This is a genomic window from Streptomyces lancefieldiae (assembly GCF_031845825.1).
Lineage (GTDB): Bacteria > Actinomycetota > Actinomycetes > Streptomycetales > Streptomycetaceae > Streptomyces > Streptomyces lancefieldiae.
Map to the genome: position 1 here is coordinate 1 of NZ_JAVRFH010000017.1, position 115,343 is coordinate 115,343.

The 115,343-nt window shown below is 70.5% G+C and carries 66 protein-coding genes and 6 pseudogenes; 47 read left to right on the top strand and 25 right to left on the bottom strand.

All coding sequences use genetic code 11. The annotated features are described in order from the left end of the window. From RM812_RS18540 to RM812_RS18550, 3 genes and pseudogenes are all read left to right on the top strand, one after another. Positions 1-127: pseudogene (locus RM812_RS18540) on the top strand (PIG-L family deacetylase); the annotation flags it as partial. 465 nt (positions 128-592) lie between these two features. Next, a complete protein-coding gene (locus RM812_RS18545) occupies positions 593-1,234 on the top strand; it encodes a carbonic anhydrase (protein WP_311573757.1) in 642 nt (213 codons plus the stop codon). A 485-nt stretch (positions 1,235-1,719) separates the two neighbouring features. Further along, complete coding sequence (locus RM812_RS18550) at positions 1,720-2,115, top strand: Rid family hydrolase (RefSeq protein WP_311573758.1); 396 nt, start codon at positions 1,720-1,722, stop codon at positions 2,113-2,115. A 488-nt stretch (positions 2,116-2,603) separates the two neighbouring features. Here RM812_RS18550 and RM812_RS18555 read toward each other — a convergent pair whose 3' ends face one another. Continuing rightward, entirely contained in the window at positions 2,604-3,176 is a 573-nt protein-coding gene (locus RM812_RS18555; RefSeq protein ID WP_394816476.1) for a TetR/AcrR family transcriptional regulator, read from the bottom strand. Between the two features lie 142 nt (positions 3,177-3,318). Between RM812_RS18555 and RM812_RS18560 the strand changes: the two genes are divergently transcribed. Together RM812_RS18560 and RM812_RS18565 are read left to right on the top strand one after the other, a co-directional pair. Further along, the gene (locus tag RM812_RS18560) at positions 3,319-4,137 is read left to right on the top strand and encodes an SDR family NAD(P)-dependent oxidoreductase (RefSeq protein ID WP_311573762.1); all 819 of its coding nucleotides are present in this window, start codon (positions 3,319-3,321) and stop codon (positions 4,135-4,137) included. A 34-nt stretch (positions 4,138-4,171) separates the two neighbouring features. Beyond that, a complete protein-coding gene (locus RM812_RS18565; RefSeq protein WP_311573764.1) occupies positions 4,172-4,417 on the top strand; it encodes a hypothetical protein in 246 nt (81 codons plus the stop codon). A gap of 264 nt (positions 4,418-4,681) precedes the next feature. On the opposite strand, the gene RM812_RS18570 is transcribed toward RM812_RS18565, so the two are convergent. The 3 genes from RM812_RS18570 to RM812_RS18580 form a co-directional block, all read right to left on the bottom strand. After that, positions 4,682-5,137, bottom strand: coding sequence for a hypothetical protein (locus RM812_RS18570; RefSeq protein WP_311573765.1), 456 nt, complete (start codon positions 5,135-5,137; stop codon positions 4,682-4,684). Positions 5,138-5,313: 176 nt separating this feature from the next. Beyond that, positions 5,314-5,556 (bottom strand): hypothetical protein, encoded by a 243-nt coding sequence (locus tag RM812_RS18575; RefSeq protein ID WP_311573767.1) that lies wholly within the window; start codon positions 5,554-5,556, stop codon positions 5,314-5,316. Between the two features lie 78 nt (positions 5,557-5,634). Then, complete coding sequence (locus RM812_RS18580) at positions 5,635-6,831, bottom strand: MFS transporter (protein ID WP_311573768.1); 1,197 nt, start codon at positions 6,829-6,831, stop codon at positions 5,635-5,637. A 120-nt stretch (positions 6,832-6,951) separates the two neighbouring features. Here RM812_RS18580 and RM812_RS18585 point away from each other — a divergent pair, with 120 nt between their 5' ends. Then, a complete protein-coding gene (locus RM812_RS18585) occupies positions 6,952-7,509 on the top strand; it encodes a TetR/AcrR family transcriptional regulator (RefSeq protein ID WP_311573770.1) in 558 nt (185 codons plus the stop codon). Positions 7,510-8,089: 580 nt separating this feature from the next. On the opposite strand, the gene RM812_RS18590 is transcribed toward RM812_RS18585, so the two are convergent. After that, on the bottom strand, positions 8,090-8,668 hold the full coding sequence (locus RM812_RS18590; RefSeq protein WP_311573772.1) for a TetR/AcrR family transcriptional regulator: 579 nt from the start codon (positions 8,666-8,668) through the stop codon (positions 8,090-8,092). Positions 8,669-8,756: 88 nt separating this feature from the next. Between RM812_RS18590 and RM812_RS18595 the strand changes: the two genes are divergently transcribed. Both RM812_RS18595 and RM812_RS18600 read left to right on the top strand, forming a co-directional pair. Continuing rightward, positions 8,757-9,638, top strand: coding sequence for an SDR family oxidoreductase (locus RM812_RS18595; protein WP_311573774.1), 882 nt, complete (start codon positions 8,757-8,759; stop codon positions 9,636-9,638). Between the two features lie 291 nt (positions 9,639-9,929). Further along, positions 9,930-10,112, top strand: coding sequence for a hypothetical protein (locus RM812_RS18600; RefSeq protein ID WP_311573775.1), 183 nt, complete (start codon positions 9,930-9,932; stop codon positions 10,110-10,112). Positions 10,113-10,240: 128 nt separating this feature from the next. Here the strand turns inward: RM812_RS18600 and RM812_RS18605 are convergent, their stop codons facing one another. The 3 genes from RM812_RS18605 to RM812_RS18615 form a co-directional block, all read right to left on the bottom strand. Then, the gene (locus RM812_RS18605) at positions 10,241-10,645 is read right to left on the bottom strand and encodes a trimeric intracellular cation channel family protein (protein ID WP_311573777.1); all 405 of its coding nucleotides are present in this window, start codon (positions 10,643-10,645) and stop codon (positions 10,241-10,243) included. A 71-nt stretch (positions 10,646-10,716) separates the two neighbouring features. Continuing rightward, positions 10,717-11,928 carry a cytochrome P450 gene (locus tag RM812_RS18610; protein WP_311573779.1) on the bottom strand — a complete coding sequence of 404 codons (1,212 nt, stop codon included), beginning with the start codon at positions 11,926-11,928 and terminating at the stop codon, positions 10,717-10,719. A 356-nt stretch (positions 11,929-12,284) separates the two neighbouring features. Then, positions 12,285-12,590, bottom strand: a complete 306-nt coding sequence (locus RM812_RS18615; RefSeq protein ID WP_311573780.1) for an MbtH family NRPS accessory protein — start codon at positions 12,588-12,590, stop codon at positions 12,285-12,287. 366 nt (positions 12,591-12,956) lie between these two features. Between RM812_RS18615 and RM812_RS18620 the strand changes: the two genes are divergently transcribed. From RM812_RS18620 to RM812_RS18635, 4 genes are all read left to right on the top strand, one after another. Then, complete coding sequence (locus tag RM812_RS18620) at positions 12,957-14,849, top strand: non-ribosomal peptide synthetase (protein WP_311573782.1); 1,893 nt, start codon at positions 12,957-12,959, stop codon at positions 14,847-14,849. Positions 14,850-14,880: 31 nt separating this feature from the next. After that, complete coding sequence (locus RM812_RS18625; RefSeq protein ID WP_311573784.1) at positions 14,881-15,276, top strand: thioesterase II family protein; 396 nt, start codon at positions 14,881-14,883, stop codon at positions 15,274-15,276. 309 nt (positions 15,277-15,585) lie between these two features. After that, positions 15,586-15,963 carry a phosphopantetheine-binding protein gene (locus RM812_RS18630; protein WP_311573786.1) on the top strand — a complete coding sequence of 126 codons (378 nt, stop codon included), beginning with the start codon at positions 15,586-15,588 and terminating at the stop codon, positions 15,961-15,963. Next, complete coding sequence (locus tag RM812_RS18635) at positions 15,960-19,349, top strand: thioester reductase domain-containing protein (RefSeq protein ID WP_311573787.1); 3,390 nt, start codon at positions 15,960-15,962, stop codon at positions 19,347-19,349. The genes RM812_RS18630 and RM812_RS18635 overlap by 4 nt, the downstream gene beginning before the upstream one ends. A 576-nt stretch (positions 19,350-19,925) precedes the next feature. On the opposite strand, the gene RM812_RS18640 is transcribed toward RM812_RS18635, so the two are convergent. Beyond that, entirely contained in the window at positions 19,926-21,158 is a 1,233-nt protein-coding gene (locus RM812_RS18640) for a cytochrome P450 (RefSeq protein ID WP_311573789.1), read from the bottom strand. Positions 21,159-21,368: 210 nt separating this feature from the next. On the opposite strand from RM812_RS18640, the pseudogene RM812_RS18645 reads away from it, so the two are divergent. Further along, positions 21,369-21,608: pseudogene (locus tag RM812_RS18645) on the top strand (ISAzo13 family transposase); the annotation flags it as partial. Here the strand turns inward: RM812_RS18645 and RM812_RS43080 are convergent. Continuing rightward, on the bottom strand, positions 21,569-22,150 hold the full coding sequence (locus RM812_RS43080; protein WP_394816477.1) for a condensation domain-containing protein: 582 nt from the start codon (positions 22,148-22,150) through the stop codon (positions 21,569-21,571). The pseudogene RM812_RS18645 and the gene RM812_RS43080 sit on opposite strands and share 40 nt — an antisense overlap. Here RM812_RS43080 and RM812_RS18650 point away from each other — a divergent pair. The 13 genes and pseudogenes from RM812_RS18650 to RM812_RS18705 all read left to right on the top strand — a co-directional run. After that, positions 22,061-22,498: pseudogene (locus RM812_RS18650) on the top strand (transposase); the annotation flags it as partial. The gene RM812_RS43080 and the pseudogene RM812_RS18650 sit on opposite strands and share 90 nt — an antisense overlap. A 460-nt stretch (positions 22,499-22,958) precedes the next feature. Next, on the top strand, positions 22,959-24,059 hold the full coding sequence (gene vioD, locus RM812_RS18655; protein WP_311573791.1) for a capreomycidine synthase: 1,101 nt from the start codon (positions 22,959-22,961) through the stop codon (positions 24,057-24,059). Between the two features lie 23 nt (positions 24,060-24,082). Further along, positions 24,083-25,114, top strand: a complete 1,032-nt coding sequence (gntD, locus tag RM812_RS18660) for a guanitoxin biosynthesis L-enduracididine beta-hydroxylase GntD (RefSeq protein WP_311573792.1) — start codon at positions 24,083-24,085, stop codon at positions 25,112-25,114. Between the two features lie 90 nt (positions 25,115-25,204). Further along, the gene (locus RM812_RS18665) at positions 25,205-28,384 is read left to right on the top strand and encodes a non-ribosomal peptide synthetase (RefSeq protein ID WP_311573794.1); all 3,180 of its coding nucleotides are present in this window, start codon (positions 25,205-25,207) and stop codon (positions 28,382-28,384) included. 141 nt (positions 28,385-28,525) lie between these two features. Continuing rightward, positions 28,526-29,866 (top strand): condensation domain-containing protein, encoded by a 1,341-nt coding sequence (locus RM812_RS18670; RefSeq protein WP_311573795.1) that lies wholly within the window; start codon positions 28,526-28,528, stop codon positions 29,864-29,866. A gap of 87 nt (positions 29,867-29,953) precedes the next feature. Continuing rightward, positions 29,954-30,163 (top strand): MbtH family protein, encoded by a 210-nt coding sequence (locus tag RM812_RS18675; protein WP_311573797.1) that lies wholly within the window; start codon positions 29,954-29,956, stop codon positions 30,161-30,163. A 100-nt stretch (positions 30,164-30,263) separates the two neighbouring features. Continuing rightward, on the top strand, positions 30,264-31,568 hold the full coding sequence (locus RM812_RS18680; protein WP_311573798.1) for an MFS transporter: 1,305 nt from the start codon (positions 30,264-30,266) through the stop codon (positions 31,566-31,568). Positions 31,569-31,634: 66 nt separating this feature from the next. Then, complete coding sequence (locus tag RM812_RS18685; protein ID WP_311573800.1) at positions 31,635-32,840, top strand: pyridoxal-phosphate-dependent aminotransferase family protein; 1,206 nt, start codon at positions 31,635-31,637, stop codon at positions 32,838-32,840. Beyond that, the gene (locus RM812_RS18690; RefSeq protein WP_311573802.1) at positions 32,837-34,666 is read left to right on the top strand and encodes a non-ribosomal peptide synthetase; all 1,830 of its coding nucleotides are present in this window, start codon (positions 32,837-32,839) and stop codon (positions 34,664-34,666) included. Before RM812_RS18685 ends, RM812_RS18690 begins: the two co-directional genes overlap by 4 nt. 2 nt (positions 34,667-34,668) lie before the next feature. Beyond that, complete coding sequence (locus RM812_RS18695) at positions 34,669-35,580, top strand: NAD(P)-dependent oxidoreductase (protein ID WP_311573803.1); 912 nt, start codon at positions 34,669-34,671, stop codon at positions 35,578-35,580. Positions 35,581-35,657: 77 nt separating this feature from the next. Beyond that, entirely contained in the window at positions 35,658-38,819 is a 3,162-nt protein-coding gene (locus RM812_RS18700) for a non-ribosomal peptide synthetase (RefSeq protein ID WP_311573805.1), read from the top strand. A 299-nt stretch (positions 38,820-39,118) separates the two neighbouring features. Continuing rightward, positions 39,119-39,256: pseudogene (locus RM812_RS43085) on the top strand (hypothetical protein); the annotation flags it as partial. Between the two features lie 137 nt (positions 39,257-39,393). Beyond that, complete coding sequence (locus RM812_RS18705; RefSeq protein WP_311573807.1) at positions 39,394-39,597, top strand: hypothetical protein; 204 nt, start codon at positions 39,394-39,396, stop codon at positions 39,595-39,597. 286 nt (positions 39,598-39,883) lie between these two features. Here the strand turns inward: RM812_RS18705 and RM812_RS18710 are convergent, their stop codons facing one another. Further along, complete coding sequence (locus RM812_RS18710; protein WP_311573808.1) at positions 39,884-40,798, bottom strand: NmrA/HSCARG family protein; 915 nt, start codon at positions 40,796-40,798, stop codon at positions 39,884-39,886. 101 nt (positions 40,799-40,899) lie between these two features. On the opposite strand from RM812_RS18710, the gene RM812_RS18715 reads away from it, so the two are divergent. After that, entirely contained in the window at positions 40,900-41,532 is a 633-nt protein-coding gene (locus RM812_RS18715) for a TetR/AcrR family transcriptional regulator (RefSeq protein WP_311573810.1), read from the top strand. Positions 41,533-41,865: 333 nt separating this feature from the next. Here the strand turns inward: RM812_RS18715 and RM812_RS18725 are convergent. The 7 genes and pseudogenes from RM812_RS18725 to RM812_RS18755 all read right to left on the bottom strand — a co-directional run. Continuing rightward, positions 41,866-42,065, bottom strand: a pseudogene (locus RM812_RS18725) (IS3 family transposase); the annotation flags it as partial. A 9-nt stretch (positions 42,066-42,074) separates the two neighbouring features. Next, entirely contained in the window at positions 42,075-42,440 is a 366-nt protein-coding gene (locus RM812_RS18730) for a hypothetical protein (RefSeq protein WP_311573811.1), read from the bottom strand. 342 nt (positions 42,441-42,782) lie between these two features. Continuing rightward, a complete protein-coding gene (locus tag RM812_RS18735) occupies positions 42,783-43,604 on the bottom strand; it encodes a thioesterase II family protein (protein WP_311573813.1) in 822 nt (273 codons plus the stop codon). 280 nt (positions 43,605-43,884) lie between these two features. Continuing rightward, the gene (locus RM812_RS18740) at positions 43,885-44,964 is read right to left on the bottom strand and encodes an HAD-IIIC family phosphatase (protein ID WP_311573815.1); all 1,080 of its coding nucleotides are present in this window, start codon (positions 44,962-44,964) and stop codon (positions 43,885-43,887) included. Beyond that, the gene (locus RM812_RS18745; protein ID WP_311573816.1) at positions 44,957-46,078 is read right to left on the bottom strand and encodes an acyl-CoA dehydrogenase family protein; all 1,122 of its coding nucleotides are present in this window, start codon (positions 46,076-46,078) and stop codon (positions 44,957-44,959) included. Before RM812_RS18745 ends, RM812_RS18740 begins: the two co-directional genes overlap by 8 nt. Then, positions 46,071-46,346: an acyl carrier protein gene (locus tag RM812_RS18750; RefSeq protein WP_311573817.1), complete on the bottom strand. Its 276-nt coding sequence runs from the start codon at positions 46,344-46,346 to the stop codon at positions 46,071-46,073. The genes RM812_RS18745 and RM812_RS18750 overlap by 8 nt, the downstream gene beginning before the upstream one ends. After that, entirely contained in the window at positions 46,343-47,209 is an 867-nt protein-coding gene (locus RM812_RS18755; RefSeq protein WP_311573819.1) for a 3-hydroxyacyl-CoA dehydrogenase family protein, read from the bottom strand. The genes RM812_RS18750 and RM812_RS18755 overlap by 4 nt, the downstream gene beginning before the upstream one ends. 90 nt (positions 47,210-47,299) lie before the next feature. On the opposite strand from RM812_RS18755, the gene RM812_RS18760 reads away from it, so the two are divergent. The 9 genes from RM812_RS18760 (at position 47,300) to RM812_RS18800 (ending at position 93,534) form a co-directional block, all read left to right on the top strand. Further along, a complete protein-coding gene (locus tag RM812_RS18760; protein WP_311573821.1) occupies positions 47,300-47,647 on the top strand; it encodes a hypothetical protein in 348 nt (115 codons plus the stop codon). Further along, positions 47,631-52,628, top strand: a complete 4,998-nt coding sequence (locus tag RM812_RS18765) for a type I polyketide synthase (RefSeq protein WP_311573823.1) — start codon at positions 47,631-47,633, stop codon at positions 52,626-52,628. The genes RM812_RS18760 and RM812_RS18765 overlap by 17 nt, the downstream gene beginning before the upstream one ends. Positions 52,629-52,696: 68 nt before the next feature. Further along, on the top strand, positions 52,697-58,042 hold the full coding sequence (locus RM812_RS18770) for an SDR family NAD(P)-dependent oxidoreductase (RefSeq protein ID WP_449657843.1): 5,346 nt from the start codon (positions 52,697-52,699) through the stop codon (positions 58,040-58,042). After that, a complete protein-coding gene (locus tag RM812_RS18775) occupies positions 58,039-58,602 on the top strand; it encodes a nuclear transport factor 2 family protein (RefSeq protein ID WP_311573828.1) in 564 nt (187 codons plus the stop codon). The genes RM812_RS18770 and RM812_RS18775 overlap by 4 nt, the downstream gene beginning before the upstream one ends. Then, positions 58,599-75,671 carry a type I polyketide synthase gene (locus RM812_RS18780; protein ID WP_311573830.1) on the top strand — a complete coding sequence of 5,691 codons (17,073 nt, stop codon included), beginning with the start codon at positions 58,599-58,601 and terminating at the stop codon, positions 75,669-75,671. Before RM812_RS18775 ends, RM812_RS18780 begins: the two co-directional genes overlap by 4 nt. Continuing rightward, on the top strand, positions 75,668-82,141 hold the full coding sequence (locus RM812_RS18785) for a type I polyketide synthase (protein ID WP_311573832.1): 6,474 nt from the start codon (positions 75,668-75,670) through the stop codon (positions 82,139-82,141). Before RM812_RS18780 ends, RM812_RS18785 begins: the two co-directional genes overlap by 4 nt. Next, positions 82,138-87,525 carry an SDR family NAD(P)-dependent oxidoreductase gene (locus RM812_RS18790; protein ID WP_394816479.1) on the top strand — a complete coding sequence of 1,796 codons (5,388 nt, stop codon included), beginning with the start codon at positions 82,138-82,140 and terminating at the stop codon, positions 87,523-87,525. Before RM812_RS18785 ends, RM812_RS18790 begins: the two co-directional genes overlap by 4 nt. Then, entirely contained in the window at positions 87,525-92,810 is a 5,286-nt protein-coding gene (locus RM812_RS18795; protein ID WP_394816480.1) for a type I polyketide synthase, read from the top strand. The genes RM812_RS18790 and RM812_RS18795 overlap by 1 nt, the downstream gene beginning before the upstream one ends. Before the next feature lie 61 nt (positions 92,811-92,871). Further along, on the top strand, positions 92,872-93,534 hold the full coding sequence (locus RM812_RS18800; protein ID WP_311573837.1) for an O-methyltransferase: 663 nt from the start codon (positions 92,872-92,874) through the stop codon (positions 93,532-93,534). Positions 93,535-93,680: 146 nt separating this feature from the next. Here RM812_RS18800 and RM812_RS18805 read toward each other — a convergent pair whose 3' ends face one another. Continuing rightward, positions 93,681-94,808: a DUF1963 domain-containing protein gene (locus RM812_RS18805; protein WP_311573839.1), complete on the bottom strand. Its 1,128-nt coding sequence runs from the start codon at positions 94,806-94,808 to the stop codon at positions 93,681-93,683. A gap of 254 nt (positions 94,809-95,062) precedes the next feature. Next, positions 95,063-95,572 carry a GNAT family N-acetyltransferase gene (locus RM812_RS18810; RefSeq protein ID WP_311573841.1) on the bottom strand — a complete coding sequence of 170 codons (510 nt, stop codon included), beginning with the start codon at positions 95,570-95,572 and terminating at the stop codon, positions 95,063-95,065. Positions 95,573-96,541: 969 nt separating this feature from the next. On the opposite strand from RM812_RS18810, the gene dacB reads away from it, so the two are divergent. Then, entirely contained in the window at positions 96,542-97,897 is a 1,356-nt protein-coding gene (gene dacB / locus RM812_RS18815; protein ID WP_311573843.1) for a D-alanyl-D-alanine carboxypeptidase/D-alanyl-D-alanine endopeptidase, read from the top strand. A gap of 487 nt (positions 97,898-98,384) precedes the next feature. Then, positions 98,385-98,957 carry a GNAT family N-acetyltransferase gene (locus RM812_RS18820; protein ID WP_311573845.1) on the top strand — a complete coding sequence of 191 codons (573 nt, stop codon included), beginning with the start codon at positions 98,385-98,387 and terminating at the stop codon, positions 98,955-98,957. A 126-nt stretch (positions 98,958-99,083) separates the two neighbouring features. On the opposite strand, the gene RM812_RS18825 is transcribed toward RM812_RS18820, so the two are convergent. Then, complete coding sequence (locus RM812_RS18825; RefSeq protein WP_311573847.1) at positions 99,084-99,527, bottom strand: hypothetical protein; 444 nt, start codon at positions 99,525-99,527, stop codon at positions 99,084-99,086. Between the two features lie 244 nt (positions 99,528-99,771). On the opposite strand from RM812_RS18825, the gene RM812_RS18830 reads away from it, so the two are divergent. Then, positions 99,772-100,656, top strand: a complete 885-nt coding sequence (locus RM812_RS18830) for an ABC transporter ATP-binding protein (RefSeq protein ID WP_311573849.1) — start codon at positions 99,772-99,774, stop codon at positions 100,654-100,656. Here RM812_RS18830 and RM812_RS18835 read toward each other — a convergent pair. Continuing rightward, positions 100,547-101,320 (bottom strand): IclR family transcriptional regulator, encoded by a 774-nt coding sequence (locus RM812_RS18835; RefSeq protein ID WP_311573851.1) that lies wholly within the window; start codon positions 101,318-101,320, stop codon positions 100,547-100,549. The genes RM812_RS18830 and RM812_RS18835 overlap by 110 nt on opposite strands. A gap of 447 nt (positions 101,321-101,767) precedes the next feature. Here RM812_RS18835 and RM812_RS18840 point away from each other — a divergent pair, with 447 nt between their 5' ends. The 6 genes from RM812_RS18840 to RM812_RS18865 are packed head-to-tail and all read left to right on the top strand — an operon-like array spanning position 101,768 to position 107,309. Next, positions 101,768-102,793, top strand: coding sequence for an ABC transporter substrate-binding protein (locus RM812_RS18840; RefSeq protein ID WP_311573853.1), 1,026 nt, complete (start codon positions 101,768-101,770; stop codon positions 102,791-102,793). A 7-nt stretch (positions 102,794-102,800) separates the two neighbouring features. Beyond that, positions 102,801-103,796: an NrtA/SsuA/CpmA family ABC transporter substrate-binding protein gene (locus RM812_RS18845; RefSeq protein ID WP_311573855.1), complete on the top strand. Its 996-nt coding sequence runs from the start codon at positions 102,801-102,803 to the stop codon at positions 103,794-103,796. Beyond that, the gene (locus RM812_RS18850; RefSeq protein ID WP_311573857.1) at positions 103,793-104,635 is read left to right on the top strand and encodes an ABC transporter permease; all 843 of its coding nucleotides are present in this window, start codon (positions 103,793-103,795) and stop codon (positions 104,633-104,635) included. The genes RM812_RS18845 and RM812_RS18850 overlap by 4 nt, the downstream gene beginning before the upstream one ends. Next, entirely contained in the window at positions 104,632-105,357 is a 726-nt protein-coding gene (locus RM812_RS18855; protein WP_311573859.1) for an ABC transporter ATP-binding protein, read from the top strand. The genes RM812_RS18850 and RM812_RS18855 overlap by 4 nt, the downstream gene beginning before the upstream one ends. Beyond that, the gene (locus RM812_RS18860; protein ID WP_311573861.1) at positions 105,358-106,221 is read left to right on the top strand and encodes an ABC transporter substrate-binding protein; all 864 of its coding nucleotides are present in this window, start codon (positions 105,358-105,360) and stop codon (positions 106,219-106,221) included. It begins immediately after the preceding gene. Between the two features lie 14 nt (positions 106,222-106,235). Beyond that, the gene (locus RM812_RS18865; protein WP_311573863.1) at positions 106,236-107,309 is read left to right on the top strand and encodes an LLM class flavin-dependent oxidoreductase; all 1,074 of its coding nucleotides are present in this window, start codon (positions 106,236-106,238) and stop codon (positions 107,307-107,309) included. Between the two features lie 285 nt (positions 107,310-107,594). Here RM812_RS18865 and RM812_RS18870 read toward each other — a convergent pair whose 3' ends face one another. After that, positions 107,595-108,332: a VOC family protein gene (locus RM812_RS18870; RefSeq protein WP_311573865.1), complete on the bottom strand. Its 738-nt coding sequence runs from the start codon at positions 108,330-108,332 to the stop codon at positions 107,595-107,597. Positions 108,333-108,905: 573 nt separating this feature from the next. Between RM812_RS18870 and RM812_RS18875 the strand changes: the two genes are divergently transcribed. Beyond that, complete coding sequence (locus tag RM812_RS18875; protein ID WP_311573866.1) at positions 108,906-110,684, top strand: amidohydrolase; 1,779 nt, start codon at positions 108,906-108,908, stop codon at positions 110,682-110,684. A gap of 187 nt (positions 110,685-110,871) precedes the next feature. On the opposite strand, the gene RM812_RS18880 is transcribed toward RM812_RS18875, so the two are convergent. Together RM812_RS18880 and RM812_RS43360 are read right to left on the bottom strand one after the other, a co-directional pair. After that, positions 110,872-111,459 (bottom strand): SMI1/KNR4 family protein, encoded by a 588-nt coding sequence (locus tag RM812_RS18880; protein WP_311573868.1) that lies wholly within the window; start codon positions 111,457-111,459, stop codon positions 110,872-110,874. 43 nt (positions 111,460-111,502) lie between these two features. Further along, a pseudogene (locus RM812_RS43360) lies at positions 111,503-113,106 on the bottom strand (ISL3 family transposase). A 675-nt stretch (positions 113,107-113,781) separates the two neighbouring features. Here RM812_RS43360 and RM812_RS18895 point away from each other — a divergent pair. Then, entirely contained in the window at positions 113,782-114,243 is a 462-nt protein-coding gene (locus RM812_RS18895; RefSeq protein WP_311573875.1) for an SRPBCC family protein, read from the top strand. Positions 114,244-115,343: the final 1,100 nt, after the last annotated feature.

Consider the following 115,343-nt stretch of genomic DNA (forward strand, 5'->3'; position numbering starts at 1 on the left):
CATCTTCTTCCTCAAGATGGGCAAGGAGAGGTTCGGCGAGTTGATGGGCATGGAGACCTTCGTACGAGTCCAGGACGCCACCGGCGCGGACGTACCCGAGAACGATCTCTTCGCCGGACTGCGCTGATCCACCTGTCCGGAGCGGAGCTCGGGAAAGCTCATCGGCCGCACGTTGCGATCCAGCGCGTCACACACCCGGAGACTTATCCGCGCGGGTTCCGCTCCGGCAGCCCGCGACCAGGCCGGCAGGCTCTCGCCGACGGCGTCGACGCGTGCCCGCACTGCCGTCTTTGCTGCCGTGAGTCCGTGAGACCCGCCGGGCTGGGGACGGAACTCTGGTAGCGACCGGATCTCCGTGAGGCACCTGCTTCTGGTCCGGTGGCCTGGGCACGGCGGTCGGGAAGCACGCTTCGGCCCGGCCTGTGATCAGCGGGCGCGTGTTCTGGACGGACCCAGGCGGCAGCTTCCTGCAAGGCCCGCGTCGGGCACCCTCAAGGCCGAGATCACGCAAGGCCGTCGGCGTGGCCCGATCCGGCGAGCTCCGGCGGGACCAGTCAGTGCGACGGCTGGTGCCGGCTCGTAGGCTGCGGCCATGACCGAGATCCAGACCCCGACGCCCCGCGACGCCTTCGAGATGCTCATGGCCGGTAACCAGCGCTTCGTCTCAGGTATGCCCGAGCACCCGAACCAGGACGCCACCCGCCGCGCCGCGATTGCACCGTCCCAGCAGCCCTTCGCTGTGCTGTTCGGGTGCTCCGACTCCCGGCTGGCCGCCGAGATCATCTTCGACCGCGGCCTGGGCGACCTGTTCGTGGTGCGCACCGCTGGGCATGTCGCTGGTGCAGAAGTCCTCGGTTCCGTCGAGTACGGCGTCAGCCTGCTCGACGCCCCGCTCGTCGTCGTGCTCGGCCACGACTCGTGCGGGGCCATCGCCGCCGCCCTCGCCGCCGCCGACGGTGGCCAGGTGCCCGGCGGCTTCGTCCGTGACGTTGTCGAACGGGTGACCCCGAGCGTGCTGGCGGCCCGTGCCGCCGGACGCTTCCTGGAAGAAGAGATCCTTGCCGAGCACATCGAGCACACCGTGGACCTGCTACTGGAACGCTCCCGCGTTCTGGCCGAGCGGGTGGCCGCCGGCCGTCTCGGCGTGGTGGGGCTGTCCTACCGGCTGGCCGACGGCAGTGCACAGCTCGTCGCCTCTCGCGGTCTCGATGCGCAGGTACCCGCCGCATCCTGACCACTGCCGCCCGTGGCTGCCCCGGCATGATGTGCCGCGGTCGGAGGACCGTCAACCTGTCGGAAGGTCCACGGGCACGCCGTACACGCCCATCTCCGCCGCGGCCGCGTGGAGCTGCTGAGTACGTTGAGTGCGGTGAACCGGAGGAGGCACGGACCCGGTCGAAGGAGACGTGCTGCGTCTGAGGGACGTCCGTCAGGGACCCGAGCAGGCCGGCCGTCCGAACGTCCTCGGTGTGCCGCTTCATCACCGACGGGTCCTCGACACCGAGCTGCGCGGTCAGGTGCTCGATCACCGGCCATCCCGTGCATCATGAGCCCGCAGCGCGGAGGCCAGAACGGACGCGTCGCCGACTACGAGGTCGCTGTGTCAGAGGACGGCAAGGACCGGACGACGGTGGCCAGTGACGGACGGCACGGGTTGCGCCCCGCCGTTCGGGTCACGTCAGACGGTGCCGGCACGGGCGTCCGGGGCACACTGAAGGCATGCGCCGCGAGGATGTCGACCCGCGTTTCTTCGGAGACCAGCTGGCCTACCATCGGGCGGTGGTCATCGAGCAGCCCCAGCGGTGGCTCGTAGTCGCCGGTCACGAGGCTCGGGACGACGAAGGAGGCATCGCGGCCGTCGGCGACATCCGTGGCCAGATCAGACTGACCTTCCAGCGCTTGGCCGAGACGCTGGACAGAGCGGGGTTCCGCTTGAGCGATCTGGTCCAGATCAGGATCTTCAGCGTCGACATCGATGCGGTGACCGCCAACTACGATGTCGTGCTGGACGTACCGGCCGAAGCGAACTGCCGTCCGGCCAGCTTGTTAGCCGAGGTCAGAGCCCTGTCCGATCCGCGGATGCTCGTCGAGATCGAGGGTCTCGCCGCCCAATAGGCACCGCGGAACGCCCGTGTGCGGCGCGGGGGAGCGCTCGACCGATCGCAGTCCGGCCGGAGCAGGGACGGCGTTGACGCGATTCTCGTACTCGCGGCGGGTGCCGTGGGCCGTGTGTGGGTGTACCGGCAGGCATGGAAGCGGTCTGGCATGTGGGCCCCGCTGGGTCGAGGCGAGCCCTGCGGGCCGCGGCATGCGCGCCGGCGACGCTTGAGCAGGAAAACATCGACCTGGGCGGTGTGGTGCTGCATGGGAAGCCGCTGTCCGGCCGCGGTCGGCAGTGCCGCGGACCGGCCGATCGTTGTGCCGCTCAGGCTGCCCAGCAGATAGGTGGCGCCGACCGCCGTGCCGCCGGAGATGGTGAGCCACCGCGCGGCCGAGGATGGCCCGGCGCAGGCCGCTGAACCGGGCGGGGGACATCTCGCCGACGCGGCCCCGTCCCGGTGCTGCACCTGGGGTGACTGCAAGCCCTGGCGGCAGCTCTCGACTCAGGAGCGTGGGCGGGCGCCGTGCAGCAGGGTGTCGATGATGCGGGTGGCGAGGGCGTCCGGGTCGGCGTCCGCGTTGCCGCGCAGGGATTCCCCGATGAGCGCGTAGTAGACCCGGCGCACCCAGTCGAGGTCGGCCGCTTCGTCGATGAGTTTGTCGTCCTGGGCCCGCTTCAGCACGGTGATGCAGCGGCGGGCGATGTCCTGGTGGAGGGCGACGGCCTCGCTGTCCGGGTCGGTCGGCAGCTCCAGGGCGAACGCCCAGGCGCTTTTGACCTGTAGCACGTTGGCCGTGATCCGGTGCATCGCGACCAGCGGCGGCGCGGTGTCCGGCCTGCCGTCGTCCACTGCCTGGGCGAGCCGGCGGGCGGCGGATGATGCCAACGCCTCGATCAGCGCCTGCCGGTTGGCGAACCGCCGGTGGATCGTCGTGCGGGCCACTCCCGCGGCTGCGGCGATCTGCTCCATGGAAGCGCCGGGTTCTTCGGCGAGCACCCGCTCGGCCGCTTCCAGGATCGCGCGCACGCTGCGTTCCGCGTCCGCCCGCAGTGATCGTCCCGCCGTCTCACCCATCACGCCTCCTGCTGGACCTTCTTGTCCGGGGACATCATACAACCGTGACGCGACATCAACTCGAACTGCATCAATGCTGTTGCAGTTCTTCGAGTTATTGATACATACTCACCCCAGTTACCTACCGCTAAAGGAGAAACCTGTGCACAGCACCGCCCTCATCACCGGAGCGTCGTCCGGCCTCGGCGCGGAGTTCGCCGCGCAGCTCGCCGCCCAGGGATACGACGTGGTCCTGGTGGCGCGCTCCGGCGACCGGCTTGCCGCCCTTGCCGAGCGCCTGATCGCCGAGCACGGCGTCCGCGCGCATGTGCTGGCCCAGGACCTCGCCGAGCCGGACGCGGCCCGCCGCATCGCCCACCAGCTGGACGCATGCGGTCTGAGCGTCGACCTGCTGGTCAACAACGCCGGCTTCGGGACGTGCGGCCGCTTCGAGGAGATATCCGGGGCCCGCGACCACGACCAGTTGATGGTCAACGTCGTCGCACTCGTCGACCTCACCCATGAACTGCTGCCCGGCATGCTGGAGCGCGGCCGCGGCTCAGTCCTCAACGTCGCTTCCAACGCGGCCTTCCAGCCTTCCCCGTACTTCGCCGTCTATGGTGCGGCCAAGGCGTTCGTGCTGAACTTCAGTCTTGCCCTGCGTCAGGAGTACCGCCGACGTGGCATCCGCGTGCTCACCTTGTGCCCCGGCCCCGTCGAGACCGCCTTCTTCGACGTCATCGGCACCCGCCGGGCGGCGGTCACCGGCTCCATGACCACACCAGAGCCCGTCGTACGCGCCGCGCTGCGCGCACTGGAGCGCGACCGTGGCTATGCCGCCCCCGGCCTCGGCAACGCCCTGGCCGCACACCTGACACCCCGCCGCCCCCGGACCCTGGTCGCAGCCCTCGCCGAACGCGTCACCCGCAAGGTCCTGGCCACTGCGGCTGCCCCCTCGGCGTCACCGCAGCACGCCGCATGAGAGCCTCAACCGCCCCATCGGCGCCGCCTCGGCGATGCTGCTCGTCGGCACCTCGACCGCGGTCTCCGCCCCCAACGTCGGCTATCCGGTCTTCACCGGACAAGCCTTGTGCTATGCGCTCGCCGCGGCGATCCTGCTGGCGGTCGTAGGCCACCGGCGCCTGCCCCGCGTGCGCCTGACCGCACGTGACGTTCTGCTGCTGATCGCACCGGCCACCACAGGCCTGGCGGGGTTCACGTCTTCCTCGTCGAGGCCACCCGGCACGCCGGGCCCGCCATGACGGCCGCTGTGGTCGGAGCAGTCCCTCTGGTGCTTGCCCTCGTGGGGCCACTGACGGAACGCCGGCGCCTGCGCCCCGCACCGTCGGCGCCGCAGTCGGTGAAGTCCCGTCCGGAGGTGACGACGGCTCCCGCGGGGCCGGGGTCGAGGCAGGTCACGTACGGGTTGGGCGCGAAGGGGACCAGCTCCGGGCCCAGGAGATCGCCTGCGACGTTGCGCCCGGCGGATTTGCCCAGAGGGACGGCGTGCCGGCAGCTCTGTGTCGTCAGGTGGCCGGGCTCGGCCTCGACGGCGGCGTGTCACCGGCGGTGAATACTCCCGCGACGCCCTTGACTTGCAGGTATGCGTCGACGACCAGCCGTCCGATCCGGTCCCTCTCGCCGGGAATGAAGGCGGTGAGGGGGCTGGAGGTCATGCCCGCGGTCCACACGGCGGTCGCGGCACCGCACCGTCTCACCGTCCGACAGCGTGACCGTGCGGCCGGATCCGCGCCCGGCGCGGCTGCCATCGCCGTGACACCTTCGCTGACGGCGCCGAGCATCCGAGGCAGCGCCACGCGCTCCTCAGCGGAGAGGCCCGCGGAGATCTCCGTGATCACTTCCGCGCGAGCGGTCATGGCCAGCTCGTTCGCGCGCAGGCCCGCTGCGGTGAGGTACACCAGCCGAGCCCGCCGGTCCTTGGGATCCTTGTCGCTCCACCGGGCCATCGCGTTCCAGACCATCCACCAGCTCGGTGATGGTGCGCGGAGCAACCTCGAACGCCGTGGCCAGCGCTCCCTGTCGCATCGGGCCCGGTACCAACGCTCCGAGCACCCGCTTACGGGCGACCGACACTCCATGAGTCCTCAAACGCTCGTCCAGTGCCCTCCGGATCTTCGTCACGCAGGTCAGCAGCTGCTCAGACAGCTTCCAGATCACCTTGACAGGCCGCATGAGCCCCGGCTTCCTGAACGCATCGCCGTCCACGACCTTGCCCGAGACCGGTCCGGTAGCCCGACGCCGGAGCCCACCCGCCGAGGTCTTCGACGGCCCACAGCTCGCCGAAGCCGTAGGCGTCTGCTTCGCGCGCGAAGGCGATGACATCGGCGGCACGGATGTCGTGGCGGAGGAGGACGCCGATCGACCCGTGTGCGTGCTTCATGGATGATCTCCGGATCTCACTGGGGGCCGAGAGGGCCGTGCCGGACATGTACCCAGGGGGCGGGGGCGCCGGAGACGGTCAGACGCGCACGGAGTCAGTGACAGGTGTGCGGGGACCGGCGGCAGGGGCCATGAAGACGGCTGTGGCGACGAACGCCAGCACCACCACCATCGCCGGACGCAGTCCGTAGTGATCGCCCAGGAAGCCGAGAGCGGGCGGCCCCACCAGGAAGGCGACGTAACCGATCGTTGCCACAAGACTGACACGGGCGGTCTCGTCGGGCCCCGAATCGCCTGCGGCGGACAGGGCCACAGGGAAGCCCAGGGACGCGCCCAGACCCCAGAACAGGACGGCGGCCGCGGCCACGGCGGAGCTGTCGGAGAAGATGACCAGGGACAGGCCGACGGCTCCGGAGATCGCGCTGGCCCGCACAACGGCCGCACGGCCGTAACGGTCGAGGAAGAACGTGCCGCTGAAACGCCCCAGGGTCATCGCCGCGGCGAACCCCACGTAGACGAGCGAGCCCGCCGCCGCGTCGAGCCCGTGGCCGTCGACCATGAGCAGCGGCAGCCAGTCGTTGGCGGCCCCCTCGGCGAGAGCCATGGCCAGGACGATGGCCCCGATCAGCAGGAGTCTGCGGTCCCTCCACACCTGCGGCCTCGAAGGCTGTGTCGGCCCGGAGGCAGGCGGTGCGGCGCGGATTCCAATCTTGGCGGGGACGGCGCCGATGGCGTACGCGAAGATCGCGGCCGCCACTACGGCCACTGCCGCCAGGTGCCAGTGGGCGGGGAAAGACGCGGCGGTTGCCGCCATTCCGGCCAGGCCGCCGATCACGGTGCCCAGGCTGAAGCACCCGTGCAGCGTGGGCAGAACGGCCGTGCCGGTGATCCGTTCCACGTCGGCGCCGTCCACGTTGATGGCTACCTCGCCCGACCCGATCCCCGTGCCGAACACACACAGACCCGCGGTGACCAGGGGCGCGGAGGCGAGGGCGCTGCCGACCCCGATGATGGCCACGCTCGCGACGACCAGCAGGGTCGCGAGTGCGGTTACGGGCCTGGTGCCGAACCTCGACACGAAGCGGCCGGAGCACAGGATGCCGGCCATGGAGCCGACCGACAGCCCGAAGAGCACCAGTCCCATCTGCCCGGTGGACACTCCCAGGTGATCACGGATGTCCGGCGTGCGCGTGACCCAGGAGGACATCGCGATGCCGTTGAGGAAGAAGAACAGGAACAGCGCACGACGGCGTCGGCGTACGGCGCGGTCTATCAAGAAGGGGCTCCGCTGGCATTCGACAGAATGGACAGGCAGGCAACGAGTCCGCGCACCCACCGAGTATGCACAAATGTACACACCGGATGAATGTTCGAGAAGACAAGGCAGACAACGGCGATGACAGGCAGCACCCGCGGCCCCAACGACCCCCGACGCCGCGAACGCATCCTCGACGCCGCGCTCGACGTCATCGCCGAGCACGGCGCGATCAAAGTGACCTTCCGCAAGATCGCCGACGCGGCCGGGGTACCGCTCGGCTCCCTCACCTACTACTTCGACGACATGCAGCACCTGCTCGCCGACGCCTTCACCCGGCACGCCGAGTCCGTCTCCACGCGCTACGGAGCCCTCCTGGAGGCCGCCCAGTCACCCCGGGAAGCACAGGAGGCGGTCGTCGAGATCATCTGCGGCAAAGTCTGGGGAACCGACCACAACCTCCTGCTCAGCTACGAGCTCTACGCCTTCGCCACCCGGCACCCCGAAGTGCGCACTGTGATGAGGTCCTGGATGCAAGCCAGCCGGGACTCGCTGGCCAGACACTTCGACCCCCTTACCGCCCGGGCCCTCGACGCCCTGATCGAAGGACTCTCCATCCACAACTCCGTCGACCTCCGGCCCACCGACCGCGCGGAAGTGGCCGCCATCGTCGACGCCGTCGTCGACCGGCACCGCTGAACCTGGCCGGTACCTCGAGAGGCGAGCGGCCGATGGCGACCCACCCGTGGCACGGCCCCCGCGCGCTGTCGTGCCGACGCGGGTGCCTTCCGTGGTTGCCTTGGGTCTCGCGGTCAGCGGATCACAGGAAGCTCCACAGGTGGTCGTCAGTGCCACTGTGACGGTCTCCACCGGCCAGTGCCCCGTCTGACGGGGCGTCGGCCCTTCAGTGTTTCCCAACACCCCGCGTCGAGTACGAGCTCACCCCGCTCGGGGCGACGCTGATCGAACCGACCGTAGGCGGGGGCCGGTCGTGGGCGCAGCCGAACCCGGCATCCCGCCGGAGCCGGACCTGCCCGACGAGCTACGCCATGATCATTGGCCGCCGGCCGGCACGAGTATCCATCGACGGGCGTGGGTCCGCGCATCCACCCGTGACCACTCCACCGCACCGCGTCCACCCGGCGCGCACCACCGAGCCTCCGCCAAGTAGGTCATCTGCCAGCGATTGGCTTGGAGGTCTGTCAGGAAGAGCAGGGCGTCTCGGAGGCAGTCGACGGGCGCCGCAGTGACCATGGCGCCGACAGCCGAGCGGCATGGATCAGCCCAGCGATGCGGTTGCCGCACGCAGGTCTTCCAGGGCTGCCAGTGCGTGTGGCGCGAGCCCTTCCGTGTCATCACGATCGCCTTCAGACCACTGGGCGTATCCCCGTTTGAACGCGAGGACTCCCAGCTCGCCCGCGAGGTGCGCGGTCGGCTCGGCGACGCCGCGGGCGATGAGCGCGGCTGTCATGGCGGCCGCGAGACCGACGCTCTTGAGGGCGTCGCGCTCTTGCAGTTCGGTGCTGGCTGCCACGGCTGCTTTGAGGCGGGGGCCGAGTTCGCGGTTCGCTGGGCCCATGACGCTGGACGCGCGCTCCAGGCCGGCTGCTACCGCCTGGAGCGGGCTGGCGCTGGCAGGGGCCTCGGTAATGCCATCGGCGAGCAGCCTGCTGAGCGTCTCCTGGCCGGCGACCAGCAGCTCGCGCTTGTCGGAGAAGTGCCGGAAGAAGGTGCTCTTGGTGACGCCGGCGCGCTCGGCGATCTGCGTCACCGTGGTGGCGTCGTACCCCTGCTCGGTGAATAGGTCGACGGCCGCAACGACGAGTCGCTGGGTCGCCCCCGGTTGCCATCTAGCCATGCGACCAGGATAGGTGATGGGACACCTGTCCCGTCACCGTGTAGGGTCAGTGATGGGACAGGAGTCCCATCACTTTCAGGGAGAGCTCATGCATGTCTTCGTCACCGGCGGTACGGGCACCATCGGCTCCGCCGTCGTCGCCGAACTCCTCGGCAACGGCCACACCGTTCTCGCACTGGCTCGCTCGGACGGCTCCGCGCAGGCTCTTGAAAGCGCTGGTGCCAAGGTGCTGCGAGGAAACCTGGCGGACCTCGATCTCCTGCGGTCCGGCGCAGGGCAGTGCGACGGCGTGATCAGTCTGGCGTTCGGACGCGACTACAGCAGTCCGGACGCTCTCGCGCAGGCCATCGCTGAGGAGAGCGCCGCTCTCGCCACGCTGGGGCAGGAACTCATCGGAAGCGACCGCCCGATCGTCACGGTCTCCGGGACGCCCTGGGTGCCGGGACGCGCCTCCACCGAGGCCGATCCGTTGCCGACCGACGGACCGGTGGGCGGTCGGGGCCGTTCGGTCAACGCGCTGCTGGACCTCGCCTCGCGCGGTGTGCGCAGCATGGCTGTCCGCATGCCGCGCACGGTCCACAACGAGGGCCAGGGCGGATTCGCCGGCCTGTTGACCGATCAAGCGCGCCGCACCGGGGTGGCCGGCTACCCGGGCGACGGCACCCAGCGCTGGCCGGCCGTGCACGCGCTCGACGCAGCCGTCCTGTTCAGGCTGGCCCTTGAGTCCGCACCTGCCGGGACGGCCTGGCACGCCGTCGCCGACGAGGGCGACGCGGTGCGGGACATCGCCACAGTCATCGGCCGGCGACTGGGCCTGCCGGTCGAGGAGGTTCCGCAGGAGAACTTCGGCCCGTTCGGCCCGATCTTCGCCATGGACCAGCCGGCGTCCAGCACCCACACCCGCGATGCCCTCGGGTGGCAGCCGACCCGCTCCAGCCTCCTCGAGGACCTGGAAACCATTCAGCCCTGACACACACCGGTTCCAGGGGACCGGACGGGGGCGGCTCAATGGGGCACTGGCAAAGGACCGGTACGCCCGGTACCGGGGCACTCCAATTCGTCGTGGGCGACTGCCTGCTGAGCGGATCCCTCAGCGAGCAGGGCAGGCCGGAGGCAGGTGGCGCGGGCCGGTCGGTGCGGAGTTCGGTGAGGAACCGCCAATTCTTGAGGTGGGCGAAGCCGGGCTCGACCGGTGCGCGTCCGTTGGTGAGGACGCGGTTGGCGATCTTCTGGCCGGGGTGCGCTTGTGGGCGCGGGTGGCGTGGAAGCCGGTGACGATCACGCGGTCGAGTACGTCGTTGACCAGACCGCGGAAGCCCAGGTCCGCCAGGGCCCCGAGGCCGGCGGCGCGCAGGTGGGCCAGGAGGTGGTCGTGGCGGGCGGCGGTGGTGTCGTGGGTGCGGCCGGGCCGGGCGGCGGATGGGACCGCCGCAGGCTTGGGTGACAGCGGGGTTTATACAGCCTGGGCTGCGGCTGGGGTCATGAAGGTCTCGTACTCGACAGGGCTCAGTCGGGCCAGGCGTCTCTGGCCGGCGACGGTGGTAGGTGCGCTCGATCCAGGTGGTCGCGACGCTACGCCGACGGTCCACCCTCCGCCGGTGTGGAGCGCCGGGCCCGGGGCGCTGTCCAGTGGTGGCCCAGGGCCAGCAGGCGCAGCGCGACAGCGCCGAGCGCGGCCAGGGTGCCGGCCCATGCAGTGTATTGACCCAGGTGCAGCAAGACGGCGGTGACCGCTGAGCCGGCCAGAGCGGGAACGGCGTAGATCTCCTTGTCCCAGCGCAGGATCATGGGGGTCTGTCCGGCGAGCAGGTCGCGCAGCAGGCCGCCACCGACGGCCGTGGTCACGCCGACCTCAAGCACAGCCTGCCCAGACAGCACCGGGCCCGGAACCAGACCGAACTCGCCGCCGAGACCCGCCGCGATGAGTTTCTGATCAACAGGGGCCAGCTCGGCCGACAACTCGAACGAACTGCGCAACACAGGATGCGCGGCAAGAACGACGGAGAGGGCGCGGAGAAAGTGCTCTCTTCTCAGAGGCAGCCCACAGGTCAGTCGATTGCCTCAAAAGTGATCGGAAGGGATGCAAGGAAGCGGAAGTTGATGCTTTCGAGCCACTCGGGCTGCGCCACCTCGCACTTCCAGTTGGTGGTCCGACGCAGCAGCGCCCGCAGTGCGACATCGATCTCGGTGAGAGCTAGTGAGGCGCCCAGGCAGTAGTGGATGCCGTGCCCGAACGACAGGTGATCAGCGGCCGGTCGGGAGACATCCAATATGTCCGGGTCGGTGTAGCGGCGGGGGTCACGATTCCCTGAACCAAGAACCAGGGTCACCGACTGGCCAGCTCGGATCATGTGCTCACCGAGGTCGATGTCGGCGAGCGCCTTCCGAGTGGTGAACTGGACCGAACTGTCGTATCTCATCAGTTCGTGCGTGGCGGGTGTAATCAGCTCAGGATCTCTGCGCAGCCGCTGAGTTTGCTCGCCGTTGTTCAACAGGGCGAGGACCGCGTTCCCGATCAGATGTGTGGTAGTCGCCTGCCCCGCGTCGATGAGCAGCAGGAGGTTGGCGAAGACTTCGTCCTCGGTGTAGTCGGCTGCCCGGAGTTGGGGACTGATCATCCGGCTAAAGAAGTCGTCGGCCGTGCTGTTTCGACGAGCGGTGGCAGTGCGGTCGAAGGACTCCCTCAGTGCCTGTATCCGCGCGTTCTGGGAGTCGGACTGGGTGAAGAACTCATGCAACAGCCCCTGCCAGCTCTCCAGGAGGTGGGTGGCGTCGTCGGATACGCCTGCCAGTTTCGCGATGACGCCACGGCTGAGCGGTTCCGAGAAGTCGTGAATGATGTCCATGCGCCCGCTCGGCAGGACCTTGTCGAGCAGTTCGTCGGCCAACTCCTGGACATGGAATCGTAGTTCCCGGGCGAGGCGGGGAGAAAGGCTCGGCCTGATCAGTCGGCGTAGCCGGGTGTGATGCGGCGGATCATTGAACAGCATCATGTCTGACAGTGTGCGAGCCAGCAGTGCAACATCGCCACGGGCCTGTTCGGGAAAGCTCTCGTAGAAATCCGATATTCTGGCTACAGAAAGACGCCTGTCCTTCGAGAGGTCGAGGATTTCTGGATGGCCGAACACCGCCCAGGTCTGCATCCACTCATCCCACTGCACCGGTGATTTTGTACGTAACTCGGCATAGAATGAGTATGGCTCCGCTGCATGTTCGGGATCGAGCAGGTGAGAAAGATTCGTCATATGGGGAGTGCGCATGGAAGATCCTCCAGTCCACCGCATCGAAGAAATGACTCTGCGTCGAATATTGCTGTAACGGAATTCCCCAGCATCGGCCTGACGCCGGCGGTCGAGCCGGACCACGAGGTACGGGACAGCGCCTGGATCGCCGAACAGTGTCGTCCAGTAACTCAAACGAGGTGTTCAGTTCGGACAGGGCCGGCTGGCCACCCGCCATAGCCTGGCCCGCCCGGAAAGCGAAGGCAGCGTGATCGTTGCTTCGCACCGTATCTGCTCGTAGTCAAGAGTCAGGTTGCCGCGAGCGCATAGAGTACCCGAAAAAGTACCGGAAATCGTGCTGGTAAAACTACTGGCGCTGTGGTTGATTGGCACCGTCAGCTCCGTTCCACCCAGGGTTTCAGGGAAGAAGAATCGGATGAAGTCGCGGGCGATCCATATCTTCGCGATATGGTTGGGACAGTATTGCGTCTCCCTCGAACTCCGATTCTGTTCCAGCCCGCCGGAACAGCCTGATCAAGCGGCCGGATGGAGTACTGTTCTTCACCGTTCACAACGATCGGATATTTTTGGCCTTCTTGCTCGCGCACACCGGATCCTCCCGTTACAGCCCGCCGGATTGTGAATAATATACGGGAGTTAAGCACTGTGCCGGCGATAGAATATCGAGACAGGCTAGCCATGTCCGCGAGCTGGCGTCAAGTGTCGCCAGCAAAGCACGGTTGACAGTTATTGCGCTCTTCTGGACACATATTGCGCGCCGCCTCGCCGGCCCTTCTTGCGGCATTGACGCTGGGGTGAACGGATGCCAGAGTGAATCCTCTCCGGTCTGAGCGGAGTTCAGTGACCATCCGATGAGCGTGTACTGCCCATGTTCGCCCACCACTCTTGTCCGTAGGAATGCAGTCTGTTTTCGGGAGTTGATACCGGTAGTACCTGATCCGTTGGCACGCTAGCCGGGTTGTGGACTGAACTGCTTGGACACACCGATGCCTGTTGGCACGCCATGATCCGAGCAGCACCAGCCGAGAATTAGTGTGGGAATCCTGATGACCTTGCCAGAACAGAACTTTGTGTCGAACGCTCCACACGAGGAGCTCAGCCCAGTCCATGCAGTCGTGGCCCGGATAGCCGGCAGTGATCCGCTGAGGGTCGCCGTTCGGAGCAGGGGCACCGAGCTGAGCTACGGCGAGCTCGACGCTTGGGCCAGACGCATCGCAGCGTCTGTCCGTGCGGCAGGTGCGGGCAGAGGCGAGCGAATCGGTGTGCTCGTTGAACCTTCGAACGCGATGATTGCCGCCGTGCTCGGAATCCTGTACGCCGGTGCCGCGTACGTCCCGGCAGACCCGGCCCACCCTGATCAGCGGATCGCTGATGTGTTCGCTGACGCGGGCGTGTCTGCCGTGATCGTCGCAGACGGCACGTCTGACCGACTGCCCACGCTCACATGCCCGGCCATTCGAGCGGAGGACGCCCGAGAAGGAGAAGGGACCACGGCGGCGGCAGTCACGGTGACACCCGATGACGCCGCCTACATCATCTACACCTCGGGCAGCACTGGCGAGCCCAAAGGCGTCCTGGTCGAGCACAGTCAGCTGTCCGCTTCCACTTGGGCACGCCGCGCGGTGTATCCCGGCGCTCCAGTCTTCTTGCTTGTGTCCCCCTTGGCCTTCGATTCCTCGGTTGCCGGGGTGTGGGGGACCTTGACCGCGGGGGGATGCTTAGTCGTAGCTGCATCTGATGAAATCCGCGATCCTGAGCGGCTGGCCCGCCTGGTGGAACGCTGGCAGGTGACCCGGCTGCTGTGTGTACCGCTCCTCTACAGCGCACTGCTAGACGCGGCGACACGGCAGGGCCGGCGGCTGGATGCGCTGGATACGGTGATCGTGGCCGGCGAGTCGCTAGCTGAGGCATTGGTGGAACGCCATTTCGCCTTGCTCGGCCGCACAGTCGCCCTGGTCAACGAGTACGGCCCGACCGAGGCCACTGTATGGGCTAGCTTCCGCCGTTATGAGGCCCCTGGACCGATATCCATCGGCGGGCCGGTGCCTGGTGTCCGCCTATACGTGCTGAATGAGGAGCTGGAGCCGGTCCCACGCGGTGTAAGCGGCGAGTTGTTCATCGCCGGCGCAGGGGTAGCTCGAGGATACTTCGGCCGCCCTGAAGCGACTGCCCAGGCTTTCATCGGCGACCCTTTCACCGACGTCGAGGGTGCCAAGATGTACCGCACGGGGGACCTCGCCCTGTGGAACGACGATGGTGAGTTGGAATTCCTCGGCCGCCGCGATCAACAAGTTAAGATCCGTGGCCACCGGATCGAGCTCGGCGCAGTCGAGGCTCATCTGCGTACTGCACCAGGGGTCAGCGAGGCCGTCGTGGTGACGAACGTGGAGCGGACCCAGCTTGTCGGGTTCGTCCTGTCGCCTCCTGACATTTCTCCAGAACCAATCCGCGAGCATGTGGCCCGCAGGCTGCCGCAAGCCATGGTTCCGAACTGGATTCATGTGCTCGATCGGTTTCCTGTGACTGTCAACGGCAAAATCGACCGAAAACGTCTTAGTGTGCTGGCAGAAACCTATCCGGACTCCCAGACAGAGGATGTAGCCGCCGCCCCCACGGACGACACGACGGGACGGGTGTCGGCGGCGTGGGCCGAGGTGCTGAAGCGGGAAAACGTTCCGATCGAGGTGAATTTCTTCGATCTGGGCGGCCACTCGGTCAAGCTCTTTGAGCTTCAGAACGCCCTTGAGCGACGTACGGGAGTTCGGCTCTCGGTTGTTGCCCTGTTCTCGCATACCACGGTGGCGGCGCAGGCAACGCTGATCCGTGACGGCGTGCCCTCGGACGTTGGTTCGGCTGTGGTCGGGCGAGCGGCATCGGCCAGGCGCGCTCGCGCGCTGCGAGCACGGCGCCAGCGTTTAGAGGGAGGGGAGCGGCGGTGACGGTGGAGTTGACCTGCGGATCGGCCTCCGTGTGTCGGATGAGCGCCCCATCACATTATTCGGGCACAGTATGGGCGCCTTGGTAGCCCTGGAGACTGCCCGAGTCTTCCAGGCGGGCGGCACCCGAGTGGCGCATCTATTCGCTTCGGGCACCCGCAACGCAGCCAGCTACCCGCCGCCCGCCGCCCGCCGAGGCCGAGAACGACGCCGAGGACTGTTAATGGACACCCTGGTCGGGTTGGGAGGCACGGGCCCGGAGTTGGCCGCCGACCGGACTTTCAGAGATCTGGTTCTTCCCTACGTCCGCAGCGATGCCCTGATGTTGGACACCTATGGCTTCAGCATGGAGCCGCAGTTGCACTGCCCCGTTCCACAATCGTCGGCGACGAAGACGAGCATGCGGATCGCCGACCCTGGCACGAGCTAACCACGGGGGCGTTCTTTGAGCACCTGGTGAGGGGAGATCATTTCTACCTTCATTCAGAACCTCCATACGCTCTGATCCGGAAATCCCTCAACGTCAAGATAACCAGCCGGAAGGACTCTCTCTCATGCAGGCTAATAGGGATGTAACCCTGACATGGGAAAATCCGTAGTGGGGTGCGAGGCAAGGGAACCGGGGGCTGATGTGACGCAGGAAGACGTTCGATCGGCGCTTTCCGATCCCGTGCCCGCGCACTTGATACCGTCGCCCATCGTTGTCCTCGACTGCATGCCCATGACGACGAATGGGAAGGTGGACGATACTGCGCTGCCCGATCCCCCCTCCTCGCGCCCCGAGCTGAGCCGGTCGTACACGGCCCCGGACAGCGCGGCCGAGCGGCGCGTGGCCCGGGTGTGGCAGCAGGTGCTGACCCCGGACCGGGTCGGCTTCCACGACAACTTCTTCGACTTGGGCGGCAATTCGATACGGCTGCCGGCCGTCCACGCGGCGCTCCAGAAACACCCGGAGTACCAGGACTTCATCACCCTGACCGACCTGTTCCGGCACCCGACGGTGGCCGCCGTGGCTGCCCATCTCGACCAGACGGCCGAGCAGGAGGCGGCCCGGCGCGGCAGCGACCGCCGGGCCGCCCTGCACAAGCTCCGTTCCAGGAAGGGCACGACGCGATGACGACCGAGGAAGCCACACAGCACGACCTTGAGCAAGCGGTGGCCGTCGTGGGGATGAGCGGACGTTTCCCCGGCGCCCCCGACCTCGACGCCTACTGGGCCAACCTTCGCGACGGCGTCTGCTCGCTGTCCGAGTTCACCGAGGAGGAACTGCTCGCCGACGGGGCTGACCCGGCCGAGCTGCGCAATCCCGCGTTCGTCCCGGTGCAGGGGCATCTCGCTGACGCGGACCGCTTCGAGGCCGAGCTCTTCGGCTTCAACCGCACCGAGGCCGCCGCCCTCGACCCGCAGCACCGGGTGCTCCTGGAGACCGCCTGGTCGGCGCTGGAGGACGCCGGGTACGCCCCGCTGAACGCACCGTTCCGCACCGGCGTCTACATGAGCGGCAGTTCGACGGAGCACGCGCTGGCCGCCGAGACGGACCCGGCGCTCGCCGCGTCGATCGGCGCGCTCCAGATGCGTATCCTCACCGACCGCGAGTTCCTGGCGCCCTGGATCTCCTACCGGCTGGGCCTGGACGGGCCGAGCATGATGGTCCAGACGGCCTGTTCGTCCTCGCTGACGGCGGTCCATGTTGCCGTCCAGGCCCTGCTGCTCGGCGAGTGCGACACCGCACTCGCGGGCGGCGTCGCCATCGGCGCCCCGCGCAAGGAGGGCTACGTCTACTACCAGGGTGGGACCTCCTCCCCCGACGGCCGCTGCCGCCCCTTCGACGAGAAGGCGGCCGGCACGGTGCCGGGCAGCGGGGTGGGCGTGCTGGTGCTGCGGCGGCTGGAGGACGCACTCGCCGACGGCGACCCGGTGCGCGCGGTGATACGGGGCACGGCCGTCACCAACGACGGGGCCGGCAAGGTCGGCTTCACCGCTCCGGGCGTGGACCGGCAGACGGCCGCGATCACCGAGGCGTGGACGGCGGCGGGGCTGGAGCCGTCGGCGGCGCAGTACGTGGAGGCGCACGGGACCGGGACCGAGCTGGGCGACCGGATCGAACTGGCGGCGGCGAGCGCGGCGTTCACCGCCCGAGCCGGCCTCGAAGGCGGCGTCGGCATCGCGCTCGGTTCGGTGAAGTCGAACATCGGGCACGCCGACGCGGCGGCCGGTGTGGCGGCGCTGATCAAGACGGTCCTGATGCTGGAGCACGCCACCCTGGCCCCGACGGTGAACGTCACGAGCCCGATGGCCGCCCTGCGGGACTCGCCGCTGCGGCTGGTGACCGAGACCCGTCACTGGCCGTGCAGGCCGGACCTGCCCCGGCTGGCCGGCGTGACGTCGGTCGGCATGGGCGGCACGAACGTGCACGTGGTGGTGGAGGAGGCACCGGCACGCGAGCCGCGCGCGAAGGCCGACGCCCGCCCGGCGGTCCTGCCGCTGTCGGCCCGCACGAGGCATCAACTCGCTCTCGCAGCATCACGTTTGGCGGCACGTCTGCGCGAGGCCGACGCCCCCGCCCTCACCGATGTCGCGCACACCCTGCGCACCGGCCGGGTCGGGATGCCCGTGCGTGCCTACGTGGTCGCCGCCGACGTGCAGGAGGCGTCGGACAAGCTCATGGCACTGGCCGAGGGCCACCCGGATCCGGTGCGGGATCCGTCGGGGGAGGCGTGGCTGCGCGGCGAGGAGGTGACCTGGCCGACGCTCGACGTCGAGGTGCGCCGGGTACGGCTCCCGTCGTACCCGTTCGCGGGCGAGAGCTACGGCGCCCTGACGCTGCGCGGCCCGGCTGCTCAGGCGCCGGCCGAGAGTGCGGCGCCCGCACTGGGGAGGGAACTGGAGGCCAGGGTCGCCGAGTTGGTGATCGAGGCGCTGGATCTCGACGGGCCCGCCGGTCTGGAGAAGACGTACCTCGAGGCGGGCGGCGACTCGCTGACGTCCGTGCATCTGGCCGGACGGCTCCGCGACGAGCTGGAGATCGACGTACCGATCGAGCTGTTCCTGGAACCGGTCACGCTCAAGGAGATGACGGTCCGCATCGTGGAGATCAAGGAAGGGGGCGCGGGCGCCGGGCGCCCTGCTCGCCGAGGTACGGCCGTGTGGCGGCCCACCTTCGCCTCGGTGCACGGCGAGGGCGTGACCGAGGTCCACGCGAAGGACCTCACCCTTGACAAGTTCCTCGACGCACACATCCTCGCCGACGCCCCCGCGCTGCCCCGCGCCGAGCGGGAGCCGCGCACCGTGCTGCTGACCGGCGCGAACGGCTACCTCGGCCGCTTCCTCGCCCTGGAATGGCTGCGCAACCTGGCGCCGGCCGACGGCCGGCTGATCGCCCTGGTGCGCGGCAAGGACGCCACCGCGGCCCGGCAGCGGCTGGACGCGGCCTTCGACAGCGGCGACCCGGAGCTGGTGCGGACGTACGAGGAACTGGCCGCGGTCCATCTCGAGGTCGTGGCGGGTGACATGGCGGAACCGCGGCTCGGCCTGGACGAGGCGGCCTGGGATCGGCTGGCCGACGAGGTCGACCTGATCGTCCACGCCGGTGCGCTGGTGAACCACCTCCTGCCGTACCCGCACCTCTTCGACGCCAACGTCGTCGGCACCGCCGAACTCATCCGGCTGGCCCTCACCCGCCGGGCGAAGCCGATCACCTACATCTCCAGCGTCGGGGTCGCCGACTCCTGCCGGCCGGCCCTCGACGAGGACACCGACGTCCGCGTCGCCATACCGGCCCTGAACGTCGACGGTGGCTACGCCAACGGATACGCGACCAGTAAATGGGCCGGCGAAGTGCTGCTGCGGGAGGCGCACGACCTGTGCGGACTGCCGGTCACGACCATCCGGTCCAGCATGATCCTCGCGCACAGCCGGTACGGCGGACAGCTCAACGTCACCGATGTGTTCAGCCGCCTCCTGTTCAGCGTGCTCGCCACCGGGGTCGCGCCGCGCAGCTTCTACCGTGCGGACGGCGAACGCGCCCACTACGACGGCCTGCCGGTCGACTTCACCGCCGCCGCCGTGGTGGCGCTGGGGGGCCGCGGCACCTCTGAAGCCCCGTCCGGATACCGGACGTTCAGCCTCGTGAACCCCAACGACGACGGCGTCTCCCTCGACGCCATCGTCGACTGGCTCGCGCAGGACGGCCACGCCATCGAGCGGGTGGACGACTACGCCGAGTGGTACCTGCGGTTCGAGGCGGCGATGCGCGCCCTGCCCGAGGCACAGCGGCAGTACGCGGCACTTCCCATCCGGCACGGCTTCAAGGAGCCGGAGGACCCGGTACCCGGATCCGTCATCCCCTCCGACCGGTTCCGCGCCGCCGTCCTGGCCGGCGCGATCGCCGGGCACGGGGACATCCCGAGCGTCACGCGCGACCTCGTCACCAAGTACGCCCGGGACCTGAAGAGCCTGATGACAGCGGGGCGCCCCATGGACGGCGGCCACGTCAACCACTGACGTGCCGCCCGGGACGGCCGGAGCTGTCCGTCTACCCCAAGGCACGCAGCATGTGCGGCACGCGCCGGCCGGACTGGATTGCCTGTTCGAGGACCTGCTCGTGGAGGCCGAGGAGCGCGGCGAGTTGCTGCCGCACGCGGTCCCCGCGGAGATCGCACGGCTGGTCGTGGGCGCCTGGACCGGAGTGCAACTGGTGACCGAGGCGCGGCTGGAGAGCCCGGGCCTGTCCGAGGAGATAGCGCGGCTCTACCAGTTGATCCTGCCGAACGTCGCCACCATCGGCGTCCTCGCCAAGCTGGACACCTCCCCTACCGCGCGAAGCGCCTGCTCGAATGGGCGCCCTGAACGCTCAGTCGGAGCTGACCTCCACTGTCAAGGTCGACTTGCAGCCCTACAGCAAGTCAACAGCGCCGCAGTCAGTTGCTGCAGCACCTGGTGGAGATGGCCGGGGTGCTGCTCGTCGGCCGGGGTGGCGCCCGGCTGCTGCAGATCCTGAAGGGCTGAACAGTGCCTTCGTCACGGAGATTCCGATCGTCGACTTCCTGGCCGACTCCTCGGTCTTGACCGACGCCCGGCTTAGCGGCCGGGCGCGAACCGTATCGGCAGAGCCTTGATCCCGTATACGGGGGTCAGATCCGGAAACCATTCGATCGCCGCGTCATCGGCGACGGTGTAGTCCGGTATCCGGTCGAACACCTCCTCCAGCATCGCCGTGAACATCTCTCGCACCATGGCCGCGCCCACGCAATAGTGCTGGCCGGCGCCGAAAGCGAGGTGGCGGCCAGCGTCGCGGTTCAGGTCGATCCGGTCCGAGTCCGGGAAGACGGAATCGTCGCGGTTCGCCGCGGCCCACCCGAGCAGCACCTGCTCGCCCCGGGTGATGCGCTGCCCGCCGAGTTCGACGTCCTCGGTAGCAATCCGGCCCGTGCTTTGAACGGGCGAGACCCACCGCAGGAACTCGTCCACGGCGGTGCGGATCATCGAGCGGTCGGACATCAGCCGGGACCGCAGCTCGGGCTGATGGGCGAGGGTACGGAGCGCGATCGCGGTCAGGCTTGACGTCGGATGGATGCCGAGCAGCAGCAAATACATCATCGAGATGATGTCATCGTCCGGTACCGGTGCTCCGTCGACCTCACGGGTCGCCAGGTGCCCGAGCAGCCCCCGCTTGTCGCCGTCCCGTTGCGCGTCGAGTGCTTCCACCAGCTCCAGGCAGATCAGTTGCGCGCATTCGCGGGCTGTCGACGGATCGTGCGGAGCGGCGAAAAGCGCCCGGTAGAGCAGGGAGTCGATGTCGAACCACCGCTCCTCCGGCAGTCCGATGTCCCGCATGGTCAGAATGCTGGGCAGCTTCTCGGTCATCGCCAGAACGATGTCACACTCGCCGCGCTCGATCACCTCGTCGATACAAGCCGCCGCCAACTGCCGGACCTCGCCGGCGCGCGCGGCGACCCGCTTCGGGGAATAGAACACGGAGATCAGCTTGCGGTACTTCAGGCACTCCGGCGAGTCGAGTTCCAGCGGTATCATCCGGTTGCTCTGCCCGAGTGAGGGAATGGTCACACCCTGCACCGTGCCGTCCGCCCTGTCCTGCGCGGTTTGGAAGGTCCGGGCATCGCGGGCCGCCGAGGAGACCTCACGGTGGCCGGTCGCGACCCAATAGCCGTCCCAGGCGCGGCTCCACTGCACCGGGCAGGATTCGCGAAGTTTCGCATAGGTCGGAAACGGATCCACCGCTATCGCCGGGTCATGGCTGTCATAGTCGAACCCTGCTCGCATGTCCACCAAGGAAATCACCTTCGCTGTCACGGAGTTTGCTCGGAATCGCGCTCCGTGACCTTAACAGCCGAATCGACGACGGCAGATGACGCAGCAATATTGATCGAGTATTGGGCAACGATCGACAACAGTCGATTCTGGGTCTTCGGCTTTAGCCTCGATTTTTCGGTGGGGTTTGGTCGTCAAGGGCTTGCCGGGAAACAGGTCGTGGCCTCCGGCTGCGAGACACTTTGTTCTGCTATGGGGAGACCGGAGGGGATCGAGGCCGTCCTGGCTACGCAGGTCCAGGTGTTGTCGCCGCATCTGGACGAGCGTCAGCGTCGGCTGGCCATAGGGGCGGAAGCGCTGTCGCTGGGGCATGGTGGGATCAGGCTCGTCGCTGCCGCGGCCGGGGTTCGAGAGGGCACGGTCTCGCGCGGAGCGGCTGAACTGGAGTTGGGTCATGCTCTGTTGGGGCGGCTGCGTCGTCCTGGCTGGGGGCCGGAAGAAGGCTGTGGACCTTGAACAGCGTCGCGCCCTCGGCCCGGGCCACCTCGGTCAGCGCCGTGTGCAACCCCTTCGTCCACGCCGAACGTGATCGTGCCGCAGACCCCGTCGGACACCGGCCGATGCGGCCGGCCCACCGGCAGCCGCAGCTTCTCGGGCATGCCGACGTAGTCCGCGTAACTCACGGGAAGCCTCGGCGTATCCGGTGTGACACCGCGCCGTCGCGCCGCGTAGGCGCGGGAGGGGTAGCGGGCGAGCAGCTGGCGCGACCAGCCGTCGCTGACCATGTTGTGCATCGAGAGGAGGAGTACGTGGTATCGCGGCCCGAGCGCGAATAGCCAGGCCCGGAAGGGCAGTTCGCCGGTCAGGGCGAACGAGCGCGCGGACGCCTCGTACAACGCCTTCCGCAGCTCTGTTCCGGCCGGCTCCCGGTACCCCAGCACCATCGCGAGCAGCCGGCGACGGTACCGCACGACGGCGGGGTCATCGTGATCGACGACTGTGGGGACCGCAAGGACGGCACGGCCACCGCGCATGTGGGCCGGCAGTGGCCGGGCCGACTGGGCAAGACGGACAACGGCATCGTCACGGTGACCACGGTGTGGACCGACGGCCGCGTGTACTACCCGCTGCACGCACAGCCGTACACGCCCGCCCACCACTTGACCCGCGACCGGTCTGTCCCGGCCTTCCGCACCAAGCCGCAACCGTCCGCCACCCGCGTGGCCCGGGCCGAAGAGGCGGGCTTCGCCTGCCGGGCCGTGGCCGCCGACTGCGCCTACCCGGTCAGTGACGACCAGTACCTCGCGCTACGCGAGGCCGGCCCGCCCTACGTCGTAGCGCTCAAGCCGCACCACGGCACCTGGGAACGGGCCGACAGCCCTGCGGTGAAAAGCAAGCCGAGACCGATCCAGTACTGGCCCGACATCGTCGAGGGGTGCCTCGCCGGACATGCCTCACACTCAACCGCCCTGACCTGCAACACCACTTGAAGATCGGTGGTGTCTGGAGCGTGTTGCTCACCACGCTACGGAAGCCCTCTTCCTCCTCGATGTCGGCTATCGGCAGATGGGGCACCCGACTCATCGACGCATGGGCAGCAACGCAGATCCCGCAGCGGGCAATATCTGTCAACTGCCCGTGTCGGAGAGGACATACATTGCTCCACAGAAGACCTCACACCCTCGATCTGGGAGTTTGAGGAATCACAGTCGTTGGACCAGAAACGCGAGATCAGCATCTCTGCCGAACTGAATCTACTTACCTCTTGTGATCTCTGTATGGGGTCGCGGTTCTCGGGTCGCGCGGACAAGGTTCTGGAGAACAATGAATTTTGATGGGGCATTGCTCGAAGACTGGATGCGCGACCACTATCATGACGCTGCGATAGACATCGGGTCGAGTGGGGTTCTTGACTACTCGCTCGGCCAGGTGCGACAACTCGCCGGCATCGAGCCTGGTGATTTGGACGAGATCGTTTTCCGGGACAGTCCGTGCCTGGGCCGGGACGACCTGCGCGAGGCCATCGCCTCGCGCTGGGGAGACGGTGACGCGCGCAGGGTGATGCTCACGCACGGTGGCAGCGAGGCCATCTACGTCGCGCTCCAGACCCTCCTCGAGCCAGGTGACCAAGTCGTCGCCCTGCACCCGGCCTACCACTCGCACGTATCCGTCGCAGAGTCCATGGGGTGTGAAGTTCTGCGCTGGCGGCTGCGCGAGGAGGATAAATTCCGGCCTGACGTGGAAGAACTTGCGAGGCTCGTCACTGCGCGCACAAAGGTTATTGTGGTCAACTTTCCGCACAACCCGACCGGCGCGACACTCGACCTTGCGGGTTTCCGTCGCCTGCTTGAGATTGCTGACAATGTTGGCGCCTATCTCCTGTGGGACGGTGCTTTTACGGACCTGGTCTACGGTGACGCACCGCTGCCGGACCCCGGACTGACCTATCCGCGCACTGTGTCGATCGGAACCTTTTCAAAAGCTTTTGGTCTACCCGGCATGCGTTTCGGATGGTGCATGGCCGACCCGGAGCTTCTGCGGGCGATGACCAACCTGCGCGACCGCATCACCCTCAGCCTCTCTCCGCTTCTCGAGTACATAGCGCTGCGCGTCGTGCAGCGTGCAGACGTCTTCATCGCTCCCAGGCTGAAGAACGCCAAGGCCAACCGACGCCTGTTGGCCGACTGGGCCGCGCGGCACGAGGATCGTGTCGACCTACCGCTGCCCCTCGGCGGGGTGACGGCGTTCCCGCAACTACGCCCGTGGCGGGACACGACCGAGCTGTGCCGTCGGCTGGGAGAGACCAGCAACATACTGCTCGTCCCCGGCCGGGCATTCGACCACCCGCGCCGCGTCCGGCTCGGTTTCGGCGGCGATCGCAGTCAACTGAGCAAAGGTCTGGACATTTTGGGCGCTGAGTTCGCCGCGAGTCCCCAACCGTGAGGCGGAAAGGAACCCTGACGAACATGCAGAGCATTGAACTCTCAGACATTGAGTTGAAGACAGTCAACGAAGTACTCGCTTCGCTCACGGCGAAGTTCCAATCGATCAGTGACCCGGAGTTCGTCCGGCAGTGCGCTGTGTACGCACACGAGCTGCCGCAGCGGCTGCGGGCGGAGTTGAACGCGTTCCGCCTGGAGGCTTCCGGTGGCGTGCTGTCCATCCGCGGCTTCCGGATTGACGACGTCGCCATCGGGCCCACTCCCGAGCACTGGCGTTCCCACGTTGGCCGAGCGTCCACGCTTCCCGCGGAGGTGTACTTCATGCTCTGCGCATCCCTGCTGGGCGACCCCATCGCCTGGGCGACACAGCAGGACGGCCGGATCATGCACGACATCTTTCCGATCAAGGGTCACGAAAATGAGCAGCTCGGCTCTGGCAGCGAAGAACTGCTGACCTGGCACACCGAGGAGGCCTTCCACCCGCTGCGGGCCGACTACCTCGGCCTGGCCTGTCTACGCAACCACGACCGGGTGGCAACGACCTTCGCCTCGGTCGACGACCTCGAGCTCACTGGTGAGATCAGGGACCTGCTGTGTCAGGAGCGGTACCCGATCAGGCCCGACCGCTCGCATCTGCCGCACCACGACGAAGAGGACCGGGAGATGTCGACGCGCGAACGCGAGCTGCTCTCGCGCAGCTATGAATGGATCATGGCCAAGGACAGCGAGCCCGACCGAGTCGCAATCCTCTTCGGCGACCGCGAAGCACCCTATCTACGCATCGATCCATTCTTCATGGAGGACGCATACGCCGTCCCGGACAGCGTCCGCGCAATGAAGGCCATCGTCGCGGAGGTCGATCGCAACATACGAGACTACGTGCTCGAACCGGGTGAACTGCTCTTCCTGGACAACTACAAGATCGTGCACGGCAGGGTGCCATTCACTGCCCGCTTCGACGGCACGGACCGCTGGCTCAAGAGGCTGAACGTGGCGCGCGACCTGCGGAAGTCGCGCGATCGCAGAATCAGCCACGACGCGCGAGTGATCCATTGACGACCTACAGAGCCTCGGCCCCTCGCGGCCGGACGGACCCTACCTGGAAACGACTGGGAGACGTCAGTGTCGACTACCCAAGACTCTGCGATGCAACCGAAAGACAGCCAGAACCGCCGCGTTGACAGCGATTTCCCCCTTTCCCTGGCACAGGAGCGGATCTGGGTCTCCGAGCAGCTCGCCGATGCGGGCTCGCACTACGGGGCCCCGGTTGTGTTCGCCCTGCGCGGCGAGTTGGACCCCGGGCTGCTCGAGGTGGCTCTGACCCATATCGTTGAACGGCACGAAGTGCTGCACTCTGTGGTCTCCATCGCGTCTGGCTCGCCCCGGTTCGTCGTCGTCCCCGCACGCCCCGTACGACTCGATCCACAGGATGTGGCCTCGGAGCAGGAGATGACTGAGCGGGTGAGCGCCGCGACGGCAGCTCCGTTCGACCTCTTGCATGGGCCGCTCGTGCGGTTCGGCTTGTACCGCCTTGGTCCCGCGGATCACCGCCTGCTGGTGGACATACATCACCTGATCTTCGACGGAGTCTCGGCCGGCGTGTTGGTCCAGGAGCTTGCCGAACTTCTTGCCGCGGGGGCCGAGGGCCGCACACCCGAGCTCCCCGTGCTGCCTTTCGCCTACGGGCAGTACGCCGTTGCGCAACGGCGCTCGCTCGCCGAGGGCCTGTTGGACAGTCAGGTCGAGCACTGGTGTACTCAGCTCAGGGACGCGTCCTTCACACTTGAACTGCCCACCGATTACCAGCGTCCCTCACGCATGAGCTTCCATGGCGCCAGCCACTCCTTCACATTGCCGGCTTCGCTGGGCGTCGAACTCGCGGAGGCGGCCCGCCGCTGGAGCGTCACCCCCTACGTGGTCATGCTCGCTGGCTGGGCTGCCGTTCTCGGCCGCTACGCAGGCCAAGAGGACCTGCTGGTGGGCACCGCCATGGCCGGCCGGACCGAGCCGGGCACCGAGGAAATGATCGGCATGTTCGTCAATGTCCTGGCCCTCCGGGTACGCCCAGAGCGAGGTCAGACCTTCCACGGCCTGGTCGACCAGACACGCCGGGCTTCCATCGAAGGTCTCGCCAATCAGGAAGCGCCGATCGAGAAGGTCATCGAGCGACTTCGTACGCCACGCGACCCGAGCCGCAATCCGCTGTTCCAGACGGCGTTCATCTACGACGAGGCGCTTGAGGAGTCCATACACGTCGCGGGACTGACCATCGAGGGCGCCGCACCGCCACCGCGCACCGCCAGCAAACTTGACCTGAGTATCGAGGTCGTTGAGCGGGACGGCCGACTCGAAGCGGAAATCGAGTACGCGACCGACCTGTTCGCGCCGGAGACGATCCGCCGCATCGCGACGCACTACACCACCTTCCTCGCCAACGCGGTCCGCTCGCCGAACCGACCGCTGTGCGAGATTCCACTGGCCTCAAAGGAGGAGCACGCTCTGCTGGCAACGCAGCAGAGCGGAGACGGCGCGTCATACGATCCTGTCGTCCTCCCCTCGCTCTTCGAGGCCCAGGTCGCGCGGCGCCCCGACGCATGCGCGGTCTCCTGCGGCGAAGCGCGGTGGAGCTACCGACAACTCAACGAGCGGGCCAACCGGCTTGCCAGAGCCCTGGTTGCCCGCGGAATGGGACCCGAGAAGCTGGTGGGGGTCGCGTTGCCCAGCGGCCCGCTCCTCGTCCTGGCCATCCTCGCGATCAGCAAGGCGGGTGCCGCGTTCCTACCGCTCGACCCGGCCTATCCGGCCAAGCGAATCGAGTACATCGTCGGCGACGCGCGCCCCGCCCTGCTGCTGACCGATGCCGCCGGCGCCACGGCCCAGCCCTGGACGACGCCGATCCTGGTCCTCGACGAACAGCAGACCGGGCGTGACGCGGACGCGGACGCATCGAACCTTTCCGACGCACAGCGGTCGCACCCACTCACCCTCGCGCACCCGGCATACGTCATTTACACCTCCGGTTCGACCGGGACACCGAAGGGCGTGACGGTCACGCACGAGGGCCTCGCTGGGCTCTCCGGCGCGCAGATCGAGGCATTCGGCGTACGGTCCGACAGCAGGGTCCTGCAATTCGCCAGTCCAAGTTTCGACGCCTCCGTCTCGGAGCTCTGTATGGCCCTGCTCAGCGGCGCTACGGCGGTGTTCGTCCCGGGCCTTCACGATTTCGTCGGGGGTTCGTTCGAAGCAGTGCTTGTCCGAGAGACCGTGACGCACGTAACCCTGCCGCCCTCGGTACTCGCCTCGCTCTCCCCCGACGAGGATCTGCCCGCGGACCTGACCATCGTGGTTGCCGGGGAAAGCCTGACCGCCGACCTCGCCGCACGCTGGTCCGGCCGTTGCAGTGTGTTCAACGCTTACGGGCCTACCGAGGCCACGGTGTGCGCAACGCTGATCGGCCCGTTGACGGGGAACGAGGGGAACGAACCGCCACCCATCGGCCGGCCGATCGCCGGCACCCAGATCTTCGTCCTGGACGAGGGCCTGCAGCCGCTGCCGGTGGGCGTGGCGGGCGAGCTGTACCTTGGCGGCGCTGGGCTGGCCCGCGGATATCTCAGCCGACCCGACGTCACTGCGGCCAGCTTCGTTGCCTGTCCCTTCGGCCCGGCCGGGGGGCGGATGTATCGCACCGGAGATCGGGCCCGCTGGCGCAGCGACGGGAATCTTGAGTTCGTCGGGCGCCGGGACGACCAGGTCAAGATGAACGGCTTCCGGATCGAGCTCGGCGAGATCGAGAACGTGATCGCAGCGCACCCAGATGTGGAACAGACCGCCGTGGTGGTACGCGAAGACAGGCCGGGGCTGCGGCAAGTCGTCGCCTACGTAGTGGCCCAGGCGCCCAACGAGGAGATCCTCGCCCACGCCGCGTCACAGTTGCCCGGTTACATGGTCCCGTCTGCCGTGGTGCGCTTGCAGAACCTGCCGTTGACCACGAACGGCAAGGTGGACCGGCGTAACCTGCCTGCTCCGGACGACCGTACATCTGTCCCCGATCGCAGCCCGGGCACCGCGCGCGAGCAGCAACTGTGCAAGCTGATCAGCGAGGTGCTGGACCTCTCTGCGGTCGGCGTGGACGAGAGCTTCTTCGAACTCGGCGGCCGGTCTCTGCACGCGGTGCGTCTGCTGAGCCGGATCCGCAGTGTCATGGGTGTAGAGATCGGTATCAAGGCCCTGTTCCAGGCGCCTACCGCGGCGTTGCTCGCGGCGCAGATCGACTCTGGTCAGGTCGCCGTCATCACCCGGCCGGCACTCCTCCCGATGGTCCGCTGACCCACGGCACAGAGCAGTAGGGATCTTGATGATTGTGTCAAGCCGTTTGCATGACCGATCGGACCGAGGCGAGCAGCCTCTTGTCGGGCGGCACCGCGCGCTCCGATCCTCCCGAAGCGCCAACATTATGTGGGACCAGTCATGATCCCTCTGTCGTTTGGTCAGCTCGGACTGTGGTTCATCCATCAGATGAATCCGGGCAACTCGATATACACCATGCAGCTCGCTTCGCGGCTGACGGGGCAGCTGGACCGCACAGCCCTTGAGGAGGCATTGCGGGACGTCGTGCAGCGACATGAATCGCTTCGCACGGTGATCCGGGACGGTGAGGGCGGGCCGCACCAGGTTGTCCTGGACATCTCGGAATACGCGGTGAGACTGGAGTACGAGGAGCTTGCCGAGCAAGACGTGTACGAGGCGATGCACGAGGCCTCGGAGCACCCGTTCGACCTTGTGCACGACCTGCCTCTTCGGGCATGGCTGTTCGCACTGGGGCCGCAGGAGCACGTGCTGCTCATATCGATGCACCACATCGTCAGCGATGGCTGGTCGCTCGGGCCGCTCACCCGAGACCTCGCCCGTGCCTACGCGGCGCGGCGCCGTGGTGCCGAGCCGAATATGCCGCCGCTGCCTGTCCAGTACGCCGACTACGCACTCTGGCAGAGGCGGTTGCTGGGCCGCGAGGAGGACCCGGACAGCCTGGCGTCGAGACAGCTCGCGCACTGGCGTTCGGTGCTCGACGGCATTCCCCAGGAACTGCGGTTGCCGGTGGATCACCCGCGCCCACCGATGTCCGACTTCGCCGGGGGCACCATCGAGTTCACCCTCGACGCCGATCTGCATACGGCACTGGCCGAGGTCGCCCGCACCGAAAGTGCGACCATGTTCATGGTATTGCAGGCCGGGTTTGCGGCGCTGCTGAGCAAGCTCGGTGCGGGCGCCGACATTCCGATCGGCTCACCTGTGGCCGGCCGCATGGATGATGCGCTGACCGATCTCGTCGGGTACTTCGTCAATATGCTGGTATTCCGCGTCGACGTCTCCGGCGACCCGAGTCTGCGAGACCTGGTCAAGCGGGTCCAGGCCGTTGCCCTTGATGCCTACGACAACCAGGACATCCCCTTCGATCGCCTGGTCAGGGAACTCAATCCTGCCCGCTCGCGGACCCGTCACCCGCTTTTCCAGGTGATGTTGACCCTGGAGGACAACACCGACGCCGGGCTCAAGTTCGACGGATTGACCGACGTGCCCGTGGACATCGACGCCGGCAGCTCCATGTTCGACTTGGCGTTGAGCCTGCGGGAGAACTTCGGCCCGGACAAGGAGCCGGCCGGGATGGATGCGTTCCTGGAATACCAGCTCGACATGTTCGAACCGGAGACCGCACAGCACGTGGCCGACGGTTACCGGCGGATGCTGGCCGCTCTTGCCGTGGACCCGGATGCGCCGATCAGCACGGTCGACGTGCTGCGGGTTGCATAAGTTCCCTATTGCCCATGAATTCGGCACGCATATCGAGTTGAGCGGCCGTTGACGAATGATGACAACTTACCTAGGGGAGTGAAAGCAGTGGCGAATCCGTTCGAGGACCAGGACGGCGTGTACCTGGTGCTGGTCAATGCTGAGGGACAACACTCGTTGTGGCCCGCCGCCATCACCGTGCCCAAGGGCTGGACCGTAGTGCACGGCGAAGCCGGGCGAGAGGACTGCCTGCAGTACGTGAAACGGAACTGGACGGACATGCGGCCCAAGTCCCTGGTCGAGGCGACAACCTCTTGAGGGCCCCCTCGGTATGGACCGCCGCCCGACCGGACCCGAAGAAACCATCACCTAGCCCTCGTGTCGGGACCTGAAACCAGCACGCGCGGAAAGAGACGCAATGAGCGATGTAGAGGTCTCCGACAAAAAAGGACGCCGAAGCAAACGCAGAAGGCTGCTGACTGACCGAAACTTCACCTGCCTATTGGCCGCCCGACTGGGCTCCAGCATGGCCAACGGCTTCCTGCCGGTCGCGGAGAGCTTCGGTATCCTCCACACCACTGGTTCTGCGAGTGACCTCGGCCTTGTCCTCGGAGTCCAGGCGGCGGTTTCGCTCGCCTTGTCGCTGTTTGCCGGCGTCGCGGCGGACCGCTTTCCGCGTGCCGCTTTGCTCATCGTTTCGTCGATCGTACGCCTGGCCGCGGCGGCGACCTTGGCGATAGGGCTCCTCACGGATACTGCGACCCTCGCCTGGTTCTTCGCTCTGGCCGTCGTGTATGGCGGCGCTGACGCGCTGTTCGGTCCGGCCAGCATGGCGATCATGCCGGACGTCGTTGCGAGAGAAGACCTGGACGAGGCCAATGCGCTGGTCGGCGCTTTTTCCTCGCTGGCTTGGACGGTGGCCCCTGCGGCGGCAGGACTGGTCGTGGCGGCGTACGGTTCGGGAGCCGCTTTCCTGGTGGAGAGCGTGCTGATGGCTTTCATCACTCTCTGTCTCATATTCGCCAAGATCCCCGCCCGGGGAGAAGTCGAACCGGATCACGAAGGCGGAACGCTCACGCAGCTGAAGCAAGGCTGGCGGGAGTTTCGAAAGCGCCCCTGGCTATGGCTGCTCACCTTGCAGTGGACGTTGTTCTCGCTGGTCCTGCTGGCTCCCCTCGCGGTCCTCGGCCCGTTGGTGGCCGACACCCATCTGGGCGGTCCCGCAGCTTGGGGTGTCATCGGCACCTGCATGACCATCGGTGTGCTCTGCGCGGAGTTCACCTCCGGGCGGATCAAGCCGAAGCAACCGGTGGTCTTCATAGCGTGGCTGCCACCGCTGATCGTCTTCGAGGCGTTGGCCCTCGGCTCTGGCGTGCCGACGGTGGTGGTGGCGGGTGCCGCAGTACTCTCCGGCTGCGCGATCGGCCTGCAAGGAGTGTTCTTCCAGACCCTCATGCAGCGAGCCGTACCGAGCGCGGTACTCGGCCGGGTGGCCGCCTTCGATCTGATGGCCTCGGAGATCGCCCAGCCGGTCGGCTTCGCCGTAGCCGGCCCTCTGGGCATCATGTTCGGCCTGCGCCCGGTGCTGGTGGGCTGTGCTGTGGTCGCGGTGGTGGGCACGGCACTGTTCGCCCTTGCCCTGACCAAGGTTGAGCAACCAGAGCTACAGGTGCAGAACGAACCGCACGTGCCGGACAGCGGCAGTGAGGCGACGGTCAGCTGAGCGGTACTCGACTGCGGACGAGCCTTTGACGAAGCCGGACCACCGCGGCACGAAGGAATCAGGAAGATGATCTACAAGGACAGATTGGCCATACCCGGTCCGACCCCGCTGCCCCCCGCGGTCATCGCGGCGGCGACGCATCCCATGGTCGACGAGCGCACCGTGGACTTCGCACGCATATTCACACGCATCATCGACGGGCTCAGGCATGTGCTCGGTACCGCGGGGGACGTGCTGGTCTTCACGTCAAGCACCACCGGTGCGTTCGAGAGCGGGGTGCAAAACCTCTTCAGTCCAGGGGAAAAGGTACTCGTGGTGGACAACGGTGCCTTTGGAAGGCGCTGGGTGGAGCTGTGCCGCGCTTACGGCCTCGAGACCGTCGTGCTCGACGTCGCGCCGGGTTGCGAGCCGGACCCTGCCGTTGTCGAAGCCTGTCTGGAGGCCGACTCGCAGATCGTCGCGGCGATCGTCGTGCACTGCGAGACCTCCACAGGCGTCGTCACCGACCTTGAGGCCTTCGGGCGAGCGACTCGCAACGTGCTGACGATAGTGGACTCGGCCTCCGGGGCCGGCGGCTGCGAAATGCAGGCCGACGCGTGGGGGTTGGACGTCGTGGTCGGCGGGACTCAGAAGGCGCTGATGGCGCCGCCAGGGGTCTCTTTCGTCTCGGTCAGTGAGCGCGCCTGGCGCCGGCACGCCGAGGCCAGGCACATGCGGTACTACTTCGACTGGACGATCACGCGTGACAGCCTGAACCACTCCATCCCGCGTACCCCCTGGACGCCGGCGGTCGGCGTGCTGCTCCAGTTGTCCGCGGCGCTCGAACAGGTACTCGCTGAAGGCATGGAGCGGCGCCACCGGCGGCATGCGGAGCTCGGCCGGATGGCCAGAGCGGGCTTGCGCGGCCTCGGACTCCGGCTGCTCACCCCAGAAGTGGCGCGCAACGGCATCGTGACGGCCGCGTTCACACCACCCGGAGTCGGCGCTCAATCTCTGGTCGATGCGGTGGTCGAGCACACAGGAGTCCAGCTGACCACCGGCAACGGAGAACTGGCCGACCAAGTGGTGCGGATCGGTCACTGCGGCCACGTCGACCCGCTCGACCTGGTCACCGCGCTGGCCGCACTCGAGACCGGGTTCGCAGCCCTCGGCGCCCCGGTGCTGCCGGGCAGTGGCGTCACGCCCGTGGTGAAGCTGATGGCAGAGCAGGTCGACGCCGCCGCAGGCCCCTTGGCGTCGACGTCGCCCAACCCAGAGGAGTCTGCTGCGTGAACGCCGACGTTCGATCAGCGCGAAACGACGCGCCGAGGCTCATCCCGCACCTGCTTGGGCAGCACGCAAGGGTGACGCCGCACGCCCCCGCCACCGAGGATGCCCAGCGGGCGCTGACCTACGCCGAACTCGCCGCCGAAGCCGAGAACATGGCGGCGCGCCTGGCGGAGGCGGGAGTGCTTCCCGGAGATCGCGTCGGCATCATGATGCGTCACTCCGTCGACCTGCTTGTCGCGATTCTCGGCGTGCTGCGTGCGAGAGCGGCCTACGTGCCCATCGACCCGGACTACCCCGACCAGCGCAAGAGCTTCCTCGCGGCGGACTCCGGTATCAAGATTCTCATCGTGGACGGAGCGCATGAGGGGCCGACCAGCTTGCCCGTCACGACGCTTGCGCCGGACCGAGGGCGCTTGGCTCCCCGCCCGGGTGCCCTCGCAGCCGCGCCGGACGATCTGGCCTGCGTGATCTACACCTCAGGTTCCACCGGAGCGCCCAAAGGCGTCATGATCACCCATCTCGGCCTGGCGAATCTCGCAGCCGCCGCGAGTGCCGAGTTCGGCATGGGGCCGCGTGATCGCTACCTGATGCTGGCCGCCGCCGCGTTCTCCGCCTCACTCGAGGAGCTGTTCCCCCCACTCGTGGAGGGCGGGACAAGCGTGTTCCCGGCCGACCGGGTCGCGCTCTCCCCGGTGGAGGCCCTGCTCGACTTCCTCACCGCGCGAGACGTCACGCTGCTGGAGATGCAGACCGCGCACTGGCACCTGCTGGTTCGCCACCTCGTGGACACCGCCGGGGCACTGCCCCCGTCGCTGCGCCTGGTGGTCATGGGAGGAGACCGCGCCATGCCCGAAGCCGTCCAGCATTGGAACCGCTTCCGCCTTCGGCTGGTGCACGTCTACGGGCCGACCGAGACCACTGCGACCGCGTCATACTGGAGCGTGCCGCCCGGACAAGCACCCAAGGACGGGGTGTTGTCCATGGGCGATGCCATCGCCGGAACCCGCATGTTCGTCGTCGACGAGCGGCTCGAACTCGTTCCCGCGGATGCCGAGGGCGAGCTGCTCATTGGCGGTGACTCGCTGGCACGCGGTTACCTGGGCAAACCCGACGTCACCGCCGAGCGGTTCGTCGCCGACCGCTACTCGGGGATTCCGGGGGCCAGGTTGTACCGCACCGGCGATCGGGTACGCCGTCTTCCCGACGGTCGGCTGCAATTCCTCGGTCGCAGCGACCAGCAAGTCAAGGTGCGTGGCTATCGCGTCGAACCAGGCGAGATCGAGGCTGCGCTCGGCCGGCACCCAGCGGTGCGTCAAGCCCTGGTCACGACTGGACGGGACGCGTCGGGTGAGCAGCGTCTGATCGGCTACGTGACTGTTGACCGAAACACGGTGAGCGTCGGTGAGCTGCGTTCCTTCCTCGCCGACGAACTGCCGACCCATCTGATCCCCTCAGCGCTGATCCGGCTGGACGAGTTTCCGCTGACGACGCATCGGAAGATCGACCACGCGATGCTTCCGCAGCCGCCGAAGCGTCGGCCCGACCTGCCCACCGAGTTCGTGCCGCCGGCAGGTGAGATCGAGCGGCGCATCGGCGCCACCGCGGCGGAGCTCCTGGGACTCGACGAGATCGGTGTGCTCGACAACCTGCTTGACCTGGGTGGGGATTCGCTGTTCATGTTGCGGCTGATCAGCTGGGTCCGCAAACACTTGGGCATCAGCCTCGGTCCGCGCGAGGTCTTCGACGCGTATTCGGTACGCGGAGTGGCAGCGCTGGCCGGCGCGACGGCGGACGCCACGGCGGTGGGTAAGCCGGGCAGTGGCTGGTGACCATGCCTCCCGACCTGCCAGTGGCAGTGCTTCCGCAGCCGGCGCCCGCCGATCTCATGACAGCGCTGCATGATTCAGGCGTTCGACTGTCTCCGCCGGCCCGGGCTCAGGGCTTGATCTGGACCGGCGAGCAGCCCTCGGTGCTGGCGGCCGCACTGGAGCGCGCGCCGTCGGTGCGCTGGGTTCAGCTGGCGAGCAGCGGCGTCGAAAGCTACCTGCCGCTCATGGATCGGCGGATCCGCTGGAGCCGGGCCGTGGGCGTCCAGTCCGAGCTGGTGGCTGAACACGCCCTCATGCTCGCGCTGACCGTGCTGCGTCAGGGCACTGCCTCCGTGAGGGCCGGTGCCTGGCTGCCGCGCCCCGCCATCGGGCTGACGAACGCCGAGGTCCTTGTGGTGGGCGGCGGCGGGGTCGCCCGGGCATTGCTCGCACTGCTGCGCCCGTTCAGGGTCCGCCCCAAGGTGGTGTGCCGCAGCGGCGCCCCGATGGCGGGCGCCGAGGTCGGCACGCCCGATCGCCTCGACGAATGGCTGCCCGAGGCCCGTGTGGTCTTCCTCGCGGCGCCGCTGACCGCGGAGACGGCCGGGCTGATCGACGCGGTCAGACTCAGGTCCATGCGTCGGGACGCGTGCCTGGTGAACGTGGCGCGCGGCGGGCTCGTCATCACAGATGACCTCGTTCGTGCGCTGACCTCCGGGTGGATCGCCGGCGCCGGCCTGGATGTCACCGACCCCGAGCCGCTTCCTCCGGAGCACCCGCTGTGGTCCCTTCCCACCTGTGTGATCACCGCGCACTGCGCGGGCGATCTGGACCACGCACTCGGACCCTTCGTCGACCTGGTCCGGCGCAACATTCGTCGACTGGCGAACGGCCTCGAGCCGATCGGCCTGGTCGACCAGGAACTCGGTTACTAGCCGACTGTCAGGAAGAGCGGATCACGATGACCGAGTCAACCACTACTCCGAAGGCCACGCACCTGACCGGAGCACCCATGGGCACCCGACAGACCGAGAGGATCTCCCTCCTGCAGGAGCAGATCTGGATTGCCGAACAACTCGCCCCGGGCCGCAGCGTTTACGGAATACCGATGGTGATCCGACTGCGTGGCGCGTTGGACACGGAACTCGCCGCGCGCTGCGTGACCGAGATCGTGCGTCGGCATGAGGTGCTGCGCTCCCGGGTGGGCGAGGAAAACGGTGAACTGTACCTCGTCACAGATCCGCCGCATCCCTTCGAGCTGCCTGTGTTCGACTTTCGCTCCCGGCCCGACGAGTGGCGTGTGTTCGTCGAGACCGCCGCTCGCGAGCCCTTCGACCTCGCGCACGGCCCGCTGCTGCGGGCTGCTGCGCTACGACTTGAGGAGGACGCCTACGCGTTCTTCCTCAACATGCACCACATCGTTGCGGACGGCTGGTCGCTGCGTCTGTTCTGGACCGAGTTCGCCGCGCTCTACACCGCATGGCACGCGGGCGATGAGCCCGACCTGCCTGACCTCACCCTGCAGTACCGCGACTTCGCGGCCGAACAGCGGCGCCTCACCGAGGACGGCGGGTACGGCGACGCGCTCGACGCGTGGGCCCGGGAACTGGCCGGTGCGACGACGACCCTTGCACTGCCGGTCGATCACAGTTCAGGAGCGTCCCGGGACTACCGGGGGGATGAGTTCACGACAGTGGTGCCGGAGCAGCTTCGGGTCGATACCTACGTATGCGCCAAGCGGCTCGGGGTCACGCCCTTCGCGATGCTCGGCGGTGTCTGGGGCGTGCTGCTGGCCCGCTACACCCGTCAGGACGACCTGCTGATCGGAACGCCTCTGGCCGGCCGGACCCGGTCCGAGTACCAGTCGCTCATCGGGCTGTTCGCCAACACCATGCCGTTGCGACTGCGGCTGGACGCGGACGTGTCCTTCGCCTCCCTGGTCCGCGAACTCCAGCTGAGTACTTTCGACGCGCTCTCCTCACAAGACGTGCCTTTCACCGAGCTTGTCAAACGGGTCGACTCCCAACGCACCTCGCATGAGACCCCGCTCTTCCAGACGGCGTACTCCTTCGAGCAGTCCACGGAGTTCGAGGCCACGCTGCCGGGCTGCGCGGTGACGGAGCTATACGAGTTGTCCAATGGCGGGGCCCGGCTCCGTCTCGGTCTGGGCGCTGTGGACGCGCTGGGGGAGCTGAGCCTTCAGTTTGAATACGACAGTGCGCTGTTCGACCCGGGCACCATCGAGGCAATGGCCGAGAGCTTCCTGGCGCTGCTCGGCGAGGCCGTGTCCCACCCAGAGTTCCCGCTGGGAGCGCTTCGCACGTCGACCGACGCCGCGCCCGATTGGGAGCTCACCGGCCGGCCCGTGCCGGGGGACGAGCCGGCCACCCTGCACGCGCTGTTCGAGCGACGGGTCCGACAGAGCCCAGATGTGCCGGCGATCGAGCGTGAAGACGGTACTCCAGTCAGTTACGCACAGCTCAACAGCCAGGCCAACCGGCTCGCGCGGCATCTGCGTCAGCTGGGTCTTCGCACGGGCGAGCGGGTGGCGCTCGCCTTGCCCCATGGCTCCTCCTGGCCGTCCGCCGTGCTCGCCGTGCTGAAGGCGGGCGGGGCCTACGTCCCGGTGGCTCCGGACGCGCCCGGCAGCCGCAAGGCCCATGTCCTCGCCGAGACCGCGCCCCGCCTGGTGCTCACGGTCGTGGACCTTGCCGAGGACTTTGCCGGGGCCCACCACGTGCTCGCCCTCGACGATCCGGCGGTTGTTTCCTCGATCGAGGCCCAGTCCGGTGAAGATCTCGAGGACATCGCTGTGCCAGGCCGTCAGGTCGCGTACGTCCCGTTCACCTCCGGCTCGACGGGCGTGCCCAAGGGCACCCTCGTCACCCATGTCAACCTGACTGCGTTCACCCGTGCCGCGGTGGACACATTCGGATTGGGCCCGGAAGACAGGATGCTGCAGCTCGCCGCGATGACCTTCGACGTACATGTCGAGGAGCTCTTCCCCACCTGGCTGGCCGGTGGCTGCGTCGTCTTCTTCGATGGCGTGCTCGGCCGGACCAGCCCGGAAGAAATGCTGCACCTCCTCGGAGAGCGCGAGATCACTCTATGTGAGCTCCCCACCGCTTACTGGATCGAAGTAGTGCGCCTGATCGACCCGTCTGTTGTCCCCATTCCGCAAACCTTGCGGCGCGTGCTGGTCGGCGGCGAACGCGCGCCGATCGAGGTCTACCAGCGCTGGTTGGCCTTCGGGATTCCGCTCACCAATGTCTATGGGCTCACCGAAACGGCGGTGACCAGCACGACCTACCAGCCTGGTGCTGACTTCGACCGCGAGGCGCTGCCGATCGGACGCCCCATGCCGCACGCCGCCGTCTACGTGCTCGACGCCTTGCTCGCACCGGTTGGACGCGGCGTGCCAGGGGAGATCTACCTGGCCGGCCCCGGCGTCTGTGACGGCTTGCTCAACCGGCCCGAGCAGACCGCCGAGCGCTTCTTGGCGGACCCCTTCGCGGCCGAGCCGGGCGCACGTATGTATCGCACCGGCGACCAAGGCCGATGGACCACCGAAGGTGACCTCGAATTCCTCGGCCGCGTGGACCGTCAGCTCAAACTGCGCGGCCACCGGGTCGAGCTCGCCGAGATCGAATCGGTACTCGACGGCCATCCGGACGTGGAGCGCAGCCTGGTCGTGCCTCGGCGCACCGAGGCCGATCCAGCGGCCGAGCTCGAGCTGATCGCGTTCCTGATCGGTGCGTACGCCGACGAGGCAACAGTCGCGGCGTACGTTCGTACCCAGCTTCCCCCACACCTGGTTCCGGCTCACATCTCAGTAGTTGAACGGTTCCCGCTCACCTCGCACGGCAAGGTCGACCAAGCAGCCTTGCTCGCGCTGCAGAGCCGCGAGCGTGTCGCCCCCGAGGAAGCGCAGGGCGGCGAGCTCGAAGTCAAGGTCGCGGAGGTCTACTGTGAGGTGCTCAAAGTACCGACGATCGACCTGCGGACGGACATCTTTGCGCTGGGTTTCCACTCTCTGGCCGCGCTGCGGCTCGTTTCCCGCCTCAAGAGTGTGTTCACGGTGCAAGTCCCGATTGCCGAGTTCTTCGTGGACTCCTCGGTCACCAACGCCGCCCGACTGATCGTGGCGGCGGGGGCCGACCAACCAGTCGGCTGACTGCGCCATCGGCGCATACGGACCGAGCAAGAGGGCCATACCGGCCCGAGCTCGGCGACATACTGCGGTCATGAGTGGAGAGGATTCGACACGGCTGGCGAGAGCCCTCATCGAGTTCCGTGAGGCCGAAGGCATCTCGGAACGTGAACTCGCGCGCCGCACCTGGCTGAGTGAGGCAAGGGACTCCAGCGGAGCGGTGCCGCGTGCAGAGGAAGACACCGCCCGGCCGTCCTGGTGGGCACCGCCTGCCGTACACCGGAACCGGCACCAGGGGGCGTGACGAGAGGAGAGTGCGGCGTATGTCCCTGACGAGGCCGGACTGGTTCAGCGATCTCGTGGCCTGGTGGTCTCCTGCGGCCGGCGAGGCCGTGGCCCGGCATGTGGAGCCGGTGGGCATCGGCGGCAGTGAACGCCTGCACGTGCGCTGCTCAAGCCCCGCGTGGCGCACCACTGGACCGGCTGGTTGCCGCCGTGCTGGCCGAGCGCGTCAACGAGGTCCTCGCCTCCGGGCGCAGGTCACGGGCATCGTCGTCCAGGCCGTCATCCACGAGGTGCCGCAGATCATCCGGGACCGGTGGTCGACATGGTCGGCGCTGATCTCGCCGGCCAGGTGCATCCGGTCATGCTCGGCCGTCAGGGGCGGGAACCGTGCACCCTGGCGTCATCGCCCGAGGCCCGAGACGAGGCGGTGAGGCGCGCGCCGAAGACTCTGGCCCGTATCCGCGAGCTGATCGGCGAGGAGTTCACCGACATGGAGCACATCGAGATCGAGCTGTAGGCCGGCTCCCGCACAAGCGCCTCGTCCCCGGCGTCTGAGCCGGAGCACGTTAGTTGTCATACAGGCAGGCTTGCTGTCACCGTTGGTTTCGACCAGGCAGCGGTTGCGGTGGGCATGTCGGTGGTCGGTCGTCGCCGTCTCCGGAGCGAAGAACGGCAGGCCGGCCAACGGGTGCCCGGCGAATCCGGCAACCACCGCGGCGGGGATACCGGGGCAGGGCCACTTCAACTTCTCGCCCCAGTCCGCCCCGGCGGGCGCTGCCGAGCGTCACAGCGCCGGATACGCCCTAGCCGGACACGGGTGTCAGCTGCTCATCCGCCCACTCGGCGAAGGTGGTGACCGGGATGCCCAACTCTCGGGCAAACTCGGGCCGGGCGGGCTGGAGGACCGCGTTGTTCCACTCGTGTCCGGCTCCCCACGTCGGCATGCCCGCGTCGAGGGCCTCTTCCAGGCTCATGGAGGGTGCGGTCACGGCCACGCCCCAGGCGGCGGACAAGGTCTGCGCGATCTGCTCCATCGTGCGCAGGTCACCGGCCAGTTCCAGTTCCACCTGGTGGAACCGGTCAGGGTCTCGAAGAGCGTGCGCCGCAGCCGTGCCGATGTCCCGCACGGCCACCAGGGCCAGTTCGGTCTCCGGCTTCAGTACCGTCAGCAGTCCGCCGCGCGGCCCCCTCGGCGCCAGCAGGGGCAGGTTCTCCATGAAGAAGGCGGGCTTGATCACCGTCCAGCGGGCAAAGCCCGCACCACGCACCACCTCCATGATCGCCTGCTTGGTGTGGAAGTAGTCCGCCATCGCCGCCCAGCGGCCCTCGGCCCAGCCGGCGACCCGGGTGTGCTCACCGACTCCACTGGTCGAGGACTGCACGAACTGCCGTACTCCCTCAGCCTTCGCCGCGTCCACCAGGTTGGTGGCCTGGGCGAGCTCGCCCGCGAAGTCCACGCCGGTCTCGGTCATCGGCGGCATCTGCACCGAGAACACCGCGCGGACCCCCTCGACCGCTGGGCCGAGGGAGGCCCGGTCGGAAAGATCCCCCCGCACCAGCTCGGCGCCCAGCGCCTCGATCGCCTGGGCGGGCTTCGACCGCGGATCGCGTACGAGTGCACGTACGGGCACCTCGGCGGCCAGGAGTGCGCGGGCCGTGGCCCCGCCTTGCCGGCCGGTGGCTCCGGTGACGAGGACGGTATCGCTGTTGATGGGCATGGTTGCTGTTCCTCACGGACCGGAGAAAGAAAACGGCGGGGCCCGCCGCTTTGTCTGCCGCTAAGATATGGCGGGGCCCGCCGTTTAGCAATGAGGAGATCATGACCGGTCAGCGCTCGGACGCCCGACGCAACTACCAGCGCATCCTCGCCGTCGCCGAAGCCGAGGTCGCCGCGCACGGCGCCGAGGCATCCCAGGAGCAGATCGCCCGCACCGCAGGCGTCGGTTCGGCGACCGTGCGCCGTCACTTCCCCACCCGCCGCGCCCTGCTCGAAGCCGTCTTCCAGGAGCGTATCGAGGGCCTGTGCGAGCGCGCCCACCGGCTGAGTGCGACCGAGGACGGCCGCACCGCACTCCTGGAGTGGCTCCACGCCCTCGTCCTCTACGCCGTCTCAGCCCGCGGATTCGCCAACACCCTCAGCTACGAGCCCCCCACCGAGGACCCCTCCCCGCAGTCCTGTGGCAACAGAATGGCAGCGGCCGGAACTCCCCTGCTCCAGCGGGCCATTCGCGACAAGGCGGTTGCGCCGCACGTCACCTTTCACGACCTGCTGACCCTCGCCGTCGGCATCGCCCTGGCCACCGAGCACCACAAGGATCCCGAGACCCAGGCCGACCGCCTCTTCCGCCTCGCTGTGGAAGGGCTCAGCCCTGAGCACGGCATCGCTGGGGTATCCGGGAACTCAGGATCTTCGGTACAGGTGACAGAAAGTCTGCCGAACGGGCGGTTGTGACAAGTGGGATGCCTGATCGGTGACAACCAACGTGCCTCGGCCGGTCCTCTCCGCCAGCTCATCCGGCGTCGCCGGTGACAACTCCTGAGCTTCGGCTCAGCGTTGAAGCTGCCGGGGGCAAGGCGTTTCGCATCCTACGGAGGGAACATCATCGTCTGCTGGCTGGCGCCTGGCTGCCCTACCGGTAGAGCGTGCAGGGGTTTGGGACATCGGGCCAACAACCCGGCCTCTTGCCGGGTGGCCCTGGCTGCGGGTTTTGCGGCGGAAGGAATCGAGCGTCAGAAACTGGAGTACGACGGCAGGCGTTGTGACGACGCCGTGGACCGGGCCGCCACGAGCAGCCACAGCCAGGTGCCGGCCGACGATGTGGTTGGTCCGCATCAGTCGGGTGACGCGCTTGCGGCTGATCCTCCGTCCCCTTGCACGTAGCTCGGCATGGACGCGCGGAGCGCCGTAGGCGCCATGGTGCTCGGCGTGGATGGCACGGATCTCGCTCACGGACGCTTCTCTTCGGCCTGGCGCTCGGCGCGGGCCTGCGCACGTCAGCAGCAGGGCCGGTCCACGGCCTGGGTGCTCTCCTCGCGCAGCACGGCCGCCACCACCGACCGGGTCGCCACGTCCAGGGCGATGGTGAGTTCCGGGCACACCGGCCTTGCGTACTCGCTGATGGCCATGACCTCCAGCCGGGTGGTGACGACCCTGCACCAGCTCACCCAGCCGCAGCGCCACCGTCGGTGTGAAGGCCCAACCGGTGTGGTGGTGGCGGCGCGGGCCGGCCGGCCCGGATGCTCCAGCAGGTCGGCCAGGACCCGTACCAGCCGGTTGAACGGCACCGGCACCGGCACTGGCACCGGCAGCGCCACCGCGCCCGGCTGCCCGTGGGTGTCGGCCAGAAACTGCCCGGTCACTTCCCGCAGCCCCTTCAGGGTGCCCGTGGAGCGGCCGCCGGCGGCGCAGCGCCTCCAGTACCGCGGCCACCACCCGCCCATCGGCCCCGCCTGGCGCACTCGACGGATTACGCCTCCGAACCAGGCCCATGACACCGCCCGCGTGGTAGCGGTGCCGGCGCTGACCCAGGCCTGAGGCCGCCGACGCCGAGGGCCGCCGCCCGACCGGCAACCCCCGCCTCGTGCACCTGCCTCCCACCTGTTACCGCTTCTTCTGCGATCGAGGGGGAGCTGCACCAGCTCCTGCCCTCGCCGACGGGCTGCCGCCGGTACGAAGCCGGTCACCGCCGCCGGCGTCCGGCCTCAGGGATGGGCGGTCGGCGAGGTGTCCGATTGCTGTCGCGCATGCGTGCCGGTCGTCAGGTGCTGCCAGAGTACGTCGGCGACCCCCTCCGTCTGGTCCGACACGAAGAAGTGACCGCCGGAGAAGATCCTCAGTGCGAAGCTGCCCGTGGTGTGGTCCTGCCAGGCCCGGGCCTCCTCCACCGTGGTCTTGGGGTCGGCGTCGCCGGTCAGCGCGACGACGGGGCAGCTGACGGTGGCGCTCCGCGCGGCGCGGTAGGTGCCGATCGCCTTGTAGTCCGCGCGCAGGGACGACAGGAAGAGTCCGACGACGTCCTCGTCGTCCAATACGTGTGGTGCGGTGCCGTTCAGCGCGCGGATGTCCCGTAGCAGGGCGTCGTCTCCTTGCAGATGCAGATTGTCCGCACGGTACAGGGAGGGCGCCTGGTGGCCGGAGACAAACAGGGCCGTCGGCGTGACGCCTGCCTGCCGTTCCAGCCGCCGGGCCACCTCGAAGGCGACGCACGCCCCCATGCTGTGACCGAACAGCGCGAGCGGGCGTTCGGTCCCCAGTGCCTCGGTGAGTGCCGCGGTGGACCGGTCGGCCAGCTCCACCAGGTCCTCGATGGCCGGTTCGCGATGTCTGTCCTGCCGACCCGGATACTGCACGGCCACCACGTCCAGCCGCTCGGACAGCGCCTGGGACAAACCGTAGAAGGAGGTGGCCGAGCCGCCGGCGTGCGCAAAGCACACCAGCGTGGCGGCTTCGGGTGCATGCGGGGCCGGCTTCGAAGCCGGGTGGAAGCGGCGGATCCAGAGGGTGTCTGTGTCAGTGGAGGTCACGTCGCGGTCCTCTACGTCTGAGCGTCGGGGTGTGCTGTGGATGTGGCGTGGCGGCACCGGTCGAGCTCCGCGGCGGGTCCCGGAGTACGTCGCGGACCTGGTGGACGGACAGGCCGGTGCGGACTTCCGGGGCGGGCCGCCCGTGCCGTGGCCGTCCGGCCGTTCGACGAGGAGTGTCCGGACGGGCGGCGCGCCGTCCCGCCGGCTGCGGCCGCTGCCCGCCCTCTGAACCGCGGCGACCGCGCCAACTCGTTGCCGAGCCCTTCCACTCGCCCGGACGCTATCGGCCGGTGAGCAGGCCCTCGGTCACCAGTCGCATGGTGTCCGGTTCGTTTCTGTGATCCGGTATGAGGTGCAGGCGCTGTATGTCAGGGTCCGTCGGGGAGCCGTGCCCCGACGCGCACGCGCACGGGTCGGTGGTGAATCCCGCAAAGCGGTAGGCGATCTCCATCATCCGGTTGCGTTCGGTGGGCCGGAAGTCCGCGACGAGATGTACCCCCGCCTCGAAGGCCCGGTCGATCAGCCAGTTGAGGAGCACGGCGCCGGCCCCGAACGACACTACCCGGCAGGACGTGGCCAGCAGCTTGAGGTGCCAGAACCCGGCGTTCCGGGCGAGCAGCAGTACTCCCACCGCTCCGTGCGGACCGAACCGGTCCGCCATGCTGATCACCAGGACGTCGTGCGCGGGGTCGGCACACAGCTCGCGCAGTACGGAGTCGGAGTAGTGCACACCGGTCGCGTTCATCTGGCTGGTGCGCAGGGTCAGTTCCTCCACCCTCGCCAGGTCGTCCGGGCCGGCCGCGGTGATCCGCATGATCAGTTCCAGTGAGCGCAGGAAGTCCTCGTCCGGGCCGGTGAAGACCGACCGCTCGGCCGTCCGCCGGAAGTTGGCCTGGTACATGTGGCGCCGCTGACGGGAGTCCTCGGTGACCGAGGACGGCGTGAACTCGGGCAGGCCGGGCAGATCGAGTACTTGTTCGTGCGAATAGCAGCGCACCTCGGGCAGATGGAAGGCGACCTCCGCGCGTTCCGCGGGCTGGTCGTCGACGAAGGCCACGGCCGTGTGCGCGAAACGCAGTTCCTCCGCGATCCGGCGTACCGACTCGGACTTGGGTCCCCAGCCGATCTCCGGCAGGAGGAAGTACTCGGCGACACCGAGCCGTTCCAGCTCCCGCCAGGTCGGGGCGTGGTCGTTCTTGCTGGCCACCGACTGGAGGATGCCGCGCGAGTCGAGGGTGACGATCACCTCGCGCACCGCGTCCGGCAGCCGGATGTCGTCCCCTTCGAGGAGGGTTCCGCGCCACAGGGTGTTGTCCAGGTCCCAGACAAGGCACTTCACCGGTACGGTCTGGTCAGCCACGATTCCTCCCCGCGGTGGCCATCGCGTGCTGGGCCAGCACGATCTGGCAGATCTCGGTGGTCCCCTCGATGATTTCCATGAGCTTGGCGTCCCGGTAGGCGCGCGCCACCGGTGTGCCGTCCTGTGCGGCGCGGGAGGCCAGCAACTGCACGGCCGATGCCGCCCCCCGGGCCGCGTTGCCCGAGCTGACGTGCTTGGCGAGCACGGCCTGCGCGGCCAGCTCGGGATCTCCCGAGTCCCAGCATCCGCTGGCGTGCTCACAGGTCCTGGTCGCCACCTGTTCGGCGACCAGGAGTTCGGCGAGACGCCTGGCCACCAACTGGTGCTCGGCGAGCGGTTTGCCGAACTGTGAGCGTGACCTCGCGTGCGCGGTCGACTCGCGCAGACAGGCGCGCAGGATGCCGACGCACCCCCAGGCCACCGACATCCGACCGTACGTCAGCGCCGTGGTGACCACCATCCCCAGCGCCTGCCCGCCGCCGCCCAGCACCGCGCCCGCCGGCAGCCTGACCGAGTCGAGACGGACATCGGCGTGACCGGCGGCCCGGCAGCCGACCGGGTCCGGAACGCGCTCCACATGGACACCTTGTGCGGTGGCGGGTACGACGACCACCGCCGCGTCCGTCCCGAACCGGCCGACGACCACGATCAGATCGGCGTACGCACCCGCCGTGACCCAGACCTTCCGGCCCGTCACCACGACCTCGTCACCGTCCGGTTCGATACGGGTCTCGATGGCGGACAGGTCACTGCCCGCGCCGGGCTCGCTGAAGGCCATGGCCGCGAGACCGCCGCTCGTCAGCTCCGTCAGGTAGGAACGCCGCTGCTCGGAGGTGCCCAACCGGGCGATGGCCCAGGCCGCCATCCCCTGCGAGGTCTGTACACTGCGTACCGAACTGCACAAGCTGCCGGTGTGCGCGGTGAGTTCGCCGTTGGCCAGGCTGCTCAGACCGAGCCCGCCGTACTCCGCGGACACCTGCGCGCACAGCGCCCCCCGGCCGCCCAGCTCACGCAGCACCGTGCGGGGCAGCTCGCCGGCCAGGTCCCAGGCGTCGGCCCGGTCGCCGACGAGATCACCGACCAGCGCCCGGACGTCGGCGAGGTGGTCATCCACGGTCGTCACCGTCTCGCAACCCCCGCACCAGCGTCGCCATCGACCTGATGGTCCGGAAGTTGGCCAGTCGCAGGTCGTTGCCCAGGATCGACACCTCGAACGTCTTCTCCAGATGGACCACCAGCTCCATCGCGAACATTGAGCTGACCAGACCGGACTCGAACAGGTCCTGCTCGACCGACACCTCGGTCTTCAGCCTGTCCGCCAGGTACGACCTCAAGGTCTCCTCGATGGCCGAGTCCGTACCCGGTCCCTGGTGCTTCGTCATGAGAGTGCCTCCCTGTAGTCGTAGAAGCCGCGCCCCGACTTCTGGCCAAGGTGCCCGTCGTGGACCTTGGCCAGAAGTTGTTCGCACGGTCGGTAGCGTTGTTCACCGGTACGCTCGTACAGCGCCGCCAGTGAATCGACGAGGTTGTCGAGGCCGATCAGATCGGCGGTGCGCAGTGGTCCGGTCCGGTGCCCGAGACAGCCCACCATCAGCCTGTCGACATCCTCCGCCGTGGCCACGTCCTCGTCGACCAGGCGCGCGGCATCGTTGAGCATCGGGTGCAGCAGCCTGCTGGTGACGAACCCGGGGGAGTCGCGTACCACGACGGCCCGGCGGTTCAGCGCGGCCAGCAGCTCGGTCACCGCTGTCACCGTGGCCTCGTCCGTGCGTCGACCCCGAATCACCTCGACCAGGTCGATGAGGTAAGCCGGGTTCATGAAGTGCGTGCCGATCAGCTGCTGGGGCCGGGGCAGCGGATCGGCGAGCGTGTCGATCGGGATGCCCGATGTGTTGGAGATCAGGGGGGTGTCGGCGTCCACGATGCCGGCGACATCGGTGAGGACCCCGACCTTGGTGGCCTCGTGCTCGACGACGGCCTCGACGACGGCGCGCGCACCGGCCAGCGCGCTCGACGATGTGGTGGTGACGAGCCGACCCGGCGCGCGACCGGAAGGCAGCGCGTCCATCATCCGGGCGTGCCGCAGCTGGATTTCGATCGTGCGCTCGGCCCGGTCCAGCTCGGCCTGTCCGACATCGAGAAGGACGACCGGCAGCCCGCTGCCCAATACGGTCGTCGCGATGGCCGTGCCCATGACACCCGCACCGATTACGGCAACCGGGCATTGTTGGTGATCAGTCGCCATGTGCGCCTCCGTAAAGCCGCTTTATTACGGGTCGATACCGATGCACGCTATCGCCTTCGATGACGGAAAAGGCAGAGCAAGGTGAGTGAGGTGGCTCACACCGAACTGGCGGCAATGGTTTGCCTTCTCGTCCGGATTTTGTTGATTGACGTGGCGACGGATCGTCTGCAAACTCTTGTGGAAGGGGCGGTGCCGGCCATCGGTCCGGACTCGTTCTACGCCGTTCACCTGCGAAAATGCCCTTCAAGGGCAATGGAATCCAGTTGGGTTGCCCTTTTTTCGAGAGAGGCTGCCCTTTTCGTCGGAAGTGGCTGCCCTTTTGTGCAGAGGGCGGCCGGCCGGGTCGTGCTCCTCGCGCAGAATATGCGCTGTGACCTGCCCTGTGCAAAAGACATGCTCGTTCGTGTGTTGGAGGGCTCGGATGGTGGGCAACGATAAACTCCTCGACTATCTCAAACGGGTCACCACGGAACTCGACCTGACTACCGAACGCCTTCGGGTGAGCGAGGAACGCCTGCGCGAGCCGATCGCCATCATCGGGATGGGTTGCCGTTTCCCCGGTGGGGCGGACTCACCGGAAGAGCTGTGGCGAGTGGTGACGGAGGGCCGGGACGTCGTGTCAGAGTTTCCGGCCGACCGCGGCTGGCCGCTCGAGTCACAGAACACCGCCGAGCCCGGTGAGCCCACGACGGTCCCCGTCCGCCGCGGTGGGTTCCTGGCCGGCGCCGACGAGTTCGACGCCGGTTTTTTCGGCATCGCACCGCGCGAGGCGCTTGCCACGGATCCGCAGCAGCGACTGCTGCTGGAGATCGCCTGGGAGACCTTCGAACGAGCGGGTATCGACCCCGAGTCGCTGCGGGGCAGCCGCACCGGGGTGTTCGCCGGGATGATGGGTTCCGACTACGCCCTTTCCGCCGTCCCCGTGCCGACCGACCTCACCGGGCACCTCATCACCGGAGCCTCGGCCAGTGTCGTCTCGGGACGCGTCTCCTACACCTTCGGTCTGCGCGGCCCCTCGATGACCGTGGACACCGCCTGTTCCTCCTCACTGGTCGCTCTGCACCTGGCGGCACATTCCCTGCGCTCGGGCGAGTGCGACCTGGCCCTGGTCGGCGGAGTGTCGGTGATGTCCACTCCGACCATCTTCTCCGCGTTCGCCCAGCACGGCGGCCTGGCACCGGACGGGCGCTGCAAGTCCTACGCCGCCGCGGCCGACGGAACCGGCTGGAGCGAGGGGGCCGGCGCGCTGCTGGTGGAACGGCTCTCGGATGCGCGGCGCAACGGACACCGGGTACTGGCCGTCGTGCGCGGCTCCTCGGTCAACTCCGACGGCGCGTCCAACGGCCTCACCGCCCCGAACGGGACGGCGCAGCAACAGGTCATCGAGGCGGCGGTGGCCGCGGCCGGACTCGCCCTGGACGACATCGACACGGTGGAGGGGCACGGCACCGGCACCAGGCTCGGCGACCCCGTCGAGGCACGCACGCTGCTGGCCACGTACGGCCGGGACCGGCCGGCCGATCGGCCGCTGTGGCTCGGGTCGGTCAAGTCGAACCTCGGCCACACACAGGCGGCGGCGGGCGTGGCCGGCGTGATCAAGACGGTGCTCGCGATGCGGCACGGGGTGCTGCCGGGCACCCTGCACGTGGACGAGCCCAGCGACCAGGTGGACTGGTCCGGCGGTGCGGTCCGGCTGCTCACCGCTCCACAGCCGTGGCCGGAGACGGACCGGCCGCGGCGGGCGGGCGTTTCGTCGTTCGGAGTGAGCGGCACCAACGCCCATGTCGTACTCGAAGAGGCGCCGCGGACGACCGTACGGGAACAGGCGCCGTCGGCGGACCTGCCCGAGCAGACACCGACGACTGCCCTGTCCGGACAGGCGTTACCGGACTCCGGTCCCGGACGGGCGCACGCCCCCGCCGTGCGACGCCGTACACCGGACGTCGTCGTGCCCTGGATGATCTCGGCCCGCTCGTCGGACGGGCTGCGCGCCCAGGCCGAGCGGCTGCGCGCGCACGTGCTCGCACACGACCCGCGCCCGGCCGACATCGGTTACTCGCTGGCGGTGACCCGCACGGCCCACGATCACCGTGCTGTCGTCATCGGGAACGACCGGACGTCCCTCCTGGAGAGTCTGGGCGCGGTGGCCGAGGAGTCCGGGCACGGCGTTCGCCTCATCCGGGGACGCCGGGCGCAGGCGGCACGGCGGCCGGTCCTGGTCTTCCCCGGCCAGGGCACGGAGTGGGACGGGATGGCTCGCGAACTGCTGGACACGGAACCGGTGTTCGCCGCCCGGATGGCCGAGTGCGCGACCGCGGTCGGCGCATACGTCGACTGGTCGCTGCTCGACGTGGTACGCGGCGCCGACGGCGCGCCGGGACTCGACCGGGCGGATGTCCTCCAGCCGGTGCTGTTCGCGACCATGGTGTCGCTGGCGAGCCTGTGGCTGTCGTACGGGGTGAGGCCTGCCGCCGTGGTCGGACACTCCCAGGGCGAGATCGCGGCCGCCTGCGTGTCTGGGGCGCTGTCCTTACCGGACGCGGCGCGTGTGGTAGCCCTGCGCAGTAGGTTGCTACGGCGGCTGCGCGGCCGCGGCGGAATGCTCTCCACGGTGGCGTCGGCCGACGAGACGGCACAGCTGCTGAAGCCGTGGCACGAGCGCCTGTGGATCGCGGCGGTCAACGGGCCGGCAGCCGTGACGGTCTCCGGCGACGCCGACGCCCTCGACGAGTTCGAGCGCGAGCTCTCCCGCCGGGGCATGCTGCGCTGGCGGGTCCCGGGCGTGGATTTCGCCGCGCACTCGGGCCACGTCGACCTGCTCCGGGACGAGATCGAGGAGTCCCTCGCGGACATCGCACCGCGCGCTACGCCCGAGATCTCCTTCTACTCCACGGTCACCGGCAGCCGGCAGGACACATCGGGTCTCGACGCCGGCTACTGGTTCCGCAACCTGCGCCGACCCGTCAGGCTGGACACCACCGTACGCGCGCTGCTCGACGCGGGAAACGGCCTGTTCGTGGAGGTCGGCCCGCAGCCCGTGCTGACCATGGGCATACAGGACCTGATCGACGAGTCGGGCCGGGACGCCGCGGTGGTCGGCACGCTGCGGCGCGGCCACGGCGGCCGGGAGCAGTTCCTGTCCGCCGTCGCCGAGGTCCATGTGCGCGGGGGCGACGTCGACTGGCGCGCCGCCTTCGCCGACGCCGAGGTCGTCGACCTGCCCACCTACGCCTTCCAGCGCAAGCGCTACTGGCTGGCCGACGAGAGCGGACGCGAGGAGAGCGCGCCCGCGGCACTGACGACGGACGTGGCGGCCCGGCCGTTCTGGGACCCCGTGGACCGTGGCGACCTGCCCGCGCTGACCCGGCTGCTCGGTGTCACGGGTGACACCCCGCTGAAGGCGGCGCTGCCCGCCATCACCGCCTGGCGCCGGCAGGCACAGGAGCAGGCCGCTGTGGACTCCTGGCGGTACCGGATCACGTGGACGCCACTGGCGCCGACCGGGACACGGACCCCACAGGGCACCTGGGTGGTCGTCCTACCGGAGGCGCACGAGCAGGACGAACGGGTCCAAGCCGTGCTCGCCCGTCTGGCGGGCGGCGGCGCCGAGGTCAGGACGGTGACACTGTCACCGTACGACGCACGGCGCCGACGGATCAGCGAACCGCTGCGGAACGCACTCGGCGGCCCCCAGCCGGTCGCCGGCGTGGTGTCACTGCTGGCCCTGGCCGAGGAACCCCACCCCGACCACCCCGCGCTCCACACCGGCGTGGCGTTGACGCTGGCCCTTGTGCAGGCCATGACGGCGGAGGCCAGGAGCACGGCGAAACTGTGGTGCCTGACCTGGGGCGCGACATCCGCCACCGATCGGGCGCCCAGCCCCGCGCAGGCGCAGATCTGGGGCCTGGGACTCGCGGTCGCACAGGAACACCCGAGGCTGTGGGCGGGCCTGGTCGATCTGCCCGCCGCGTCCGAACCCGCCGCCGAGGCTCGGCTGACCGCAGTCCTGGCCGGAGGGACCGGTGAGGACCAGATCGCCCTGACCGCGGCGGGCGCGACGGCCCGCAGACTGGTCAGGGCCGGTGCCTCGGAGCGCGAGGGCGAGCCGTGGCGGCCACGCGACACCGTCCTGGTCACCGGCGGCACCGGCGCGCTGGGCTCACATGTGGCCCGGTGGGCGGCTCGCAACGGCGCCCGGCACATGGTGCTGCTGAGCCGCAGGGGCGCCGAGGCGCCGGGTGCCGCCGAACTGGCCGCCGAACTGGCCGAGTCCGGCGCCACCGTCGCGTTCGAAGCCTGTGACACGGCCGATCTCGCCGGGCTCGCCGAGGTCCTCGCCAGGATTCCCGAGGAGGCACCACTGCGCGCGGTGGTGCACTGCGCCGCCGTGAGCGGCGACCACATGCCGGTCTCGGAGACGACGGTCGCGCAGTTCGCCGAGGTGGTGACCGGCAAGGCGATGGGCGCGGCCCACCTGGACGCCCTGCTCGCCGACACCCCACTGGACGCCTTCGTCCTGATGGCATCGCTCTCCGGCGTACTGGGCGGGGGCGGCCACTGCGCATACAGCGCGGCCAACGCCCACCTCGACGCCCTGGCGGAACGGCGCCGGGCCGCCGGACGCCCGGCCACGTCGATCGCCTGGGGGAGCTGGACCGAGACCGGTCTGTCGGACACCCCGGACGAACTGCGGGAGCTGTTCCACCGGCTCGGGGTGAGGGCCATGTCCCCCGGCCCGGCGATCACCGCGCTGCGCCGAGCCATCGCGGACGGCACGCCGACGTCGGTGGTGGCGGACCTGGACTGGCCGCTGTTCATCCCCGCGTTCACGGCCCTGCGGCCGAGCCCGCTCGTCGCGGATTTCGCCGACGGCCTCCGCGCCGACGACCCGGACCGGGCGGCTCCGCTGCGGGAACGGCTGGCCGCGCACTCCCCGGCCGAACAGGAGGACATCCTGCTCGACCTGGTGCGCGAACGAGCCGCCGGCGTGTTGCGCCAGCCGGAACCGGAAGCGGTCGAGACCGACCGCAGTTTCCGCGGCCTGGGCTTCGACTCGCTGATGTCCGTCGAACTGCGCAACCGCCTCAACGCCGCCACCGGACTGCGCCTGCCGACCACCGTGGTCTTCGAGCACCCGACCCCGCAGGACCTCGCCCGCCGACTGCACTCCGAACTCGCGCAGACGGACGACGCCGGACTGCCGCTCGCCACCTTCGCCGAACTGGACCGCCTGGAAGCGGGTCTGAACACCACCGCTTTCACCGCCGAGGCGCGGGCCCGGGTCACCGTCCGCCTGACCGCACTGGTGGCGAACTGGACCGCCGCCGCCCCGGGTGGCGAGGCGGCCGACGTGATCCCGGACGGCGCCGACGACGAGGAGATGTTCCGGTACCTGAACGACAACTTCGGCATCTCCTGACAGCACCACCGGGCCGACGTACCGACCGAGGAGCGACCATGTCCCAGGACGACCGTCTCCGGCGCCTCCTGCGGGAGACCGCCGCACAACTCCAACACGCCCGGCGACTGCTCACCGACGCCCGGGCCCGCCCGCTGGAACCCGTGGCGATCGTCGGCATGTCCTGCCGCTACCCCGGCGGCGCCGACTCGCCGGAACTGCTGTGGGAACTGGTCACCGACGGCACCGACGCCATCTCCGCGTTCCCCGCCGACCGCGGCTGGCAGCCACCTGGCACCGGACCCGACCAGGGCGGATTCCTCCACGAAGCGAGCGGGTTCGACCCGGAGTTCTTCAGCATCTCGCCGAAGGAGGCGGCCGGGATGGACCCCCAGCAGCGACTGCTGCTGGAGATCGCGTGGGAGGCCGTCGAGCGGGCCGGGATCGATCCCTCGACCCTGCGTGGCAGCCGCACCGACGTGCTGGTCGGCGGCGCCTTCACCGGCTACGTGCCCAGCACCATGGGCACCTCCGACGGGTCGGAGGGCGACGCGGTCACCGGCAGTTCGACCTCCATGCTGTCCGGCCGGATCTCCTACACCCTCGGGCTGGCCGGCTCCGCCGTCACCCTGGACACCGCCTGCTCCTCCTCGCTCGTCGCCCTGCACCTCGGCGTCCGCTCACTGCGGGAGCACGAGTGCGACCTCGCGCTGGTCGGCGGAGTCACCGTGATGGGATCGCCGACGCCGATCGCCGAGTTCGCCCGGCAGGGTGGTCTGGCGCCGGACGGCCGGTCCAAGGCGTTCGCCGACACCGCCGACGGCATCGGCTGGAGCGAGGGCGCCGGCCTGCTGCTGATCGAGCGGCTCTCCGACGCCCAGCGGCACGGACACCCGGTGCTGGCCGTGGTACGGGGCAGCGCCACCAACCAGGACGGCGACTCCAACGGCATCACCGCGCCCAGCGGTGCAGCGCAGCGTGCCGTGATCGAGCAGGCGTTGGCCGGCGCGGGCCTGTCGCCGGCGGACGTGGACGCGGTCGAGGCCCACGGCACCGGGACCAGCCTCGGCGACCCCATCGAGGCCCGCGCGCTGCTGGCCGCCTACGGACAGCACCGGCCGGCCGGACGGCCGCTGTACCTGGGATCGGTGAAGTCCAACCTCGGACACACCCAGGCGGCGGCAGGCCTGGCCGGGGTGATCAAGATGGTGCAGGCGATGCGGCACGGCGTACTGCCCCGTACCCTGCACGTCGAAGAGCCGTCGTCCCATGTCGACTGGACGGCCGGTGCGGTGGAGCTGCTGCGCGAACAACGGAAATGGCCCGAGACCGGCAGGCCCAGGCGGACCGCGGTGTCCTCGTTCGGCATCAGCGGCACCAACGCACACGTCGTCCTCGAGGAAGCGCCCGCGACGGACGAGACCGACACCGGGACGACCGCGACCACCACGGACGGGGAATCCCCCGGCCCTTCGCCGCTGCCGTGGGTCGTCGTGTCGGCGAAGAGCGAGCCCGCGCTGCGCGCGCAGGCGGCGAAGCTGTACGACCACCTGGACCGGCGCCCGGGAGTGACCGTCCCCGACGTGGCCCGTGCGCTGGTCACCAGCAGGTCGCTGTTCGACCACAGGGCCGTGGTCACCGCCCACGACCGGGCTGAACTCCTGGCGGGCCTGCGCTCGTTGTCCCAGGGGACGCCCGCCGGCCGGGTGGTGACCGGCGTGGCCGGACGAGCCCGGACGGCGGCACTGTTCACCGGGCAGGGCTCGCAGCGGCCCGGCATGGGGCGTGAGCTGTACGAACGGTTCCCCGTGTTCGCCGAGACGTTCGACGCGCTGTGCGACCGGTTCGAGACGCTCCTGCCCACCCCGCTGCGCGAGATCGTCTTCGCCGAACCCGGCACCCCCGAGGCCACCACGCTCGACCTCAGCGGCTTCGCGCAGCCCGCCCTCTTCGCCGTGGAGGTGGCGCTGTACCGGCTGTACGAGTCGTTCGGCCGGACCGCGGACTTCGTGGTCGGGCATTCGCTCGGCGAGCTCTCCGCCGCCCACGTGGCCGGCGTACTGTCCTTGCCGGATGCGGCGCGGTTGGTCGCGGCGCGCGGTTCGCTGATGCAGGAACTGCCGGGCCGCGGCGTCATGAGCGCGGTGCGCGCGGGCGAGCCCGACGTGCTGGCGGTGCTGACCGACCTGGACCGGCCCGTGGACATCGCCGCCGTGAACGGACCCGACGCGGTGGTGGTGTCCGGCACGGAGGGCGACGTGGCCCTCGTGGAGCACGCCGCGTCCGCCCGGGGCTGGAAGACCACACGGCTCGCCGTGACGCACGCCTTCCACTCGTCGCTGATGGACCCCATGCTCGACCGGTATGCCGAGGTGCTGGCCGGGGTGTCCTTCGGCGAGCCGGTCACCGGGTTCGTGTCCACCACCTGGGGCCGTGTGGTGTCCGGCGCGGAGCTGGGCAGGCCGGAGTACTGGCTCGACAACGTGCGCCGTACGGTGCGGTTCGCCGACGCGGTGCGCGCACTCGACGCGACAGGTGTCGACACCTACCTGGAGATCGGCCCGGACGCGGTGCTGTCGTCGCTGGCGCAGGACTGCGTCCCGGACCCTCGGCGCGCCGCCTTCGTGGCCACGCAGCGCCGGGACGAGGGGCAGGCGGAGACGTTCACGCGGGCGCTGGCCCGGCTGATCGTGCGAGGCGGCCCCGCACCGGAGCCCGGTCGGACCGAGGGTGCCCGGCCCCGGCACGTCGAGCTGCCCACGTACGCGTTCCAACGCGAGCGGTACTGGCTCGGCTCGACGCTCCCGTACGCCGCGCCCACCGACGAGGTGCCGGACTGGCACTACGGGATCACCTGGGAGCCGCTGCCGGCCGCGCGTCCGGCCCCGGCCCTCGGCGGCACCTGGCTGCTCGCCGTCCCGCAGGACGGCGCGGGCGGCGATGTCGCCGCCGCCCTCACCACAGCCGGCGCCCACGTGACGCGGCTGACGGTCGCCGACCTCGACCGGGCGGGACTGGCCGACCGCCTCGGTGCGCTGCCCACGCGGCCCACCGGCATCGTGTCCCTGCTCGGCGACGCCACCGAACCCCTCCCGGGACTCACGGCCGTGCCGACGGGCTTGGCCACCACTCTGGTCCTGGCGCAGGCGCTCGGCGACGCGGACCTCACCGCACCCCTGTGGTGCGTCACCACCGGCGCGGCATCGGTGTCCGGGGAAGCGGTCACCGGCCCGGCGGGCGCGGCGGTCGCCGCGTTGGCGAGGGTGGTGGGACTGGAGCACCCCGAACGGTGGGGCGGACTGGTCGACCTGCCCGCCGCACCGGACGCCGCGGCCCTGGCCGCCCTGGCGGATGTGCTCGCCCTCGACCCCGGCGAGGACCAGGTCGCGATCCGGCCGTCGGGCCGTCACGTACGCCGTCTCACCCGCACCCCCGTGTCCGGGGGCCGGCAGCCGTGGCGGCCCACCGGGACGGTACTGATCACGGGCGGCACCGGTGGGCTCGGCAGTCACGTGGCCCGGTCGCTGGCGAAGAGCGGAGCCGAGCACCTGGTCCTGCTCGGCCGACGCGGCCCGAAGGCACCCGGCGCACCGGCACTGCGTGACGAACTGATCGCGCTGGGCGCCCAGGTCGACCTCGTGGCCTGCGACGTGCTCGACCGCGACCGGCTCGCCTCGGTACTGGCCGGACTGCGCGCCGACGGCAGCCCGGTTCGGGCCGTCGTGCACACCGCGGGAGCCGCGCAACCCGCCCTGCCGATCACACGGACCTGCCCCGAGCAACTCGCCGAGGTGATGTCGGCCAAGTCCGCGGGGGCCGTCCTGCTCGACGAACTGACCGCCGAGGACGACCTCGACGCCTTCGTCCTGTTCTCGTCGGCCGCCGGGGTGTGGGGGAGCGGCGAGCAGGGCGGCTACTGCGCGGCCAACGCGGTGCTCGACGCCGTGGCGCAACGGCGGCACGCGCGCGGCCGGGCCGCCACCTCGATCGCCTGGGGCGTGTGGGCCGGCCCCGGCATGGCCGAAGGAGCCGGCGACCGCTACGCCGTCCGGGGCCTGCGGCCGATGGACCCCGAACTGGCGGTACGCGCACTGCACCGGGCCGTGGCGAGCGGCACTCCGGCCCCGGTCGTCGCCGACGTGGACTGGGCGCGGTTCGCCACCGGTTACACCGCGGCCCGGCCCCGCCCGCTGATCACCGGCCTGGTCCCGCGACCCGCCCCCACCGCCCCCGCCGTCCGGTCCGACCTGCGCGCCAGACTGGCCGGACAGAGCGGCCAGGAACAGCGGGACACACTGCTCGACATCGTGCGCCGGGAGGTCGCCGCGGAACTCGGGCACGGTTCGGCCGACGCGATCGGGCCCGAACGGGCCTTGCGTGAACTGGGCTTCGACTCGTTGCGTGCGGTCGGACTGCGCAACCGGCTGACCGAGGTGACCGACCACCCGCTGCCCACCGGCCTGATCTACGACCACGAGACGCCGGCCGCGCTCGCCGAGCACCTGGCCACGCTGCTGCGCGAGGAAACGCTGACCGGCCCGGACACCGGGAGCGAGGAGGGCGGCGAACTGCACGCGCTGTACCGCAGGTTGGCCCTGTCGGGAAAGATGCAGGCCATCGAGTCGCTGTGCGTCGGGGCCGCGGGCCTGCGGGAGACCTATGACGACCCTGCCGACTTCCATCCGGCAGCCCGCCTCGTACACATGGCCCGCGGCGGCCACGGACCAACCCTGTTCGCCTTCCCGCCGTTCGCCCCCGTAGAGCCGGCCATCCAGTTCGCCCGGCTGGCCCACTACTTCCAGGGCCGCACCGACCTCGCGGTGGTCCCGATACCGGGCTACCGGGCCGGTGAACCGCTGGCGGCCACGGTCGACGCCCTCGTCGGGGTGCTCGTCCGGCAGGTGCTGCACGCCCGTGGTGACGCGCCGGTCGTCATCCTCGGCTACTCGTCCGGTGGCTGGCTCGCCCACGCCGTGACCGAGCAACTGGAAGCCGCCGGCGTCCGGCCCTCCGCCCTGGTACTGCTCGACACCTATTTACCCGACGGCATGTCCCCGGCGTTGCGCCGCGCCATGAACTACGAACTGGTGGTGCGCCGGGAGACCTTCGCCCGGCCCGACGCGACCGCCATCACCGCGTACGGCAGCTACCGGCGCCTGTTCCGTGACTGGCAGCCGGGCCCGGTCGCCGCACGGACCTTGTTCCTGCGGCCGCGGGACTGCGTCCCCGGCGCGCCGGACGAGCCCGCCGTCACCGACTGGCGCTCCTCCTGGCCGCCCGGTCACGAGGCCGGTGAGGTCCCCGGCGACCACTGCACGATGGTCGGTGATCACTCCGACACCACGGCAGCGGCGGTGTGGTCCTGGCTGTCCGCGCTCCAGCACAACGACAAGTACAACGGCAAGCAGAACAGCAACACGAGGAGGACTCCGTGAGCGAGACCGGTTGGCTGCAGCCAGGCGAGACGTCCCAGCTCGACCCCCGGACCCTGATCGAGCGGGCCGCCGTCACCGATGTCGTCGTCGCGGCGGGGCTGCTCTTCGACTCAGGCGAGTTCGAGACGCTCGGCACTCTGTACACGGCGGACGCGCTCTTCGAGATGATCCCCGCACCCGAGGGATTTCCCGCCACGATCTCCACCAGCAAGCAGATCACCGACGGGCTGGCCCAGCTTCGGCGGATCAACCGGGAGACGGAGGGCGTCCACTCGCGGCACGTCACCTCCAATCTGCTGGTCACCAGGCTGGGCGCGGACACGGCCGAGGTGTACTCGATCTTCACCGTCACCGGCCTCTACAGCGACGGCCGGCTCGGACTGCGCCGGCTGGGTAACTACGTCGACCTGCTGCGCCGCGAGGGGACGGCGTGGCGGATCGCGCACCGGCGGTTGTACATGCAGGAGCCGCCGCCGGTACAGCCCGTCGCCGCGACCGGTGACCGGGACTCCGGCGCTGACGGACCGGTTTCCGAGCGAGGCCAGGAGCCGGTGGCATGAAGACGACGAACGATCCGGACGCCACCGGCGAACCCATCGCCGTGGTGGGCATGTCGTGCAGACTGCCGAAAGCCGCCACGCCCGACCAGTACTGGCAGCTGCTGCGCGACGGCAGGGACGCGGTGGGGGAGGCGCCCCCGGACCGCTGGGCCGGCACCGCGCTGCCCCACCGCTTCGGCGCCTTCCTCGACGACATCGCCGGCTTCGACGCGGGGTTCTTCGGTGTCTCCCCGCGTGAGGCCGCAGCGATGGACCCTCAGCAGCGTCTGCTCCTGGAACTGAGCTGGGAGGCACTGGAACACGCACGCATCGTGCCGGCACGGCTGCGCGGCACCGCTACGGGCGTGTACGTCGGCGCGATGTGGGACGACTACGCGACCGTGCTGCTCCAGGCAGGTACGGACGCGATCGACCAGCACACGATGGCGGGCACCGGCCGGGGCGTCATGGCCAACCGCGTCTCGCACGCGCTCGGGCTGCGCGGCCCCAGCATGACCGTGGACACCGCCCAGTCGTCCTCGCTGGTCGCCGTGCACCTCGCGTGCGAGAGCCTGCGCCGGGGCGAGTCCACCACCGCCCTCGCCGGCGGCGTGAACCTCAACATCCTCGCCGAGACCACTCTTGGAGCGGCCAGGTTCGGCGGACTGTCGCCCAGTGGCCGCTGCTTCACCTTCGACGCGCGGGCCGACGGCTATGCGCGCGGTGAGGGCGGCGCGCTGCTGGTGCTCAAGACGCTGTCCGACGCCCTCGCCGACGGCGACGAGATCCACAGCGTCATCCTCGGCGGCGCCGTCAACAACGACGGCGGCGACACCCGGCTCACCGTGCCCAGCGCGGCGGCCCAGCGGCAGGTCCTCGAAGAGGCGCACCGGCAGGCGGGCGTCGACCCTTCGGACATCCAGTACGTCGAACTGCACGGCACCGGCACCAAGGTGGGCGACCCCGTCGAGGCGCGGGCGCTCGGGGCGGCGCTCGGCGCGCACCGCCCGCCCGACCAGCCGCTGCCGGTGGGCTCGGCCAAGACCAACATCGGCCATCTGGAGGGCGCGGCGGGCATCGCGGGCCTGCTCAAGGTCGTGCTGAGCATCCGGCATCGTCAGCTGCCGCCCAGCCTCCACTTCGAGCGGGCGAACCCGGAGATCCCACTGTCCGAGCTGTGCCTACGGGTGCAGACCGAGCTGGGCGGCTGGCCGTCCGGGCGACGGCTCCTCGCCGGAGTCAGCTCGTTCGGCATGGGCGGCACCAACTGCCACCTCGTGCTCGCCGAACCTCCGGCCCGCGACAGCACACCGCGAAGCCCCTCCGAGGCGGAGGTGCCGTGGCTGGTCTCGGCCCCCGCACCGGACGCCTTGCGTGCCCAGGCGTCCACCCTGCTGTCCTGGCTGGATGCCCACCCCGACGCGGAACCCCGCGCCGTCGGGCTGTCGCTCGCCCTGACCAGGACACACTTCGAGCACCGCGCCGTCGTACGGGGCACGAGCCTCGCGGAGTACCGGAGTGGACTGGCCGACCTCGCGGAGGGCCGGCCGTCGGCCGGCACCGGGACCGACTGGCTGACCGGACTGACCGGTGGCCCGGCCGACTTCACCGACCTCCCCACCTACACCTTCACCCGGCAGCGGCACTGGGTCGGCGAGAAGCCGCCCGAGCCGCGGGCCGCGCCGAAGGACCTGCTGGAGCTGGTCCGCACTCAGGTCGCGATCGAACTGGGCTTCGTCACCGGCGAGTCGATCGACCCGGAGCTGGCCTTCGACGACCTCGGGGTCGACTCCGTCGGCCTGACGGAGATCAGTGCCGGGCTGAGCAGGGCGACCGGTCTGCGCGTGACCTACCGCGCGCTGTTCCGGTATCCGACGCCGACGCTGCTCGCGGGCTTCCTGCGCGAGGAACTGGCCGGCACGCGGCCGCCCGAACCGTTACCCGCGTTCACCCGCCCGGCCGTGGCCCCGGCTCCGCCGGCGGACGCCCCGGTCACTGGTGCCTCGGCCCCGGACGCCCCGGTCGCTGGTGCCTCGGCCCCGGACGCCCCGGTCACCGGTGCCCCGGCCCCGGACGCCCCGGTCACCGGTGCCCCGGCCCCGGACGCGCCGCCCCCTCACGACCCGATCGTGGTCGTGGGCATGGCCTGCCGCTACCCCGGCGGCGTGCGCTCACCCGAGGACCTGTGGCAGCTGGTCGACGAGGGCCGCGACGCCATCACACCGTTCCCCACCGACCGAGGCTGGGACCTCGAGCGGCTGTACGACCTCGACCCCGACACCCCGGGTACCTCCTACACCCGGCACGGCGGCTTTCTGCACGACGCCGACCGGTTCGACGCCGACTTCTTCGGCATCAGCCCACGTGAGGCCGCCGCGATGGATCCGCAGCAGCGCCTGCTGCTGGAGGTGTCCTGGGAAGGCATCGAGCGGACCGGTACGGACCCGACTGCCCTGCGCGGCAGCCGCGTGGGGGTCTTCGTCGGCGCGACCTCCCAGGAGTACGGCCCCCGGCTGCACGCCGCGGACAGCGGTTCCGAGGGCTACCGGCTGACCGGCAGCACGGTCAGCGTCCTGTCCGGCCGGATCGCCTACACGCTCGGCTTGCTCGGCCCGGCCGTCACCGTGGACACCGCGTGCTCCTCGTCGCTGGTGGCCGTGCACCTGGCGACGCAGGCGCTGCGCCAGGGCGAGTGCACCCTGGCTCTCGCCGGCGGGGTCACGGTCATGGCGAATCCGGGTATGTTCGTGGAGTTCAGCCGTCAGCGCGGGCTGGCACCGGACGGCCGCTGCAAGCCCTTCTCGGCGAACGCCGACGGCACCGCGTGGGCCGAGGGCGCGGGCCTTCTGGTCCTCGAACGACTGTCCGACGCGCGGCGGAACGGCCATCGGGTGCACGCCGTCCTGGCCGGCTCGGCGATCAACTCCGACGGCGCGAGCAACGGACTCACCGCGCCCAACGTCGCCGCCCAGGAAAGCCTGATCCGCCAGGCCCTCGCCGCCGCCGGTCTGGCGGCGCACGAGATCGACGCGGTGGAGGCGCACGGCACCGGCACCACCCTCGGCGACCCGATCGAGGCCGAGGCCCTGCTGTCCACCTACGGCCAGGGCCGGCCTGCCGGACGTCCGCTGTGGCTGGGTTCGCTCAAGTCCAACATCGGACACTCCCAGGCCGCGGCCGGTGTCGCCGGCCTGATCAAGATGATCACCGCCATGCGGCACGGATCGCTGCCGAGGACCCTGCACGCGGACGCACCGTCGCCGCACGTGGACTGGTCGACGGGCGACATCGCGCTGCTGCGCGAGGCCGTGCCGTGGCCCTCGTCCGGCAGGCCGCGCCGGGCCGGCGTGTCCTCGTTCGGCATCAGCGGCACCAACGCGCACGTGATCCTCCAGGAGCCGCCCGCCGACGGGCGCCCGCAGCCGCCGCGCCCCGCACCCGGTGCCGTACCCCTCGTGCTGAGCGCCAAGGACGACGACGCCCTGCGAGAGCTGGCGGCGAGGCTGTCAGCGCTCGACGCCGAGCCGGTCGACCTCGCCTTTTCGCTGGCGATCAGCCGCACCGCCTTCCCCCGGCGTGCCGCGATCGTGGCCGAGGACCGGGCGGGACTGCGGGCCGCACTGTCCGCGCTCGCCGAGGACAGGGCCGCGCCGGGAGTGCTGCGGACCAGCGCGAAGAACCCGGGAGGCACGGCGTTCCTGTTCACCGGCCAGGGCAGCCAACGGGTGGGCATGGGAAGCGGACTGTACGTCGCCTACCCGGCCTTCGCCGACGCGCTCGACGAGGTGTGCGCGCTGTTCGATCCGCATCTGGACCGCTCGTTGCGCGAGGTGATGTTCACCGACGGGTCGGGACTGCTCGACCGGACCCGTTACACCCAGGCGGCGTTGTTCGCCCTGGAGGTGGCACTGTTCCGGCTGGTCGAGCACTGGGGCCTGCGACCGGACCACCTGCTGGGGCACTCGGTCGGCGGGATCGTCGCCGCCCATGTGGGCGGAGCCCTGTCGCTGCCGGACGCGGTCCGGCTGGTGGAGGTGCGCGGACGGCTGATGCAGGCGCTGCCCGCCGGAGGCGCGATGTTCGCCGTACGCGCCCCCGCCGAGGAGGTCGCCACGCTGCTCGACGGCCACGAGGACTCGGTCGGCATCGCCGCGGTCAACGGCCCGAACTCCGTGGTGATCTCGGGCGACGAGGGGCCCGCGCGCCGTATCGCCGAGCAACTGGGCGGGCGGATACGGCGGCTGCGGTCCAGCCATGCCTTCCACTCGCCGCACATGGCCGCCATGCTTGACGACTTCCGCCGGGAGCTCGGCGAGCTCCCGGCCACGGCCCCGCACATCCCCGTCGTCTCCGACCTGACCGGTGACCTCGCGACAGCCGAGCAACTGGGATCACCGGACTACTGGGCTCGGCACGTGCGCGAAACCGTCCGGTTCGAGGCGGGCCTGCGCCACCTCGACGCCCAGGGCACGACGGGTTATCTGGAGCTGGGGCCGGACGCGGTACTCGCCGTTCCGGCCGGTGACGCCGGCACGGATGCCACCGCCGTCGCCGTCCCCGCGCTCCGGCACGACTGGCCCGAGACGGAGACGCTCGCCATCGCCGTCGCGCACCTCAACGCCCGGGGCGTGCCGGTCGACTGGCCGGCGTACTTCACCGGCCGGGAGCCGCGCCAGGTCGAGTTGCCGACCTATCCCTTCCAGCGCCGGCGGTTCTGGCTCACCGGCGCCGCCGCGGCCGCGGCCGGGCATCCGTGGCTGACCGACGTCACCGAACTGGCCGACGAGCAGGGCTGGCTGGCCACCGGACGACTGTCCGCCCAGGACACTCCGTGGCTGTCGGAACACGTCGTGGCCGGCCGGGAGCTGCTGCCCGCGGTCGCCTTCGCCGAACTCGCCCTGCACGTCGCCGACCGGGTCGGCGCCGGGCACCTCGCCGAACTCACGGTCGAACAACCGCTCATCGTGTCGGAGGCGGACGGCACGGACCTCCAGGTGGTCGTACGGCCGGTGGACCCGTCCGGCCAGTACCCGTTCACCGTGTTCGCCCGGGACAGGCGCGACACCGACTGGACCCGGCACGCCACCGGCGCCCTGCACACCGGCACCGCCGCACCGCAGCTCCCCATGCCCGCACAGTGGCCGCCGGCCGGCGCGGAACCCATGGACCTGACCGACGCCTACCCTCGGCTGGCCGAACTCGGCTACGACTACGGCCCCGGATTCCAGGGCCTGCGCAACGCGTGGCGATCCGGCGCCGAAGTCTACGCCGAGGTCGAACTGGCCGCCGACCCCGGCCGGTTCGATCTGCACCCCGCCTTGCTCGACCCCTGTCTGCACCCCGTGGTGCTCGGACTGCTCGGCCGGGCCCGGACCGGTCTGCTGCCCTTCTCCTTCACCGGCGTGACCCGGTACGCCGTAGGCGCGTCAGCGGTGCGCGTCCGGCTCACCACGACCGGCGACGACACCGTGGCGCTGACCGTCTCCGACACCGCCGGGAACCCGGTTCTGGCCGTGACGTCGCTGACGCTGCTGGCCATGGACACGAGCGTGTCCGACGCCCTGCACACCGTCGAGTGGGTGCCCCACGCCACGGACGGCACGGACACCTCCGCCGGGGTCCGGACACCAGTGATCGCGGAGACGACCCTGTCCGCCGGTATCGACGCCGGCATCCCCGCCGCGGACGTCCTGCTCGTGGACTGCACGTCCGAGCAGCCCTCGCCCGACGTGGTCGGCCGGGCGCACGCCCTGACGGCCGGACTGACCGCCCTGATCCAGGACTGGCTGGCGCAGGAACGGTTCGCGGGTACGAGACTGGCGGTGCTCACCGGCGGCGCGGTCGCCGTGTCGGACGACACGGAGATCGAGGATCCGTCGGGCGCGGCGGTCTGGGGCCTGGTACGCACGGCCCGGCTCGAACATCCGGGACGGTTCCTGCTCATCGACACGCAGCCGGGTGACCGGGCGGACGTCCGTGCAGTGCTGACCCGGGCCGCCGACGAGCCGGAGTCTGCGCTGCGCGACGGCCGGCTCTTCGTGCCACGCGTTCGCCGGCTCCGCCCCGCCGGTGACGAGGCACGGACCCTGAGTGGCACCGTCCTGATCACCGGCGGGACCGGCGCCCTCGGCGGCCTCCTGGCCCGGCACCTCGTCACCGCGCACGGGGTGCGCGACCTCGTCCTGGCCGGCCGCAGCGGCCGCAACTCGCCCGGCGCGGCCGAACTGGAAGCCGAGCTGACCGGGTCGGGCGCCACCGTGACGGTCGCGGCGTGCGACGCGGCGGACCCGGACGCGCTGGCGGAGCTGCTCGCGACACTGCCCGACCTGGACGCCGTCGTCCACGCGGCCGGTGTGCTGGACGATGCCGTCCTCACATCGATCACCCCGGAGCAGATCGACACCGTACTGCGCCCCAAGGTGGACGCCGTCGTACACCTGGACCGGCTGACCCGCGACCGCGGTCTGTCCGCGTTCGTCGTGTTCTCCTCCGCGGTCGCCGCGCTCGGCAACCCCGGACAGGCGGTCTACGCCGCGGCCAACGCGTTCCTGGACGCCTTCGCCCGGCACCGCAGGGCTCAGGGCAGGCCGGCGCTGTCCCTGGGCTGGGGACTGTGGGCCGACGGCCTCGGCATGGCAGGGCATCTGAGCGCGGCCGAGGAAACCCGTGTGCGACGCGGCGGGCTGGGGGTGATCACCGCTGAGGAAGGACTCGCGCTGTTCGACGCGGCCCTGTCCGGCGGGCACACCCATGTGCTGCCTGCCAGGCTCACCCGCCGTCACCCCGCACGGTCCACGCCCGTACCGGGCGACGGCCTGCCCGGTCTGTTCGCCCGCCCCGAGCCCGAGCGCGCCCGTGCCGTACTCGACTTCGTCCGCACGGAGGTCGCGGCCCTGCTCGGCCACCCCGATCCGGGGACCCTCGACCCGGACCGCTCCTTCAAGGACCTCGGGTTCGACTCCCTCACCGGCGTCGATTTCCGCAACCGGCTGCACACCGTCACCGGGCTCAGGCTTCCCGCCACCGTCGTGTTCGAGCACCCGACCCCCAGCGCGCTGGCGGGCCACCTGCTGGACGAGATCACCGGAACCGGGTCCGCCGCCGGCGAGCCGGACCGCACCCTCGTGGCCACCGCCACCGCCACCGCCACCGCCACCGACGACGATCCGATCGTCATCGTCGGTATGGCCTGCCGCTATCCAGGCGGTGTGCGCTCCCCGGAGGACCTGTGGCGACTGGTCGTCGAGGGCACCGACGCGGTCTCCGGCTTCCCCGCCGACCGGGGATGGGACCTCGCGGCGCTCCACGACGAGGACCCGACGAAGCCCGGCACCAGCCATACCCGCCACGGCGGTTTCCTCCACGACGCGGCTGACTTCGACGCCTCCTTCTTCGGCATCGGGCCACGGGAGGCACTGGCCACCGACCCACAGCAGCGCCTCCTGCTGGAGACGGCGTGGGAGGGCCTGGAGCACGCCGGGATCGTCCCGGCCTCCCTGCGGGGCAGCGACACGGGTGTCTTCACCGGGGTCATGTACCACGACTACGCGGGCAGACTGCTGTCCGCTCCCGACGACCTGGAAGGCCATCTGCTGATCGGCAACCAGGCGAGCGTCGCCTCCGGACGGGTGGCGTACGTGCTCGGCTGCGAGGGGCCCGCGGTCACCGTGGACACGGCGTGTTCCTCGTCGTTGGTCGCGCTGCATCTGGCCGCGCAGGCGCTGCGGTCCGGTGAGTGCTCACTGGCTCTGGCGGGAGGTGTGGCCGTGATGGCCACGCCACACACGTTCATCGAGTTCAGCAGGCAGGGCGCGCTGTCCCCGGACGGCCGGTGCAAGTCCTACGCCGACGCCGCCGACGGCACCGGCTGGTCCGAGGGTGTCGGCATGCTGGTGGTGGAACGGCTGTCCGACGCCCGGCGGAACGGACATCGGGTCCTCGCCGTGCTCCGTGGCTCCGCCGTCAACCAGGACGGCGCGTCCAACGGGCTGACCGCGCCGAACGGCATGGCCCAGCAACGGGTGATCCGGCGGGCGCTGGCCGACGCGGGTCTCACACCGCCCGACGTGGACGCCGTGGAAGGACACGGCACCGGAACCCGGCTCGGTGACCCGGTTGAGGTACAGGCGCTGCTGGCCACCTACGGCCGACGACGGCCGGCGGACCGCCCGCTGTGGCTCGGCTCGGTGAAGTCCAACCTCGGCCACACCCAGGCCGCCGCCGGCGTGGCGGGCGTCATCAAGATGGTGCAGGCGATGCGGTACGGCGTACTGCCGCGCACCCTCCATGTCGACCGGCCGACGTCCCAGGCCGAATGGTCGACCGGATCGCTGCGCCTGCTCACCGAGCCACAGCCCTGGCCGGGCACCGACCGGCCACGGCGCGCGGCGGTGTCCTCGTTCGGCGTGAGCGGAACCAACGCGCACGTCGTTCTCGAAGCCCCGCAGCCCGCCGACACCCCCGCGCCGGCCGGCCGGGACGAGAGGGCACCGGTGCCGTGGGCGCTCTCCGCCAAGTCCCCCGGGGCACTGCGCGCACAGGCCGCCAGGCTGCTGGACGCCGTCGACGAACGGGACGTCGCGGACGTCGCCCTGTCGCTGGCGACCACCCGCACGGTGTTCGAGCACCGTGCCGTCGTCGTCGGCGCGGACCGCGCCCGCCTGCGGGCCGGACTGGCGGGCCTGGCCGAGGGACGGGACGTGCCGGGCGTGCTGACCGGCGCGGCCGGCGAGGACCGCCGGGTGGTTTTCGTCTTCCCCGGGCAGGGCGCGGCGTGGGCCGGAATGGCAGCCGAACTGCTCGACGCCTCACCGGTTTTCGCCGACCGGATGGCCGAGTGCGCGACGGCGCTCAGCCAGGTCGTCGACTGGTCCCTGCTCGAGGTCGTCCGGGACGGCTCCGCCCTGGACCGGGTGGATGTGGCCCAGCCGACGCTCTTCGCGGTCATGGTGTCCCTCGCCGAGCTGTGGCGCTCGTACGGAGTGACCCCGGCCGCGGTGGTCGGACACTCCCAGGGCGAGATCGCCGCCGCCTGCGTGGCGGGCGCGCTCTCCCTCGCCGACGCGACGCGGATCGTGGCGGAACGCAGCACCCGCCTGCGCCCGCTGTCCGGCGCGGGCGGGATGCTGTCGGTCGCGCTCCCACCCGACGAGGTGCGGCAGTTGCTGGAGCCCTTCGGCGACGGTCTGTCGATCGCGGCGGTCAACGGCCCGCAGTCGGTGGTCGTCTCCGGAGACCTCGCCTCCCTCGACGAACTCGAACGTGAGCTCTCCCGCCGAGGCAGGCCGGGTCGGCGCGTCCGCGCCACGGACATCGCCTACCACTCGGCACACGTCGAACCCCTCCGGGAGGAACTCGAGACCGCCCTCGCCGCCGTCGCACCCAGGGCGGCCACGGTCCCCTTCCACTCCACCGTCACCGGCCGACGGCACGACACCTCGACCCTCGACGCCGCCTACTGGTACCGCAACCTGCGCGAACCGGTGCGATTCGCGGAGACCGTACGGGATCTGGTCTCCCAGGGGCTGACGCATTTCGTCGAGGTGAGCCCGCACCCGGTGCTGATGCCCGCGGTCCAGGACATCGTGGACGCGGCCGGTGTGCCGGGTGCGGTGATCCCCTCACTGCGACGCGACGACGGCGGGCCGCAGCGGTTCCTGACGTCGCTGGCCGAGGCACAGGTGCGGGGCATACCGGTCGACTGGACCCCGGCGGTCTCCGGCGGGCGCCGGATCGACCTGCCCACCTACGCCTTCCAGCACCGCCGTTACTGGCTGGAGCAGGGCACCGCGCCCACGGCGGACCCGGCCGATCACCCGCTGCTGAGCGGTTGCCTCGTCCTCGCCGACGGCGAGGGCCTGGTGCTGACCGGCGACTGGTCCCGGGCCACGCATCCATGGCTCGCCGATCACACGGTGCTGGGCTCGGTGGTGGTTCCGGGAGCGGCGCTGATGGAGCTGGCGGTGTGGGCGGGCGACCGGGCCGGGTGTGACCTCGTCGAGGAACTGGTCCTCCAGGCGCCCCTGGTGCTGCCGGAGGGCGGCACCAGGGTGCAGGTGCGGGTGGGAGCGGCGGACGGGACCGGACGCCGTGCACTGACCGTGCACTCCCGATCGGCCGACGGGGAATGGCGGCTGCACGCCGAGGGCGCCCTCGCGACCTCCGCCGGCCCGTACCCGGTGGCAGCGCTGTCCTGGCCGCCGGTCGACGCCGAGCCGGTCGAAATGGACGGGCTGTACGAGCGGTTCGCGGACATCGGCCTCGATTACGGGCCGGCCTTCCGGGGCCTGCGCAAGGCGTGGCGGCGCGACGCCGAGCTGTTCGCCGAGGTCGAGCTGCCGCACGGCGTGGAAACGGACGGGTTCGGCGTGCACCCGGCACTGCTGGACGCGGCGCTGCACGTCATCGAACTGGCCGCTGTCGAGAACGGCACGCCGCTCGTGCCGTTCTCCTGGAACGGTTTCCGCCTGCACGCCACCGGCGCCTCGGTCCTCCGCGTCCGGCTGCGCCCCACCGGGACCGGCGGGACGGCGCTGACGGCCGTGGACCGCAGCGGCGCACCGGTGATCTCGGTGGACTCGCTGAGCACCCGACCGCCGGCGGGGGAGCGGCCCGGTTCGCGGGTGGACTCGCTCTACCGCGTGAACTGGGTGGAGCGGACTCCGGCGGTGACGACACCTTCCACCGCGCGGTGGGCGGTCATCGGCGTGAGCGGCGCCCTGCCCGGCGAACCCTTCGCGGACCTCGACGCGGCGGCCGGGGCCGCGCCGGACGTGGTGCTCGCGGTCTGCCCGGCATCCGGGGACGTGGTCACCGGCCTGCACGAATCGGCCCACTGGGTCCTTTCGCTGCTGCGGTCCTGGATCACGGACGAGCGGCTTTCCGGCGCACGGCTCGTGATCGTGACGCGAGGTGTCATGGGGCCCGGTGACAACGTGGCCGCGGCCCCGGTGTGGGGACTTGTCCGCTCCGCCCAGGCCGAACACCCGGACCGGTTCGTACTGGCGGACCTCGACGACCACGAGGCGACAGGCGCCGTTCTACCGGCCGCGCTCGACCTGGGCGAACCCCAACTCGTGATACGGCAGGGAACGGTCAGGGCACCCCGGCTGGAACCGGCGCCCGCGGAAACCGCCGTACCGCCGACGGACCCCGGCGCCACCGCCTCCGGATCGCGGATCGACCCGGGCGGCACCCTCGCCGTACCTCCGATGGACCCTGAGGGCACCATCCTGATCACAGGAGCTCCCGGCGCGCTGGGCAGTCTGGTCGCCCGTCATCTCGTCACCCGGCACGGTGCACGGCACCTGCTGCTGGCGAGCCGGCGCGGCCCGGAGGGCGACAACGCGGCCGCTCTGGAGGCCGAGCTGACCGCCCTGGGCGCCGAGGTCCGCGTCGCGGCGTGCGATGTCTCCGACCGGGCCGCCCTGGCCGCGCTGCTGGCGACGGTGGCGGCGGAGCACCCCCTCGTCGCGGTGGTCCACGCGGCGGGCGTGCTCGACGACGGTGTGATCTCGTCGCTGACCGACGAGCGGATGGACCGGGTGCTGCGGCCGAAAGCGGACGCCGCGTGGTGGCTGCACGAGCTCACCCGCGAGTGCGACCTGTCGGCGTTCATCCTGTTCTCCTCCGTGGTCGGGACACTGGGCAACCCGGGCCAGAGCAGCTACGGGGCGGCGAACGCGTTCCTGGACGCGCTCGCCGAACTGCGTCGCGGCCAGGGGCTGGCGGCCCAGTCGCTCGCGTGGGGCCTGTGGGCCGAAGCCGGCGGGATCACCGAGCGCCTCGACCCGACCGAGCTGCGGCGACGGCTCGCCCGGAGCGGCGTCGCCGCCCTCTCCACCTCGCACGGCCTCGCGCTCTTCGACGCCGGCCTCGGCCGGCCGGACGCCGTACTGGTGACCGCCCGGCTGGACACTGCCGCCGCCCGCCCGGCCGAGAACAGCCCGCTGCTGCGCGGCCTGATACCGGCACCCGCACGGCGCGTGGTGGACGACGACGCGGCCGGGCCGAGCCTGGCGGAACGCCTGGCCGCCCTCCCGCAGGCCGCGCGCGAACGGACGGTGACGGAACTGGTGCAGCGGCAGACGGCTCAGGTGCTCGGCCATGACCGGCCCGACGCCGTCCGCATGGACCAGCCCTTCAACGAGATCGGGTTCGACTCACTCAGCGCGGTCCAGCTGAGGAACAGACTGGGTGCGGCAACCGGGCTGCGCATACCCGCCTCCGTCGTGTTCGACCACCCCACCCCGCTCGCGCTCGCCACCCACCTGCGCGGCGAACTGCTCGGTGGCCGGCCGCCCGGCGAGGAAGTCCCGGCCACGCGAGGCCCCGGCGCGGTGCCGGCGGCCGACGAACCGATCGCGATCATCGGCATGGCGTGCCGGTTCCCGGGCGGTGTGCGATCCCCCGAGGACCTGTGGGAGCTACTGCTCAGGGGCGGGGACGCCATCGACGAGTTCCCCACCGACCGGGGCTGGGACATCGACGAGCTGTACCACCCCGATCCCGACCGGCCCGGCAAGACCTACACGCGCACCGGCGGCTTCCTCTACGACTCCGCCGACTTCGACCCGCAGTTCTTCGGCATCAGCCCGCGCGAGGCCCTCTCCACCGACCCGCAGCAGCGGCTGCTCCTGGAAACCTCCTGGGAGGCGTTCGAACGGGCCGGCATCGACCCGGAGACGGTGCGCGGCAGCCAGACCGGGGTCTTCGCCGGGATGATGCACCACGACTACGGCTCACGACTGCGCGAGGTGCCCGAAGAACTGGAGGCGTACGTCGGCATCGGCAGCGCGGGCGGTGTCGCCTCCGGCCGCGTGGCCTACACGTTCGGACTGGAAGGTCCTGCGGTGACCGTCGACACCGCGTGCTCGTCCTCGCTGGTGGCGCTGCACCTGGCCGCGCAGGCGCTGCGCAACGGCGAATGCTCGCTGGCGCTGGCGGGCGGAGCCACGGTGATGTCGAGGCCCAGTCTCTTCGTCGAGTTCAGCAGACAGCGCGCGCTGTCCCCCGACGGCCGGTGCAAGTCGTTCGCCGAGGGCGCCGACGGGACCGGCTGGGCCGAGGGCGTGGGCATGCTGCTCGTGGAGCGGTTGTCGGACGCCCGGCGCAACGGGCACACCGTGTACGCGGTGATCCGCGGGTCGGCGGTCAACCAGGACGGCGCCTCCAACGGGATGACCGCGCCGAACGGACCCGCCCAGCAGCGGGTGATCCGCCAGGCGCTCGCGGCGGCCCGGCTCTCGGGGCCGGACGTGGACGTGGTGGAGGCGCACGGCACCGGCACGGCCCTGGGCGACCCGATCGAGGCACAAGCGCTGCTGGCGACCTACGGCCGGGACCGGGAGCGCCCGCTCTGGCTCGGATCGGTCAAGTCGAACATCGGCCACACCCAGGCCGCCGCCGGTGTCGCCGGGATCATCAAGACCGTGCTCGCCCTGCGGCACGCGACCCTTCCCCGGACTCTGCACGCCGACACACCGACATCCCACGTGGACTGGTCCGCCGGTTCCCTACGGCTGCTGACCGAGACCCGGCCCTGGCCCGAGGAACACCGTCCGCGCCGCGCCGCCGTGTCCTCGTTCGGGATCGGTGGTACCAACGCGCACGTCGTCCTGGAACAGGCTCCGGCCGACGCGCGGGCCGGCGGCCGGGCCGACGTGCCGAGGAACGCGTCGACCGACGTGCGGGCCGACGCCGCGGCGCCGCTGCCGTGGATCCTGTCCGCGCGCACCGAGCCCGCACTGCGGGCCCAGGCCGCACGTCTGCTGCCGACCGCCCACTCCGCCGTACAGGACATCGGGTACTCGCTCGCCACCACACGTCGGGCGTTCGAGCACCGGGCGGTCGTCCTCGGTACGGGCTCGGCCGCGATGCGCCGCGGGCTGGCCGCGCTCGCCGAGGGCGAGGCCAGCCCGTCCGTGGTCCAGGGCGTGGCCGACACCGGCGGACAGGTCGCGTTCGTGTTCCCCGGCCAGGGCTCCCAGTGGCCCGGGATGGCCTCGGAACTGCTCGACTCCTCCCCGGTCTTCCGGCAGGAGATCGAGGCGTGCGCCGAGGCGCTGGAGCCGTACATCGACTGGTCCCTGACGGACGTGCTGCGCGACGGGCGCGACCTGGACCGCGTGGACGTCGTCCAGCCCGCCCTGTTCGCCATGATGGCTGGACTCGCCGCGCTGTGGCGCTCCCACGGCGTACGTCCCGCCGCGGTGGCCGGACACTCCCAGGGTGAGATCGCCGCCGCCTACGTGGCGGGCGCGCTGTCGTTGCCGGACGCCGCGCGTGTCGTCGCCCTGCGCAGCCGGGCCCTGGCGACGCTGTCCGGCAGGGGCGGCATGGTCTCCGTCGCCCTCCCGCTCGACCAGGTCCGAGCCCGCGCCGAGACCTGGGGGGAGCGGCTGTCCGTCGCGGCGGTCAACGGGCCGAGCTCGGTCGTGCTGTCCGGTGATCCCGAGGCCCTCGACGGACTGCTCGCCCGGTGCGAGGCCGACGGGGTGCGGGTCAGCCGGGTCGCCGTCGACTACGCCTCTCACTCGGCCCACGTCGAGGAGGTCCGCGAACAACTGCTGACCGTTCTGGCGCCGATCACCCCTCGCCCGGCGGAGATACCGCTCCACTCCACGGTCACCGGCGAGCCGATCGACACCACCGCCATGGACGCCGAGTACTGGTACCGCAATCTGCGCCGAACCGTGCGCCTCGACGAGGTCGTGCGCGGACTCGCCGAGTCCGGCATCGGCGCGTTCATCGAGGTGAGCCCGCACCCCGTGCTCACGGCCGCCGTACAGGAGAGCGTCGGCACCGCCGCCGTGATCGGGTCGCTGCGCCGCGACGACGGCGGTCCGGACCGGTTCCTGACGGCACTGGCCCAGGCGTACGTGCGAGGCGTCGAGTTGAACTGGTCGAAGTCCTTCGCCGGCTCGGACGCGCGCCTGGTGGACCTGCCGACCTATCCGTTCCAGCGGCAGCGGTACTGGCTGCCGAGCGGCGGGCAGGCACCGGCCGACGACGCTTTCTGGACAGCGGTGGACAGCGGCGACGTGGACGAACTCGGTCGGACGCTGTCACCGGACGCGGACCGGGACCCGGAGGCGCTGCGTACCGTGATGTCCGTGCTCTCCGCCTACCGGCGACAGCAGCGCGAGGCGTCGGCCGCGGACTCGTGGCGCTACCGGATCGCCTGGCGGCCGGTGTCCGGGACACCGGCGGCTTCGCTGTCCGGTACCTGGCTCGTGGTGCTCCCGCTCCACGGCGTGCGGCCGGACTGGGCCGGCGGATGCGTGGCCGCGCTGACGGCCGCGGGCGCCCGGGTCGTGCAAGTCGAGGTGGACGCCGCCGGCACCGGCAGGCAGACACTCGCCGCCCGGCTCCGGGACGCCGTGGACACCCCCGTGGACGGTGTGCTGTCGCTGCTGGCGCTGGACGAACGGCCGAGTCCCGTCGTCCCGGCCGGCTTCACCGGCACGGTCGCCCTGCTGCAGGCGCTCGGCGACGCCGGCCTGACCGCCCCCCTGTGGTGCGCCACGCGTGGCGCCGTGGCCGTCAGCGACGGCGAGCCCCTCGCGAGCACCGCGCAGGCACTGGTCTGGGGGCTGGGCCTGGTGGCCGGTGTGGAGCATCCCGACCGCTGGGGCGGACTCGTCGACCTGCCCGAGACGATGGACGTCCGCGCCGGGGCGGGCCTGCGGGCGCTGCTCGCCGCGACGACGGGCGAGGACCAGGCGGCGGTGCGCCCCTCAGGAGTGTCGGTACGCCGACTGGTGCGCGCCGGCCGTGCCCCGGAGAGCGACTCGCCGTGGAGCCCTCGAGGGACGGTGCTGGTCACCGGCGGCACCGGCGCGCTCGGGGCACAGGTGGCCCGCTGGCTGGCGCGAGAAGGAGCCGAACACCTTGTGCTGGTCAGCCGCCGAGGCCCCGACGCACCGGGTGCTCCGGAACTCGAAGCGCAGCTGACCGGCCTGGGAGCCCGGGTCACCCTGGCCGCGTGCGACGTGTCCGACCGCGCGGCCCTGGCCGAACTGCTCGCCGCAGTGCCCGATCTGGCGGCGGTGGTGCACACGGCCGCTGTGCTGGACGACGGCCCGGTCGACACGCTCACGCCGGACCAGCTGGACCGCGCACTGCGGGTCAAGATGGGCGGCGCGCTCAACCTGCACGACCTCACCCGGGACCGCCCGCTCTCCGCCTTCGTCATGTTCTCGTCGTTCGGCGGCACGATCGGGCTCCCCGGACAGGGCAACTACGCGCCGGGCAACGCCTTCCTGGACGCGCTGGCCCGGCACCGCGGTGACCTCGGTCTTCCCGCCACGTCCGTGGCCTGGGGAGCCTGGGCCGGCGACGGCATGGCCGGTGGCGCGGTCGCCGGAACCCTGCGACGGCACGGTCTGCCGGAGATGGAGCCGGAACCGGCACTCACCGCGATGGGCCGGGCCCTGGCGGCCCGCGAGACGTACGTGGCCGTCGCCGACGTCGACTGGCGCCGCTTCCACGCCGCCTTCACCGCACTGCGGCCCAGTCCGCTGCTGCGGGAAGTGCCCGAGGTCCGTGAGATCACGGCACGGACGGCGGCCGCGGCGGAGGGCGACTCCGGTGAGCAGTCACTCGCCGGGCGGCTCACCGCACTGTCCGAGGAGGACCGTGCCCATCTGCTGCTGGACCTGGTCGGCTCGCACGTCGCGGCCGTACTGGGGCACGCGCGAGGAGACGTGGCGACGGACCGTGCCTTCCAGCAGCTCGGCCTGGACTCCGTCACCGGAGTCGAACTCCGCAACCGGCTCGGCGCCGCGACCGGTCTGACCCTGCCGGCCACCGCGGTGTTCGACCACCCGACACCCACCGCGCTGGCCGCCTACCTCGCGAGCCGGTTCGCCGACGGCGCCGGGGCACCGGACGACGCGTTGGACCAGCTGGCGCAGAAGCTCTCGTCGGCGAGCACCACCGAGCGCGCCCACCTCACCATGCGGCTGCGTTCCCTGCTCGTGAAGTGGGGCGACTCCGGCGAGAACGGCACGGACCCGGCCGAGTCCCTGCGGACGGCCGAGGACGACGAGCTGTTCTCGTTCATCGACAAGGACCTGGGAGTGTCATGACCACCAGCAACGAGGAAAAGCTCCGCGACTACCTCCGCAGGGTCACGGCGGATCTCGACCGGACCCGCCGACGACTGCTCGAAGCGGAGTCGGGGGACCGGGAGCCGATCGCGATCGTCTCGATGAGCTGCCGGTACCCGGGCGGTGTGCGCTCCCCGGAGGACCTCTGGGAACTGGTCCACGCGGGCCGCGAGGGCATCTCGCCGTTCCCAGCCGACCGCGGCTGGGACCTGCCCGCCCTGTACGACCCGGACCCCGGCCACCCCGGCACCACCTACGTCCGCGAAGGCGGATTCCTGCACGACGCCGCCGACTTCGACGCCGGGCTCTTCGACATCTCCCCGCGCGAGGCCCTGGCCATGGACCCGCAGCAGCGGCTGCTCCTGGAGACCACGTGGGAGGCGTTCGAGCGCGCCGGGATCGACCCGCTGTCCTTGCGCGGCAGCGACACCGCGGTGTTCACCGGTGTCACCTACCAGGACTACTGGTCACGCCTGCGACAGGTGCCCGACGAACTCCGGGGCCATCTGGTGACGGGGAACATCGCCAGCGCCGCGTCCGGCCGCGTGGCGTACACCTTCGGTCTGGAGGGCCCCGCGGTCACTCTGGACACCGCCTGCTCGTCGTCGCTCGTGGCGCTGCACTGGGCGGCGCGCGCACTGCGCTCCCGCGAGTGCTCGCTGGCCCTGGCCGGCGGGGTGGTGGTGATGGCCTCGCCCGAGATGTTCGTCGAGTTCGGCCGGCAACGCGGGCTGTCGCAGGACGGCCGGTGCCGCTCCTTCGCCGCGGACGCGGGCGGTTTCGGCTCCGCCGAAGGCGTGGGCCTGCTCCTGCTGGAACGCCTCTCGGACGCCCGCCGCAACGGACACCCCGTCCTCGCCCTGCTCCGTGGCTCCGCGGTCAACCAGGACGGTGCCTCCAACGGGTTCACCGCACCGAGCGGACCGGCCCAGGAACGGGTCATCCGACAGGCGCTGACCGACGCCCGGCTGGCCGCGTCCGACGTGGACGCGGTGGAGGCGCACGGCACCGGGACCCAGCTCGGCGACCCCATCGAGGCACGGGCACTGCTCGCCACCTACGGCCAGGGGCGACAGCGGCCGCTGTGGCTGGGGTCGGTCAAGTCGAACATCGGGCACACCCAGGCCGCGGCGGGCGCGGCGGGCGTGATCAAGACGGTGATGGCTCTCAGACACGGGGTCCTGCCCAGGACGCTGCACGCGGACGACCCCTCGCCGCACGTGGACTGGTCCGGGAACCTCGCACTGCTCACCGAGCACGTGCCGTGGGCGCGCGACGACGGACGCCCGAGGCGGGCCGCGGTCTCGTCCTTCGGAGTCACCGGTACGAACTCCCACGTGATCCTCGAGGAGGCCGGGGCCGAGGTGGAAGAGGCACCGCCCGCCACCGCCCCCGACCTGGTGCCGTGGGTGCTGTCCGGCAAGACACAGAACGCCCTGCGGGACCAGGCGGTCCGGATGGCCCGGTTCCTGCGCGCCACGCCGGACGTGCGGGTCGCGGATGCCGCGTACAACCTGGCCACGACCCGTGCCGTGCTCGAACACCGTGCCGTGGTGGTCGGCAACGACCGCGAGGAACTGCTGAGCGGGCTCGACGCGCTGGGCACGGGCACGCCTGCGGCCCACGTGATGCGCGGTGCCGCGACGGCGACCGGCCGAGTCGCCCTCGTCTTCCCCGGCCAGGGCACGCAGTGGACCGGGATGGCACGAGAACTGCTGGACACGGAACCGGTCTTCGCGGCCCGGATGGCGCAGTGCGCCGAGGCGGTCGGCGAGTATGCCGACTGGTCGGTCCTCGACGTGGTGCGGGGCATCGAAGGCACGCCGGGAGCGGACCAGGTCGACGTGGTCCAGCCGGTGCTGTTCTCGATCATGGTGTCGCTCGCGGACGTATGGCGCTCCTACGGCGTGGTGCCCGAGGCCGTCGTCGGGCACTCCCAGGGCGAGATCGCGGCCGCCTGCGTGGCCGGAGCACTGTCGCTGAGCGATGCGGCACGGGTGGTCGTGATGCGCAGCAGGGCGCTGCGGCGGCTGTGCGGCCGGGGCGGGATGCTTTCGGTGGTCGCACCGGCCGCCGAGGTGACGGCGCTGCTGCGACCGTGGGACGGCCGGCTGTGGGTCGCGGCGGTGAACGGTCCCGCCGCGGTGGCGGTCTCCGGCGACGCCGACGCCCTCGACGAGTTCGAGCGCGAACTGTCCCGCCGGGGCGTACTTCGCTGGCGACTGGCCGGCGTGGACTTCGCCGCGCACTCCGCGCACGTCGACGACATCCGCGCCGAGATCGAGGCCGGCCTCACGGGCATCACGCCGCGCGAGAGCGACATTCCGTTCTACTCCACAGTGGACGGGGCCCGGCTGGACACGACCGCGCTGGACGCCGGGTACTGGTACCGCAACCTGCGGCACGTCGTCCGTTTCGAGACCGCGGTGCGGGCACTGATCGGCGACGGGTTCACCGCCTTCGTCGAGTCGAGCGCACACCCCGTGCTGACCGTCGGCATGCAGGACACCGCCGACGCGCTGGGCGTGGAGATCGCCGCGGTGAGCTCGCTGCGCCGGGACGAGGGCGGCCTGCGGCGTCTGCTCACCTCCCTGGCCGACGCCCATGTCGCCGGCGTCCGCATCGACTGGACCAGGGCGTTCGGCGGCGCACCCCGGCCGCACGTCGACCTGCCCACCTACGCCTTCCAGCGACAGCGCTACTGGCTGACGAACACCGCCGAACCCGCCGACGCGGCCGGCCACGGGCTCGACACCACCGGACACCCGCTGCTGGGCGCCGCGCTGGCACTGCCGGAGTCCGACGGGGTGGTGCTCACCGGACGGCTCTCGCCGCGCTCCCACCCCTGGCTGGCGGACCACACCGTGTTCGGCACGGCACTCGTGCCCGGCTCCGCTCTCATCGACATGGCCATCCGTGCCGGGGACGAGGTCGGCTGCGGTCACCTCCGCGAACTCACCCTGGAAAAACCCCTGGTGCTCCCGGAGACGGCCGGTGTCCACGTCAGGGTGTCGGTGGAGGCCGCGGACGAGTCGGGTGACCGGGCGCTGGGCGTGCACAGCCGCCCCGAGGACGCGCCGCCGGGCACCGGCTGGTCCCGGCACGCGGTCGGAACCCTGACGCCGAGCGATCCGGCGGTGCCCGCGGCGGCGGTCACGCAATGGCCGCCCGCCGGCGCCACACCGCTGGACCTGGACGGCTTCTACGACCGGCTGGGCGATGTCGGACTGGGGTACGGCCCCGCGTTCCGCGGCCTGCGGGCCGTGTGGCGCCACGGTGACGAGATCCTCGCCGAGGCGGAGCTGCCCAAGAACGCCGACACCGGCGGCTTCGGGCTGCACCCGGTCCTGCTGGACTGCGTGCTTCAGGCCCTGCTGCCCGATCTCCTGGAGCAGGGGCTCGCCGGGACCGGACAGGTCCGGCTGCCGTTCTCCTTCGCCGGAGTGAGCCTGCACGCCATCGGCGCCGGCCGTGTGCGCGCCCGGATCTCGCCCGACGGCCCCGGTGCGGTGGCCGTCGAGGTGACCGACGACGCCGGACAGCCGGTGGCGTCGGCGCGGTCGCTCGTGACGCGGGCGGTCACCACCGGACAACTGGGCGCGGCGAACGACTCGCTGTACCGAGTGCGATGGACGCCCGTCGCGGCCGGGCCGCCGTACTCCGGCCGGTGCGCGGTCCTGGGGACCGACGCCCTCGGCCTGCGCGCCGGACTCGAAGCGGCGGGAGCCCAGGTGGACGTGTGCAGCGGACTGGACGCGCTGGGGGAGGCGGTACCCGAAGTCGTGATCGCGCCGGTCGACGGTCGAGACGGCGACACGCGGACGACCCTGCGCGAGACGCTCGAACTCGCACAGCGGTGGCTCGCCGACGAGGCGTCGGCCGGATCGCGGCTCGTGGTGCTGACGCGCGGCGCCGTCGCCACCCGGGACGGAGAGGACGTACCGGGCCTCGCCGCCGCGCCGGCGTGGGGCCTGCTGCGAACCGCGCAGTCGGAGCACCCGGACCGGTTCGTACTGGTCGACGTGGAGGCCCCCGAGGACCTGGACGGGGCGGCGACGGACCGCGGCCGGGCGCTGGCCGACGCGGTGGGTTCCGGTGAACCGCAAGTGGCGGTCCGCGGCGGCGTCCTGCTCGCCCCCCGACTGGTCCGCGCCGCCCCGGCCGACCGCCTGGCACCGCCGTCGGACTCCCGCACCTGGCGGCTGGAGACGGCGCGGACCGGCACGATCGACGGCCTCGCCCTGGTCGACCACCCGCAGGCACGCGAGCCGCTGCCCGCCGGGCACGTCCGGATCGCCCTGCGCGCCGCCGGGCTCAACTTCCGCGATGTGCTGATCACCCTGGGCATGTACCCCGGTGAGGCGGTCATGGGCACCGAGGGCGCCGGGGTCGTGCTGGAGGCCGCTCCCGACATCACCGACCTCCGGCCCGGGGACCGGGTGTTCGGGCTGATGGCCGGAGGCGCCGGACCGGTCGTCGTGGTCGATCGGCGCACCCTCGCGGTGATGCCGGACGACTGGTCGTTCGTCCAGGCCGCGTCCGTGCCCGCCGCCTTCTTGACGGCGTACTACGGTCTCGTCGACCTGGCGGGTCTGCGGCAGGGGGAGTCCGTCCTGGTGCACGCGGCGGCCGGCGGGGTGGGCATGGCGGCGGTCCAGCTGGCCCGGCACCTCGGCGCCGAGGTGTTCGGTACGGCCGGACCCGCGAAGTGGGACGTGCTGCGCTCCGCCGGGCTGTCCGAGCGGCACCTCGCCTCCTCCCGTACGGCCGACTTCGAGGCGCGGTTCCGCGACGTCACCGAGGGCGCGGGCGTGGACGTCGTGCTCAACTCGCTGGTCCGGGACCTCATGGACGCGTCACTGCGGCTGCTGCCACGCGGCGGCCGGTTCCTGGACATGGGCAAGACCGACATCCGCCCGCCCGCCGACGTGGCCGCCGCGCACCCGGGCGTGACGTACCGCGCGTTCGACCTGCTGGACGCGGGCCCGGAACGGATCGGGCAGATACTCGGCGAGATCGTGGAACTGTTCGAGAAGGGAGCCCTGCGACATCTGCCACTGACCACCTATGACATCCGCCGGGCACCCGAGGCGTACCGGTACATGAGCCAGGCACGGCACATCGGCAAGATCGTGTTCACGGTCCCCGCCGCGCTCGACCCACAGGGCACCGTGCTCGTCACGGGTGGCACCGGAACGCTCGGCCGCGCGATGGCCCGGCACCTCGTCACAGGACACGGCGCACGGCGACTCCTGCTGGTCAGCCGTCAGGGCATGCGGGCCCCCGGCGCGGACGCCCTGGCGGCCGAACTGACGGAGCTCGGTGCGGACGTGTCCGTGACCGCGTGCGACGTCGCCGACCGTGCCGCCCTCGCGGACGTCTTGGCGGCCGTGCCCGCCGACCACCCGCTCACCGCGGTCGTGCACACCGCGGGAGCCCTCGACGACGGTGTGATCGAGTCGCTGTCACCGCGACGGCTCGACACGGTGACCCGTCCGAAGCTCGACGCCGCGCGCCATCTGCACGAACTGACCCGAGGAGCGGACCTGGCGGTCTTCGCCCTGTTCTCCTCCGTCGCCGGACTGCTCGGGGCGTCGGGACAAGGGAATTACGCGGCCGCCAACACCTTCCTGGACGCGCTCGCCCACCACCGGACCGCACACGGACTGCCGGCGGTGTCGCTCGCCTGGGGTCTGTGGAGCGAGCGCAGCGGGCTGACGAGCCACCTGGGCGAGGCCGAACTGCGACGCAAGGCCCAGCGCGGGGTGCTGGGCCTGTCCACCGGGGAAGGTCTCGCCCTGTTCGACGCCGCGCTGCGCACCGGCGAACCGGTGACAGCGCCGGTGAGACTCGACACGGCCGCACTGCGCGGCAGCCCGTTTCCGATGCTCCGGGGCGTACTGGGCACACCGGCCCGGCGAGCCGTACGGAGCACCGGCGATCCGCACTCCCTGGCCCGACGCCTGCTCCAACTGCCGCCCGGTGAAAGGCACCAGACGCTCGTGGACCTGGTGCGCGGCCACGCGGCGGCGGTGCTCGGCTTCGCGGGGCCGGACGAGATCAAGGCCAGGCGAGGCTTCCAGGAGCAGGGTTTCGATTCGCTCACCGGAGTCGAACTGCGCAACCGGCTCAAGGAGGCCACCGGCCTACGGCTGCCCGCGACCCTCGTGTTCGACCACCCGAGCGCGTTCGCGCTCGGCGAGTTCCTGCACGCACAACTCGTCCCGGACGGCCGAGCCGACGCGCAGGACGTGCTCGCCGCGCTGCACGGTCTGGAGAACGGCCTGACCGGGCTCGCCCCCGACGCCCCGGCCCGCGCGCAGGTGATGGCGCGGCTGAAAGCCCTCGTGTCGGACGAGGACGACATCCCGCCCGCCGACGGGAGCGACCTCGACTCGGCGACCGACGACGAACTGTTCCACATGGTCGACGACCAGGCCGGAGTGTGACGACGCACATGTCGAACGACGAAAAACTCCGCCAGTACCTCAAGCGGTCGATCGCCGACGCCCGCCAGGCCCGGCTACGGGTGCGCGAGATGGAGGAGCGGGAGCGGGAACCGATCGCGATCGTCGCGATGGCCTGCCGCTACCCCGGCGGCGTGGCCTCGCCCGAGGACCTCTGGCGGCTGGTCGAGGAGGGGCAGGACGCGATCACCCCGTTCCCGGCCGACCGGGGCTGGGACCTCGACGAAGCGGCTGACCCGGCGACGCGTCCGCCGTCCGCCGGCGGATTCCTGCGGGGCGCCGACCAGTTCGACGCGGGGTTCTTCGGTATCAGCCCCCGGGAAGCGCTGGCCATGGATCCGCAGCAGCGGCTGATGCTGGAGACCACGTGGGAAGTCCTCGAACGAGCCGGAATCGACCCGGAGACGCTGCGCGGCGCCCCGGTCGGTGTCTTCGTCGGCAGCGGCAGCCAGGACTACTGCCCGACGAACGGTCAGGCACCGGCCGGTGTGGACGGATACCTGCTCACCGGGGCGTCCTCGGCCGTGCTGTCCGGCCGGGTGTCATACGCCTTCGGCTTCGAGGGACAGGCGGTGACCGTCGACACGGCCTGCTCGTCGTCACTGACCGCACTGCACCTGGCGAGCCACGCGCTGCGCCGGGACGAGTGCTCCCTCGCTGTGGTCGGCGGAGTCACCGTGATGGCCTCACCGGTCGTCTTCACCGAGTTCGGACGGCTGGGCGGCACCGCCCCCGACGGCCGGTGCAAGGCATTCTCGGCCAGGGCGGACGGCGCCGGGTTCGCGGAGGGCGTGGGCGTGCTGCTGGCGGAGCGGCTGTCCGAGGCGCGCCGCAAGGGGCATCCGGTGCTGGCCGTGGTGCGCGGCAGCGCGGTCAATCAGGACGGTGCCAGCAGTGGACTGACGGCGCCGAACGGCCCGGCGCAGCAGCGGGTCATCGGTGAGGCCCTCGCCGGCGCCGGACTGTCGGCCGCGGAGGTCGACATGGTCGAGGCACACGGCACGGGTACCGCACTCGGCGACCCGATCGAGGCACAGGCGGTGCTCGCCACGTACGGACAGAACAGGGACCGGCCGCTCCTCCTCGGCTCGGTCAAGTCCAACATCGGCCACACCCAGGCCGCGGCGGGGATCGCCGGCGTGATCAAGACGGTCATGGCGCTGCGCAGGGGCGTCGCGCCCAGGACGCTGCACGTGGATGAGCCGTCGAGGAACGTGGATTGGTCGGCCGGGAAGGTCCGGCTGCTCACCGAGGCGCAGCCGTGGCCGGACACGGGGCGACCGCGGCGGGCGGGCGTGTCGTCGTTCGGGATCAGCGGGACGAACGGGCACGTCATTCTGGAGGCCGTGGAGGCCGTGGAGGCCGCTGAGGCCGCGTACTCCGCTCCGGCCGGCGCCCCGGCACAGGTGCTGCCCTGGGTGCTCTCGGCGAAGAGCGGAGCGGCGTTGCGCGCGCAGGCCGCGCGGCTGCGCGCGTCGGTCGAGGCCAGGCCGCACCTCGGCCTGAGCGATGTGGGGGCGTCGCTCGCCACGACACGCTCGGCGTTCGAGCACCGCGCTGCCGTGGTCGCCGCGGACCGGGACGGTTTCCTGCGCGGGCTGTCGGCTCTGGCCCGCGGTGACGACACGGCGGCCGGTCTGGTACGGGGCGTGGCAAAGAGCGGGAAGCTGGCTTTCCTCTTCTCCGGCCAGGGCTCCCAACGAGTCGGCATGGGCCGGGAACTGGCGGCGAGGTTCCCGGTGTTCGAGTCCGCGTTCACCGAGGTGTGCGCCCGGTTCGATCGTCACCTGGAGCGGCCTCTGCGGGAGGCGATGACGGATGCCGCTCTGCTTGATCAGACCGCCTACACACAGGCGTCGCTGTTCGCGGTGGAGGTCGCGCTGTTCCGGTTGGCGCAGTCGTGGGGACTGCGCCCCGACGCACTGGCCGGGCACTCGATCGGTGAGCTGGTCGCGGCCCATGTGTCCGGCGCGATGTCGTTGGACGATGCTGTCGCGCTGGTCGCGGCACGCGGCCGGCTGATGCAGGCACTGCCGGCCGGCGGAGCCATGGTCGCGATCGCCGCCCCGGAGGCGGACGTGGCGCCGCTGCTGAACGAGCGTGTGTCGATCGCGGCGGTGAACGGACCCTCGGCGGTGGTGATCTCGGGTGACGAGGAAGCCGTACTCGCCATCGCCTCACGGTTCCGGCGGACACGGCGGCTGCGGGTCAGCCACGCATTCCACTCGCCGTTGCTGGAGCCCATGCTCGACGAATTCCGACGGGTGGCCCAGGCGTTGTCGTACGGGCGCCCGCGGATCCCGGTGGTGTCCAACGTGAACGGCGGACCGGTCACCCGGTTCACGGCGGAGCACTGGGTACGGCACGTGCGTGAGACGGTGCGCTTCGCCGACGGACTGCGCACACTGGAGTCGCGGGGTGTGACGACGTTCCTCGAACTGGGGCCCGACGCCGTGCTGGCGGCGACGAGCGACGGTGTCGCGACGATCCCGTTCCTGCGGAAGGACCGTCCGGAACCGGAGACCGCGCTGACGGCGCTGGCGGACCTGCACGTCCGCGGCGTCGACCTGCACTGGGCCGGCCTCTTCGCCGATACCGGCGCCCGGCGTGTCGACCTGCCCACCTACGCCTTCCAGCACGAACGGTACTGGCTGCACACCGGCCCCGGCCGAGCCTCCGCCGAGCATCCGCTACTGGACACATCGGTCGAGCTCGCCACCAGCGGCGGCGCGGTGTTCACGGGACGGCTCTCGAGCGCCGGCCATCCGTGGCTCACCGACCACCAGGTGCTCGGCAGCGTAGTACTGCCAGGAGCCGCCATGGTGGAACTCGCCCTGCACGCGGCCGACCGCACCGGGGGCGATGGACTGGCGGACCTCACACTCGAAGCGCCTCTGGTGCTGCCGGAGAAGGGGCGTGTCGAACTACAGGTGACTTCGGACGGCGGGGCGTTCGGCATTCACTCACGCCCCGTCGGAGCGAGTGAATGGACACGGCACGCGAGCGGTGCTTTCGCCGAGGGCCGGCCCGGTCCGGAGGAGCCGGCCCGGACGGAGTGGCCGCCGAAGGACGCCGAAGCGGCCGACGTGTCCGGACTCTACGCACGCCTGCGCACCGCCGGCCTCGTCTACGGAAGGACGTTCCAGGGGGTGCGGGCGGTGTGGCGGTACGGCGACGACGTCCTCGCCGAGGTGGCCCTGCCCGACGACGTGGCCGTGGACGCCGGGCGGTACGGGATGCATCCCGCGCTGCTGGACGCCGCCCTGCACGCGGCCGCGCTGACCCTCACCGGTGACGGCACACGGCTGCCCTTCTCATGGCGCGGAGTCCGCCTGCACGCCGCGCGGGCGACAGCTCTGAGGGTTCGCCTCTCGCCCATCGGCCCGGAGGAGTTCACCGTGTACGCGGTGGACCGGTCCGGGGCGGCAGTGCTGTCCATCGACGCTCTGGTCCTGCGGCCCACGTCGGCGCGCCGGCTCCAGGCGGCCCGCGCCAAGGAGACGCTGTTTCGAGTGGGTTGGGAAAGCCGCCCGACGCCCGGCCAGGCGTCCGCCTCTCCATGTGTGGTGCTCGGCCCGGACGGGCTGGGCCTCGCGTCCGCGCTCGGCGCCCCGCGGGCCGCCGACCTCGTCTCGGCCGACGGGGCGTCCGACCTGGTGGTGTCCTGCGCGGACGGCGACCCGGACATCCGCGCCTCGCTCGACCGGGTGCTGCGGCTGACCCAGTCGTGGCTGGCCGACGACCGGGCGGCCGCGTCACGCCTGGTGGTGGTGACCCGAAAGGCCGTGGGACCCGACGCCACGGACCCGGCCGGCGCGGCGGTGTGGGGCATGTTGCGCTCGGCGCAGTTGGAGCACCCGGGGCGTATCGTCCTGGTGGACCTGGACGACGAGGACGCGTCACTGCGAGCGCTGCCCGGGATTCTGTCCTGCGCCGAGCCCCAGACGGCCGTCCGCTCCGGCAGGGCGTCGGTGCCGAGGCTGGAACGGCTGGGGCGGTTCGAACCGGGCCCCTCACCTTTCCGCTCCGGCGGCACGGTGCTGGTCACCGGTGGGACCGGTGTGCTGGGTGCGGCGGTGGCACGTCACCTGGTCACGGCACATGGGGTACGTCACCTGCTGCTGGTGAGCCGGAGCGGGACGGCGGACGCCGCCGACCTGTCGCATCTGTCCGACCTCGGCGCCGAAGTCTCTACGGCCGCGTGTGACGTGGGTGACCGTGCCGCCCTGGCAGAGGTCCTCGCGTCGATCCCGGCCGACCGACCGCTGACCGGTGTGGTGCACGCCGCCGGTGTCGTGGACGACGGCGTGGTGTCCTCGTTGTCGCCCGAACAGGTGGACAAGGTGCTGCGGGCCAAGGCGGACGGGGCCCGCAACCTGCACGAGCTGACCCGGGACCTGGACGCCTTCGTACTGTTCTCGTCGGTGGCGGGCACTCTGGGCTCGGCGGGCCAGGCCAACTACGCGGCGGCGAACGCCTGTCTGGACGCCCTGGCGAGGCACCGGCGTGCATCGGGCCTGCCGGCGACTTCCGTGGCATGGGGTCCGTGGGAGCGACTGAGCGGGATGACGCGGGGCATGAACGCGGCCGACCGTGCGCGGCTGACGCGGTTCGGCATCGCCGCGCTGTCCACGGACGACGCCCTGGCGTCCTTCGACGCGGCGGTGGCCGCGGAGGAGGCGGTGGTCGTCGCCATGCGGCTGGACACCACGGCGCCGCGAGGTGACGTACATGACATGCTCAGCGGGCCGGCCACCCGGCGGGCCCGCCGCGAGGCGACCGCGGTCGACTTGAGGGAGCAGCTCGCCGGTCTCCCCGCGCAGGAACAGGACCGGAAGGTGAGCGAAGCGGTCCGGACTCACATAGCCACCATTCTCGGATTCTCCAGTGCCGAGCGGGTGGACACCGAACAGGGCCTGCTGGAGATGGGGTTCGACTCGCTGACCGCGGTCGAGCTGCGGAACCGGCTGAACACCGCCACGGGCCTGCGGCTGCCCGCCACCCTGATCTTCGACTGCCCGACCCCCATGGCCCTGAGCCGCCATGTCGCGGCGGAACTACGACGCCGCCGGAGCGACGACCGTCCGGGCGAGCCGGTGTCGACGCTCGTCGTGCTGAGCGAGGTCGACCGGCTGGAGAAGCTGTTGTCCGCGTCCTCGCCGGGCGGCGACGGACACGCGCGGATCGCCGACCGCCTGCGTGAACTGATGACGAGATGGGACGACCTCGCGGCGAGGGCACAGAAGACGGAGCGGCCCGGCAGGGGACCGGCCCGGGGGCCGGACAGAAGCACCGTCTCGGCGAAGTTGCAGTCGGCGTCGGCGGACGAAGTCCTCGCCTTCATCCAGAAGGAGTTTGGCAGGTAATGGGCGCGATGAACGATGACACCCTCCTCGACCACCTGAAATGGGTGACGGCCGAACTGCACGAGACCCGGGAGCTGCTGCGCGCGGCCGAGGCCGCCGAGCAGGAGCCGATCGCGGTCGTCGGGATGGCATGCCGCTATCCCGGCGGTGTGCGCACCCCGGAACAGCTGTGGCGACTTCTCGCCAACGGTGAGGACGCCGTCTCCGGCTTCCCCGGCAACCGCGGGTGGGACCTCGCCCGGATCTTCGACCCGGACCCGGACCACCGGGGCACGTCGTACGCCCGGGAAGGCGGCTTCCTGCACGACGCCGACCTGTTCGACGCCGAGTTCTTCGGGATCTCGCCGCGCGAGGCGCTGGCCATGGATCCGCAGCAGCGGTTGCTGCTGGAGACCGCGTGGGAGGCCATGGAACACGCGGGTATGGATCCCGCCGCCCTGCGCGGCAGCCGGACCGGCGTGTTCACGGGAGTGATGTACCACGATTACGGCTCTGTGCTCGAACGGTCGACCGAGGACTTCGAGGGTTACGTGGGCGGTGCCAAGGCCGGCAGTGTGGCCTCCGGCCGGATCGCCTACGAACTGGGTCTCGAAGGGCCCGCCGTCACCATCGACACCGCCTGCTCGTCCTCACTGGTGGCACTGCACCTGGCCGGGCAGGCCCTGCGGCGCGGGGAGTGCACGCTCGCTCTGGCCGGTGGTGTGACCGTCATGGCCGAACCGTGGCCGTTCATCGAGTTCAGCCGGCAGCGGGGCCTGGCGCCGGACGGCCGGTGCAAGTCCTTCGCGGACGCGGCGGACGGCACGGGGTGGTCCGAAGGCGTCGGCCTCCTCCTCGTCGAACGGCTCTCGGACGCGCGCCGCAACCAGCACCCGGTGCTCGCGGTGGTACGCGGCTCCGCAGTCAACCAGGACGGCGCGAGCAGCGGTTTCTCCGCGCCCCACGGCCCTTCCCAGCAACGGGTCATCGAACAGGCCCTGGCCGACGCCGGGCTGAAACCGTCCGAGGTGGACGCGGTGGAGGCCCACGGCACGGGCACGCGGCTGGGCGATCCCATCGAGGCGCAGACGTTGCTGGCGACCTACGGTCAGGACCGTGACCGGCCGTTGCTCCTCGGCTCGATCAAGTCCAACATCGGTCACACGCAGGCGGCCGCAGGTGTGGCCGGAGTGATGAAGATGATTCTGGCGATGCGGCACGGCGTTCTCCCCAAAACCCTCCATGTGGACCGACCGAGCCGCCTGGTCGACTGGTCCTCGGGAGCCGTGGAACTGCTGACCGAGGCCAGGGACTGGCCCAGGAGTGAGCGGCCCAGGCGGGCCGGCGTCTTCGGGTTCGGCGTCAGCGGCACCAACGCCCATGTGATCCTCGAAGAGCCGGAGGCGGTGCCCGAACCCGAGGCCGGACGGGCCGGTCCTTCGGACACCGGTCCTGTGGCCGTCGCCTGGCCACTGTCCGGGCACACCCCGCAGGCTCTGCGCGCACAGGCGGGCCGTCTCCTGTCGCATCTCCAGGACGGCGACGGCCTGGACTGGCACCCCGCCGATGTGGCGTTCTCGCTGACGACCACCCGCTCCGTGCTGAACCACCGCGCGGTGGTGACCGGCAAGGACCGCGCGGAACTGCTGTCCGGCCTCGCCACACTCGCCGCGGGCGACACCGCCCCGGGTACGAGCGTCGGAACGGGCGTGGCCGACGGGCTCACGGCGTTCGCTTTCACCGGCCAGGGCTCGCAGCGCCTCGGCATGGGCCGGGAACTGTACGAGGCGTTCCCGGTGTTCGCCGAGACCTTCGACGAAGTCACCACCGAACTCGACCGCTGTCTGTCCCGCCCTCTCCGCGAGGTCATCTGGGGCGACGATCCGGACCTGCTGGAGCAGACCGAGTTCGCCCAGACCGGACTGTTCGCCGTGGAGGTGGCGCTGACCGCCCTGCTGCGGTCCCTGGGAGTACGACCGGACGTCGTCCTCGGGCACTCCGTCGGCGAACTCGCCGCAGCGCACACAGCGGGAGTGCTGTCCCTGCCCGACGCCGCCCGGCTGGTCGCCGCCAGGGCTGTGCTGATGCAGGCGCTGCCCGCCGGCGGTGCGATGGTGTCGGTACGAGCCGCCGAATCGGCGGTACTGCCCTTCCTGAACGAGCAGGTCGCCCTCGCCGCGGTGAACGGACCGGACGCCGTGGTCCTCTCCGGCCGGGGGGAACCTGTGCTCGCGGCCGCCGCGCAACTGGCCGCCGACGGCATCCGCACGACACGCCTTGCGGTGAGCCACGCCTTCCACTCGCCACTGGTCGCCGGAATGCTCGACCAGTTCCGGGCCGTGGCGGAGACAGTGACCTTCGCCCCGCCGGCCATGCGGTTCGTGTCCTCCGTCACCGGCACGCTCGTGACGGCGGCCGAGTTGTGCTCGCCCGACTACTGGATCGCGAACATCCGGGAGACGGTCAGGTTCGGCGACTGTGCGGACAGCCTCGCCACCCAGGGCGTCGCACGCTGCGTGGAGGTCGGGCCCGACGCTGTCCTGTCGGCCATGGCGCGGTCGGCCGTGCCATGGGTGCCCGTCCTGCGCAAGCGCCTCGCCGAGCCGATGGCGCTGCTCACCGCCGTGAGCAGGCTGTACACGGAGGGAGCGGCGGTGGACCTGGAGGCATGGCCGGGCGGTGCCGGACGTCGCGTACACCTGCCCACGTACGCCTTCCAGCACAAGCGGTACTGGCCCGCCGCGGCCGGACGCGGCGGGCACACGTATCGCACCACCGGCGGTCTCGGCCACGGCATCCTGCACGACGTGGTCGAGTCACCGGACTCCGACCGGCTGGTGGTCACGGGCCGGCTGGACCGGCAGGCCCAGCCGTGGCTGGCGGATCACGCCTTCGCCGGCGTGACCCTGTTCCCCGGTGCCGGTTTCGTGGACCTGGCGGTCACGGCGGGAGCACTGGCCGGCTGCCCGGTGCTGGCGGAACTGACTGTCCAGGCGCCCTTGCTGGTCCCCGAGGAGGGCGAGGCGGAGCTCCAGGTCGTACTGGACCCGACCGATGCCGGGGGGATCCGCCCGGTGAAGGTGTACGCCCGTACTCCGGAGCGCCCTGACTGGACGTGCCACGCGACAGGCACGGTGTCGGCCCGGCAAGCCGCACCGGGCCAGGGCCTGACCCACTGGCCGCCTCCGGGCGCCACCGAGATCCCACTCGCCGGCACCTACGAGAGTCTGTACGAGCGGGGCTACGACTACGGCCCGGCCTTCCAGGGGCTGCGCGCGGCATGGCGGACGGACGACGCGGTGTACGCCGAGGTGGCTGTCGACGACGGCGCTTCACACAGCCTGCACCCGGCCCTCCTCGACGCGGCCCTGCACGCGTCGGCGTTCCTGCGCGCGGCCGACGACCAGGGCGGGCTGCCGTTCGCGTGGACCGGGGTCTCGGTGCACGCCACGGACTCCTCGGTGCTCCGCGTACGGTTGACCCGTGCGGGCCGGGACGCCCTGACCCTGGAGGCGAGCGACCGGGCGGGCAACCCGGTCGTCTCCGTCGAGTCGTTGACCGTACGGCCTGTGGCGCCCGACGCACTGGCCGCCCTGTCACCGTCGGACCAGGCGATGTTCACGCTCGACTGGCGCCCTGCGATGGCATCCGACGACCCGTCCGGCGTCGCTCTCGTCGTACGCCGTTGCGGCGGGGGCCCGGAGCCGGCCGAGGCCGGCCGGGTGCTGCGGCTGCTGAACGAGTGGCTGGCCGGCGATCGTCCCGCACAGGAGCGACTGGTGATCATGACCAGTGCGGCGGTGGCGGCGACCCCGGGGGAGGACGTGACCGATCTGGCGGGCGCCGGGGTGTGGGGCTTGGTGCGCTCGGCACAGTCCGAACACCCCGACCGCTTCCTGCTCGTCGACACCGACGGCACACATCAGGACGCGGCGCTGTCGGCAGCCGCCGCGGCCGGGGAGACCCAGGTCGCGGTCCGGGCAGGCCGGATGCTGGCACCGAGGCTGGTCCGGGCGAGGTCCACCGTGCCGCTCGCCCTGCCCGAACCACTGGTGGACCCGGACACGACGGTGGTGATCACCGGAGGCACGGGCGGACTCGGCGCCCTCGTGGCCCGACACCTGGTGACCGCATACGGCGTGCGGAAGCTGCTGCTGCTCAGCCGCGGGGGACCGGCCGCGGAGGGAGCCACCGAGCTGGCCGCCGAACTGGGGGCGCGCGTGGCCGCGGTGGACGTCTCGGACCGCGAGGCGCTGACCGAGGCACTGACGGGTGTCCGTGTCGGCGGGGTGATCCACGCGGCGGGCGTACTCGACGACGGAGTGATCGAGTCGCTGACCGAGGAGCGGATCGAGCGGGTGATGCGCTCCAAGTCGACCGCCGCGCAGGCACTGCACGAGCTGACCGAGAACCATGCGCTGTCCTTCTTCGTCATGTTCTCCTCGGCGGCCGGAATTCTGGGCAGCCCGGGCCAGGGGGCGTACGCCGCGGCGAACGCGGTGCTCGACGGCCTGGCGGCCCGGCGCCGGGCACGGGGCCTGCCGGGTCAGTCACTGGCATGGGGCCTGTGGGGCGGTGCCCTCGGAATGACCGCCGGGATGAGCGAGACCGACAGGGACCGGCTGGTCAGGGCAGGCGCGGCGGTCCTGTCTCCGGACGAGGGGCTCGCGCTGCTCGACGCCGCGCTCAGGAGGGACGACGCGCTGCTGGTGCCGGCACGTTTCGACGTGGCCGCAGCCCGGACCGTACCGCCGCTGATGCGCGAACTGGTCGTTCGGCGAGCACCGCGCCGCACCTCCGAACCCCTCGATGTGCCGGACCGACTGACCGGGCTGTCGCAACAGGAGCGGCAGCGCGCGCTGCTGGAGGTGGTGCGCTCGCACGCGGCCACGGTGCTGGGGCACCCCGGGCCGGAAGCGGTGGAGGCCGAACGGGCCTTCAGCGACCTGGGGTTCGACTCACTGATGGCGATCGAACTGCGCAACCGGCTGAACGCCGCGACCGGGCTGCGGCTCCCGCCGACACTGATCTTCGACCAGCCCAGTGCTGCTGAACTGGCCGCATACCTGGACTCGTTACTTGGTCCCACGACGGCGGAGCCACCGGTCCTGGAGGTGCTCGACCGCCTGGAATCCCTGGCGTCCGGGCTGGCACCGGACGACGAGACCACGGCGGAGGTCGGCAGCCGTCTGCGCCGTCTGCTGTCGGGACTGCGGGAACGCCCGGCGTCCGGCCTGGACCTCGACGAGGCGTCGGCGCAGGAGGTACTCGACCTCATCGACAACAGGTTCGGCCTGTCCGAATGACCTCCGGAAGTCAGCCGCGCCGGACCGGCGACCGGACCACCGCCCGACAGATTGGATGAACATGGCACAGCAAACGGATTTCTCCCCCGCCCTGCTGGACTACGTCCGGACGGTTTCGCTGAGGGACGACGAGATCCTCAGCGACCTGAGGCGCGAGACCGCCGAACTGCCCATGGGTCTGGCCATGCAGGTCATGGCGGAGGAAGCCCAGTTCCTCGCCCTGCTGGTCGGGCTGAGCGGGGCGAGGACGGTCGTGGAGATCGGGACCTTCACCGGCTACAGCACACTGTGCATGGCGCGTGCCCTGCCCACGGACGGCCGTCTCATCACGGTGGACATCTCCGCGAGGTGGCCGATGATCGCAGAACCGTACTGGAAGCGCGCCGGAGTGGCCGAGCGGATCGAGTCCCGGGTCGGCCCGGCTGCCGACGTCCTGACCACCCTGCTGACCGATCTCGGCCCTGACGGCGCGGACCTGGTCTTCATCGACGCGGACAAGGCCGGCTACCCGCTCTACTACGAGAAGGCGCTGCGGCTGGTGCGCCCGGGCGGGCTGGTCGTGCTGGACAACACGGTCTTCTTCGGCCGAGTCCTGGACGAGAGCGCGCACGACGCGGACACCGCGGCCGTACGGGAACTGAACGCCGCCCTCCTCCACGACGATCGAGTGGACCTGGCGATGCTGTCCATGGCCGACGGCCTCACCCTGGCCCGGAAGAGGTGACCGCGGACCGGAGCGCGGGGGCGGCATGGGGCCGTCCCCGACCAGCTCCCAGGCTCCTGGGAACAGGCGCTCCCTGAGGAGCTCCGCTGGTACTTCGCCCAGGCGTCCGCGCAGCCGCTCACTGTAGGTGTTCTGCCCCGGCCCGGTCAGGGATTCCAATAGACGGTGCTGAATGTGCGGTCGAAGCGACGGGCCGCCAGGTCCGCGCGCTGGATTCCCCACTGCACGTCCGCGCCTTCCCGACCCCTGATGTCCGGGTTCCAGTGGGCCAGCAGAACCCAGTCCTCGACAGCGCCCGACACCGGCTCACCACCGCCCCACCGCCCCCGCTTCGCCAGCCGGAAGGCGCAGCTCGCGAGGATTTCCAGCGGGTCCCGGTCGGAGTCCTCCTGGTCCGCGTATCCGCCGATCTGCAGATGCCCTTCTCTGCCAGAGGTGTCGCACCAGACAGTGACCAGCTCGTCAGCATGCGGAAACCCGGGAAGCGGGTGGTACGGCAGGTCCGGTTCGGTTCTGGCTCTCAACTCGCCCTGCGGGTAGGAATCGACGATCTTCTGGTAGTAGTCATCGCCGGGGGCACCGTTCCAGGTGTTCTTGTCGCGTTCCTCCACCGATGTGTCGGCCGGGACGTAAATGGCCTGGCCGCAGTCGCCGTCGCCGTCCGTTTCATCGAGTGAGGCGAAGAGCAGCAGGCGTCCGTCGGGCGGCAGAGGGAGGTCCGTCGCGTCCTTCGGCAGCGCGGCGAAGTCGACGGACGCGAGGTACGGGTGCTCAGGGTCCGGGACCTCGGCGGGCAGCAGCAGCGGCCCGCCGAACCTGCCCGCGACCGGCCCGTCTCCGCCACCAGTGAGGACCGCGCAAGGCCGGACCTGGCCGATCCACCGGTCCACCTCTTCGGCCGGTAGCGGGTCTATGTCCTCCCACGGGTACCCCTCCTCAACGGCCCGCGTACGAAAGGGAATCAACATTTCACGAAGCTCGTCAGTCACACCGGCAACAGTAGTCCCCGCCACCGACAACCCCACGTCCCGCGGGACAACGAAGGCTTCGGTCAGCCAGATGTTCGCGCTGGACGCCTGGGAAGGATTCTTGCTTCCCCCGCCACCGGCACCCCCTCCGGAGGAGGACACACCCTGACACCGGCAGCCCGCGGTGATGCCGGTCTCGAGCGGGATGTCCCCACTACTGCTCCTCGGCCCGGTTGGTTCGCGCAGTGAACCAACCGGGGAAACGCGGGGAGCGGAAAGCACATCCGCGACGCGTTCTGTGATCACCGCAGGCGTGGTTGACAACCGCCTGACCTGCGGCGGGAATTCGCCCGCGGCAGCCTGCTCGGCAGGGCTGGGACAACGAGTTCGGGTACGTTCCCCGGCCCGCCATCCGGCCTGTCAAGACTCGAAGGCCTCCTGCCAGCGGGCAGGATCTACGCTGTGACCCGCGGCCACCGCACGATCGTTTGTCTTCCCACACCGATGATCAGCGGTGGCCCCAGCCTTCCCCGCAGCCGGTCCACCAGCAAGATCACGGCCTACCGCTGCAGTACCAAGTCGCGCTGATACCAGGGGCCCGACGTACCACCGAGGTCAGCCTGGTCAGCCTGGTCGGCCGGGCCGACCAGGACAAACCCGGCCTTGATCAGCACCCTCTGGGATGCGACATTCTCGCGGGATGTGCCCGCCCGCAGGGTGCGCAGCCCGTGCCGTGCCACCGCCAGCCGGCACAGCTCCCGGACGGTCGTGGTCGCCACGCCACGGCCGGCGACGTGCTGCGCGACCCGGTAACCGAGCTCAGCAGCGCCGTCTTCGAGGTCGTACAGGTTGAACCGGCCCAAAACCGAGCCGTCCTCGGCAACGAGCACGTAGAAGGCGCAGATGCCGGCCTCCTGCTCGGCCAGCAGGGCGCTGTACCGGTCGGTGAACCGGTCGAAGAAGTCGTCGCCGCGGTCGGGAACCGAGGCAGCGAAGTAGGCGCGGTTCGCCAGCTCGAAGGCCAGGACCGCCGGGGCGTGGTCAGCTTGCAGCCGCTTCAACTTGGGCATCGCCCGACCCTATCCGGAGGGTGCGTTCAGCAGCTGTAGTTGGGGATCTGCTCGACCCCGGCGGTGCTCAAAGTCCACAGTTGTCTCACGATGGAGCTCATCCTCGGGAAAGCCGGAACGGTGACAGGGCTCGTGGGCCCCGGACTCACGTACGTCGGTCACCGAAGTCAAAGACGGCAAGGGCAGGAGTTAAGAGGCTGTCCCGCCTCCGCTGCTGATCGTTGCGGGGTGCAGTAACTGGGGGCGCCGGACGGTGGGCTCATGTCCTGCGGCTGGTGACCGGTCGGGCGATTGAGGGGGCGTAGGGACAGCACGAGCGGACGGCCCGTCTGCGAGGCGACGCGACCCGCCCCTCCGGGGCGATGAGCGGAGACGCCCTGGAGCGGACCCAGCTCGTCCTGGGGGCGGGCGCCGGGCAGAGGCCGTACTCGGCGCGGAGCACCAGCTGACCCTCTCCTGCAAGATCGCGCTCGCCGGAGACCTACGCGCCGGGCGCGGCTGAAGGACGCGGACGTCATGGAGGAGGCGGCGTTGATCAGCCTGACCCGCACCCTCGGCACCCAACACCCGCAGACCGAGTCGGCCCGCCGGCGGGTCCGCCCGTCCTGGGACTTCGGGGCCCACCTGGGGTGACCGCCTCCGGACAGCACCGTCGGCGGGTCGGTGACGCCTCCTTTCAGGGCCGGATGCCGGCGGACGGTCACGAGCCGACTATGACCGGAACGCAAGTGTTCCGGGCGGTTGCCGACAGCAGTGCCGAGGACCACAGGCCCCTTTCCGGTGCATGAAAGGGCAACAGATTTGCCCGTACGGCACCCAATGGGACTCCTCACGAAGACGCTCGGAAAGCAGTAGTTGCAAGACGTTCACAACCAATCACTGCCTGATCCAGCCATCCACACGACTGCTGGTAGCGTGCCCGCCGTTCCACCCCACAGAACGAATTACTCGATCCTTGGATTTCGCTTCATGACTGGTACGCCAGACGAAACCTCCACGAACGCTTTCCTCCCGGGCGGACGCCGTCGGCACCGCAAGGCACGAGCGGGCCGCATCGGCGCGCGACGGGCCCTCGTGCTCGCGATGGCCGTGCCCGTGGCCTCCGCCACGCTGGCCGGTACCTCGGCCTTCGCCGCCGACGACAGCACCGCGAAGGCGCAGGGCATCTCGGTCGACGACCTCGACGCCGACGACGCGCAGTTGGTCAAGAACCTCAACGAGCGCGTCGCCGACGAGCGCCTGGGCTCCAACGTCAGTGGCGTGGTGATCGACGCCGACTCGGACACCGCCCTCTGGGACCACAACGGCTCCACCACCCTCATGCCGGCCTCCAACGCCAAGCTCGCCACGGCAACAACCGCCCTGACGCTGCTGGGCGCGAACCACGAGTTCACCACGAAGGTCGTGTACGGCGACGGCATCCTCACTCTCGTCGGCGGCGGTGACCGCACCCTCACCAGCGACGACGTCGCCGAGCTGGCCAAGACTGCCGGCGACGGGCTCAAGGCCGCGGGTCTGACCAATGTCAAGGTCCGTGTGGACGACAGCCTGTTCGCCGATCCGAGCCTCGCCAACGGCTGGAACGAGGGCTACTACCCCACCGAGGTCACGCCGGTCCGTTCGCTCGTCGTCGACGGCGCCGCCGTCAACGACACGGCGATCAACGCCGGCAACGTCTTCGCCGAGAAGCTCGCCGCGCAGGGCATCACCGTCGACGGAGACGTCAGCCGCGCGACGGCCAAGCAGTCCGACGTACCGGTGGCGCAGCACAAGTCGGCGCCGCTGTCGGACATCGTCAAGCAGATGCTCAAGACGAGCGACAACAACATCGCCGAGACCCTGCTGCGGATGTCCGCCGTGGAGCTGGGGAAGCCGGCCACTTTCGAGGGCGGCGTCGAGCTCGTCCGCCAGGTGCTGAGCTCGTACGGGGTGTCTCTCGACAACTTCGAGATGTACGACGGCAGCGGCCTCTCCCGTGCCGACCGCATCCCGGCCGCGGCCCTCGCACAGCTCCTCGACGCGATTACGGAGGCCCCCGCCCTGAGCTCGATCCTGGACGGTCTGCCGGTCGCCGGCGAGGCCGGTGCCAGCCTCGGCCCGGAGTGGGGCCGCTTCGACGACGCCAACTCCGAGTGCGCCGTGGGCAAAGTGCACGCGAAGACCGGCACGCTCACCGGGGCCGTCGCCCTGAGCGGTGTCACGCAGACCGAGAACGGCGAGTGGAGGATCTTCTCCTTCATCGAGAACAACTCGTCGGCCGACCCGAGCGACATCAAGGACGCCATGGACGGCCTCGCCGCGACCGTGAACGGCTGCTGGGCCTGATCGGTCACCGCGTCTGAAACATCGCACGACACGGTACGTCTGCGCGTCGCCCACCGGCGGCGCGCAGTCGCGTGAACCTCCCGGCCACTCCCGCTCGTTCACTCCCCTGAGCCGCCCGCGCAGGCGACTGGTTGAGGAGATTCGGTGGAAGATCTCGCGGACTCGATGGGTACCCCGCCACGACCGGGGGCCGTGGTTCTCGACCGCGACCCGGGTGCAGACGTACGTGGCCTTCCGGGCATGGCCGTCCGCTGGACGGACTGCCGGGTGCTCCGGAAACGGACCTGCCCCCGGTTGAGGCGGCTCCGGCGTGGTCGCCTCCTTGGCGGGAGAGGCACCCTTGTGCAGTTTGCGAACCGGATGCCTGGTCGGCGTGCCGGCTGAAGGCGAGGCACGATCTGCTGGTGGGCGGTGCCCTGATCGTGAGGGCCGGACGGCATCGGATATTCGGTGTTCTGCCCGCCCCATGGGACACAAGATGGTGCCCATGACCTTGGCCACCCCCATACTGCACACCGCGCGCCTGCGACTGCGACCCTTCACCGACGCCGACGCGGGCCCCCTCTACGCACTGCACAGCAGCGCCCATGTACTGCGCTACTGGGACTCCGCGCCGTGGACCGAACGGGCCCGCGCCGAGCACTTCATCGCTGTGTGCCGGAAGTTGGCGGACGAAGGCACCGGCGCGCGGGTGGCCATCGATCGTGCTTCTGACGGGGCCTTCGTCGGCTGGTGCGCTCTGGTCGAATGGGACCCGAACTACCGCAGTGCGTCGTTGGGCTACGTCCTCGACGATGCCATGTGGGGCCACGGCTACGCGACGGAGGCCGCGCACGCCTTGTTGCAGTGGGCATTCGACACACTGGACCTGAATCGAGTCCAGGCCGAGACCGATACGCGCAACGTGGCATCCGCCCGGGTACTGGAGAAGATCGGATTCGTACGTGAAGGGACATTGCGGGAACAATGCATCGTGAACGGCGAGGTGTCTGACACGTGGGTGTTCGGGTTGATCAGGCGAGAGTGGCGGCCGTCGTCCGTGCCGACTCCATCCCGCTGAGCAGTCGTTGAGTCCCTTCCCTCTCGGTTGACGGGGACCGGCTATGCCGGGTCTGGCGGTCTGCGGGGGCCAGGGCAGGCACCCGGTGTGTCTGCCCTGGCGTTCCGGACCGCGTCGTATCGCGGCTCACCGTCCGGGGCCTGCGGGCCGACTCAGCCGGGCGTGTTCCGCGGCGGTGATCACCGTCTCCCGTTCGGCCCGTTCCAGCAGGCCGGCTGCCAGCCACCGTGCACTCAGCTCCCGCACCGAACGCACGAATTCACGGTGCGACGCGAACGGGGACCGCGTCCACACGGCGTCGAGGAAGGTCCGGCCGTCGTCCGCCCGGCGGTTGGGAACGCCCGTTCGCTCGCTCCCGAAGACGATCTCCGGTTCGGACCGGCGGAAGTAGGCGTGGTACGCGGTGGTGTCACCGACGTGGAACGGCGCCAGGGCCGTGCCGTCGAGGGTGAAGTGCAGGGGCTTGTCGGCGGGACGGACCGCGCCGGAGAGATCGCCGCTGAGCGGCAGCCGGGAGTACAGGGAGACCTCACGAAGCTCGCGCGCGTCACTGTGGGCGGCGAGCAGCACCGGACCGTAGAACAGCGACTGTACGTCGGGGTCGTCCGGAGCAAGCCTGCTCGACGCGCAGCCGCAGCGGCAGCGTCACCTCGACGACGCCATCTACTTCACCGGCGGCCACAGGGTGATGTTCGACTTTCGCGGCCAGGACCTGGCCGCGTTGACGGCGCGGTTCCATGACAGCGGGCGGATCCCGGAACCTGGTCGCCGGCGCCCGCACGCTGGAATCCGCCCTGGAGCTGAGGAGCGCGCCGTGACCCCCGTGCTGGAACTCGCCGACGTGGCCGCCCGCTACCGCGGAGCCCGCGCCGACGTGGTCAGCGACGTGTTCCTCGCCGTAGACCCGGGGGAGAGCCTCGCCCTCGTCGGCGAGTCCGGCGCGGGCAAGACCACACTGCTGCGCCTGCTGCTCGGCCTCGCCCGCCCCACCGCAGGCACGGTCCGCTTCGACGGCGAGCCCCTGGCCCTGCGCCACGGGCAGCAGATGCGGCGCTTCAGGCGCAGCGTCCAGTGCGTCTTCCAGGACCCCTACTCCTCCCTCGACCCGCGCCGCCGCATCGGCTCGATCGTCGCCGAACCCCTGCGCTCCCTCGGCCTGGACACCCGGGCGGGCGCCGCCCCGAAGGTGTCCGCGGCGCTGGAGACGGTGGGGCTGCCGGCCGACGCCGCCGAGCGGTATCCGCACGAGTTCGCCGGCGGCCGGCGTCAGCGCATCGCCATCGCCCGGGCCACGGTGTGCGAGCCCCGTGTCCTGCTCGCCGACGAGCCCGTCAGTGCCCTGGACGTCACCACCCGCGTCAAGGTCGTCGACCTGCTGGCCGCACTGAAACGGGAACGCGGCCTGACGTTGGTGATGGTCTCCCACGACCTGTCCGTTGTGGCGGCCCTGTGCGAACGAACCGCCGTGCTGGAGCGCGGCGGTTCGTCGAACAGGGCGACACCGCACGTGTCCTCAGCGCCCCGCCCATCGGTACACCCGCCGCCTGATCGACAGCGTGCCCCGCTTGCCCGCCTGACGCCGGGGCGATTCAGTGTGCGCCCACGGCGCCCCGCTCGGCAGGAGGCAGCAGCAGCACCTCCAGAGCACGCGCGCACGTCCGCGCCTGGGCGAGGAACCACTCCCGGCGGTCGGTCGTGATCAGCTCGGGCGTGCCGCGCACCGCCAGCGCGAACCGCGCCGACTCGACGTGGTCCAGCACCGGCACGGCGATCGTGCAGATGCCTTGCGCGGACTCACCGTCGTTGAGCGCGTACCGTTCGGCCCGCACCCGCTGCAGCTCCGCCGCGAGATGGTCCCGGTGGACGATGGTGCGGTCGGTGAATGCCCGCAGCGGCGGCAGTGACTCGGCGCCGCCCTCGCCCGGCCGCGGCCAGGCGAGCAGTACCTTGCCCAGCGCCGTCGAGTGCAGCGGTCTGCGCAGCCCCACCTTCGGGGTGACCGAGCCCCCGGCCACGATGACCGCGTACGGTCCGCTGCGCAGGGCCAGGTCGGCCGTCGCGCCGGTGCGCCGGGCGAGGTCGGCCAGTTCCGGCGCGGCCAGGTGCAGGCCCCGCTGGTGGTAGGAGAGCCGGCCCAGCTCGGTCACGGCCGGCCCGAGCCGGTACCGGGCGGTCCTCGCATCCTGCTCCAGGAAGTCCGCGCTCAGCAGGGTCCGCGCCAGCCGGTGGGCGGTGGAGGTGGACAGCTCCAGCCTGCGGGCCATCTCCGACGCGCTGAGGTCAGGGGCGTTGCCGTGGAAGCAGTGCAGGATGTCCAGGGCGCGCCGCACCGCCCGCGCGCCCGTCACCGGGCTGTTCGTCACGCCCTCGACGTTCCCACATCGCGGGACCGGGCCCGAGCCCTCATGTCCTGTTGAAACAGGCTGTTCACGCTCATTCCCACAGGGCGGGAAGCGGCTTGTCGGTGGCTCGGCGGGTGTGCCACGCTGCGGACACGCCGCCGGAACGGTTCCGGCACCGGCACCGGCACCGGACGAGGGAGGACACCGTGCGCAACACCGCCGGCTTCCCCCGGTTCACCGCCCGTCGGCACGTCGACCTCGGACGCGTCTTCAGCGCCACCTGTCGCTGACCCGCACGCCCACCGCTGACGCACACCTCCTGACCGGCTCCCTGCCGCAGTCCCGGAGCGAGCCGTTCCCCTTCCTTTGTCCCCCTCCCGGCCTCCGTGCGCAGCACGCCCTGTCGCCGGGCAGACACCGAACCGTAGGCCCCCCGCACCAGTGGGACGGCCTTCTCGAGAAGAGCCCATGACACACATCCCCTTGCTCGACACGCTGTGGTTCACCCGCTGTCCCGTACCGACCGCGACCGGCATCGCCGCCGACCGGCACTGGCTGGCCGAGGAGTTCGCGCTCGACGGCATCGCCGTACGGTCCCTCCAGGACGCCGCCGTAGACGCCGACGCCCGCGGCACCCACTACACCCACGCCAGGCCCACCCTCATCCGCGAGGGCGGCAACGTCCCCGCCCTGTGGGCCCGTTCGCGGGGCGAGGCGACCCGGCTGATCGGCCTCACCTGGATCGAGGAACGGCAGACCGTCCTGGTCGCGCCCGGTTCCGGCATCCGTGGCGCCGCCGCGCTGCGCGGACTGCGGCTGGCCCTGCCCCGGCACCCGGTCCGCATCGACTTCTGGCGGGCCATGGCGATCCGCGGCTTCGAGGGCGCGCTCGCCTCCGCCGAGCTCGGCCTGGACGACACCCGCCCGGTCGACGTACCCGCCGACGGGCACCGCGGCCAGTGGGCGGCCGAACTCGCCGCACTCACCCGCGGCGACGTCGACGCCGTCTACGTCAAGGGCGCCGTCGCCGTCGAGGCGGCACGGCGGGCCGGCGCCGAGGTCGCCGTGGAGCTCGACGACCTGCCCGACCGGAGCCACCGCGTCAACAACGGCACCCCGCGGCCCATCACCGTGCACCAGCGGCTCCTGGAGGACCACCCCGACGTCGTCGACCGGTTCCTGGCCGTGCTGCTGCGCGCCGCCGACTGGGCCGCACGCCAGCCGGAGGAGGTGGCCCGCATCCTGGGCGCCGAGACGGGCGCCGGCGCGGCCGGCGTCAGCGGAGCCTACCGCCCCGGCACCCACCGCACCCTCCACCCCGACCTGTCCGACGACCGGCTCGGCCTGCTCGCCCTGCAGGAGGCGGCCCTGCGAGCCCACGGCTTCCTGCCCGGGCCCGTCGACGTACACACCTGGGCCGACCCCGGGCCCCTGACCCGCGCCCGGCAACTGCTCGGCGCGACACCGACTCCCCAGCCCTCCACCACCCCGTAGGACCGACATGCGCTTCCCGAGACTGACCCGGACCGCCCTGGCGACCGCCGCCGCGACCGCCGTCCTCGCCGGCTGCGGCACCTCCCAGGCCGACAGCGGCGCCGAGGGCACCGTCACCGTCCGCATCCCCGATCCCGGAAACAGCGGGGTGCTCGCCCTCGGCAAGAAGGACGGCACCCTCGCCAAGGCCCTGGCCGAGGTGAACGCCAAGGTCGAATGGACCGGCAGCGCGGGCCCCTTCGCCCCCGCCGCACAGTCCCTCAACGCGGACCGGCTCGACATCGCCACCGGATCGATCACCTCCGGCATCACCTCGCTGTCGCAGAAGGCCGGCTTCGAGTTCTTCACCGCGACCGCGCCCGACGGCGCCGGCGAGGGCATCCTCGCGAAGGACGGTTCGGGCATCGACTCGGTGCAGGACCTCAAGGGCCGGAAGGTCGCCGTCAACCAGGGCGGCACCGGCGAGTACCTGCTGCTGAAAGCCCTGGAGAAGGCCGGCCTCGACGCCGACGACGTCGAGCGCGTCCACCTCAAGCCCGACCAGACCGCCGGCGTCTTCAACGCCGGCAAGGTCGACGCCTGGGCCGTGTGGGCGACCTACTCCGTAGCCGAGATCGGCGGCGGCCAGGCGCACTTCGTCGCGGACGGGAAGGAGATCGGCTCCGACAACTACAGCCTCACCGCTGTCCGCACCGCCTTCGCCGAGGAGCACCCACAGGTCGTCAAGGCGCTCTACCAGTACCTGCACGACGGCAGCGTGAAGCAGAAGCGCGACCCCGAGGCCTACCTCAACGTCAACACCGACGCCGGGCCGCAGGCCCTCACCGGTGAGGCCAAGCGCGTACAGATCGAGTTCACCTCGCAGGGCGGCACCGTCGAACCGATCACGGACGCCGACGTCGAGCGGTTCCAGAACGTCGCCGCGTTCTACGCCGAGCAGAGGGTCACCAGGACTCGAGTGGACGTGGCATCCCACGTTCTGGACGTGACGACCCTGTCATGACGGCGGCCCGAGACACCCTCGCGCCCGCGGCGGCGGAACCCGATCTGGAGGCCCCGCGCGCTCATGTCCGGCGTCCCCGCCGACGCGCCCACACCCTGACCTTCCGGGCGCTGGGACCGCTCACCCTTCTGCTGCTGTGGTGGGCCGCCTCTGCGACGGGCCTGCTCACTCCGGACGTCCTTGCCTCACCGGCCGACGTCGTCCGTGCCGTCGGCGAACTGTGGGGCAACGGCCAACTGCCCGATGCCCTCACCACCTCTCTCACACGCTCCGGCACCGGGCTTCTCCTCGGCCTCACCGCCGGACTGACGCTCGGGGTGCTGACCGGCTACACCCGGCTCGGTGACGAACTCCTCGACTCCCCGATACAGACCCTGCGCACCATCCCGTTTCTGGCCCTGGTCCCGCTGTTCATGGTGTGGTTCGGCATCAACGAGATCGCGAAGATCCTCCTGATCGCCGTCGCCACCACCTTCCCCATGTACGTCTCCACCTCGGCCGGCGTCCGCGACACCGACCCGAAACTGGTCGAGGCGATGCGCAGCTTCGGGATGAGCCGGACCGCCGTCGTCCGCGAGGTCGTGCTGCCCGGCGCGCTGCCGTCCCTGCTGGCCGGGCTGCGGCTGTCCATGACGCTCAGCGTGATCGCCCTGATCGCCGCCGAGGAGATCAACACGACCGCCGGCGTCGGCTACCTCATGGCCCAGGCGCAGAGCTACGCCCGCACGGACATCCTCGCCGTGTGCATCCTCGTGTACGGCCTGTTCGGTCTCACCGCCGACGCGATCGTACGGCTGCTGGAACGCGTCCTCATGCCGTGGCGGGGGGCCGTCCGATGAGCGACGTCGTACGAGTCAGCGGCCTGCGCAAGGCGTTCGGTGCGCGCACCGTGCTGGACGGCCTCGACCTCACCATCGCGCGGGGTGAGTTCGTGGCGCTGCTCGGCGCGAGCGGCAGCGGGAAGACGACCCTGCTGCGCGTCCTCGGCGCCCTCGACGACGCCGACGCCGGCGAGGTCCTCGTCCCCCGGGCCCGCACGATCGTCTTCCAGGAACACCGGCTGGTCCCCTCCAAACGGGTCCTGGCCAACGTGACCGTCGCCCTGCCGCGCGGCGAGGCCGACCGCGGCCGGCGCGCCCTGGCCGAGGTCGGCCTGGAAAACCACGCCGATGCCTGGCCCGCCACGCTCTCCGGCGGCGAGGCCCAGCGCGTCGCCCTGGCCCGCGCCCTGGTGCGTCAACCGGAACTGCTGCTCCTGGACGAGCCGTTCGCCGCGCTCGACGCCCTCACCAGGCTGCGCATGCAGGACCTGGTGGGCCGACTGTGCCAGGCGCACCGCCCCGCCGTCCTCCTCGTCACCCACGACGTCGAGGAGGCCGTACGCCTCGCGGACCGCGTCTGCGTCCTGCGCGAGGGCCGCCTGGTCACCGACGAACCCGTGCGCATCGCCCGGCCCCGCGACCCCGGCGACCCGTCCTTCGCCGCCCTGCGCCGTCGCCTCCTCGCCGACCTCGGCGTGAACACACCCCGTCCCGACCCCGTCCCGACCGGAGCGAACTGAATGGCCATCACCATCGGCGTCCACGACAGCAACCCGACCCTCTACTACCTCTCCCGTCTCGACATCGCCGCCGAGGAACTGGCCACGGTCGGGGAGACGGTCGCCTTCCATCACTACACCAACGGTGTGCGCACCGGACAGCTCCTCACCGACGGCGTCATCGACTTCGGCGGCACCGGCTCCACCCCGCCCGTCACCGCCCAGGCCGCCGGGCACGACATCGTCTACGCCGCCGTGTCCGCGCCCCGCCCCGACCACGGCGCCCTCCTGGTCCCCGAGGACAGCCCCGTGGGGGACGTCACCGGCCTGAAGGCCGGCACCGTGCACCTGGCGATCGGCTCATGGCAGACCCACCTGATCGCCAAGGCCCTGGACGACGCCGGACTGTCCTACGCCACCGACATCACCGCCGAACGCAGCGGCCCCGACAGCGAGAAGCTGCTGCGCTCCGGGGACATCACCGCCTGGGTGGCACAGGGCCCGCAACTGGCCGCCGCCCTGCGCACCGGCGGTCTGCGCGTCCTGATCCGCACCGGCGACGTCATCACCGACCGGTCGGTGTTCTTCACCCGCCGCGACCTGGCCGAACAGCGGCCGGACGTGATGGAGGCGCTGCTGCGCGCGCTGCGCCGGGCCGACGCATGGGCCGAGGCACACTACCGGGAGGCCGCCGCGATCGCCGCCGACCACCAGGGCGGCACCGCCGACGACTGGGAGACCGCGCTGCGCGCCCTGCCCTGGCGGCTGGAGGACGTGAGCGAGGAGTTCCTCGCCGAACAGCAGCAGGCCGCCGACATCTTCGTACGGACCGGCTTCGTCGACCGCGCGGTGACGGTGGCCGACGCCGTCGCACGGCGAGCCTGAAAGGCCCCGAGCCCATGCCTGCGGAAGTCCTCTGGTACATCATCCCGCGCGAAGGCGCCTACCCCTGGGAGCCCGAAGGGCGGCGCCCCGTCGACCTCGGCTACCTCCAGCACCTCGCCGGCACCGTCGAGCGGCTCGGGTTCAGCGGCGCGCTGCTCGCCACCGACCTGTACGACGTGTGGCCGCTGGGCAGCGCCCTGTCCGCCGCCACCAGCCCCCGCTTCCAGCCCCTCCTGGCCGTCCACCCCGGCCTGATCTCACCCACCCTGCTCGCCAAGATGGCCCTGACCTTCGACACCCTCTTCCGCGGCCGGCTCCGCTTCAACGTGGTCAACGGCTCCACCAGGACGCTGCGCGAGTACGGCCTCACCGTGGAGCACGACGAACGCTACGAACTGAGCGCCGAGTACTGGTCGATCGTGAAGCGGCTCACCGCCGGCGAGGTCTTCGACCACCAGGGCCGCTTCTACGACCTCAAGGGCGCCGGGGCGTCCTTCGGCGACCTGAAGCCGGTGCAGACCCCCCACGTGCCGCTGTGGTTCGGCGGCTCCTCCGGACCCGGCATCGAGATGGCCGCCCGGCACGTCGACGTGTACCTCACCTGGGGCGAACCCCCGCACCTGCTCAAGGAGAAGCTCGACCGGGTACGCGAGCGGGCGGCGGCGTACGGGCGCACCCTGCGCATCGGGCTCCGGCTGCACCTCATCGTCCGGGACACCGAGGACGAGGCCTGGGCCGCCGCCGACCGACTCCTGGACGTCACCAGCGAGGAGACCTACGCCCGCCAACTCGGCGTCAAGACGGGCGAGGACGGGGTGGGCTGGCAGCGCCAGTTCCGTCAGCACGGCGGCCGGGTGCCCGCGCACGCCCGCGAACTGGAGAACCATCCCAACCTGTGGCCCGGCATGAGCCTCTTCCGCCCCGGCCCGGGCACCGCCGTGGTGGGCTCGACGGCTCAGGTGGTGGAGCGGCTCAAGGAGTACGAGGAACTCGGCGTGGACACCTTCATCCTCTCCGGGAACCCGCTGCTGGAGGAGGCGTACCGGGTGGCGGAGACGGTCCTGCCGAAGCTCGGCATCCGAAGCTGACCGGAGCCTGCGCCGGGGGCGCCGTTCATGCAGAACGGCGCCCCCGATGTCGTGCACGAGCGGCAGACCGAGACCACGAGCACTATGCGCCCCAGGCCCGCCGACCCACGGCTCTCCCACCCCCCACTCGGGCGACCGCACCGCCGTCGCCTTCGCCCGGGCGCGCGGCCGGACGCGGTGGTGGACCGCAGCACCTCGGAGTGGTGGTGGTTTTCGGCGGCGGCCGGGGAGAGGCCGGCGACGCCCACTGCCGCACCGCCGTGGGGGAGCGGACGGTGTTCCGTGTCAGCCCCGGCCGAGGACGCAGAACTCGTTGCCCGCCGGGTCGGCCAGGACGACCCAGGAGACGTCACCCTGACCCACGTCGGTCCGTACCGCACCGAGGCCTTCGAGCCGGGTGACCTCCCTCGCCTGATCCGCGACGGGGTCGGACATCACGTCGAGATGGACGCGGGTCCATGCGACCTCGTCGTCGGGCGTGCGGCGGAACTCCAGGTACGGGCCGACACCCTTGACGGAGCGCAGCAGAGCGCGGTCGTCGGTCAGCTCGTGGACGGTCCAGTCGATCGCCTCCCCCCAGAACCGGACCATGGCCCGTGGGTCGGCGCAGTCGACGACCACGGCGGCTATCGGCCCGGTGTCCCGGTAGAGCTCCCGGGGCTCCATGACGGTGAACACGTTGCCCTCCGGGTCGGCCAGCACCGTCCACGGCGCGTCGCCCTGGTCCACATCGGCGGGCGTCGCCCCGAGTTCTCTCAGCCGTGCGACCAACTCCGCCTGATGGGCGTCGGAGGTGGTGGCGAGCTCGAGGTGCACGCGGTACTTCACCGTCTCCGGGTCCGGGACGCGGACGAGATCGATGCAGACGGCGGACGGGTCCGGCCAGTCGAAGCCCACCGGTTCCAGGTTGGTGACGCCGGGGCCTTCGCTCGAAATACCCCAGCCGAGCGCCTCCGCCCAGAACCGGCCGAGCGCCGAGTCGTCCCGGGCCTTGAAGTTCACCTGAACAAGTTGCAGCGTCATGCCGCGTACCCTAGGTGATCTCCCATCGGGCAGGCGTGCGAATTTCAGGTCTCGGTCTCGGTATCCGGCTCAGTGCCCACTACCGGGCCGTGACCCTGCGTGCGGGCGCTGAGTGGTGCGGCCCTCACAAGGTCGACCGGCTGCCACGGCTGCGCGCCAAACTGCCCACACTGCGGTCCGCGCCGGACTTCCGCGCCACCCGGCCCGAGCACGCCGGCACACCGGTCGGAAGCGCCCCCGACCTCGCCCCGCACCCGCCCCCGCTGCTGGTTCTTCGACAGCGTGCTCGGCGAGGAGCAGCCAGTCGCCACGGGGCTTGAGCCGCACCCACACCGCGCCCGTCGCCGACAGGGCGTTCCGGCCTTCTCCTGGCAGGTCCGGGGGCGACTGTACGCGTGGCCAGGTCCGACTCGAGCCGGGGCGGGGGGCACCCGGGCATCCGCGCATCGGCTTCGATCAGAACTCACCCCCGCACTTCTTCGCCCTCAAGTGACACGCGTAACGCGACGGATATCCGGACCTCTTGACTCCGTAACGCGGGGAGTGGATCGTACGCGGGGCCACCCTCTGTACGTGTACACACCAAACGATCCGGAGGCGCCCGTGTGCGACTTGCACGACCCGAACGAGCACAGTCATGAAGCCACCGCCGCATCCGGCCTCAGCCGGCGACAGATCGTGCAACTGCTCGGCGCCGCGGGGATCGCCACCACGGCGGTGACCGCGACGGCCGACCCAGCGGTGGCGGCCACCGTCGACAGTGCCGTGGGCGTCACCGAGGCCGAGGCCGCGGCGTACACACCCCCCGAGGGTCTCGCCGAGGACTCGGCGGCCAAGCGGACCGCGCTCGCCTGGATCGAGCAGCATGCCTCACGGATCACGGACCTCAACGACGAAATCTGGGAACAGGCCGAACTCAGCCTTCGGGAGTGGAACTCCTCCCTCGCCCAGGCCGACTTCCTGCGCAAGTCCGGTTTCGACATCGAGTTCGGCACGGCGGGCTTCCCGACCGCCTTCACCGCGACCTACCGGCAGGGCAAGGGCGGCCCGGCCATCGGGTTCAGCGGCGAGTACGACGCCCTGCCCGGCCTGTCGCAGAAGGCCGGCGCCGGGGAACACGACCCGAGGGAGTACGTCCACGACCCCTTCGCCCCGGGATACGGCCCCGGCCACGGCTGCGGCCACTGCGCGCTCGGGACCGCTGCCGTCGCCGCTGCCGCCGCCGTCGCGGAGGCGGCCCGGCGCCACCGCCTCGACGTGACCGTCAAGTTCTTCGGCTCCACCGCCGAGGAGCAGCTCATCGGCAAGACGTACGCGGTCAGCCAGGGGGTGTACGACGGCTTGGACGCGTTCCTCGACTGGCACCCCTCGACCGGCAACGCGACCGGCTGGGGCACGTCCAACGCGATGACCGCCATCACCTTCACGTTCCTCGGTGTCGCCGGCCACGGCGGCACCCCGCTCGGCAACAAGAGCGCGCTGGACGCGGCCGTGATGATGGCGTCCATGTCGGAGTTCCTCCGCGAGGAGAGCATGGGTCCGTCCGCTCGTTTGCACTGGGTGATCAACAACGGCGGCGACATACCGAACGTCACCCCGGAGATCGCGCAGATCTCGTACTACGTCCGTGAGGGCAGCGTGGAGCGGGTCAACTCCCTGCTGGAGAAGGTGATCGCCGTCTCGGAGGCCGCCGCCCGGGCCAGCAGCACCTCCGTGCAGCACAAGATCACGTCCGCCTGCTGGAACCAGCTCCCCTCCAAGGCGTTCGCCGAGCTGATGTACGACAACATGCGGCAGATCGGCCCGCCGGAGTTCTCCGCCGAGGCGCAGCGTCTGGCCAAGGAGCTGCAGAAGTCCCTGGGGCTGCCGGAGTCGGGCCTTCACGACAAGATCAGCGAGCTGGCCCCGCCCAACCCGGTCTTCCTCGGTGGCGGATCCACCGACGTCGCCGACATCAGCTGGCAGGTACCCACCGTCTCCATGGGCGCGGCACTGGCGCCCATCGGCACGAAGATGCACACCTGGTCCACCGCTTCGTGCGCGGGTTCGACCCCAGGACACGCCGCTGTACGGGCGGCGGCCAAGTACCTGGCGGCCACGGCCGTCGACCTGCTGGTGAAGCCGGAGCTGCTGCGGGGCCTCAAGGAGGAGTTCGACAAGCGGCGCGGGGGAGTGGAGTGGCGGACGGCTCTCCCGGAGGGCTATGAGCCGCCGATGTACGAGCCGCCCGCCTGGTTCTTGAAGCGGACCGGTCAGAGCTGGCCGCCGCAGAACATCACGTGGCCGCCTCGGCGGATCGTCAGCAAGGAGAAGTTCTCCTCGCTCGGCCCCGCCCTCCAGCCGCAAACCTGACAGGTCGGTCCGGTCCAACGGTGTTACAGCGGGCGGCCGGCCGTTGTGGTCACCCGGCTGCCACGATGGCCGCCCGCCGCGCACCGGTGCCTCCGGCGGCCTGCGTGGTGTTCACGACGTCGAAGAAACCCCGGTCCGGGTGGCACCGGGGGAGAGGGCCAGCACCCCGTGGAGTGGTTACGGAGAGTCAAATCTTCGGTGCCATGCGATGCCTGTCGGGATGGGTACGAAGCTGGGGTGAGGTGAGTTCCAGGGCCCGGTTGTCGCGTCCGGCGCTCATGTGGTTGAGCCAGCGTTCGTACCAGTCGAGGAAGTCGGTGGCGGAGGAGACGTTGGGACCCCAGAACCCGTCGCTGTTGCCGATGAGGACGCGGCCGGTGAGGGGACCGGTCACCGCGATGACGCATACGTCGGTGCAGCCCATTTCGATGACGTGGAGGAAGAGGTCGGGTCCGTGCCCCCCGGGTTCTGCGTCGTCGAATCCGCGGGGTGTCCCCGGTTCCTCACGCGGGTTCATGACCAGCAGGGAACACCGCTCCAGCGGCATGAGGCCGTAAAACGGCGCCGCGCCTGAGCCGCCGATGTGCGTGAGGAACTGCCGGTAGGCGTCGGGCAGGGCGATGTCGTGCTCGGCCTCGAACGCAGCGACGCGTGCTTCTGCCGGCTTCGGACCGAGGCGGAACTTGTGTTGCTTTTCTCCGAAGGAGTGGCTGCGCAGTGGTTGGAACGGGATCGCGGCCAGCTTGCGACGCAGGCGGGGTATGCGGGGATCCATGGTGCATCTTCTCTCGTCCCCGTCACCCTATGGGTGGCTGTGGTCAGCTGGCCAGAAGAGCCCGCTTCCTCAGGAGAGCGAAGCCGGCCCGGCCGAACATCTGGCGTTTGAGCATCTTGATCCGGTTGACGTGTCCTTCGACGATGCCGGAGTTCCAGGGCAGGGTGAGCCCGGCAATGACGGCATCACGGTCACGTTCGATGCCTGCGGCGAGGGTGTGAAGGCTGGGGAGGTCGTCGCGCCGGACGGCGTCGAGCCACTGCGGAAGCCGTTCGCCCTGGCGCTCGGTGAGCATCTGGGCGAAGGACCGGACGTGAGTGGTGAGGGCGTCGGGTTCGGGGCAGTGGACCAAGTCTGCCTTGAGCCGAAGGTGGTCGATCTCAGGGAGGGTCTCGGGGCGCCGGAGGATCCGGCGGGCGACGACGCGGGGGTGACGGTGGCCGAGCTGTGATCGGGTTGGGAGAGGTCCTCTTCTCCCGGAAGTAGGCGCGAACCCGCTGGTAGCTGCCCTGATAGCCGAGCGGCACGATCTCTTCCCATACCGTCCAGGCGTTCGTGCCGCTCTGGTTCCAGCGGTCATCCAGGTAGGGCTTGAACGCGTCCAGCTTGGACGGCCGGCCCTGCCACTGCCCGCGGAAGAGGTCCTCCGGGGTGGCTGCGTCGGCGAAGAGTTCGACGGTACGCGAGGTCATGCGGAATTGGCGGCCAATCGCCCTCCGACCGAGTCCGGCGGTCAGCAGTTCGTGGACAGTCGCGTGTTGGCTCGGGTTCGGTCGGCGAAGCGGTGTCCCCTTGGCCAGGGCGAGCCGGACGGGTCTTCGAACTTCTCCAGCTCGGGGGCAGGCTGGGCTGGATCTGGCGCCAGCACCCGCAGGCATCCGCGGTGGTCCGCGACGCAACGCTCGGCCGCTTCGCTCAGGTTGTGCCGGAGAGGCCACCTGTCCGCCACCTGCACCGCCTGGGGCGCACCGGCGGTTGCGCCTTCTGCGAAGAACGGTGCCCGATCGCGGCAGACCACCTCCACCCCTGGCCGCTTCGCGAGCCAAGCGGCCAGGCTGAAGGCTCCCCCGGTCGGGCAGCAGGTCCACCGGGCGTCGGCTTTCGACGTCGACCAGGACGGTCCCGTAGTGGCGGCCTTTGCGGGTGGCGTACTCATCGACGCCGACGACGCGCGGGGCGGGAACTTCCGGGACGGGCAAGGATTCGACCAGCCGCAGCACCGTGCTGCGGCTAACGGACAAGCCAGAGACTCTCGCCATGCGGGCCCCGGCCCGACCGGCGAGCGCGAGGCCGACCGCAGCCAGCGTCGACCGCAGGCGCTCGGTCCGCCGGCCGTACCGACGGGTCAGCCCCGGCTTCTGCTCGACGAAGGTCCGCCGCCCGCATGAGATGACCGGGCAGAGGAACCTGCGGACCCCCGCAGACATAGGACGACCCGTCTGCCACCGCTGGGCACATCAGCGGGAAACCGCAGGTAAGAGCTGTGAATCCGCCGTGACCAGCTTCCACAGCCAGGGCAATCGGACCCGGCCACCGTCCTCTGGCCTCGATACGTACGGCTTCGTCGGTCACGTCGACCGACAGCACAGCCACGTCCGAGATCGACGGGAACAGTAACTCCTCCAGCCGGAGCACTACTTCTTCCACGGGCCGAATTGTCAGCCACACCGCACTGGGGACGAGTCATTCTCAGGCAGCTTCCCGAGGCCCCGCCCGCCCGAGCCTCGTCACTCAGCGTGCACGCTTCACGGAAAGTGAGCCAGAACGCAAACTCGTGAACAACGCCACGGCCATGCTCGCCACGTTGACCGATAGCCCTCGGCGCCGTACGCACTTGGTCGCGATCCGGCTGCAACGGTGGAACCGAGGTTGGAAGGTCCTCGCTGTCTCGAACAGGTCGGGCGGCAGCGGGTGTGAGGGCCTCCCGGGATGCGCCGGAAGTGGCTGACCTGCCCGTTCACTCCGCCCTTCTCGCGGGCGCCGCACAGACCCGACTCGCAGGGGAATGAGATGAACCCGTAGAACTCGCGCAGCGCCGTCCACTTCGGATTCTTCTCCCGCAGCCGGCGGCGGGAGGACAAGGAGGACGACCTGGCGAACGGCCGGGGTGCGGTAGTCACAGTGCATATGGATGAGGGACGTGTTCTTCGGTGGTGGCCTGCGCCCCGGACCTCCGCTGCACGATCGTGCCTTCGCGTCCGGCACCGGACGGTGCTGACCGGACGTTAGACGAGTGGTCCTCGGGTACTCGCCTCAGCGTGCCGAGGCGGTCGAGTCGCCGGCCCCGGGCGCGACGAATCCGGTAGAGAGGGAGGTTCTGAGATGAGCACGGTCAAGGAAGCGGTGGAAGTCGAGGTTCCTGTGCACACCGCCTACAACCAGTGGACCCAGTTCGAGGAGTTCCCGCAGTTCATGGAAGGGGTCGAGGAAGTCAGGCAGCTCGATGAGCGCCACAACCACTGGACCACCAAGGTCAGCGGGGTGAAGCGTGAGTTCGACACCGAGATCGTCGACCAGCTCCCCGACGAGCGCATCACGTGGCGTACGACCAAGGGCGACACCAGGCAGAAGGGCACGGTCCGCTTCCAGCGCCTGGACGACACGCGTACCCTGGTCGAGCTCGTGATGGAGGTCGAGCCCACCGGCGCCGCCGAGAAGACCGGTGCCATGCTGGGAGTGATCGACCGGCGGGTGAAGGGCGACATGGAGCGTTTCAAGGAATTCATCGAGGGCCGCGGCGGCGAGTCCGGAGCCTGGCGCGGGCGCATCAGGCCGGGTGAGTGACCCCTGTCCCGTCCTCGGAGCGCGTCGCTGTCGGCGTCGGTGACCGCAGGGTGCCGCCGACGCTGACGCTGTGACGGATCACGATCCCAGCGTAGGTCCGTGCCCGTATGCGCGCCCGCCTCGGATCCGTCCGGTACTGCCACGTAGCCCGGCTGTTCGCTGCCCGAGGCAGCTCGTGGACGTCCAAGGCGCAACGAACGCGCCCAGCTGGCCGCTCAGTTGCGCCCGAATCCGGACCTGAACCCTGCTCGACGAGGAGCCGGCCGAAGCCTGTTCCGGCGTCGACGGTCCGGCTGGGCACCACCGCCTCCTACGGGACCGAGGGGCGGTGTCCGTGGCGCGCCCGCTGGTGGGTGCCCGACGGACGGAACATCAATCAGCCGCCCCCGCTGCAGCCGATGTTCAGACGCGTCGGCCCCTCAACCTCATTCCACATGTGGAAGCCGCCCGCGAGGCTTCACCGCGGGTTTCCGCCTGCGGGGAAGGCCTCCAGGTGGCGGGTGACGCCTCGACGGCGGCGAAGTCGGTTCTCGGGTCACTCACGCTGACCGTGGGCGGCTGTCTGCGCAGTAGATCGTCCGTCAGGCTGCGGTGTATTGCTGGCGCCAAGCCGAAGAAGCAGCCCGGCAAGACGCGACGCGTCGCGTCGAACGGAAGTCTCGATCGCGGCTGGCTGCAGGCATGGGAACAGGGCCTCTTGGTAGCTCGAGGTTGCGAAGTCGAGCGCGATCCAGGAGACCCTGTTGTTGCCGCAGATGTATGTGCTTGCACCGGCGGAGTTCAACTCGTTCGCCCTGTCGTGTGATTGTGATACTCACCGGTTCGGCCTGTATGTCGTTGCGGTTGGGCATCCCCGAGTCGTCCCGGTGAGCGCGGCGCGCCGCGGCTGTACTCCGACTCCCTGCACCGCGAGGACGGCGCCCTTCGCCGCCCAGCTCAGTCCTGTTCCGGACTCCGGGTCGGCTGGAAATGCACCAGACGTGTCGGCAGCTCCGTCGCAGGATCGTGCCCGCAGTGTCTCGCGGACCGGTCGAGGGGGAGATGTGCACGTTGTCAGAGATCCCGAAGGAACATGGGAGTGGGCCGAGGCGGTACCGGAT

What these genes read in the sequence shown, in the direction of transcription:
- RM812_RS18895 (WP_311573875.1), top strand. Translation starts at nt 113,782, where the DNA reads ATGAGCACGGTCAAGGAAGCGGTGGAAGTCGAGGTTCCTGTGCACACC.
- RM812_RS18710 (WP_311573808.1), bottom strand. Translation starts at nt 40,798, where the DNA reads ATGCCCATCAACAGCGATACCGTCCTCGTCACCGGAGCCACCGGCCGG.
- RM812_RS18555 (WP_394816476.1), bottom strand. Translation starts at nt 3,176, where the DNA reads ATGGGTGAGACGGCGGGACGATCACTGCGGGCGGACGCGGAACGCAGC.
- RM812_RS18590 (WP_311573772.1), bottom strand. Translation starts at nt 8,668, where the DNA reads ATGGCTAGATGGCAACCGGGGGCGACCCAGCGACTCGTCGTTGCGGCC.
- RM812_RS18860 (WP_311573861.1), top strand. Translation starts at nt 105,358, where the DNA reads ATGGCCATCACCATCGGCGTCCACGACAGCAACCCGACCCTCTACTAC.
- RM812_RS18595 (WP_311573774.1), top strand. Translation starts at nt 8,757, where the DNA reads ATGCATGTCTTCGTCACCGGCGGTACGGGCACCATCGGCTCCGCCGTC.
- RM812_RS18880 (WP_311573868.1), bottom strand. Translation starts at nt 111,459, where the DNA reads ATGGATCCCCGCATACCCCGCCTGCGTCGCAAGCTGGCCGCGATCCCG.
- dacB (WP_311573843.1), top strand. Translation starts at nt 96,542, where the DNA reads ATGACTGGTACGCCAGACGAAACCTCCACGAACGCTTTCCTCCCGGGC.
- RM812_RS18840 (WP_311573853.1), top strand. Translation starts at nt 101,768, where the DNA reads ATGACACACATCCCCTTGCTCGACACGCTGTGGTTCACCCGCTGTCCC.
- RM812_RS18575 (WP_311573767.1), bottom strand. Translation starts at nt 5,556, where the DNA reads ATGAAGCACGCACACGGGTCGATCGGCGTCCTCCTCCGCCACGACATC.
- RM812_RS18570 (WP_311573765.1), bottom strand. Translation starts at nt 5,137, where the DNA reads ATGGTCTGGAACGCGATGGCCCGGTGGAGCGACAAGGATCCCAAGGAC.
- RM812_RS18545 (WP_311573757.1), top strand. Translation starts at nt 593, where the DNA reads ATGACCGAGATCCAGACCCCGACGCCCCGCGACGCCTTCGAGATGCTC.
- RM812_RS18715 (WP_311573810.1), top strand. Translation starts at nt 40,900, where the DNA reads ATGACCGGTCAGCGCTCGGACGCCCGACGCAACTACCAGCGCATCCTC.
- RM812_RS18670 (WP_311573795.1), top strand. Translation starts at nt 28,526, where the DNA reads ATGATCCCTCTGTCGTTTGGTCAGCTCGGACTGTGGTTCATCCATCAG.
- RM812_RS18810 (WP_311573841.1), bottom strand. Translation starts at nt 95,572, where the DNA reads ATGCCCAAGTTGAAGCGGCTGCAAGCTGACCACGCCCCGGCGGTCCTG.
- RM812_RS18870 (WP_311573865.1), bottom strand. Translation starts at nt 108,332, where the DNA reads ATGACGCTGCAACTTGTTCAGGTGAACTTCAAGGCCCGGGACGACTCG.
- RM812_RS18845 (WP_311573855.1), top strand. Translation starts at nt 102,801, where the DNA reads ATGCGCTTCCCGAGACTGACCCGGACCGCCCTGGCGACCGCCGCCGCG.
- RM812_RS18765 (WP_311573823.1), top strand. Translation starts at nt 47,631, where the DNA reads ATGGTGGGCAACGATAAACTCCTCGACTATCTCAAACGGGTCACCACG.
- RM812_RS18795 (WP_394816480.1), top strand. Translation starts at nt 87,525, where the DNA reads ATGGGCGCGATGAACGATGACACCCTCCTCGACCACCTGAAATGGGTG.
- RM812_RS18800 (WP_311573837.1), top strand. Translation starts at nt 92,872, where the DNA reads ATGGCACAGCAAACGGATTTCTCCCCCGCCCTGCTGGACTACGTCCGG.
- RM812_RS18785 (WP_311573832.1), top strand. Translation starts at nt 75,668, where the DNA reads ATGACCACCAGCAACGAGGAAAAGCTCCGCGACTACCTCCGCAGGGTC.
- RM812_RS18615 (WP_311573780.1), bottom strand. Translation starts at nt 12,590, where the DNA reads ATGGCTAGCCTGTCTCGATATTCTATCGCCGGCACAGTGCTTAACTCC.
- RM812_RS18635 (WP_311573787.1), top strand. Translation starts at nt 15,960, where the DNA reads ATGACGACCGAGGAAGCCACACAGCACGACCTTGAGCAAGCGGTGGCC.
- RM812_RS18680 (WP_311573798.1), top strand. Translation starts at nt 30,264, where the DNA reads ATGAGCGATGTAGAGGTCTCCGACAAAAAAGGACGCCGAAGCAAACGC.
- RM812_RS18610 (WP_311573779.1), bottom strand. Translation starts at nt 11,928, where the DNA reads ATGCGCACTCCCCATATGACGAATCTTTCTCACCTGCTCGATCCCGAA.
- RM812_RS18865 (WP_311573863.1), top strand. Translation starts at nt 106,236, where the DNA reads ATGCCTGCGGAAGTCCTCTGGTACATCATCCCGCGCGAAGGCGCCTAC.
- gntD (WP_311573792.1), top strand. Translation starts at nt 24,083, where the DNA reads ATGCAGAGCATTGAACTCTCAGACATTGAGTTGAAGACAGTCAACGAA.
- RM812_RS18850 (WP_311573857.1), top strand. Translation starts at nt 103,793, where the DNA reads ATGACGGCGGCCCGAGACACCCTCGCGCCCGCGGCGGCGGAACCCGAT.
- RM812_RS18855 (WP_311573859.1), top strand. Translation starts at nt 104,632, where the DNA reads ATGAGCGACGTCGTACGAGTCAGCGGCCTGCGCAAGGCGTTCGGTGCG.
- RM812_RS18565 (WP_311573764.1), top strand. Translation starts at nt 4,172, where the DNA reads ATGCTGCTCGTCGGCACCTCGACCGCGGTCTCCGCCCCCAACGTCGGC.
- RM812_RS18820 (WP_311573845.1), top strand. Translation starts at nt 98,385, where the DNA reads ATGACCTTGGCCACCCCCATACTGCACACCGCGCGCCTGCGACTGCGA.
- RM812_RS18550 (WP_311573758.1), top strand. Translation starts at nt 1,720, where the DNA reads ATGCGCCGCGAGGATGTCGACCCGCGTTTCTTCGGAGACCAGCTGGCC.
- RM812_RS18585 (WP_311573770.1), top strand. Translation starts at nt 6,952, where the DNA reads ATGACAGGCAGCACCCGCGGCCCCAACGACCCCCGACGCCGCGAACGC.
- RM812_RS18750 (WP_311573817.1), bottom strand. Translation starts at nt 46,346, where the DNA reads ATGACGAAGCACCAGGGACCGGGTACGGACTCGGCCATCGAGGAGACC.
- RM812_RS18695 (WP_311573803.1), top strand. Translation starts at nt 34,669, where the DNA reads ATGCCTCCCGACCTGCCAGTGGCAGTGCTTCCGCAGCCGGCGCCCGCC.
- RM812_RS18685 (WP_311573800.1), top strand. Translation starts at nt 31,635, where the DNA reads ATGATCTACAAGGACAGATTGGCCATACCCGGTCCGACCCCGCTGCCC.
- RM812_RS43080 (WP_394816477.1), bottom strand. Translation starts at nt 22,150, where the DNA reads ATGCGCGGTGGCCGTGCCGTCCTTGCGGTCCCCACAGTCGTCGATCAC.
- RM812_RS18780 (WP_311573830.1), top strand. Translation starts at nt 58,599, where the DNA reads ATGAAGACGACGAACGATCCGGACGCCACCGGCGAACCCATCGCCGTG.
- RM812_RS18665 (WP_311573794.1), top strand. Translation starts at nt 25,205, where the DNA reads ATGCAACCGAAAGACAGCCAGAACCGCCGCGTTGACAGCGATTTCCCC.
- RM812_RS18620 (WP_311573782.1), top strand. Translation starts at nt 12,957, where the DNA reads ATGACCTTGCCAGAACAGAACTTTGTGTCGAACGCTCCACACGAGGAG.
- RM812_RS18700 (WP_311573805.1), top strand. Translation starts at nt 35,658, where the DNA reads ATGGGCACCCGACAGACCGAGAGGATCTCCCTCCTGCAGGAGCAGATC.
- RM812_RS18755 (WP_311573819.1), bottom strand. Translation starts at nt 47,209, where the DNA reads ATGGCGACTGATCACCAACAATGCCCGGTTGCCGTAATCGGTGCGGGT.